The organism is Wohlfahrtiimonas chitiniclastica (genome assembly GCF_002252325.1).
Lineage (GTDB): Bacteria > Pseudomonadota > Gammaproteobacteria > Cardiobacteriales > Wohlfahrtiimonadaceae > Wohlfahrtiimonas > Wohlfahrtiimonas chitiniclastica.
Genome location: NZ_NEFL01000002.1, coordinates 115,343 through 230,685, shown reverse-complemented (window position 1 = coordinate 230,685; position 115,343 = coordinate 115,343). Strand labels below are relative to the sequence as shown.

At 42.9% G+C, this 115,343-nt stretch carries 122 protein-coding genes and 4 tRNA genes (2 of these 126 running past the window's edge); 38 read left to right on the top strand and 88 right to left on the bottom strand.

What is annotated here, in order from left to right:
• The 3 genes from glnE to B9T10_RS06355 form a co-directional block, all read left to right on the top strand.
• Positions 1-1,374 carry the final stretch of a bifunctional [glutamate--ammonia ligase]-adenylyl-L-tyrosine phosphorylase/[glutamate--ammonia-ligase] adenylyltransferase gene (gene glnE, locus B9T10_RS06365; RefSeq protein ID WP_094538099.1) on the top strand. It extends 1,419 nt beyond the left edge of the window, so the window shows 1,374 of its 2,793 coding nt (coding positions 1,420-2,793); its start codon lies beyond the left edge, outside the window; its stop codon occupies positions 1,372-1,374.
• 68 nt (positions 1,375-1,442) lie between these two features.
• Positions 1,443-1,718, top strand: coding sequence for a hypothetical protein (locus tag B9T10_RS06360; RefSeq protein ID WP_008315881.1), 276 nt, complete (start codon positions 1,443-1,445; stop codon positions 1,716-1,718).
• A gap of 80 nt (positions 1,719-1,798) precedes the next feature.
• Complete coding sequence (locus B9T10_RS06355) at positions 1,799-3,526, top strand: thiamine pyrophosphate-dependent enzyme (protein WP_008315882.1); 1,728 nt, start codon at positions 1,799-1,801, stop codon at positions 3,524-3,526.
• A 281-nt stretch (positions 3,527-3,807) separates the two neighbouring features.
• Here the strand turns inward: B9T10_RS06355 and B9T10_RS06350 are convergent, their stop codons facing one another.
• The 3 genes from B9T10_RS06350 to glmM all read right to left on the bottom strand — a co-directional run bounded on the left by B9T10_RS06350 (position 3,808) and on the right by glmM (position 6,737).
• Complete coding sequence (locus B9T10_RS06350) at positions 3,808-5,220, bottom strand: TrkH family potassium uptake protein (RefSeq protein WP_008315883.1); 1,413 nt, start codon at positions 5,218-5,220, stop codon at positions 3,808-3,810.
• Between the two features lie 126 nt (positions 5,221-5,346).
• A tRNA-Arg gene (locus tag B9T10_RS06345) sits at positions 5,347-5,420 on the bottom strand.
• A gap of 9 nt (positions 5,421-5,429) precedes the next feature.
• A complete protein-coding gene (glmM, locus tag B9T10_RS06340) occupies positions 5,430-6,737 on the bottom strand; it encodes a phosphoglucosamine mutase (protein ID WP_008315886.1) in 1,308 nt (435 codons plus the stop codon).
• A 204-nt stretch (positions 6,738-6,941) separates the two neighbouring features.
• Here glmM and B9T10_RS06335 point away from each other — a divergent pair, with 204 nt between their 5' ends.
• From B9T10_RS06335 to asd, 4 genes are read left to right on the top strand one after another with little or no spacing between them, the layout of a single operon-like run.
• On the top strand, positions 6,942-7,895 hold the full coding sequence (locus B9T10_RS06335) for an NAD-dependent epimerase/dehydratase family protein (RefSeq protein WP_008315888.1): 954 nt from the start codon (positions 6,942-6,944) through the stop codon (positions 7,893-7,895).
• Between the two features lie 11 nt (positions 7,896-7,906).
• A complete protein-coding gene (gene dut, locus B9T10_RS06330; RefSeq protein WP_094538098.1) occupies positions 7,907-8,362 on the top strand; it encodes a dUTP diphosphatase in 456 nt (151 codons plus the stop codon).
• Positions 8,363-8,381: 19 nt separating this feature from the next.
• Positions 8,382-9,452 (top strand): 3-isopropylmalate dehydrogenase, encoded by a 1,071-nt coding sequence (leuB, locus tag B9T10_RS06325; RefSeq protein ID WP_008315892.1) that lies wholly within the window; start codon positions 8,382-8,384, stop codon positions 9,450-9,452.
• A gap of 21 nt (positions 9,453-9,473) precedes the next feature.
• Positions 9,474-10,583: an aspartate-semialdehyde dehydrogenase gene (gene asd, locus B9T10_RS06320; protein WP_063455561.1), complete on the top strand. Its 1,110-nt coding sequence runs from the start codon at positions 9,474-9,476 to the stop codon at positions 10,581-10,583.
• A 93-nt stretch (positions 10,584-10,676) separates the two neighbouring features.
• Here asd and ispH read toward each other — a convergent pair whose 3' ends face one another.
• The 40 genes from ispH to B9T10_RS06120 all read right to left on the bottom strand — a co-directional run bounded on the left by ispH (position 10,677) and on the right by B9T10_RS06120 (position 36,997).
• On the bottom strand, positions 10,677-11,618 hold the full coding sequence (gene ispH / locus B9T10_RS06315; RefSeq protein ID WP_063504129.1) for a 4-hydroxy-3-methylbut-2-enyl diphosphate reductase: 942 nt from the start codon (positions 11,616-11,618) through the stop codon (positions 10,677-10,679).
• Complete coding sequence (lspA, locus tag B9T10_RS06310; RefSeq protein WP_008315895.1) at positions 11,611-12,114, bottom strand: signal peptidase II; 504 nt, start codon at positions 12,112-12,114, stop codon at positions 11,611-11,613. Before lspA ends, ispH begins: the two co-directional genes overlap by 8 nt.
• Positions 12,107-14,953: an isoleucine--tRNA ligase gene (gene ileS / locus B9T10_RS06305; RefSeq protein WP_094538097.1), complete on the bottom strand. Its 2,847-nt coding sequence runs from the start codon at positions 14,951-14,953 to the stop codon at positions 12,107-12,109. Before ileS ends, lspA begins: the two co-directional genes overlap by 8 nt.
• 9 nt (positions 14,954-14,962) lie before the next feature.
• Positions 14,963-15,898, bottom strand: coding sequence for a riboflavin biosynthesis protein RibF (gene ribF, locus B9T10_RS06300; protein WP_094538096.1), 936 nt, complete (start codon positions 15,896-15,898; stop codon positions 14,963-14,965).
• 59 nt (positions 15,899-15,957) lie between these two features.
• On the bottom strand, positions 15,958-16,335 hold the full coding sequence (rplQ, locus tag B9T10_RS06295; RefSeq protein ID WP_008315898.1) for a 50S ribosomal protein L17: 378 nt from the start codon (positions 16,333-16,335) through the stop codon (positions 15,958-15,960).
• A 31-nt stretch (positions 16,336-16,366) separates the two neighbouring features.
• Positions 16,367-17,365 carry a DNA-directed RNA polymerase subunit alpha gene (locus B9T10_RS06290; RefSeq protein ID WP_008315899.1) on the bottom strand — a complete coding sequence of 333 codons (999 nt, stop codon included), beginning with the start codon at positions 17,363-17,365 and terminating at the stop codon, positions 16,367-16,369.
• Between the two features lie 39 nt (positions 17,366-17,404).
• The gene (gene rpsD / locus B9T10_RS06285) at positions 17,405-18,028 is read right to left on the bottom strand and encodes a 30S ribosomal protein S4 (RefSeq protein ID WP_008315900.1); all 624 of its coding nucleotides are present in this window, start codon (positions 18,026-18,028) and stop codon (positions 17,405-17,407) included.
• 13 nt (positions 18,029-18,041) lie between these two features.
• Positions 18,042-18,431 (bottom strand): 30S ribosomal protein S11, encoded by a 390-nt coding sequence (gene rpsK, locus B9T10_RS06280; RefSeq protein WP_008315903.1) that lies wholly within the window; start codon positions 18,429-18,431, stop codon positions 18,042-18,044.
• A gap of 17 nt (positions 18,432-18,448) precedes the next feature.
• Positions 18,449-18,805 (bottom strand): 30S ribosomal protein S13, encoded by a 357-nt coding sequence (gene rpsM, locus B9T10_RS06275; protein WP_008315905.1) that lies wholly within the window; start codon positions 18,803-18,805, stop codon positions 18,449-18,451.
• Positions 18,806-18,886: 81 nt separating this feature from the next.
• Positions 18,887-19,000: a 50S ribosomal protein L36 gene (gene rpmJ, locus B9T10_RS06270; protein WP_081600423.1), complete on the bottom strand. Its 114-nt coding sequence runs from the start codon at positions 18,998-19,000 to the stop codon at positions 18,887-18,889.
• Between the two features lie 23 nt (positions 19,001-19,023).
• On the bottom strand, positions 19,024-20,445 hold the full coding sequence (gene secY, locus B9T10_RS06265; protein WP_008315906.1) for a preprotein translocase subunit SecY: 1,422 nt from the start codon (positions 20,443-20,445) through the stop codon (positions 19,024-19,026).
• A 9-nt stretch (positions 20,446-20,454) separates the two neighbouring features.
• Complete coding sequence (rplO, locus tag B9T10_RS06260; RefSeq protein WP_008315907.1) at positions 20,455-20,889, bottom strand: 50S ribosomal protein L15; 435 nt, start codon at positions 20,887-20,889, stop codon at positions 20,455-20,457.
• An 8-nt stretch (positions 20,890-20,897) separates the two neighbouring features.
• Positions 20,898-21,077 (bottom strand): 50S ribosomal protein L30, encoded by a 180-nt coding sequence (gene rpmD, locus B9T10_RS06255; RefSeq protein ID WP_008315908.1) that lies wholly within the window; start codon positions 21,075-21,077, stop codon positions 20,898-20,900.
• 3 nt (positions 21,078-21,080) lie between these two features.
• The gene (gene rpsE / locus B9T10_RS06250; RefSeq protein WP_008315909.1) at positions 21,081-21,596 is read right to left on the bottom strand and encodes a 30S ribosomal protein S5; all 516 of its coding nucleotides are present in this window, start codon (positions 21,594-21,596) and stop codon (positions 21,081-21,083) included.
• 11 nt (positions 21,597-21,607) lie between these two features.
• Positions 21,608-21,964 (bottom strand): 50S ribosomal protein L18, encoded by a 357-nt coding sequence (gene rplR, locus B9T10_RS06245; protein ID WP_008315910.1) that lies wholly within the window; start codon positions 21,962-21,964, stop codon positions 21,608-21,610.
• Between the two features lie 6 nt (positions 21,965-21,970).
• Positions 21,971-22,507, bottom strand: a complete 537-nt coding sequence (rplF, locus tag B9T10_RS06240) for a 50S ribosomal protein L6 (RefSeq protein ID WP_008315911.1) — start codon at positions 22,505-22,507, stop codon at positions 21,971-21,973.
• Positions 22,508-22,517: 10 nt separating this feature from the next.
• On the bottom strand, positions 22,518-22,913 hold the full coding sequence (gene rpsH, locus B9T10_RS06235; RefSeq protein ID WP_008315912.1) for a 30S ribosomal protein S8: 396 nt from the start codon (positions 22,911-22,913) through the stop codon (positions 22,518-22,520).
• A gap of 15 nt (positions 22,914-22,928) precedes the next feature.
• Positions 22,929-23,234 (bottom strand): 30S ribosomal protein S14, encoded by a 306-nt coding sequence (gene rpsN, locus B9T10_RS06230; protein ID WP_008315913.1) that lies wholly within the window; start codon positions 23,232-23,234, stop codon positions 22,929-22,931.
• Between the two features lie 11 nt (positions 23,235-23,245).
• Positions 23,246-23,785: a 50S ribosomal protein L5 gene (gene rplE, locus B9T10_RS06225; RefSeq protein WP_008315914.1), complete on the bottom strand. Its 540-nt coding sequence runs from the start codon at positions 23,783-23,785 to the stop codon at positions 23,246-23,248.
• 127 nt (positions 23,786-23,912) lie between these two features.
• A complete protein-coding gene (gene rplX, locus B9T10_RS06220) occupies positions 23,913-24,254 on the bottom strand; it encodes a 50S ribosomal protein L24 (protein ID WP_008315915.1) in 342 nt (113 codons plus the stop codon).
• 11 nt (positions 24,255-24,265) lie between these two features.
• Positions 24,266-24,634 (bottom strand): 50S ribosomal protein L14, encoded by a 369-nt coding sequence (gene rplN / locus B9T10_RS06215; protein ID WP_008315916.1) that lies wholly within the window; start codon positions 24,632-24,634, stop codon positions 24,266-24,268.
• 4 nt (positions 24,635-24,638) lie between these two features.
• Complete coding sequence (gene rpsQ / locus B9T10_RS06210) at positions 24,639-24,905, bottom strand: 30S ribosomal protein S17 (protein WP_008315917.1); 267 nt, start codon at positions 24,903-24,905, stop codon at positions 24,639-24,641.
• On the bottom strand, positions 24,905-25,090 hold the full coding sequence (rpmC, locus tag B9T10_RS06205; RefSeq protein ID WP_172635342.1) for a 50S ribosomal protein L29: 186 nt from the start codon (positions 25,088-25,090) through the stop codon (positions 24,905-24,907). The genes rpsQ and rpmC overlap by 1 nt, the downstream gene beginning before the upstream one ends.
• Before the next feature lie 31 nt (positions 25,091-25,121).
• Positions 25,122-25,535 (bottom strand): 50S ribosomal protein L16, encoded by a 414-nt coding sequence (rplP, locus tag B9T10_RS06200; protein ID WP_008315919.1) that lies wholly within the window; start codon positions 25,533-25,535, stop codon positions 25,122-25,124.
• Positions 25,536-25,537: 2 nt separating this feature from the next.
• Positions 25,538-26,227, bottom strand: coding sequence for a 30S ribosomal protein S3 (rpsC, locus tag B9T10_RS06195; RefSeq protein WP_008315921.1), 690 nt, complete (start codon positions 26,225-26,227; stop codon positions 25,538-25,540).
• Positions 26,228-26,238: 11 nt separating this feature from the next.
• Positions 26,239-26,565 (bottom strand): 50S ribosomal protein L22, encoded by a 327-nt coding sequence (rplV, locus tag B9T10_RS06190; protein ID WP_008315922.1) that lies wholly within the window; start codon positions 26,563-26,565, stop codon positions 26,239-26,241.
• Positions 26,566-26,574: 9 nt separating this feature from the next.
• The gene (gene rpsS / locus B9T10_RS06185; protein ID WP_008315924.1) at positions 26,575-26,847 is read right to left on the bottom strand and encodes a 30S ribosomal protein S19; all 273 of its coding nucleotides are present in this window, start codon (positions 26,845-26,847) and stop codon (positions 26,575-26,577) included.
• A 15-nt stretch (positions 26,848-26,862) separates the two neighbouring features.
• A complete protein-coding gene (gene rplB, locus B9T10_RS06180; protein ID WP_008315926.1) occupies positions 26,863-27,687 on the bottom strand; it encodes a 50S ribosomal protein L2 in 825 nt (274 codons plus the stop codon).
• Positions 27,687-27,989 carry a 50S ribosomal protein L23 gene (gene rplW / locus B9T10_RS06175; protein WP_008315928.1) on the bottom strand — a complete coding sequence of 101 codons (303 nt, stop codon included), beginning with the start codon at positions 27,987-27,989 and terminating at the stop codon, positions 27,687-27,689. The genes rplB and rplW overlap by 1 nt, the downstream gene beginning before the upstream one ends.
• A complete protein-coding gene (rplD, locus tag B9T10_RS06170) occupies positions 27,986-28,591 on the bottom strand; it encodes a 50S ribosomal protein L4 (protein WP_008315929.1) in 606 nt (201 codons plus the stop codon). The genes rplW and rplD overlap by 4 nt, the downstream gene beginning before the upstream one ends.
• A 3-nt stretch (positions 28,592-28,594) precedes the next feature.
• On the bottom strand, positions 28,595-29,239 hold the full coding sequence (gene rplC / locus B9T10_RS06165; protein ID WP_008315930.1) for a 50S ribosomal protein L3: 645 nt from the start codon (positions 29,237-29,239) through the stop codon (positions 28,595-28,597).
• 68 nt (positions 29,240-29,307) lie between these two features.
• Complete coding sequence (rpsJ, locus tag B9T10_RS06160) at positions 29,308-29,619, bottom strand: 30S ribosomal protein S10 (protein ID WP_008315931.1); 312 nt, start codon at positions 29,617-29,619, stop codon at positions 29,308-29,310.
• A 64-nt stretch (positions 29,620-29,683) separates the two neighbouring features.
• Positions 29,684-30,874, bottom strand: coding sequence for an elongation factor Tu (gene tuf / locus B9T10_RS06155; protein WP_026165726.1), 1,191 nt, complete (start codon positions 30,872-30,874; stop codon positions 29,684-29,686).
• Between the two features lie 89 nt (positions 30,875-30,963).
• On the bottom strand, positions 30,964-33,060 hold the full coding sequence (gene fusA, locus B9T10_RS06150) for an elongation factor G (RefSeq protein WP_094488886.1): 2,097 nt from the start codon (positions 33,058-33,060) through the stop codon (positions 30,964-30,966).
• 104 nt (positions 33,061-33,164) lie between these two features.
• Positions 33,165-33,635, bottom strand: coding sequence for a 30S ribosomal protein S7 (rpsG, locus tag B9T10_RS06145; RefSeq protein ID WP_026165725.1), 471 nt, complete (start codon positions 33,633-33,635; stop codon positions 33,165-33,167).
• A 57-nt stretch (positions 33,636-33,692) separates the two neighbouring features.
• Positions 33,693-34,067, bottom strand: a complete 375-nt coding sequence (gene rpsL, locus B9T10_RS06140) for a 30S ribosomal protein S12 (protein WP_008316370.1) — start codon at positions 34,065-34,067, stop codon at positions 33,693-33,695.
• A 96-nt stretch (positions 34,068-34,163) separates the two neighbouring features.
• Entirely contained in the window at positions 34,164-34,943 is a 780-nt protein-coding gene (fdhD, locus tag B9T10_RS06135) for a formate dehydrogenase accessory sulfurtransferase FdhD (RefSeq protein ID WP_246782170.1), read from the bottom strand.
• 32 nt (positions 34,944-34,975) lie between these two features.
• Positions 34,976-36,004: a hypothetical protein gene (locus B9T10_RS06130; RefSeq protein ID WP_094538095.1), complete on the bottom strand. Its 1,029-nt coding sequence runs from the start codon at positions 36,002-36,004 to the stop codon at positions 34,976-34,978.
• Positions 36,001-36,840: a PilW family protein gene (locus tag B9T10_RS06125; protein ID WP_246782169.1), complete on the bottom strand. Its 840-nt coding sequence runs from the start codon at positions 36,838-36,840 to the stop codon at positions 36,001-36,003. Before B9T10_RS06125 ends, B9T10_RS06130 begins: the two co-directional genes overlap by 4 nt.
• Positions 36,794-36,997: a prepilin-type N-terminal cleavage/methylation domain-containing protein gene (locus B9T10_RS06120; protein WP_008316366.1), complete on the bottom strand. Its 204-nt coding sequence runs from the start codon at positions 36,995-36,997 to the stop codon at positions 36,794-36,796. The genes B9T10_RS06125 and B9T10_RS06120 overlap by 47 nt, the downstream gene beginning before the upstream one ends.
• A gap of 53 nt (positions 36,998-37,050) precedes the next feature.
• Between B9T10_RS06120 and dinB the strand changes: the two genes are divergently transcribed.
• Complete coding sequence (gene dinB / locus B9T10_RS06115) at positions 37,051-38,106, top strand: DNA polymerase IV (protein WP_094538093.1); 1,056 nt, start codon at positions 37,051-37,053, stop codon at positions 38,104-38,106.
• Here the strand turns inward: dinB and B9T10_RS06110 are convergent.
• From B9T10_RS06110 to B9T10_RS10195, 4 genes are all read right to left on the bottom strand, one after another.
• Complete coding sequence (locus tag B9T10_RS06110) at positions 38,103-38,669, bottom strand: TetR/AcrR family transcriptional regulator (RefSeq protein ID WP_094538092.1); 567 nt, start codon at positions 38,667-38,669, stop codon at positions 38,103-38,105. The genes dinB and B9T10_RS06110 overlap by 4 nt on opposite strands.
• Positions 38,666-39,868 (bottom strand): multidrug effflux MFS transporter, encoded by a 1,203-nt coding sequence (locus tag B9T10_RS06105; RefSeq protein WP_063455553.1) that lies wholly within the window; start codon positions 39,866-39,868, stop codon positions 38,666-38,668. The genes B9T10_RS06110 and B9T10_RS06105 overlap by 4 nt, the downstream gene beginning before the upstream one ends.
• A gap of 118 nt (positions 39,869-39,986) precedes the next feature.
• Entirely contained in the window at positions 39,987-40,514 is a 528-nt protein-coding gene (locus tag B9T10_RS06100) for a GNAT family N-acetyltransferase (RefSeq protein WP_063504119.1), read from the bottom strand.
• Between the two features lie 144 nt (positions 40,515-40,658).
• A tRNA-Sec gene (locus tag B9T10_RS10195) sits at positions 40,659-40,748 on the bottom strand.
• Between the two features lie 124 nt (positions 40,749-40,872).
• Here B9T10_RS10195 and selA point away from each other — a divergent pair.
• From selA to B9T10_RS10290, 5 genes are all read left to right on the top strand, one after another.
• Positions 40,873-42,216 (top strand): L-seryl-tRNA(Sec) selenium transferase, encoded by a 1,344-nt coding sequence (gene selA, locus B9T10_RS06095; RefSeq protein WP_094538091.1) that lies wholly within the window; start codon positions 40,873-40,875, stop codon positions 42,214-42,216.
• Positions 42,213-44,006 (top strand): selenocysteine-specific translation elongation factor, encoded by a 1,794-nt coding sequence (selB, locus tag B9T10_RS06090; protein ID WP_094538090.1) that lies wholly within the window; start codon positions 42,213-42,215, stop codon positions 44,004-44,006. The genes selA and selB overlap by 4 nt, the downstream gene beginning before the upstream one ends.
• Before the next feature lie 12 nt (positions 44,007-44,018).
• Positions 44,019-44,369: a Spx/MgsR family RNA polymerase-binding regulatory protein gene (locus B9T10_RS06085; RefSeq protein ID WP_094538089.1), complete on the top strand. Its 351-nt coding sequence runs from the start codon at positions 44,019-44,021 to the stop codon at positions 44,367-44,369.
• Between the two features lie 84 nt (positions 44,370-44,453).
• On the top strand, positions 44,454-45,404 hold the full coding sequence (locus B9T10_RS06080) for an aminotransferase-like domain-containing protein (protein WP_246782168.1): 951 nt from the start codon (positions 44,454-44,456) through the stop codon (positions 45,402-45,404).
• 15 nt (positions 45,405-45,419) lie between these two features.
• The gene (locus tag B9T10_RS10290; RefSeq protein WP_246782167.1) at positions 45,420-45,671 is read left to right on the top strand and encodes a hypothetical protein; all 252 of its coding nucleotides are present in this window, start codon (positions 45,420-45,422) and stop codon (positions 45,669-45,671) included.
• Positions 45,672-45,734: 63 nt separating this feature from the next.
• Here the strand turns inward: B9T10_RS10290 and B9T10_RS06075 are convergent, their stop codons facing one another.
• The 5 genes from B9T10_RS06075 to B9T10_RS06055 form a co-directional block, all read right to left on the bottom strand.
• Entirely contained in the window at positions 45,735-47,087 is a 1,353-nt protein-coding gene (locus tag B9T10_RS06075; RefSeq protein ID WP_008316340.1) for a uracil-xanthine permease family protein, read from the bottom strand.
• A gap of 130 nt (positions 47,088-47,217) precedes the next feature.
• Positions 47,218-47,293 (bottom strand) — tRNA-Val (locus B9T10_RS06070).
• 126 nt (positions 47,294-47,419) lie between these two features.
• Positions 47,420-47,495 (bottom strand) — tRNA-Val (locus B9T10_RS06065).
• A gap of 61 nt (positions 47,496-47,556) precedes the next feature.
• Positions 47,557-49,479 (bottom strand): peptidase U32 family protein, encoded by a 1,923-nt coding sequence (locus B9T10_RS06060; RefSeq protein ID WP_179220636.1) that lies wholly within the window; start codon positions 49,477-49,479, stop codon positions 47,557-47,559.
• A 16-nt stretch (positions 49,480-49,495) separates the two neighbouring features.
• Positions 49,496-50,800, bottom strand: coding sequence for an amino acid permease (locus B9T10_RS06055; RefSeq protein ID WP_008316338.1), 1,305 nt, complete (start codon positions 50,798-50,800; stop codon positions 49,496-49,498).
• Between the two features lie 190 nt (positions 50,801-50,990).
• Between B9T10_RS06055 and B9T10_RS06050 the strand changes: the two genes are divergently transcribed.
• Positions 50,991-51,428 (top strand): hypothetical protein, encoded by a 438-nt coding sequence (locus B9T10_RS06050; protein WP_094538087.1) that lies wholly within the window; start codon positions 50,991-50,993, stop codon positions 51,426-51,428.
• A gap of 62 nt (positions 51,429-51,490) precedes the next feature.
• Here the strand turns inward: B9T10_RS06050 and cgtA are convergent, their stop codons facing one another.
• The 4 genes from cgtA to B9T10_RS06030 all read right to left on the bottom strand — a co-directional run bounded on the left by cgtA (position 51,491) and on the right by B9T10_RS06030 (position 54,404).
• Positions 51,491-52,558 (bottom strand): Obg family GTPase CgtA, encoded by a 1,068-nt coding sequence (cgtA, locus tag B9T10_RS06045; RefSeq protein ID WP_008316336.1) that lies wholly within the window; start codon positions 52,556-52,558, stop codon positions 51,491-51,493.
• A gap of 77 nt (positions 52,559-52,635) precedes the next feature.
• Entirely contained in the window at positions 52,636-52,896 is a 261-nt protein-coding gene (gene rpmA, locus B9T10_RS06040) for a 50S ribosomal protein L27 (RefSeq protein WP_008316335.1), read from the bottom strand.
• A gap of 36 nt (positions 52,897-52,932) precedes the next feature.
• On the bottom strand, positions 52,933-53,247 hold the full coding sequence (rplU, locus tag B9T10_RS06035; RefSeq protein ID WP_008316334.1) for a 50S ribosomal protein L21: 315 nt from the start codon (positions 53,245-53,247) through the stop codon (positions 52,933-52,935).
• A gap of 185 nt (positions 53,248-53,432) precedes the next feature.
• Positions 53,433-54,404, bottom strand: coding sequence for a bile acid:sodium symporter family protein (locus B9T10_RS06030; RefSeq protein ID WP_094538199.1), 972 nt, complete (start codon positions 54,402-54,404; stop codon positions 53,433-53,435).
• 198 nt (positions 54,405-54,602) lie between these two features.
• On the opposite strand from B9T10_RS06030, the gene B9T10_RS06025 reads away from it, so the two are divergent.
• The 4 genes from B9T10_RS06025 to B9T10_RS06010 all read left to right on the top strand — a co-directional run bounded on the left by B9T10_RS06025 (position 54,603) and on the right by B9T10_RS06010 (position 57,515).
• Positions 54,603-55,280 (top strand): DUF975 family protein, encoded by a 678-nt coding sequence (locus B9T10_RS06025; protein WP_008316332.1) that lies wholly within the window; start codon positions 54,603-54,605, stop codon positions 55,278-55,280.
• A gap of 85 nt (positions 55,281-55,365) precedes the next feature.
• Complete coding sequence (locus B9T10_RS06020) at positions 55,366-56,109, top strand: hypothetical protein (protein WP_246781917.1); 744 nt, start codon at positions 55,366-55,368, stop codon at positions 56,107-56,109.
• A 15-nt stretch (positions 56,110-56,124) separates the two neighbouring features.
• Complete coding sequence (gene pnuC, locus B9T10_RS06015; protein ID WP_094488900.1) at positions 56,125-56,727, top strand: nicotinamide riboside transporter PnuC; 603 nt, start codon at positions 56,125-56,127, stop codon at positions 56,725-56,727.
• A 308-nt stretch (positions 56,728-57,035) separates the two neighbouring features.
• Entirely contained in the window at positions 57,036-57,515 is a 480-nt protein-coding gene (locus B9T10_RS06010) for a globin family protein (RefSeq protein ID WP_008316326.1), read from the top strand.
• A 385-nt stretch (positions 57,516-57,900) separates the two neighbouring features.
• Here B9T10_RS06010 and B9T10_RS06005 read toward each other — a convergent pair whose 3' ends face one another.
• The 5 genes from B9T10_RS06005 to cls all read right to left on the bottom strand — a co-directional run bounded on the left by B9T10_RS06005 (position 57,901) and on the right by cls (position 63,660).
• Positions 57,901-58,146, bottom strand: a complete 246-nt coding sequence (locus B9T10_RS06005; RefSeq protein ID WP_063455540.1) for a protein kinase family protein — start codon at positions 58,144-58,146, stop codon at positions 57,901-57,903.
• Positions 58,147-58,162: 16 nt separating this feature from the next.
• On the bottom strand, positions 58,163-59,269 hold the full coding sequence (locus tag B9T10_RS06000; protein ID WP_008316318.1) for a ribonucleotide-diphosphate reductase subunit beta: 1,107 nt from the start codon (positions 59,267-59,269) through the stop codon (positions 58,163-58,165).
• 9 nt (positions 59,270-59,278) lie between these two features.
• Positions 59,279-61,522, bottom strand: coding sequence for a ribonucleoside-diphosphate reductase subunit alpha (locus B9T10_RS05995; protein ID WP_008316317.1), 2,244 nt, complete (start codon positions 61,520-61,522; stop codon positions 59,279-59,281).
• Between the two features lie 392 nt (positions 61,523-61,914).
• Positions 61,915-62,157, bottom strand: a complete 243-nt coding sequence (locus B9T10_RS05990; RefSeq protein WP_008316316.1) for a SemiSWEET family transporter — start codon at positions 62,155-62,157, stop codon at positions 61,915-61,917.
• A 24-nt stretch (positions 62,158-62,181) separates the two neighbouring features.
• Positions 62,182-63,660 carry a cardiolipin synthase gene (gene cls, locus B9T10_RS05985; protein WP_008316314.1) on the bottom strand — a complete coding sequence of 493 codons (1,479 nt, stop codon included), beginning with the start codon at positions 63,658-63,660 and terminating at the stop codon, positions 62,182-62,184.
• A 59-nt stretch (positions 63,661-63,719) separates the two neighbouring features.
• On the opposite strand from cls, the gene B9T10_RS05980 reads away from it, so the two are divergent.
• From B9T10_RS05980 to B9T10_RS05950, 7 genes are all read left to right on the top strand, one after another.
• Positions 63,720-64,238, top strand: a complete 519-nt coding sequence (locus tag B9T10_RS05980; RefSeq protein WP_094491546.1) for an adenylyltransferase/cytidyltransferase family protein — start codon at positions 63,720-63,722, stop codon at positions 64,236-64,238.
• Between the two features lie 65 nt (positions 64,239-64,303).
• Positions 64,304-65,815 (top strand): threonine ammonia-lyase, biosynthetic, encoded by a 1,512-nt coding sequence (ilvA, locus tag B9T10_RS05975; RefSeq protein ID WP_094538086.1) that lies wholly within the window; start codon positions 64,304-64,306, stop codon positions 65,813-65,815.
• Positions 65,816-65,913: 98 nt separating this feature from the next.
• The gene (locus B9T10_RS05970) at positions 65,914-67,737 is read left to right on the top strand and encodes an ABC transporter ATP-binding protein (RefSeq protein WP_094538085.1); all 1,824 of its coding nucleotides are present in this window, start codon (positions 65,914-65,916) and stop codon (positions 67,735-67,737) included.
• Between the two features lie 197 nt (positions 67,738-67,934).
• Positions 67,935-68,942: an isopenicillin N synthase family dioxygenase gene (locus tag B9T10_RS05965; RefSeq protein ID WP_094538084.1), complete on the top strand. Its 1,008-nt coding sequence runs from the start codon at positions 67,935-67,937 to the stop codon at positions 68,940-68,942.
• A 9-nt stretch (positions 68,943-68,951) separates the two neighbouring features.
• Positions 68,952-69,761: a MetQ/NlpA family ABC transporter substrate-binding protein gene (locus tag B9T10_RS05960; RefSeq protein WP_008316305.1), complete on the top strand. Its 810-nt coding sequence runs from the start codon at positions 68,952-68,954 to the stop codon at positions 69,759-69,761.
• A gap of 25 nt (positions 69,762-69,786) precedes the next feature.
• Positions 69,787-70,446 carry an alpha/beta fold hydrolase gene (locus B9T10_RS05955; RefSeq protein WP_094538083.1) on the top strand — a complete coding sequence of 220 codons (660 nt, stop codon included), beginning with the start codon at positions 69,787-69,789 and terminating at the stop codon, positions 70,444-70,446.
• 92 nt (positions 70,447-70,538) lie between these two features.
• Complete coding sequence (locus B9T10_RS05950; protein ID WP_008316302.1) at positions 70,539-70,718, top strand: alanine-zipper protein; 180 nt, start codon at positions 70,539-70,541, stop codon at positions 70,716-70,718.
• A 59-nt stretch (positions 70,719-70,777) separates the two neighbouring features.
• Here the strand turns inward: B9T10_RS05950 and B9T10_RS05945 are convergent, their stop codons facing one another.
• The 24 genes from B9T10_RS05945 to polA form a co-directional block, all read right to left on the bottom strand.
• On the bottom strand, positions 70,778-71,758 hold the full coding sequence (locus B9T10_RS05945) for an NAD(P)H-dependent glycerol-3-phosphate dehydrogenase (protein WP_094538082.1): 981 nt from the start codon (positions 71,756-71,758) through the stop codon (positions 70,778-70,780).
• A gap of 77 nt (positions 71,759-71,835) precedes the next feature.
• Positions 71,836-73,017 carry a porin gene (locus B9T10_RS05940; RefSeq protein ID WP_094538081.1) on the bottom strand — a complete coding sequence of 394 codons (1,182 nt, stop codon included), beginning with the start codon at positions 73,015-73,017 and terminating at the stop codon, positions 71,836-71,838.
• 214 nt (positions 73,018-73,231) lie between these two features.
• Complete coding sequence (coaBC, locus tag B9T10_RS05935) at positions 73,232-74,434, bottom strand: bifunctional phosphopantothenoylcysteine decarboxylase/phosphopantothenate--cysteine ligase CoaBC (RefSeq protein WP_094538080.1); 1,203 nt, start codon at positions 74,432-74,434, stop codon at positions 73,232-73,234.
• Positions 74,435-74,440: 6 nt separating this feature from the next.
• Entirely contained in the window at positions 74,441-75,964 is a 1,524-nt protein-coding gene (gene rng, locus B9T10_RS05930; protein WP_008316298.1) for a ribonuclease G, read from the bottom strand.
• Between the two features lie 9 nt (positions 75,965-75,973).
• Positions 75,974-77,149, bottom strand: a complete 1,176-nt coding sequence (locus B9T10_RS05925) for a phosphoglycerate kinase (RefSeq protein WP_018122488.1) — start codon at positions 77,147-77,149, stop codon at positions 75,974-75,976.
• 10 nt (positions 77,150-77,159) lie between these two features.
• Positions 77,160-78,113, bottom strand: coding sequence for a thioredoxin-disulfide reductase (gene trxB, locus B9T10_RS05920; RefSeq protein WP_008316296.1), 954 nt, complete (start codon positions 78,111-78,113; stop codon positions 77,160-77,162).
• A 99-nt stretch (positions 78,114-78,212) separates the two neighbouring features.
• On the bottom strand, positions 78,213-78,575 hold the full coding sequence (locus tag B9T10_RS05915) for a roadblock/LC7 domain-containing protein (RefSeq protein WP_008316295.1): 363 nt from the start codon (positions 78,573-78,575) through the stop codon (positions 78,213-78,215).
• A gap of 23 nt (positions 78,576-78,598) precedes the next feature.
• Positions 78,599-79,249, bottom strand: a complete 651-nt coding sequence (locus B9T10_RS05910) for a hypothetical protein (protein ID WP_008316294.1) — start codon at positions 79,247-79,249, stop codon at positions 78,599-78,601.
• The gene (locus tag B9T10_RS05905) at positions 79,246-79,776 is read right to left on the bottom strand and encodes a GTP-binding protein (protein ID WP_008316291.1); all 531 of its coding nucleotides are present in this window, start codon (positions 79,774-79,776) and stop codon (positions 79,246-79,248) included. Before B9T10_RS05905 ends, B9T10_RS05910 begins: the two co-directional genes overlap by 4 nt.
• A 21-nt stretch (positions 79,777-79,797) precedes the next feature.
• Positions 79,798-81,030 (bottom strand): hypothetical protein, encoded by a 1,233-nt coding sequence (locus B9T10_RS05900; protein WP_094488911.1) that lies wholly within the window; start codon positions 81,028-81,030, stop codon positions 79,798-79,800.
• A gap of 11 nt (positions 81,031-81,041) precedes the next feature.
• Positions 81,042-81,386, bottom strand: a complete 345-nt coding sequence (locus tag B9T10_RS05895; protein WP_246534846.1) for a hypothetical protein — start codon at positions 81,384-81,386, stop codon at positions 81,042-81,044.
• 13 nt (positions 81,387-81,399) lie between these two features.
• Positions 81,400-82,497, bottom strand: coding sequence for an extracellular solute-binding protein (locus B9T10_RS05890; protein WP_008316284.1), 1,098 nt, complete (start codon positions 82,495-82,497; stop codon positions 81,400-81,402).
• A 68-nt stretch (positions 82,498-82,565) separates the two neighbouring features.
• Positions 82,566-82,997, bottom strand: a complete 432-nt coding sequence (locus tag B9T10_RS05885) for a c-type cytochrome (RefSeq protein WP_008316283.1) — start codon at positions 82,995-82,997, stop codon at positions 82,566-82,568.
• A gap of 101 nt (positions 82,998-83,098) precedes the next feature.
• Positions 83,099-84,724 (bottom strand): ubiquinone biosynthesis regulatory protein kinase UbiB, encoded by a 1,626-nt coding sequence (gene ubiB / locus B9T10_RS05880; RefSeq protein ID WP_094538079.1) that lies wholly within the window; start codon positions 84,722-84,724, stop codon positions 83,099-83,101.
• A 16-nt stretch (positions 84,725-84,740) separates the two neighbouring features.
• Entirely contained in the window at positions 84,741-85,490 is a 750-nt protein-coding gene (gene ubiE, locus B9T10_RS05875) for a bifunctional demethylmenaquinone methyltransferase/2-methoxy-6-polyprenyl-1,4-benzoquinol methylase UbiE (protein ID WP_008316281.1), read from the bottom strand.
• Positions 85,491-85,523: 33 nt separating this feature from the next.
• On the bottom strand, positions 85,524-86,342 hold the full coding sequence (gene aroE / locus B9T10_RS05870; RefSeq protein ID WP_094538078.1) for a shikimate dehydrogenase: 819 nt from the start codon (positions 86,340-86,342) through the stop codon (positions 85,524-85,526).
• Complete coding sequence (mutL, locus tag B9T10_RS05865) at positions 86,343-88,193, bottom strand: DNA mismatch repair endonuclease MutL (RefSeq protein ID WP_094538077.1); 1,851 nt, start codon at positions 88,191-88,193, stop codon at positions 86,343-86,345.
• A 55-nt stretch (positions 88,194-88,248) separates the two neighbouring features.
• Positions 88,249-89,295 carry an NlpB/DapX family lipoprotein gene (bamC, locus tag B9T10_RS05860; protein WP_008316278.1) on the bottom strand — a complete coding sequence of 349 codons (1,047 nt, stop codon included), beginning with the start codon at positions 89,293-89,295 and terminating at the stop codon, positions 88,249-88,251.
• Positions 89,296-89,361: 66 nt separating this feature from the next.
• Entirely contained in the window at positions 89,362-90,234 is an 873-nt protein-coding gene (gene dapA, locus B9T10_RS05855) for a 4-hydroxy-tetrahydrodipicolinate synthase (protein WP_039950059.1), read from the bottom strand.
• A 57-nt stretch (positions 90,235-90,291) separates the two neighbouring features.
• Positions 90,292-91,059, bottom strand: coding sequence for an exodeoxyribonuclease III (gene xth, locus B9T10_RS05850; RefSeq protein WP_094538076.1), 768 nt, complete (start codon positions 91,057-91,059; stop codon positions 90,292-90,294).
• 1 nt (position 91,060) lies between these two features.
• Complete coding sequence (locus tag B9T10_RS05845) at positions 91,061-92,689, bottom strand: DUF6056 family protein (protein WP_094538075.1); 1,629 nt, start codon at positions 92,687-92,689, stop codon at positions 91,061-91,063.
• Positions 92,686-93,615, bottom strand: coding sequence for a glycosyltransferase family 2 protein (locus B9T10_RS05840; protein WP_094538198.1), 930 nt, complete (start codon positions 93,613-93,615; stop codon positions 92,686-92,688). Before B9T10_RS05840 ends, B9T10_RS05845 begins: the two co-directional genes overlap by 4 nt.
• A gap of 30 nt (positions 93,616-93,645) precedes the next feature.
• Complete coding sequence (locus tag B9T10_RS05835; protein ID WP_094538074.1) at positions 93,646-93,990, bottom strand: GtrA family protein; 345 nt, start codon at positions 93,988-93,990, stop codon at positions 93,646-93,648.
• Positions 93,990-96,734 carry a DNA polymerase I gene (polA, locus tag B9T10_RS05830; protein ID WP_094538073.1) on the bottom strand — a complete coding sequence of 915 codons (2,745 nt, stop codon included), beginning with the start codon at positions 96,732-96,734 and terminating at the stop codon, positions 93,990-93,992. Before polA ends, B9T10_RS05835 begins: the two co-directional genes overlap by 1 nt.
• A gap of 171 nt (positions 96,735-96,905) precedes the next feature.
• Between polA and B9T10_RS05825 the strand changes: the two genes are divergently transcribed.
• The 13 genes from B9T10_RS05825 to B9T10_RS05765 are packed head-to-tail and all read left to right on the top strand — an operon-like array spanning position 96,906 to position 112,055.
• Positions 96,906-98,177 carry a Wzz/FepE/Etk N-terminal domain-containing protein gene (locus tag B9T10_RS05825; protein ID WP_094536760.1) on the top strand — a complete coding sequence of 424 codons (1,272 nt, stop codon included), beginning with the start codon at positions 96,906-96,908 and terminating at the stop codon, positions 98,175-98,177.
• A gap of 25 nt (positions 98,178-98,202) precedes the next feature.
• Entirely contained in the window at positions 98,203-99,210 is a 1,008-nt protein-coding gene (locus tag B9T10_RS05820; protein ID WP_094536758.1) for a hemolytic protein HlpA, read from the top strand.
• Positions 99,194-100,168, top strand: a complete 975-nt coding sequence (locus B9T10_RS10375) for an EpsG family protein (protein WP_094536756.1) — start codon at positions 99,194-99,196, stop codon at positions 100,166-100,168. The genes B9T10_RS05820 and B9T10_RS10375 overlap by 17 nt, the downstream gene beginning before the upstream one ends.
• Complete coding sequence (locus B9T10_RS05810; RefSeq protein ID WP_094536755.1) at positions 100,165-101,370, top strand: glycosyltransferase; 1,206 nt, start codon at positions 100,165-100,167, stop codon at positions 101,368-101,370. Before B9T10_RS10375 ends, B9T10_RS05810 begins: the two co-directional genes overlap by 4 nt.
• Positions 101,367-102,635: an O-antigen translocase gene (locus B9T10_RS05805; RefSeq protein WP_094536753.1), complete on the top strand. Its 1,269-nt coding sequence runs from the start codon at positions 101,367-101,369 to the stop codon at positions 102,633-102,635. Before B9T10_RS05810 ends, B9T10_RS05805 begins: the two co-directional genes overlap by 4 nt.
• 22 nt (positions 102,636-102,657) lie before the next feature.
• Entirely contained in the window at positions 102,658-103,695 is a 1,038-nt protein-coding gene (locus B9T10_RS05800; protein ID WP_094536751.1) for a polysaccharide biosynthesis protein, read from the top strand.
• A gap of 4 nt (positions 103,696-103,699) precedes the next feature.
• Positions 103,700-104,827: a UDP-2-acetamido-2,6-beta-L-arabino-hexul-4-ose reductase gene (gene wbjC, locus B9T10_RS05795; RefSeq protein ID WP_094536749.1), complete on the top strand. Its 1,128-nt coding sequence runs from the start codon at positions 103,700-103,702 to the stop codon at positions 104,825-104,827.
• 9 nt (positions 104,828-104,836) lie between these two features.
• Positions 104,837-105,970: a non-hydrolyzing UDP-N-acetylglucosamine 2-epimerase gene (wecB, locus tag B9T10_RS05790; RefSeq protein ID WP_094538072.1), complete on the top strand. Its 1,134-nt coding sequence runs from the start codon at positions 104,837-104,839 to the stop codon at positions 105,968-105,970.
• Positions 105,971-107,197: a glycosyltransferase family 4 protein gene (locus tag B9T10_RS05785; RefSeq protein WP_094536745.1), complete on the top strand. Its 1,227-nt coding sequence runs from the start codon at positions 105,971-105,973 to the stop codon at positions 107,195-107,197.
• A complete protein-coding gene (locus B9T10_RS05780; RefSeq protein WP_094536743.1) occupies positions 107,175-108,149 on the top strand; it encodes a UDP-glucose 4-epimerase family protein in 975 nt (324 codons plus the stop codon). Before B9T10_RS05785 ends, B9T10_RS05780 begins: the two co-directional genes overlap by 23 nt.
• A 1-nt stretch (position 108,150) precedes the next feature.
• Positions 108,151-108,699 (top strand): sugar transferase, encoded by a 549-nt coding sequence (locus B9T10_RS05775; protein ID WP_094536741.1) that lies wholly within the window; start codon positions 108,151-108,153, stop codon positions 108,697-108,699.
• 21 nt (positions 108,700-108,720) lie between these two features.
• Positions 108,721-110,691, top strand: a complete 1,971-nt coding sequence (locus B9T10_RS05770; RefSeq protein WP_094538071.1) for a polysaccharide biosynthesis protein — start codon at positions 108,721-108,723, stop codon at positions 110,689-110,691.
• A complete protein-coding gene (locus B9T10_RS05765; protein ID WP_094538070.1) occupies positions 110,688-112,055 on the top strand; it encodes a phosphohexomutase domain-containing protein in 1,368 nt (455 codons plus the stop codon). Before B9T10_RS05770 ends, B9T10_RS05765 begins: the two co-directional genes overlap by 4 nt.
• A gap of 37 nt (positions 112,056-112,092) precedes the next feature.
• On the opposite strand, the gene galE is transcribed toward B9T10_RS05765, so the two are convergent.
• The 3 genes in view from galE to B9T10_RS05750 are tightly spaced (each overlapping or abutting the next) and all read right to left on the bottom strand, a layout consistent with a single transcriptional unit that may run on beyond the window.
• Positions 112,093-113,109: a UDP-glucose 4-epimerase GalE gene (gene galE / locus B9T10_RS05760; RefSeq protein WP_094538069.1), complete on the bottom strand. Its 1,017-nt coding sequence runs from the start codon at positions 113,107-113,109 to the stop codon at positions 112,093-112,095.
• Positions 113,102-114,727, bottom strand: coding sequence for a glucose-6-phosphate isomerase (gene pgi, locus B9T10_RS05755; protein ID WP_094538068.1), 1,626 nt, complete (start codon positions 114,725-114,727; stop codon positions 113,102-113,104). The genes galE and pgi overlap by 8 nt, the downstream gene beginning before the upstream one ends.
• Positions 114,724-115,343: the 3' portion of a UDP binding domain-containing protein gene (locus B9T10_RS05750; RefSeq protein WP_094538067.1), read on the bottom strand. It continues 550 nt past the right edge of the window; 620 of the gene's 1,170 nt are visible here — the last part of the coding sequence; its start codon lies beyond the right edge, outside the window; the stop codon is at positions 114,724-114,726. The genes pgi and B9T10_RS05750 overlap by 4 nt, the downstream gene beginning before the upstream one ends.

Genomic DNA, 115,343 nt, shown 5'->3' with positions numbered 1-115,343 from the left:
TTAGAGACGCAAAAATCCCTCACCTTCATTTTGCTCCATGCCTTTCATTACCTAGAAACCAAGCAGCAACACAGCGCCCATACCCTCAATCTATTTTTAGACATTTTAGCGAGCATTGCGCAAGAATCCCGCTTCATTGAGTGGTTGCATGAGTACAATTCAGCCTTGATCCATGTGCTTGATCTGTGTTGCCACAGCACCTTTTTAAGCCGTTATCTTGCGCGTTTTCCAAAGCTCTTTGATGAACTCATGGTGAGCATGGAAGATGCTAAACCCTTCAATCACCGTAAACTTAGCAAAGCCCTCAATACTGCCCTAGAACAGCCGAAAGCCACTGAAGAGCAACGCCTCAACCTTCTGCGTGATTTCTTGCATAAAACCGTACTTAAAATCGCCATGGCGGACTTTTCTGGCAAGATGCCGCTCATGATCGTCAGTGATTATCTCTCTGAGCTTGCCGATACGCTCCTTAATAAGATTTTGCGTTTAGCGTGGAGCGAGCTCAGCCAAAAGCATGGGCAACCCACTTCCCTTCGCCATAAAAATGGTCGCCCAGATTTCATCATTGTGGCGTATGGAAAATTAGGCGGCTTAGAGCTCGGTTATCAATCGGATTTAGACATCATCTTTTTGCATGATGCCGTGGAAGATCAAATGACCGATGGCGCGCATCCCATTTTTAACAGTGACTTTTTCGTGAAATTGGCACAAAAGATCATCCATTATTTAACCGCACAAACGGCATCCGGGCGCTTATATGAAGTGGACATGCGCCTTCGTCCTTGTGGCGATTCTGGGTTACTCGTGTCAAGTTTTGAGCGCTTTAAAAACTATCAAGCCAATGATGCATGGATTTGGGAACATCAAGCCCTCATTCGTGCCCGCCCCATCACAGGCAGCCAAACGTTAAGCAATGCCTTTAACCAATTTCGCAAAGAGATTTTAACGCGCCAACGCTCGATCCCGCATTTAAAGCAAGAGATCATCAAAATGCGTCAAAAGCTTGATAAACAGTTTGCCGCAAAACAATCTGACCTTGCCCGTAACCTTAAATATGGCAAAGGCGGCATGATCGACATTGAATTTTTGGTGCAATACTTAGTGCTCTCACATGCGTATCATGAACCTTTATTGGTGCGCTTTACCGATAACATTCGTCAACTTGCGGCACTTGAAGCCCTTGGGCGTTTGAGTTCATGGGAAGCGATGGTGCTGCGTGATACTTATCGTTCCATCCGTAAGATTCAACATTATGCACGTTTATCTGATCAAGAGACCTTGCAAAAACCACCGGAATTGGTAGAGTCAATGCAACTTGTGAAGGAAATACACGATAAAGTATTTGGTCAAACAAGCCACAAAAAGATTAATTAATCATTAATAAATGTTTAGAAAGTGTTAGAATGGTGAAAAAGATACATTATAAATAGGAGATGAAACTCATGGAAAATAATATTGTCGACATTGTTGTAACCATCTTAAACCCTGCTTATTTGGTCATTGCTGCAGCATTGGCATGGATCTTACGTAACATTGGCGGTTCGGTGTATGTGATTGTCCCGATCATTATGATGGTGCTTGCCATCGTGGTGGATGCCATTTTCGAATTGCCGAACTTTTCACCGTATCCATTTCAAATCATCGGCATTGGCGTTGTTGCATTGATCATTACTTCGATTGTGCTCTATCTTGTGAAAAAGATGAACGCATCAAAATAAATTGAGTTTCATCCATAGCGGCCGTTCAGACCGCTATTTTTTTATAACAAAAATAATTGAATAACAAGTTAGGAGTGACCATGTCTAAAAAGAAAGTGGCCCGCATTGTGGTGGAAGCTTTAGAAAATTTTGGCGTCAAACGTTGTTATGGCGTTGTCGGCGATACGCTCAATCAAGTGACAGATGCGATGCGTCATCACACAGACATCGAATGGGTGCACATGCGCCATGAAGAGGCTGGCGCTTTTGCAGCCGGTGCTGAAGCGTATATGAGTGATACATTAACAGCGTGCGCAGGTTCATGTGGCCCCGGTTCATTGCATTTCATCAATGGTTTATTTGAGAGCCATCGCAATGGTGCCCCTGTTGTATTGATCGCCAGTCAATTGCCGACAAATGTGCTGCAAACCAATTTCCCACAAGAAGTGGATTACATGCCCATTTATCGCACCTGTTCTGTCTTTTGTGAGCAAGTCAATGATGCCGCTTCCGCTAAACGCATTGTGATGAGTGCGTGCCAAGCGGCACTTTCACAACGTGGTGTTGCGGTGGTGATTTTGCCGTCAGACATCAGTGCCATGGAAGTGGAAGATGCGCCGGTTCTCCAAACCTATCAACCGAAAAAGCCCGTGATTCATCCACAAGAGAGCGAATTGATGGCCATGGCAGAGATCCTCAACAGTGGTCAACGCGTGGGCATTTATGCAGGGGCTGGCTGTGAAGGCGCCCATGATGAAATCATCGCCCTCTGTGAGAAGCTCAAAGCACCGATGGCACACACATCACGCGCGAAAGATTTTGTGGAATGGGACAATCCTTATAATGTTGGCATGACGGGCATGCTCGGTGTGGAATCCGGCTATCGCATGATGGAACACTGTGACACATTACTCATTTTAGGCGCAGACTTTGCTTGGTCACAGTTTTATCCGAAGGATGCGAAAATCATTCAAGTGGACATTAACCCACAGCAACTTGGCTTACGTCATCCGATTACGATGGGCGTGATTGGCAATACGATTGATACGGTTCGCGCCCTATTGCCGCATCTGAATACAAAAGTAAACACGGAGTTTTTAGACACTTACACTGAGATGCACAAAAAATGCACCGCTGAGCTCAATAAAAAAGCCGTGGCTGGCAGTGAAGATCTCATTCATCCGCAATATCTTGTGGAGCTTCTGAGCAAATATGCCACAGATGATTGCCTCATTGCCGGCGATTGCGGCTCTGCGATGGCTTGGATTTTACGCCATTTCCACACCAATGGTCAGCGCCGCACCATGCTGTCTATGAAGCATGGCACCATGGCGAACGCAATGCCACAAGCCATTGGCTTACAAAAAGCATTCCCGAATCGTCAAGTGATCTCCTTATCCGGTGATGGTGGTTTAACCATGTTGATGGGCGATTTGCTCACCATTGTGCAAGAAAAACTTCCCATCAAAATCGCCATTTTAAACAATGGTGCCCTTGATTTTGTGGAACTTGAGATGAAAGCCGAAGGCATCGTCAATAGCTATACGGATCTACACAATCCTGACTTTGCAAAACTCGCCGATGCTGTGGGCATGCAAGGCTATAGCGTCAAAGGTTCTCATGAGCTTGAAGATGCTGTCAAAGCCTTCCTTGAGCACGATGGTCCTGCCATCTTAGATGTGCACACCAGCCGTTTAGAACTGCTCTGGCCGCCACACACAGAACCGGAAAACTACACCAATATGGCGCTGTATGGCGCGAAAGCCATTTTAGGTGGGCAAGGCAAAGATTTTGTGGATATGCTCAAAGATAATTTCTTGAAAAAATAGTCAAGCTTCAATCTTTCATGACATGCAAACAGTGCCCGATGACCTCGGGCATTGTGTTATCCGCAATCTATCCACATAGCCTGTGGATAATTATGTGCATATCTTGTGGAGAGGGGCTCAAACGCCGCCTATCATCAGTGAGTCAAGCGAACGCCTAAAGATTAAACACAAATAATTTACTCAATAAAATCAATGGATTAACTTAAAGTTAAGTGATTGATTTAATCGTTATCCTCACCTAAAAACCATCAAACAGATGCTGTTGATAACTTTGTGCACAACTAACTGCGCCAGAAGCTTGGCGTCAATAATACAAAGATGGTGAAGATCTCTAATCGCCCTAACAACATCGTAAAACTTAAGACAGATAAACCCACATCACTGATGGAAGAGTAGTTGTTGGCAATCGATCCCAAGGCGGGACCTGTAATGTTTAAACAACCTGCCACCGCGGAGAATGCATCTAAAGGCGTTAAGCCGCAACCAATCATCACCAAAGTTAAAACGGCCGTGGATAAACCATAGAGCACCACAAATGCCCAGATGCTCGCTAAAATGGAGACGGGAATCACTTTACCATCCACACGCACTGGCAGCTCTGCCCGTGGATGAATGAGATGTTTGATCTCGCTGTGGGCTTGTTTGCACAATAAAATGATGCGAATCATCTTAATCCCACCTGTGGTGGAGCCAGCACATGCGCCCATAAAAGATAAAAAGATCAATAACAAGGGTAAATATGTGGGCCAATCGCTGAAAGGATTGATGAGAAAACCGGTGGTGGTGATCATGGCGATCACAGTGAAAAAGGCATTGACAAATGCATCATACCAGCCTTCAAACACAGAAAAATAATGCAGCGTCAATGCCACAATCACCGACGCGCCAAGGGAGACAAAGAAGAAAGTGCGAAGCTCAAAGTTCTGAAAATAACGTTTGATGCTTTTTTCACGAAACACTAAAAAGTGCAGTGTAAAGTTGATCCCACCCATGAACATAAAAAAGATGGCAATCCAATTGATGAGCTCGCTGTTAAAGTAACCAAAACTGTCATCATAATTCGCAAAACCTGCCGTTGCCACAGTGGAAAAGCCGTGGGTGATGGCATCAAAAAGATTCATCCCTGCCACATAATAACTGAGGATACATGCCGCCATCAGGGCGATGTACACGAACCATAAGTTACGTGCCGTTTGCGCAATGCGTGGCGTGAGTTTTTCCTCTTTCATGGGTCCTGGCACTTCTGCCTTAAAAAGCGCCATACCGCCCATGCCTAAAAGCGGCATAATGGCCACAGCTAAGATGATGATCCCCATGCCCCCAAAAAAGTGCAGTTGCGTTCTGTACCATAAAATGGATTTTGGCAAAGTTTCAAGATGCTCAAGCACTGTTGCGCCCGTCGTGGTAAAGCCTGAGGTCGCTTCAAAAAAGGCATGCACAAAGGAGATGTTGAGTTCTTTTGAAAGATAGATGGGCACGGCACAAATCAAACTTAAAACGCTCCAGAAGAGCGCCACAATGATGAATCCATGTCGTGTTTTGAGCTCGTAATTGCTCTTACGATACGGGAGCCATAAAAGCCCACCGAGCAAGAAAGTGCTGACAAAAGCGGCGAGAAAATAGCGCGCTTGATCGTCTGAGTAGATAAAGGAGATTCCCACCGGAATCAAAAAGGTAAAACTAAAACCCATCATTAACATTCCCATTATTTTGAAAATAACGGCGAGCTGCTTATCCATGGATAATTTCCTAAAAGCCAAAGAGGAGTTATTTTACTCTTTAATTGAAAATTTGTGTAGTCAATGGCTTATGAAAACTTTCGCCCCGAACATGATTCGAACATGTGACCTTTCCCTTAGGAGGGGAACGCTCTATCCTGCTGAGCTACCGGGGCATTCGTCTATTATTTCTGATTTTTGATGAGGTTTGCAAGGCTTTCGGCATATTTTTTAGAAGCTGCCACATCAAAACTCTCCACCATCACGCGCACAACGGGCTCTGTACCGGATGGACGAATGAGCACGCGGCCATTATCCCCTAACGCTTTCTCCACCTGTTCAATCTCAGCTTTGACAACATCTGTATCCCAACCGGTGCGATCTTTGAGTTGTACATTGATCATGGTTTGGGTGGATTTAGGAATGTGCTGCAAGGATTCTGCAATCGTCATATTTTTATCCAAAATCGCTTGCAATGCCTGCAGTGCAGCAATGATGCCATCACCTGTGGTGTGTTTATCCATACAAATGATGTGCCCTGAACTTTCACCGCCCAATGTTAGATTGTGCTGCTTTAACTGCTCAAGCACATAGCGATCACCGACTTTTGCGCGGATCAATTCAATGCCTTCATTTTTAAGGGCATGTTCAAACCCTAAATTGCTCATGATGGTGGCCACAATCTGCTTTTCTCTGCGGTGTGTTGCGATCAAATACAAAATGGCATCACCATCGTACACAACGCCTTTACCATCGACGATCACTAAACGATCACCATCACCATCAAACCCGATGCCACAATCAGCTTTTTCTTCAAGCACCTTTTTCTGAAGCGCCGCAGGCTGCGTCGAACCCACTTGATCATTGATGTTAAAACCATTTGGCTCATTGCCAATCACGATCACTTTCGCGCCAAGCTCTGTAAATACGTATGGTGCAATGTGATAAGTGGCACCATTGGCACAATCTAGAACAATCTTCATGCCGCGCAAATTCAGATCACGGGCAGAGCTTTTACAAAACTCAATGTAACGCCCTGCAGCATCTGTAATGCGGCGCACGCGGCCAAAGCCATCGGGATTGACCGGCACCAGTGGCTCATCTAAATGTCGCTCAATCTCAAGCTCTAAAGCATCATCTAATTTCTGTCCATCTTCCCCAAAGAATTTGACGCCATTGTCAAAATAGGGATTATGGGACGCTGACACCATACAACCGGCAGATGTATCAAGGGTACGGGTTAAATACGCAATCGCTGGCGTTGGCATCGGGCCTGTTAAAGCCACGCCCACGCCTGCATAGGTTAAGCCCGCTTCTAATGCCGATTCAAACATGTAGCCTGAAATGCGCGTGTCCTTGCCGATCAATACGCGCGCGCCTTCCCTGGCCAACACTTTGCCAGCTGCATAGCCTAAACGTAAGATAAAATCTGGCGTCATCGGTAGCTCGCCTGTGCGGCCACGCACTCCATCAGTCCCAAAATAACGACGCATACAGACTCCTTTATTATTAATTTGTCGAATCTCCTGATTTTAACGCGTTTATTGTCAAAATGGTATGGGCAAAATCATCCCACATTTTGCCCATTTATCCGCTTTGGTCAAAGCACATGGAAATAACGCCTGATTTAGTTTACGCCTTACCCCCCTTTCGCTAGAATGGACAAGTTCTTATCCCTAACACAGGAGGATTCATCAATGTCTAAAATCATCGTTTTGGGCGGTAGCGGATATGTGGGCTATCATGTGATCAGTCGATTAGCGAGAGATAAAAATAACCACATCATCGCTTTTTCACGCAGTAAAAATGTACAAGAAGACACCCGTCAATTTTCATTTGTGAAGTTTAAAACCTATCCACAAACGGATGCGGAGATTTTGTACCACATTCATGATGCGGATGTGATCATCAACCTCGTTGGCACCATGGATGGCAACCGTAAACGCGCCACCAAAGCCCACGTGGATTTAGTGAAGCGTTATGCTGAACTTGCCAAACAAACGAGCATCAAGCATTTCATTCACATGAGCGCCCTTGGTGTGTCTGAAAAAGGCGGCAGCGTCTATTTTGATACCAAATGGCAAGGTGAAGTGGCGCTCAAAGAAGCGTTAAACAACAGCGGCATTAAAGTTTCCATCCTACGCCCTTCTTTCATGTTTGGTCAGCGCGCCCCAAGTTTGGATGGTTTGGTGCGTTTGATTGATAAATTCCCAATGTTCATGGTGCCAGGAGCGTTCACACAATTTCAACCCATTTATGTGGGTGATGTGACGCGAGCCATCGAACAAATCATGTGCACACAATCAGAGATGCAAGCCACCTACACATTGGTGGGTCCTGAGCGCATGACATTTTTAGAGATGATTCGTGATGTTTTGCGATATTCTCACCTTTGTCGTAAAAAGGCGATCGCCATGCCAAAACCCTTTGCGTTCCTCTTAGCATTGACCACCGGCTGGATGCCAAAAGCCCCATTTACGATGAATCAATACAACTGCTTGAAAATTGATAGCGTTTCAGATACAAATAATCTAGAGCAATTAAGTATTTCGCCACAGTCGTTTCAGTCTGTCATGAGTTACGAATACAAATATGGCTTACAAGATCGTTATGAAGCGGATCGAATGACAGCAGGTCGAAATATTATTTAAAGGAAGTTTGAGTGTTAGTAGTTGATTACAAAATCTTAGATAAACGTTTAGGGACTGAGTTTCCATTACCAAGCTATGCAACAAAAGGATCAGCAGGCCTTGATTTACGTGCCATGCTCGATGAGCCCTTAACGTTAGAACCCGGTCAAAGCGCATTTGTCAAAACAGGCATGGCGATCTATTTAAAAGATCCTAACTATGCTGCGATGGTATTGCCCCGCTCTGGCCTTAGCACAAAACATGGGATTGTCCTTGGCAATCTCGTGGGTTTGATTGATGCTGATTATCAAGGCGAATTAATGGTATCCGCTTGGAACCGCAGCAATCAAGCTTTTACAATCGAAGTGGGGGAGAGATTGGCGCAGATGATCATCGTGCCAGTCATTCAAGCAAACTTCCAAGAGGTGGATGAATTTGAAGCATCCGAACGTGGTGCTGGTGGCTTTGGCCACACAGGCCGAAATTAATAATCAATAAGGAAATTGAATGAAAGTATTAGTATTACCCGGTGATGGTATTGGTCCAGAAATCACAGCACAAGCCGTTCGTGTATTAAACACCATGAACGACAAGCACAATCTTGGCATTGAAACAGAAAATGCGCTGATTGGCGGCATTGCTTATGATACGACTGGCAAGCCATTGCCTGATGAAACCCTCGAAAAAGCACTCAACGCCGATGCGGTGCTACTCGGTGCGGTGGGTGATACTAAATACGATGCATTGCCTCGCAATGTGCGCCCTGAACAAGGCTTATTGGCGATCCGTAAAGGTTTAAACTTGTTTGCGAACTTGCGCCCTGCTCATGTGTTTAAAGAACTTGCCCATGCTTCTTCATTAAAAGAAGAGTTGGTGTCAGGTTTAGACATTTTGATCGTGCGCGAGTTGACGGGCGACATTTACTTTGGTCATCCTCGCGGCATCGAAGTGCGCAATGGCGAAAAAGTGGGCTTCAATACCATGTTGTATTCAGAATCTGAAATCCGCCGCATTGCGCATGTGGCGTTTCAGGCAGCACAAGCACGTGATAAACGTGTGTGCTCCATTGATAAAATGAACGTGCTTGAAACCACGCAATTGTGGCGTGATGTGGTCACGGAAGTGGCCAAAGAGTACCCGGATGTCACGCTTTCACATATGTTGGTGGACAATGCTGCCATGCAATTGGTGCGCGCACCAAAACAATTTGACGTCATGCTCACCGGCAACATTTTTGGTGACATTTTATCCGATGAAGCAGCGATGCTCACAGGTTCGATTGGCATGTTGCCATCGGCTTCATTAGATGAGAACAATAAAGGCTTATATGAACCAAGCCACGGCTCTGCACCCGATATTGCCGGTCAAAATAAAGCCAACCCATTGGCGACCATTATGTCCGTCAGCATGATGTTTAAATACACCTTTGCCCGCCCTGACATCGCTCAAGAGATCGATGACGCCATCGAGCGCGTGTTGGCAAAAGGCATTCGCACCGGTGACATTGCTCAAAAAGATAGCATCATCGTGGGTTGTAAAGAGATGGGTGATGCAGTGATCGCAGAGCTCAACGCATAAGAATTAGGGAAAGGATACACAATGAAAAAAGTAGGTTTAGTTGGCTGGCGTGGCATGGTGGGCTCTGTGCTCATGGAAAGAATGGTGGAAGAAGGCGATTTTCAACACATTCACGCCACATTTTTCTCCACCTCTAACGCAGGCGGCAATGCGCCTGTGATGGGCGGTGCGCAAGAGAGTGCGTTAGGCGATGCCTATGACATCGATGCGCTAATGGCGCAAGAGATCATCGTCAGCTGCCAAGGTGGCGATTACACCAAAGATGTTTATCCAAAATTGCAAACTGCTGGTTGGCAAGGTTATTGGGTGGATGCCGCCTCAACCCTTCGCATGGACAATGACAGCATCATCGTGCTTGATCCCATCAATCGCGAGAGCATTGATCAAGGGCTCAACAAGGGCATCAAAACATTTGTGGGCGGCAATTGTACCGTCAGCTTAATGTTGATGGCGCTTGGCGGCTTATTTAAAGAAGATTTGGTGGAATGGACAACCTCCATGACCTATCAATCGGCTTCAGGTGCAGGTGCGCAAAACATGCGTGAACTTTTGCAACAAATGCACTTTATTGGCCAAGAGATGGCGAGCGACATCATCTCCCCTGCCAAAGCGATTTTAGAGATTGACCGCCGCGTGTCTGATCTTTTAAAAGCGGATCACTTCCCGAAAGATAATTTTACTGTGCCATTAGCGGGTAACTTAATCCCATGGATTGATAGCGAATTGTCCGATGGACAAAGCCGCGAAGAGTGGAAAGGCATGGTGGAAACCAATAAAATCCTCAACACTCAAAGCCCCATTGCCGTCGATGGCATTTGCGTGCGCGTCGGCGCGATGCGTTGCCATTCACAAGCATTGACCTTGAAGCTTAAAAAAGACATTCCGTTGTCTGAGATTGAGAGCATCATCACATCCTCAAATGATTGGGTGCGCGTAATTCCAAATCACCGTGACGTCACCATGCGTGAATTAACGCCGGCTGCGGTTTCTGGCACGCTTGAAGTACCGGTTGGCCGCTTACGTAAAATGAAGATGGGCAATGAGTATTTATCTGCCTTTACAGTGGGCGATCAATTGCTTTGGGGCGCCGCTGAACCTGTGCGCAGAATGTTGATGATTTTAGTGAACTGATCACACATCCCCATACAATGAATAATAAAAAGGACTGCAAGCAGTCCTTTTTTAATCATCATAGTTCGATATTATTGCTAATATCTAGGGAATTTAGTCGCGCAGCTCTTTAGGCAATGGAAACACGATGGTTTCCGGATTCTCATCGATGCTGTGCTCAAGGGTTGCCCCTGCCTTTTCAAGCAGTTCAATCACTTCTTGAACGAGCACTTCCGGTGCAGATGCCCCTGCGGTGACGCCAATATTATCATGATCTTTTAAGACTGCAAGATCTATATCTTCTGCCCGATCAATTAAATACGCCATAGCACCCTGCTTTTCTGCCAATTCACGCAAGCGATTGGAGTTTGAGCTATTTTTAGAGCCCACCACAAAAATCAATGAGCATTGCTTAGAAAGCTCACGCACGGCATCTTGACGATTTTGCGTGGCATAACAGATGTCATCTTTCTTTGGCGCAGCAATCACAGGAAAACGCGCGCGTAAGCGGTCAATGATCTCTTTTGTATCATCAATCGATAATGTGGTTTGCGTCACATAACTGACATTATCTGGATTGTTCACCACAAGATTGTCAGCATCTTTCACATCTTCCACAAGGTAGATTTCACCGCCATGCGCTGCATCAAACTGTCCCATCGTGCCTTCCACTTCAGGATGCCCCGCATGGCCAATTAAGATGGTATCACGCGCATTTTTTGCATCTCGGCTCACTTCCATATGCACTTTTGTCACCAATGGACACGTGGCATCAAAAACCTTTAAGCCACGACGATCCGCTTCCATCTGCACCGCTTTAGAAACGCCATGGGCAGAGAAAATCACAATCGCATCATCCGGCACTTCATCAAGCTCTTGCACAAAGACCGCGCCACGATCACGCAAACCATCCACCACAAATTTATTGTGCACCACTTCATGACGTACATAAATCGGTGCGCCAAACTGTTCTAATGCTTTTTCAACGATGCCGATGGCTCGGTCAACGCCAGCACAAAAACCGCGTGGGTTGGCCAAATAAATTTTCTTACTCATTGCGTGAATCATCTCGTTCAATAAAAGAGGACAAAATGACTAACCCTGCACCCACAGAGACGCAGATGTCAGCCACATTGAAAATGGGAAAGTAATAGCTGCCAAATTGCACACTGATAAAATCAATCACAAAGCCATGCCAAATGCGGTCAATCACATTGCCAATCGCACCCGCCATGATCAAGGCAAAGCCATAAGGCAAAATGCGCTCATGGGCTTTACGTCGAATGATCAAAACTGAGAGCACAATCGCCGCAATGATGGCAATGGCAATGAAAAACCAACGCTGCCAACCGGAGTGATCCGACAAAAAGCTAAAGGCCGCGCCATAGTTATACGCTAAGCGCCACTCTAGAAAATCCGGAATCACAGTGATCACAGAATTGTTCAATGCAGCGGTTGCCCAAAGCTTTGTGAGTTGATCCACCACAATGCCAATGATCGCAAGCACAAAGAAGATCATGACCTTCTTTGTGGGCAAAGATGACTTAGGCATATTTGCGATTCTCACCTTCTTCAGTTAAGTTCGTGATGCAGCGGTCACACAATTCAGGATGATCTGCATGCGTGCCCACATCTTCACGATAATGCCAGCAGCGAACACATTTTTTGTAATGGTTCACAGAGATTTCGATGGCAAATTGCTCATCTTCTAATGTCAAGACAGGCAACTCTTCTGTATTGTCAGACAATGGTTTCACATTTGCATATGACGTCAATAATACAAAACGCAATTCATCTTCTAACTGCATCAATTGATTGTACATATGATCAGTACAGTAGATGGTGACATTTGATTGCAATGATGAGCCGATTTCACCATTTGCACGGTATTTTTCGATCTCTTTAGAGACTTCAGAGCGCACATTGAGCAACATGTCCCAGAAGGCACGATCAAATTTCGCATCATCTAATGGCACTAAATCTTTGTAGAATTCAGCTAAGAAGATGGATTCTTCGCGGCTGCCATCTTTTTGGCGCATGTTTTGCCAAATTTCTTCAGCGGTGAAGGATAAAATCGGTGCCATCCAACGCACCAATGCTTCTAACACATGATGCAAAGCTGTTTGACATGAGCGACGTGCTTTAGAGTCTTTCGCACAAGTGTACTGACGATCTTTGATGATGTCTAAGTAAAAGCTGCCTAAATCGATTGAACAGAAGCTTTGTAATTTTTGATACACATTATGGAACGCAAATTCCACATAATGCTCACCAATTTCAGCTTGCAATTGATGCGCACGATCAATCACCCAGCGATCTAATGGCAATAATTCATCCATGGGCACAGCATCTTTGGCATAATCAAATTCGCCTGTGTTCGCCAATAAGAAGCGCACGGTATTACGAATGCGGCGGTAAGTTTCTGATGTGCGTTTTAAGATTTCATCTGACACGGGAATTTCACCGCGGTAATCGGTAGAAGACACCCAAAGACGCAAGACATCCGCACCCATTTTGTCCATCACATCTTGTGGCTCTACACCATTGCCTAAAGATTTAGACATTTTGCGACCCTGTGCATCCACCGTAAAACCGTGTGTGAGCAACTGTTTATAAGGCGCAATGCCATCCATCGCCACAGAAGTACAGATTGATGAGTTGAACCAACCACGATGTTGATCCGAACCTTCTAAATAAAGATCCGCAGGATAAGACAATTCAGGACGCTGACGAAGCACCGTATAATGCGTTGTACCTGAGTCAAACCACACATCTAAGATGTCTTTGTTTTTCTCATAAGTTGCAGCATCTTCTGCATTTAAGAATTCTGTGATGTCTGCTTCAAACCAGCCGGTTAAACCTTTGTCTTCGATTTTCGCCGCCACTTGTTCCATCAACTCGCCCGTTTGTGGATGCAATTCGCCGGTTTCTTTATGTAAGAATAAAGGAATCGGCACGCCCCAATAACGCTGACGAGAGATACACCAATCACCGCGACCTTCAATCATGCCGTATAAACGTGCTTGACCCCAGCTTGGCGTGAATTTAACTTTGTCGATCTCAGTTAAGATCTCTTGACGTAAATCTTTTTTATCCATGCTGATGAACCATTGCGCCGTTGCACGGTAAATGGTGGGCGTTTTATGGCGCCAGCAATGTGGATAGCTGTGTTCAATTTTGGTGGCAAACACTAGATTGTTGTGACTGCGTAATGTGTCTAACACATTGTCCGTCACATTCATGATGTTTTGACCGGCAAACAATGGCACATCAGAGGCATAATCACCATTGCCTAAAACATAATTCCCCATTGGCAAGTGATATTGCAGACCCACTTTATAGTCGTCATCACCATGAGAAGGCGCTGTATGAACGCAGCCTGTACCGCCATCTAATGTAACATGCTCACCTAAAATCACTGGCACTGTTTTTTCATAAAAGCAGTGGCTCAAGGCTAGGTTTTCAATTGCTTGACCTTTAAAGGTGTGGATCACTTCTAATTCAGTTTTCCAGCGTTTGGCCAAACCTTCCACTAATTCTGCCGCCACAATGATGTTTTCACCATTCATGCGCACGAGTGCATAATCATATTCAGGATGCACAGAGACGGCTTCATTACATGGCAATGTCCATGGTGTGGTTGTCCAGATTACGACAGAAACAGGCTCAGTCACGGCAAAACCAATGGCATCACTCAATGCTTTAACGTCTTGCACTGCAAATTTCACATCAATGCTTGTGGAGACTTTATCTGCATATTCCACTTCCGCTTCCGCTAAAGAAGAGCCGCAATCTAAACACCAGTTCACAGGACGAGAACCGCGCTCCATGTGGCCATTTTTATAGATTTCTGCCAACGCACGCACGGTGTTTGCTTCGATTTTTTTATCGTACGTTAAATAAGGGTGATCAAAATCCCCCAAAATACCAAAGCGTTGGAATTCTGCTTTTTGTAGGTCCACTTGTGTGGCGGCATAGTCTGCACATTTTTGACGGAACTCTTGTGCCGTCATGTTTGGCCCAACTTTGCCATATTTACGTTCAACCACCAATTCAATGGGTAAACCGTGACAGTCCCAGCCGGGTACATAAGGCGTATCAAAGCCTAATTGACTGTGAGACTTGGTAATAATGTCTTTGAGCGTCTTATTAACAAAGTGGCCTAAATGAAGGGCACCGTTGGCATAGGGAGGACCATCATGCAATACAAATTTTGGCTTGCCTTCAAAGGCTTTGCGTTGTTTGGCATATAAATTAATGGATTCCCAAAACTCAACAAACTTTGGCTCCTTCGTTGGGAGATTTGCGCGCATGTCAAAGTCAGTCGTTGGAAGATTCAACGAATCTTTATACTGGTGATTACCATTGTCTTGAGATTTATTTTTACTCACAGTATGTACCTATTCTGAAAAGTCTTTAAAAAAAGTGGAAGAATTTGTTATATCACGCTCAATTTGCTTTCGCAAATCCTCTAAAGCGTTAAACTTGATTTCATCGCGAATTTTGTTGATGAAGGTAATTTTGAAGTGATCACCATAGAGATTTTCATTGGTATTGTGTAGGTGCACTTCGAGCGAGAGCTTTTTACCATCAATCGTTGGGCGCATGCCCATGTTCGCAGTGCCATAATAACGCTTGCCTGTACAGAGATTATCGGCAATCACATTGAAAACGCCACGCAGTGGGAAATGATGCTTTAAATGAACATTAATGGTGGGCATGCCCCAAGTGCGAGCAAGTTGATTGCCATACACCACTTTACCGATGAGCGAATAACGGCGGCCTAAAAATTGCTCCGCTAAAACCAAGTCATTGTTGGCCAAAAACTCACGGATTTTTGTTGACGAGACACGAATGTTGTCTTGTTCAAGGTCTTCAATCGCTCTGAAATGATAATCATCTTTGAGCGCATTGCTTAAAAATTCTATGTCGCCTTGAGCTTTGTGCCCAAAACGGAAATCTTTACCCACAAAGAGCGCTTTCATCTCAAGGGTATCGAGCAAAATGTCATTTAAAAAGCTCTCAGCGGTAATCGTCGCCATGCCTTGAGAAAAGGGTATGAGAATCACTTCATCCACTAAATCATGTGTCTTAAGATAATCTAATTTATCGCGCAGCGACATCACACGATGAAATGAGCCTTTTTTAAAATACTCAGGCGGTAAAGGATTGAACGTCACTAAGGTGCGTTTTAAATTATGCGCTTTCGCATGCTCATTCAGAGCGTTGATGATTTTCACATGTCCAACATGAAGACCATCAAAAGAGCCAATGGTGATGGCGCGGCCATCGAATTCATTCGATGCTAAGGAGAGATTTAAATGTGTAAAATACATACTGCCCCAACAATAAAAAGGCCGGATGAACCGGCCTATTCTATCAATTTAACTAATCATTACTCAGCAGCGGGTGCTACGACACGATCAACGAGCTCAACGTAAGCCATTGGCGCGTTATCACCTGCACGGTTACCACACTTAAGAATTCTTAAGTAACCGCCTGGGCGTTGTTGCATACGTGGTGCGATTTCAGTGAACAATTTTGCAACTGCTGCTTCTGAACGCAAACGAGCGAATGCTAAACGACGGTTAGCAACTGAATCTACTTTCGCTAAAGTGATTAATGGTTCAACCACTGATCTTAACTCTTTAGCTTTTGGTAATGTTGTTTTAATTAATTCATGCTCAATCATAGAAACAGCCATGTTCTTAAACATTGCTTTTCTATGCGCTGATGTGCGACTAAAGGCACGACCTGATTTACGATGACGCATTAGAATAATTCCTTAAAAATTTGTAACTTAATTATGCTGGCGGCTTGCTCACATCTAGGTGTGAAGGTGGCCAATTATCCAATTTAGTTCCTAAAGATAAACCGTGCTGTGCCAATACGTCTTTAATTTCAGTTAAAGATTTCTTACCCAAATTAGGTGTCTTTAAGAGTTCAACTTCAGTCTTCTGGATTAATTCGCCAATATAGTACAAGCTTTCTGCTTTCAAACAGTTTGCTGAACGAACAGTCAACTCAAGATCGTCTACAGAACGCAATAAAATCGGATCGATCTCACATACTGGCTCTTCTTTCTCTTCAACAACATCTGGTTTAGATTTTAAATCTACGAAGACAGCCAATTGCTCATGCAAGATTGTTGCAGCGGCGCGAATGGCTTTTTCTGGATCTAAACTGCCGTTAGTTTCAAGATTAATAATTAATCGATCTAAGTTAGTTCTTTGTTCAACACGTGCTGTGTCTACTTTATAGCTGACAGTTCTCACTGGGCTAAAAGAAGCATCGATCTTGAAGTTACCAATTTTCTGTGTCGCTTCAGAAGCAGATTCACGAGCAGCAACAGGTTGATAACCACGACCATTTTCAACTTTCAAGCGCAATTTTAAAGAGCCTTGTGCAGTCAAGTTAGCGATCACATAGTCAGGATTAAAAATCTCAACATTGTGTGGTAACACTAAATCGCCTGCAGTGACAGGACCCTCGCCAGATTTCTCTAGCGTCAAATAGGCTTCATCAGCATCGTGAAGGGATAAAGAAATTCCTTTTAGATTCAAAAGAAGATCTATTACGTCTTCATACATTCCAGGTACTGCAGTATATTCTTTCTGAACACCTTCAATTTCACATTCAGTAATCGCTGAACCAGGCATTGAAGATAAAAGAATACGGCGTAAAGCATTACCTAACGTATGGCCAAAGCCACGCTCTAAAGGCTCAAGCGAGACTTCAGAACGTGTAGGACTAATTGTCTTAATATCGACAATCTTTGGCGTTAATAATTCATGTACAGCCATAATAAATATTCACCTAGATATTAACGTTAATCAATAATATTACTTAGAATACAATTCAACTACTAGTGATTCATTAATGTCTGCTGGCAAGTCGCTGCGATCAGGGATACGTTTGTAAGTACCTTCCATTTTTGAAGGTTCTACAGATAACCATTCAACGAAACCGTTACTTTCTGCTAATTGCATAGCGTACTTAACACGAGTTTGTTGTTTTGCTTTTTCAGAAAGTGTAACAACATCTTCTGCTTTCAATTGGTAAGAAGGAATGTTTACAGATTTACCATTCACCAATACCGCTCTGTGTGACACCAATTGTCTAGCTTCTGCGCGAGTTACAGCAAAACCCATACGATAAACAACGTTGTCTAAACGACATTCTAAGATTTGTAACAAGTTTTCACCTGTTGAACCTTTACGACGTGCTGCTTCTGCGTAGTAAGATCTAAATTGCTTTTCTAAAACACCATAGATGCGGCGTAATTTTTGCTTTTCACGTAACTGCGTACCATAAACTGATAACTTCTTAGGACGTGCGCCGTGTTGACCAGGTGCTTTGTCATGAAGCTTAGTTTTAGATTCAAAAGGACGAGCAGGTGATTTTAAGAAAAGGTCTGTACCTTCTCTTCTTTCTAATTTACATTTTGGACCAATATAACGTGCCATTTAAATACTCCAATTATACTCTACGTTTCTTAGGTGGACGACAACCATTGTGTGGGATTGGCGTAACGTCAACGATAGATGTGATTTTGTATCCTAAAGCATTTAACGCACGAACCGCAGATTCGCGACCTGGGCCTGGACCATTAACTTCAACGTCTAGATTTTTCAAACCATACTCTTTAGCAGTTGTACCTGCTCTTTCAGCAGCGATCTGTGCTGCGAAAGGTGTAGATTTTCTAGAACCACGGAAACCGGAACCACCAGAAGTTGCCCAAGATAACGCGTTACCTTGACGATCTGTAATAGTTACGATTGTATTATTGAACGATGCATGTATGTGTGCGACACCGTCTACAACAGTTCTTCTAACACGCTTGCGTGCTTTTACTGAAGGTTTTGCCATCACTAATTCCTATAAATTTATTTCTTAACTAAACGTCTTGGACCTTTACGAGTGCGTGCATTCGTTTTGGTACGTTGTCCGCGCACAGGTAAACCACGACGATGTCTGATACCACGGTAACAACCAAGATCCATTAGTCTTTTAATACTCATTGACACTTCACGACGAAGGTCACCCTCTACTACGAATTGCGCAACTTGCGCACGTAGTGCTTCAACTTGATCTTCAGTCAAATCACTGACTTTAGTTGTTGGATCAACTTGTGCATTTTGACAAATTGCTTTTGCGCGCGTGGCACCGATGCCATAAATGGACTGCAAAGCAATAATAACATGTTTTTTGAGCGGTAAGTTTACACCTGCTATACGTGCCATATGTTATGAAACTCCGAAAATTTTTGTTTTATGACCAAGGGGTGGAATTCTATACTGTTTTCCAGAATTCCACAAATTTAATTATCCTTGACGTTGCTTATGACGTCCATCTTCACAGATAACTCTAATAACACCATGGCGTTTAATGATTTTGCATTTTCTGCAAATTTTTTTAACTGATGCTCTAACTTTCATAAAAACTCCTAATCGAGAATATTTTAGATTGATGGCGGCTTGCCATTTAAAGCAGAACTAATGTTGGCCTTCTTCATCACAGATGAATATTGTTGAGACACCAACTGAGCTTGAACTTGAGCAATTAAGTCCATGACAACTACAACCGCAATCAGAATAGAAGTACCACCGAAATAGCTTGGGAAATTAAAAATAGCGCCGAGCATTTCTGGTAATAAACAGATTGCTGTGATGTAGAGCGCACCCCAAAGTGTGATTCGTGTGAGTACTTTATCAAAAAATTGAGAAGTTTGAATTCCTGGACGAATCCCTGGAATAAAACCACCCGAACGCTTTAAGTTTTCTGCTGTTTCTTTTGAATTGAACTGAATCGCAGTATAGAAGAAACAGAAGAAGATGATTAAAGCTGCAAATAAAATCATATAAGCTGGTTGACCAGGTGTGAAATATTTAACACCGTAGTTGCCAATTTTTTGGAAAAATTGACTTGCTAAATAACCAAACTTAGCAAAACCAGACACAGGACCTTCAGCAACACTCACTTCAATTTTTGCCAACGCTGCTGAAATTGTATAAACGAACGATAAGAATGCCGATCCGAAAATTGCTGGAATCACACCCGCCATGTTTAACTTCAATGGGAGATGTGTCGTTTGCCCACCAATTGACATTTGGCGTCCTTGTTGTTTTCTTGCATAGTTGATCGTAATACGACGCTGACCACGCTCAATAAATACAACAAGTAATACTATCGCCATAACAAACAAAATGACAAATACAACTTTTAAATAAGCCAATGCGCCACCTTCAGTGCGTGCTGTGTCAAACAAAGCACTCACACCTGTCGGTAAGCCCATCAAAATGCTCGCAAAAATAATCATGGAGATACCGTTACCGATTCCCCTTTCAGAAATTTGCTCACCGAGCCACATTAAAAAGATTGTACCTGTAATCCAAGTGATCACAGCTAATAAAACGAAATTAAGCGCTGGTATCACAACGATACTCGAGTTAAACCCGAGTGAGCCATTGACAATACCAAACGCATACGCTGTACCTTGTGCAGCAGCAAAAACAATAGTGAGATAACGCGTATATTGCGTTATCTTACGACGTCCCGCTTGACCTTCTTTTTTGATTTGTTCAAGTGGTGGGTATACCACAGTCAGCATCTGAATAACAATAGATGCTGTAATATATGGCATAACCCCTAGCATAAAAATCGACATCCTTTCAAATGCGCCACCTGAAAACAGGTTCATCATCGCACTTAAACCTTGGCCTTCACCTGGTTGCGTCATCTGATCCATTAATAATGGAACGTTAATACCGGGCACGGTGATATGAACACCAAGGCGGTACACAACCAAGGCTAATATCAAGAATATAAAACGTGATTTTAATTCCGATAAATTGCCAAATTGAGGAAGCTGATTATTTTTCATACTATTTCTTTATTCGTTGATTGTTCCACCTGCTGCCAAGATTGCTTCCTTAGCACCCTTTGTAACAGCTAAACCATTAATGGTCACTGCACGATCAATTGTACCTGAAAGAATAATTTTAGCTCTTTCAAATTTACCTGCAATTACATTAGATGATTTTAATGCGATCAAATCAATTTCATTACCTTGTACTTTAGCTAAAGCTGACAAAGGTACTTCTGTTGTTACTAAAGAAAGTTGGGAAACGAAGCCTACTTTTGGTAAACGACGTTGTAAAGGCATCTGACCGCCTTCAAAACCTACTTTATGGAAACCACCAGAACGTGAATGCTGACCTTTATGACCGCGACCTGCTGTTTTACCTAAGCCAGAACCAATACCACGTCCAAGACGTTTCTTAGGTTTACGGCTACCTTCTGCACTTGTTAAAGAGTTTAAACGCATACTTTCACCTATTTCTCAGAAACTTTTAATAAATAGGATACTTTATTAATCATGCCTCTGTTCTCTGGAGTATCTTTAACTTCCACAGTATGGCTGATTCTTCTTAATCCTAAACCACGAACACAATCTTTATGAGATTGTAAACGACCATTGGTACTTTTGATCAAAGTAACAGTAATTGTACTCATGCATTACTCCTTAATGTCTTCAACTGAAAGACCACGCTTAGCAGCGATTTCTTCAGGTGATTTCATAGAGCATAACCCTTCTACTGTTGCGCGAACAACGTTGATAGGATTACGTGAATTTTGACATTTTGCTAACACGTCTGTTACGCCAGCAACTTCAAACACAGCACGCATTGCGCCACCAGCGATGATACCAGTACCTTCAGAAGCTGGTTGCATGTAAACACGCGCAGCACCATGAACACCAGTCACTGGATATTGCAATGTACCATTTGTTAAAGCAACTTCTCTAATGTTTTTACGAGCTTGCTCAACAGATTTTTGAATTGCCAAAGGAACTTCTTTAGCTTTACCGTAACCAAAACCTACGCGACCGTTACCGTCACCCACTACTGTCAAAGCAGCAAATGCGAATTGACGACCACCTTTAACTGTTTTAGAAACACGGTTTACTGCAACAAGCTTCTCTTGAAAAGCATCTGCTTGTGCTGCAACGTTTGTATTTTCTTTCTTTGCCATATCAAATTCCCTTAGAATTGTAAGCCAGCTTCGCGAGCTGAATCTGCCAATGCTTTAATACGTCCATGGAACTGGAAGCCAGCACGATCAAAAGCAACTTCAGTGATGTTTGCTTTTAATGCACGCTCTGCAACAACTTTACCCACTACTTTAGCTGCGTCTACGTTGCCACCATTTTTGATTTGCGCACGTACTTCTGCATCTAATGTAGATGCCGCTGCTAAGATAGTTTTGCCACATGGAGAAATCACTTGTGCATAGATATGGCGAGGCGTTCTATAAATAGTTAAACGTGTCGCACCAATTTCTCTGATTTTTGCTCTAGCTTTACGACTACGGCGTAATCTAGCTTCTTTTTTTACGTTCATATTCACCTACTTCTTCTTAACTTCTTTCAATGAAACAACTTCGTCCGCATAACGAACACCTTTACCTTTATATGGTTCTGGTGGTCTGTAAGCACGTACTTTTGCTGCAACTTCACCCACTGCTTGTTTATCAACACCACGGATGATGATTTCAGTTTGTGAAGGTGTTTCACAAGTTACGCCAGCAGGCATTTGATGAACCACTGGGTGTGAAAAACCTAATGAAAGATTTAAAGCAGAACCTTGCGCTTGCGCACGGTAACCAACGCCCACTAAAAGTAATTTCTTTTCGAAACCTGCAGAAACACCGATAATCATATTGTTTACCAATGAACGCATGGTACCTGCTAAAGCATAGTTACCTTTTGTTTGCGCTAAATCAGGAACGATCACTAAATTACCGTCTTCCTGTTTAATACCAACTGCAGAATGCAATTGTAATTCGCTAGAGCCTTTAGCCCCTTTAACTTTTACCAAGTTACCTGCGATTGAAACTTCAACACCAGCAGGAATTGGAATGATTTTCTTTGCAATACGAGACATTACTAACTCCTTACGCTACGAAACAAATTACTTCACCACCTAAGGACAAGGCTTTTGCTTTACGATCTGTCATCAAACCTTTAGAGGTTGAAACGATCGCAATACCTAAGCCGCCTAATACTGATGGTAATTCATCTTTACTTCTGTAGATACGGAGGCTTGGACGACTAACGCGCTCAAGAGTCTCGATTACAGGTTGACCTTGATAGTACTTCAAAGTAATTTCTAAAGTTTTCTTAACGCCTTCGGCAGTTACGTTAAAACCAGAAATATAACCTTCGTTCTTTAAAACTTCTGCAATTGCTTCTTTCTTAGTAGAAGAAGGCATTGCCACTGTTTCTTTGTGTGCAGCCTGTGCGTTACGAATTCTCGTTAACATATCTGCAATCGGATCATGCATACTCATGAATTATCTCCTCAATTACCAACTTGCTTTGCGTAAGCCTGGGATATCACCACGCATAGTGATTTCGCGTAATTTATTGCGACCCAAACCAAACTTGCTGTAAACACCGTGTGGACGACCAGTGATCGAGCAACGAGCGTGTTTACGAGATGCTGAGGAATCACGAGGCATTTTTTGTAAAGCTACCACTGCGGCTTGCTTTTCTTCAAACGTTGCAGTTTCACTTTTAATAATATCTTTTAAGCTGATGCGCTTAGCGTGTAATCTTTCAACCAATTTTGCTCTTTTAAGCTCACGGTTGATCATTGATTTTTTTGCCATAATATTACCTATTAATTACGGAATGGGAAACCGAATGCAGCGATAAGTGCTTTCGCTTCTGCGTCAGTTTTTGCAGTTGTCGTAAAGTTAATGTCCATACCACGTAAAGCATCAACTTTTTCATAATCAATTTCAGGGAAAATGATTTGTTCTTTGATACCAAAGCTGTAGTTACCACGACCGTCGAAAGAACGACCATTGATACCGCGGAAGTCACGTACACGAGGTAAAGAGATGTTGATCAAACGATCTAAAAACTCATACATGTGCGCACGACGTAAAGTCACTTTACAACCTACAGGCCAACCATCACGGATTTTAAAACCAGCGATTGATTTTTTAGATAAAGTTACGATTGGTTTTTGACCAGCGATCGCAGACATATCTGCCACTGCAGAATCCATTACTTTTTTATCAGCAACAGCTTCACCAACACCCATATTCAAGGTAATTTTAGTGATTTTTGGAACTTCCATTGGATTTTTATATCCAAATTGTTCCATTAATTTTGGAACCACTACTTCATTGTAGTACTGATTTAATCTTGTCATAAAATTAATCCCAGCCAAACGGATATATCTCAGGAATGCATCCTATTCAGCAATTGTTAAAACAAACACTCTCATAGACATACATCTATGAGAGTAGAGCGCATTACAATAACAGAAAAATCAATTATTAGCCAATTTTTTTGTTAGTTGATTTGAAAAATCTTTCTCTTGTGAAAGTATTTTTACCGTTCGCATCTTTAGTGGCAGTCACTTCGATGCGGATACGATCACCTTTCTGAGTTTCAGGATTAAGGATCATCACGTTAGAAATATGAAGCATTGCTTCTTGTTCTACACGACCACCCTCAATACCGCGTTGTGGGTTTGGCTTAACATGTTTGATTTTCTTGTTAACGCCAGCCACTAACACTCTTGAGCCGTCTTTAGCAATCGCTAAGATGTGACCAGTTTTACCTTTGTCACGGCCAGCGATTACAACAACTTCATCACCTTTACGTAATTTATTCATGCTATACCACCTTAAATTACTTCTGGAGCTAAAGAAATGATCTTCATGAAACGATCACCGCGGAGCTCACGAGTTACTGGTCCGAAAATACGTGTGCCGATTGGTTCGAACTTAGAGTTCAACAATACAGCTGCGTTCGTGTCGAACTTGATCAAAGAACCGTCATCACGACGAACGCCTTTACGTGTTCTAACAACTAATGCATTGTAAATTTCACCTTTTTTCGCACGACCACGTGGAATAGCATCTTTTACAGATACTTTAATGATGTCACCAACACCAGCATAACGACGATGAGAACCGCCCAATACTTTGATACACATCAAGCGCTTTGCACCTGAGTTATCGGCAACTTCAAGCATAGATTGAGTTTGAATCATTTCACTAACCTCTTGCTTCTTCGATCACTTTAACCAATTCCCAAGATTTTAACTTAGACATTGGACGTGATTGTTTAATTTCAACAACGTCGCCCACTTTACAGATGTTGTTTTCATCATGTGCGTGGAACTTCGTAGAACGCTTAATGTATTTACCGTAGATTGGGTGTTTTACTAAACGTTCAACCAATACTGTAATTGTTTTATCCATTTTATCAGAGGATACTGTACCAACTACTGTACGCTCAACTTTTTGTTTAACTTCAGACATTATTCACCTGCCTTTTGTGCTAAAACAGTGTTAATTTGAGCGATTTGCTTACGAACAGCCTTGAACAAATGCGGCTTTTCTAATTGACCAGTTGCTTTTTGCATACGCAAATTGAACTGAGCCTTACGCAATTCAAGACGCTCTTTTTTGAGCTCATCAACACTCTTAGCAGATAATTCTTCCATAAATTTCTTTTGCTGACTCATAATCATCACCTTATAGTACTGTTCTAGCAACAAATGTTGTTTGAACAGCTAACTTAGCAGATGCTAAGCGAAACGCTTCACGTGCAACTTCTTCAGATACACCTTCGATTTCGTATAACACTCTACCTGGTTGAACTTTAGCTACCCAATATTCAACGTTACCTTTACCACTACCCATACGAACTTCTAATGGTTTGTTAGTGATTGGCACATCTGGGAAAACACGAATATAAACTTTACCACCACGACGAACGTAACGGTTGATCGCACGACGTGCAGATTCGATCTGACGCGCTGTGATGCGACCACGTGTTGTAGCTTTCAAACCAAATTCACCAAAGCTGACTTTATTACCAGCAAGCGCATTACCGCGGTTGCGGCCTTTACGCATTTTTCTAAATTTTGTACGCTTAGGCTGTAACATAATTATTCACCTTTCCTTTTAGCACGACGACCTTTATCTGCTGGTTGCTCATCTGCTTTCTGATAGTCGAATACTTCACCTTTGTAGATCCAAACTTTGATACCAAGGATCCCGTAAGTTGTTAAAGCTTCAGCAGTACCATAATCGATGTTTGCACGCAATGTATGTAATGGCACACGACCTTCACGATACCATTCCATACGAGCAATTTCAGCACCATTTAAACGACCAGAAACGTTGATACGGATACCTTCCGCACCTAATTTCATAGTGTTAGATACAGCACGTTTCATCGCACGACGGAACATTACACGACGTTCTAATTGCTGAGCAATACCTTCAGCAACTAAATATGCATCTAATTCAGGTTTTTTGATCTCTTCGATCGCTACGTGCACAGGGCAACCCATAATTTTGGTTAATTTTGCACGTAATTTCTCGATATCTTCACCCTTTTTACCAATCACAACACCAGGACGAGCAGTAAAGATCGTAACTTGTGCTGATTTGCTTGGACGAGTGATTTGAATTTTAGAAACTGCAGCTGCTGCTAATTCCTTACGAAGGAATTCACGAGCTCTGAAGTCAGCTTCGATAAACTCAGGAAATTCCTTGCTACTTGCATACCAACGTGAATTCCAATCCTTAGAGATACCTAAACGAATTCCGGTTGGATTAACTTTTTGACCCATTATAGTCTCCCTTATTCCGCTACTGTGATCGCAACATGGCTTGTGCGCTTAAGGATGCGGCTACCGCGACCTTTTGCACGCGCTCTCATGCGCTTAAGAACAGGACCAGCATCAACCATAACAGCTTGTACTTTCAAGCCGTCGATATCTAATGCAGCATTGTTTTCTGCGTTAGCGATCGCTGAGTTCAAAACTTTTTTCATAATGTCAGCTGCTTTCTTATCGCTGAATTCCAAAAGCGCTAAAGCACGCTCAACTGGTAAACCGCGAATTTGATCAGCAACTAAGCGCGCTTTCTGAGGAGAGATACGCGCAAATTTCATTGTAGCTGTTTGCATATTAAACTCCTATCGCGCTTTTTTATCTGCAACATGACCACGGTATGTACGAGTTAATGCAAACTCGCCCAATTTGTGACCGATCATGTTTTCAGTGATTAAAATTGGAACGTGCACCTTACCATTGTGCACAGCAATTGTTAGCCCAATCATTTCTGGAAGAATCATTGAGCGGCGCGACCAAGTTTTAATTGGCTTACGGCTGTTAGAAGCAAGAGCTTCTTCAACTTTCTTCATTAAGTGATGATCGATAAATGGGCCTTTCTTAATAGAACGTGGCATAAATTATCCTTTATCTTACTTATTACGATGACGAACAATAAACTTCTCAGTGCGTTTATTAGTTCTCGTTTTGTAACCTTTCGTTGGTACGCCCCATGGAGTTACAGGATGACGACCACCTTTACTACGGCCTTCACCACCACCGTGAGGGTGATCTACCGGGTTCATCGCAGCACCGCGAACTGTAGGACGAACGCCTAACCAGCGTTTTGCACCTGCTTTACCCAATACGCGTAAGCTGTGTTCACCGTTAGAAACTTCACCTAAAGTTGCTTTACAATCAACGTGAACGCGACGCATTTCACCAGAACGTAAACGTAAAGTTACAAATTGGCCTTCACGAGCAACTAACTGAACGCTAGCACCAGCTGAACGAGCCAATTGAGCGCCTTTACCTTCTTTCAATTCAACACAGTGAATGGTAGAACCCACTGGGATGTTGCGAAGTGGTAATGCGTTACCTGGTTTGATAGGTGCGCCTGGGCCAGACAATAATACTGTGCCTTCAGAAACACCTTTTGGTGCGATGATATAACGACGCTCACCATCTGCATAACATACTAAAGCGATGTGTGCAGTACGGTTTGGATCGTATTCAATGCGTTCAACGCGTGCAGGGATATTGTCCTTGTCACGTTTGAAGTCAACGATACGGTAATGTTGCTTATGACCACCACCAATGTGACGTGTAGTGATACGACCGTTGTTATTACGACCACCAGTTCTTGATTTGCTGTCTAATAAAGGCGCGTATGGCGCTCCTTTATGTAAACCTGGCGTCACGATCTTAATCATATTGCGACGACCAGCTGACGTTGGCTTAGTCTTTACAATTGCCATTATGCACCACCTACGAAGTCAATAGTTTGTCCATCAGCTAAAGTTACGTACGCTTTTTTCCAATCTTGTCTTTGACCAACGAAGCGACCTAAACGTTTTTGTTTACCGTTTTGAACCACTACCGTTACAGCGCTAACTTTAACGTTGAAATTTAATTCTACAGCTTGTTTGATTTCAAGCTTAGTAGCATCTTTTAATACTTTAAAGCAAATTTGACCCGCTTTTTCTTCTAAACGAGCTGTTTTTTCTGACGCGTGAGGCGCAAGAATAATTTGCATCAAACGTTCTTCTTTCATACTCATGCTAACCACTCCGCTACAGATGTTAATGCTTCTTGAGTCATAACAACTTTTTCAAATTGGATTAGGCTTACTGGATCAATACCTGCAGCATCGATCACTTGCACGTATGGCAAGTTGCGAGTTGCTAAGTATAAAGGTAAGTCGATTGCTTGAGTTACTAACAATACGTCTTGACCTACGTTCAAATCCGCAAGCATTTTTAAAGCTGCTTTAGTTTTTGACTCTGCCAATTCAATTTTTTCAACAACCACTAAACGATCTTGACGGATCAATTCAGATAAGATTGAAGAAATCGCTGCACGGTACATTTTTTTGTTAACTTTTTGTTCCCAGTTTTGTGGTTTAGCAGCAAATGTTACGCCACCAGCACGCCAAATAGGGCTACGAGAAGAACCAGCACGCGCACGGCCTGTACCTTTTTGTCTCCAAGGTTTGATACCGCCACCACGAACTTCAGCACGTGTTTTTTGAGCACGAGTACCAGAACGGCCAGCTGCTTGATAAGCAACAACCACTTGGTGAACAAGCGTTTCGTTGAATTCACGAGCAAAGATCGCGTCTGCTAATGAAATCGTTGAACCATTTTTAATATTTAATTCCATTGATTACCCCTTTGCCTTAACTGAAGGTTTGATAATCACGTTACCGCCTTTAGATCCAGGTACTGCACCTTTTACTAAAACGATATTTCTATCAGCATCGATACGAACGATTTCTAAGTTCAATGCTGTACGCTTAACGGCACCCATGTGACCTGTCATTTTCTTACCTTTGAAAACACGACCAGGATCTTGACATTGCCCGATAGAACCAGGAACACGATGTGATAATGAGTTACCGTGAGAATTTCTTTGACCTGCGAAGTTGTGACGCTTAATTGTACCTGCAAAGCCTTTACCTTGGCTGATACCAGAAACGTCAACTTTTTGACCCGCTTCGAATACTGAAGCTGTGATTTCTTGACCGAGTTCAAATGAAGCGATAGCGTCTTCGTTTACACGGAATTCCCACAAGCCACGACCTGCTTCCACTTTTGCTTTAGCAAAGTGACCAGCGGCTGCTTTGTTTACACGGCTTGCTTTTCTTACGCCCGTTGTTACTTGAACTGCAGTATAACCATCTACATCACCGTTTTTAACTTGAGTCACTTTGTTAGGAGTCACTTCAATAACGGTTACAGCGACGGATTCACCACTTTCAGTAAATACGCGAGTCATCCCCGCTTTACGTCCTACTAATCCAATTGCCATTTTATAACCTCAATATAGATAAATAACGAGAGGAAGGTTGGCCACCTTCTTCGCCCCAATAGGCTAAATTAGCCTAATTTGATCTGAACATCAACACCAGCTGCTAAGTCAAGCTTCATTAAAGCATCAACTGTTTTTTCAGTAGGATTGATAATGTCCATTAAACGCTTGTGCGTTCTTAATTCGTACTGATCACGTGCATCTTTGTTTACGTGCGGAGAGATCAATACTGTAAAGCGTTCAGTTTTTACAGGTAAAGGGATTGGACCCTTGATTTGTGCACCTGTACGCTTAGCTGTTTCAACAATTTCTTTAGCTGATTGATCGATTAAACGATGATCAAATGCTTTCAAACGAATACGAATTTTTTGGTTTGTCATTCTCTAAATCTCAAAATGATACGCCCCATGATAGACAGGGCGTATACTAGTTAAATTGATCCAATTACGCGATGATTTTAGCTACAACGCCAGCACCAACAGTACGGCCACCTTCGCGAATTGCGAAACGTAAACCTTCGTCCATTGCGATTGGGTTGATCAATTCAACAACCATCTTGATGTTGTCACCAGGCATAACCATTTCTACGCCTTCTGGTAATTCAACAGCACCAGTTACGTCAGTTGTACGGAAGTAGAACTGTGGACGGTAACCTTTAAAGAATGGCGTATGACGACCACCTTCATCTTTAGATAATACGTAAACTTCAGCTTCAAATTTAGTATGAGGCTTGATTGAACCTGGTTTAGCTAATACTTGACCACGTTGTACTTCTTCACGTTTTGTACCACGTAAAAGAACACCCACGTTATCACCAGCTTGACCTTGATCCAATAATTTACGGAACATTTCAACGCCAGTACAAGTCGTTTTCATTGTTGGTGTGATACCAACGATTTCTAACTCTTCACCAACTTTAACGATACCTGATTCGATACGACCAGTGATTACTGTACCACGACCAGAGATAGAGAACACATCTTCGATAGGCATCAAGAATGGTTTGTCGATTTCACGTACAGGTTCAGGGATATAGCTGTCTAAAGCATCAACTAATTTGATGATTGCAGGTACGCCGATGTCTGATTCGTCGCCTTCTAAAGCTTTCAAAGCAGAACCAACGATGATTGGCGTATCATCACCTGGGAAATCGTAAGTGCTTAACAAGTCACGAACTTCCATTTCTACCAATTCGATCAACTCAGCATCATCAACCATGTCAGCTTTGTTCAAGAATACAACGATGTATGGAACACCTACTTGACGAGACAATAAGATGTGTTCGCGAGTTTGAGGCATAGGACCATCAGCTGCTGAACATACCAAGATAGCGCCGTCCATTTGAGCAGCACCCGTGATCATGTTTTTAACATAGTCCGCATGTCCAGGACAGTCAACGTGAGCGTAGTGACGGTTTTCTGATTCATATTCTACGTGTGATGTAGAGATTGTAATACCACGTGCTCTTTCTTCTGGCGCTTTATCGATTTGATCGTATGCTTGAGAAGCACCACCGAAACGATCTGCACCTACTTTTGTTAAAGCAGCAGTTAAAGTTGTTTTACCATGGTCAACGTGACCGATTGTACCCACGTTTACGTGTGGTTTACTACGACTAAATTTTTCCTTAGACACAATATCACCTCAATTGTTAAAGAATGAATGAAAATAGCGCTATATTATAGCGCTATTTTTTATGTTTGCAAATCTAAAATGAATTTAGATTAGCCTTGGTTTTTCTTGATCACTTCTTCAGTAATGTGCGAAGGTGCTTCTTGATATTTCGCAAATTCCATAGAATAAGTTGCACGGCCTTGTGTTGCAGAGCGAAGTGCAGTTGCGTAACCAAACATTTCAGATAATGGAACTTCAGCACGGATCAATTTAGAACCGTATGCATCATCAATACCTTGTAAGTTACCACGACGACGGTTCAAGTCACCCATTACATCACCTAAGTAATCTTCTGGTGTTTCAACTTCAACTTTCATCATTGGTTCTAACAATACAGCGCCTGCTTTACGAGCACCTTCTTTGAAGCCCATAGAACCTGCGATTTTGAACGCCATTTCGTTGGAGTCAACTTCATGGTAAGAACCATCAAACAATGTTACTTTAACGTCAACCACTGGGAAGCCTGCAAGAACACCATTTTCCATTTGTTCTTGGATACCTTTATCAACCGCTGGGATGTATTCTTTAGGAACAACACCACCCACGATTTGGTTAACGAATTCGTAACCTTCGCCGGATTCTCTTGGTTCAATGCGTAACCAAACGTGACCAAACTGACCGCGACCACCAGACTGACGAACGAATTTACCTTCTTGTTCAACAGATTTTTTGATTGTTTCACGGTAAGCAACTTGTGGTGCACCTACGTTACATTCAACAGAGAATTCACGTTTCAAACGTTCAACGATGACTTCTAAGTGAAGCTCACCCATACCACCGATGATGGTTTGGCCAGATTCGTGATCTGTTGATACGCGGAAAGATGGATCTTCTTGCGCTAAACGAGACAATGCAAGACCCATTTTCTCTTGGTCGCCTTTCGTTTTTGGTTCGATTGCAACAGAGATTACTGGCTCAGGGAATTCCATACGCTCAAGCGTAATTGTATTCGCTTGATCACATAAAGTGTCACCTGTGGTTACATCTTTCAAGCCCACTAATGCAACGATATCACCTGCACGCGCTTCATCGATTGGATCACGATCATTTGAGTGCATTCTGAACATACGACCGATTCTTTCAGAGCGAGATTTCACAGGGTTATAAACTGAGTCACCTGATTTTATCACACCTGAGTAAACGCGGATAAACGTCAAGTTACCAACGAATTTATCGTTGATGATTTTGAACGCTAACGCTGAGAATGGTTCATCATCTGTAGAGTGACGTTCAGCTGGCTCACCGTTTGGTAATTCACCTTTAATGGCCGTTACGTCTGTTGGTGCTGGTAAGTAACGAACAACGTTGTCTAATACACATTGTACGCCTTTGTTTTTAAACGCAGTACCACACATCGCTGGGATGATTTCAGAGTTCAACGTACGGATACGTAAACCTTTGTAGATTTCTTCGATGGATAATTCACCTTCTTCAAAGTATTTTTCCATCATTTCTTCTGAACATTCAGCGGCCGCTTCGATCATCGCTGTGCGATACTCTTCAGCTTGCTCTTTTAAATGCTCAGGAATGTCTCTGTATTCAAATTTGAGGCCTTGGCTTGCTTCATCCCAATAAATCGCTTTATTAAGCACTAAGTCAACCACACCTTCAAAGTTTTCTTCAGCGCCAATTGGAATTTGAACTGGCACTACGTTTGCACGTAAACGCTCTTTCATTTGTTCCATTACGCGGAAGAAGTCAGCGCCTGTACGGTCCATTTTGTTAACGAACGCCATACGTGGCACTTTATATTTGTTTGCTTGACGCCATACAGTTTCAGACTGAGGTTGAACACCGCCAACTGAACAGTAAACCATTACCGCGCCATCGAGAACACGCATAGAACGTTCAACTTCGATTGTGAAGTCAACGTGTCCCGGAGTATCGATCAAGTTAATCAAATGTTCTGGGAACTGATTATCCATCCCTTTCCATGAACATGTTGTTGCAGCTGATGCGATGGTAATACCGCGCTCTTGCTCCTGATCCATACCATCCATAGTCGCAGTACCTTCGTGTGTTTCACCGATTTTATGGGTACGACCTGTATAGAATAAAATACGTTCAGAAGTTGTTGTTTTACCAGCATCGATGTGAGCACTAATACCGATATTACGATATCGATTAATTGGCATTGTACGAGCCATATCTTTTCCCTTCTATATTAGACAAATAAATATCTTAAAAATGACGATGCGGCACTACCTTGCTGATAGCACCGCATTACATTCATACTAAATAAATCACGCGACTACCAACGGAAGTGAGCAAACGCTTTGTTTGCTTCTGCCATTCTATGTGTATCTTCACGTTTTTTCACTGCAGCACCACGGCTTTCTGCAGCATCTAATAATTCTGCCGTCATTCTACGTGACATTGATTTTTCCGAACGTTTACGTGCAGCATCAATGATCCAACGCATTGCCAATGTATCGCGACGAACAGCACGAACTTCGATTGGCACTTGATAAGTTGCACCACCTACACGACGAGATTTAACCTCAACCTTCGGACGTACATTCTCTAATGCTTGTTCTAATACAGCCATAGGATCTTCATGACCCTTCTCTTTAATACCATCTAAAGCGCCGTATAAAATACCTTCAGCAACAGCCTTCTTACCAGAAACCATTACCATGTTCATAAATTTCGCCAACGTTTTGCTACCATAAACGGGATCTGGCAAAATATCACGTTTTGGGACTTCTCTTCTTCTTGACATGAGATACTCTCAATAAATACTAAATCCTAACTAAAAAGGCCTTTCATAGAATATCAATTATTCCTTAGGCTTCTTAGCACCATATTTCGAACGTCCTTGACGACGTTTCGCAACACCTTGTGCATCTAATGCACCACGAACTGTGTGGTAGCGAACACCTGGAAGATCCTTAACACGACCACCGCGTACTAATACTACGCTGTGTTCTTGCAAGTTATGACCTTCACCACCGATGTAGCTAGACACTTCAAAACCGTTCGTCAAACGCACACGACAAACTTTACGTAACGCTGAGTTTGGTTTTTTTGGTGTCGCTGTATAAACCCTAGTACATACACCACGGCGCTGAGGACAGCTTTGTAATGCAGGTACGTCAGATTTGTCAGCTTTTACCGAGCGTGGACGACGCACTAACTGATTTACTGTTACCATTAAAATTCAATCCTATGATTATAAAAATTATACATAAGCAAATCTTGGATATAACTATCCAAAGATGGGAAATTTTATAAGACTGTATAGAAAGTGTCAAGTTGCATAATGATTTACGCGCCCCTTTCGTGCAAAGCCCCAAAGAGAAAGATGGTATTTTTGTGCCATCCACACCGCTTTATCAGTGGGTGCTGACATTGTGATTAACGTTCGCACACGGGCTGCAATTGTTTTTTGTACAATCTCAAAACTTGCCCGTGAACTCATCAAAATGATGACATCTTGAGGATTAAATGCACTGTTCATCAATGCGCCAATCAATTTATCTAACGCCACATGGCGCCCGACATCTTCACGCGTCAATAAAATATTGCCGGCGCGATCACACAAAAACGCCGCATGAGAGGCACCCGTCATCTGCCCATAATATTGGCAAGCATCACTCTTTTTTAAAAGCGTTTGAATCAATGAAAAATCAATGGTTTCCGCTTTTTCTAATGGGGACAATGTTTTTTCCACCAAAGACAAATTTTCCACACCACACACACCGCAGCCTGTGCGCGCACTCATTTGTCTTTTTGTACCCTCTAAAAGACTCATCAAAACGGGTTCAATTTCAATGCGCAGTTCAATGCCATGTGTTGTATTCACCACTTCAACACCTAAAATTTGCGTCACATCATGAATGATCCCTTCTGTTAAGCTAAAGCCATAGGCTAAATCTTCAAGATCCATTGGCGTACACATCATCACCATATGGGCAATGCCGTTGTACACAAATTGAATGGGTTCTTCGCTGATCAAAGCATCCGCTTTCTCAAAAGTTTCTGCTTCGGTGTGTGTCGTCATTCTGCATTGTTTAACCGCGTCCATCATGCTTATTCCTTTGCTGAGTTATTGGCATTCTATCACTGCCCGAAGACATAACGCACTCTCTTTTGTGCACGGCACCCCACCTGCCAATCCTCATCCATCACCCATGGCTCACCATAAATGCATGGTTTTAAAATGATTGGTCTAGACTCTGAGAGCTCCCGCTCTGTTCGAATCACGCCCACCACCCCTTGCCCAAAAAATGGCTCACCTTCTAGATAGAGCGCCACCAAAGCCCGTTCATGCTGCTGATGGACACTCAGCCAAATGACGCCATCGACCACTCTGATCTGTTCAACCTGCCAATGCGCAATGCTCACTTGCCAATGCGTCGAATGCGTCTCATTGACATGATTGAGCATCAACAAACCTTCGCCTAAATGCGTTACACGCCGCACACTCTCTTGATGCACAACTTCAAGCGTTAAATGTTCAAAAGGTACTTTAATGCGCTCGATCATCACACCTGTAGCCGTCTGCCATAAGAGCACCCCTTCATAATGATCCGCCGTTAAACGAAAGCGCTGCCACAGCAATTGATCATCCGCATCATGATCCATCAAGGGTAAACGGTGCAATCCTTGTTGCTCAATCCTCAACTGCCAACCGTCTTTCTCACGCTGCACATCAATGCCATGCTCTAAAGACTCAATGGCGTGCTGCCAATGTACGGTTTGCGGAATCATCACATTCATTTGTAAAGGCAACGGATGCGCCTCATCTTGCAGCCAAACATAATGCGCCGACTGCCCATCACCACATTCATTGGGCAATTGTAATTGACTGAGCCACACGCGCTCACTCTCATGCCAAATCGACATACCCACCTCAGGTGGCACAATCTCATTGCAATGAGGCCACACGGTTCGCATCTTATCATCACTGACCACATTGACCGATTGACTCATGCGCAGCAACTTTTGTCGACTGAGCATCGCACTTTGTGTGAGATCCACATCATCAATGTATTGCCGGTGCACAATCAGCACCAAGCTGGCCAATAGATAAAAGGCGGCGGCCAACATTAATACAATCACGAGAATACTGCCTTGTTGACGTTTCATAGATTCAATAACCGAATGGAGAGTGATTTGCGGCGCGGTTCTGTGTCTCCTCGGACATACAGTGTCACATCCAGCAACGTTCGATCGAGCATCTGCCCAAGCACTAAGCCTTCAATGCCATAAAAACGCATGTGATTTGCGCCATCTAAAAAATTGTGCACCAATTGATACTGACCACTTTCATAGGTCACATAATAAAGGTCATGGTTGACTTTGTAATACTGAATGTAGCGATCCGCATCGAGTGTGCGCTGAACTTGGTGCGCCGTCTCTGGCAACACATACACCGCCCCTTGCCCTTCACGGCGATAACGCCCCGCCACCACATGCCGACAATCGGTGGCAATCAAATCCCCTTCACGGGCACCCCGCAAAGTTTGATCATTGATAATGATGTCATCAGATACCTGAAGCGGGGTTAAATGCGTCAGTTCTAACACATCAAACCCCGATAAGGATTTAATGTTCGTCGTTCCCCAATCGGGAAATTGTGTCTGTGCTGCCACCATCTTTTTAGTGCCCACATTCAGCGGCAACATTGAACGATGCACTTGTAATTTCGGCTCAGGCAAGTCAAGCCATTCAGGATGCGGACACAATGGCTCAAAAATTGCATCCCCTAAGTTTTGCCGAAGATAACTTACTGCCTCCACATAATCCTGCAACAACTCATAGCGACGAATCTCTTGATGGCTGCTCTTTGACAACACCATCCACACCGACACAAAACCCACAATTAAAATGAGCCCCATCGACATGCCCACCATCAATTCTGTTAACGTAAATCCATCACGACGAGGCATCATGACGCCCACCAAATGTCCGATCAAACTCATTTTCTTCCATCAAGCATTGCTCTTCTAATGCCGTCAATGCTTGATTGCGCACCATCAGCGTCATATGATGGCGATACGCGAGGGCTGCCACCGCGATGATGATCACCATCGCCATCAGCACCTCTATCAATAAAAACCCTTGTGCAGAGCGTTTCATGATGTTGCGCCTCTTGATTAACAACTCTTAAATTTTATATTCATATATTTACCATGACAAGAAAAATTCTCCATGTGGATATGGATGCCTTCTTTGCACAAGTTGAGCAGCGCGATCATCCACAATATCGTGGGCATCCATTGGTCGTTGGCAGTCCTGAGCGACGCGGCGTGGTTGCTGCGGCAAGTTATGAAGCGAGGAAATTTGGTGTCTATTCTGCCATGCCATCGAGCATTGCCCAGCAAAAATGCGACCATTTAATCTTTGTATCACCGCGTTTTGATGTGTACCGTGAAGTGTCACTGGCCATCCGCGCCATATTTGCACGATTTACAGAATTGATTGAGCCCCTATCTTTAGATGAAGCCTATTTAGACATCACACATAACTTTATCAATGAGCGCAGCGCCACGCGATTGGCACAAACAATCCAAACCTTGATTTTAGAAGAGCTCAATTTAACGTGCTCAGTTGGTGTTTCTTATAATAAGTTTTTAGCGAAAATGGCATCCGGCATGCAAAAGCCCTTTGGCATCACAGTGATCACCCCAAAGCATAGCCAAGCATTTTTAGAGGCGCTGCCGATTGCAAAATTTTATGGCGTCGGCGAGCAAACCACCAAAAAGATGCATGCCCTTGGGATTTATGATGGCAAAGATCTCAAAGCCCGCAGCCGCGAAGAGTTAAAGCTCCATTTTGGCAAAGCTGGGGAGACTTATTATCAATGTGTGCGCGGACAAGATGATCGGCCCGTTACGCCTAATCGCCCCACAAAATCAGTGGGCGCTGAGCAAACCTACGCCACTGATTTAATTGAGCAGCATGACATTGCTGAGGCGATTGATGAAATCATCCACATTCTATTGCCGCGTTTAATGCGTGAAAATTTCCATGGTCAAACCCTAACGCTGAAAGTGCGCTTTGCGGATTTCACAAGTATGACGCGCAGCAAAACCTTCTCAACACCCATTCCGCATGATGCTAAGCTGCTCACAGAATATTTTTGGCAACTGTTTGCCCTGCTGCCCAAAGCCCCCATTCGCTTAATGGGCTTAACGTTACAGAGTGAACAAGAAGGCTTTATGCAACAATTGTCACTGTTTGATTAAGCACGCAGCGCCAACTCAAACCATTGCCAAGTGGCCGCTAAGCGCTTTTGATAACGCTCAACGCCACCAAACAATAATTCTGTTTGTAGCCCATCCACCATCGCCATATAGTTTGCCGTAATGAGCGCTGTGCTCACAGATGCATTTATATGCCATGTTGATGATTCAATCGCCGCATGAATGATCACCTCCAATTCATCCATAAAGCATTGCATGTGCCCAATCACCTCATCACGCAGATGTACAGGCGGCGCATAAAGATTACGCAGCCAAAAGCGCACATGATAACTGCTCTCAAAGCGAGTCGAAATGCTCTCTAAATATGCATACAAAGCAGGTTTAATGGCGTCATTTTGCGTCATTACGGCCTGGACATAATCGAGCTCCGACTCAATCAAAATGGGCAATAGACTTAAAAACAATTCATCTTTACTACTGAAATGAGCATAGATGGAGGATTTTTTAATCCCCACATCTTCAGCCAATTCATTCATGCTGGTGCCCTCAAATCCTTGAGTGGCAAAACGCATCAATGCAACTTCTTGTAATTTCGCGGCGGTCACGCAGTTTTATCCTGACTGGCAAATATAAAAAGGATGCCCATTAAACCACAAATTCCAATGGCTAAGGGTAATACGCTGATGCTTTGCGCAAATAAGCTCACCACATACCCCATCAATGCTGGCAATAAATATTGCAATACGCCCATCACCGCTGATACTGCACCGGCTTGAGGGCCGCCATAATGCATGGTCAATGCCGTGACATTCCCAAGCACAAAGCCCAATGCACTGATTGCCCCTGCCAATAATAATGCATAAGGCACAATGGAAAGCGTCATCGATTGCGTCAAAATAAAGAGTAATAATGCAAAGCCTGTGTGCATCATCATCCCAATCATCAATAAACCTCGAGCAGACAATCCCTTCACTAATAAACGGTTGGCAACTGCACCAAAAATCACTAGTCCTGCTGAGTTTAAGGCAAAGAGATAACTAAAGTGCGTAGCGCTCAATGCAAAATGTTCGCGGAAAATGAAGGATGAACCGCCCACATACAAAAATAGTCCACTCATGGCAAAGCCTGATGCCATCGCGTAACACATAAATGTTCGATTGGTGAATTGTCCGCCATATGTTTTGGCAATCGCTTTTAAATTTAATGGCGTGCGTTTTTCAATGGCTAAAGTTTCTGGCACTTGTTGCCAAGCCCATAACAGCGTTATGCCGCCAATGATGGCAATGATGTAAAAAATGACGCGCCATTCCCCAAAGCCTAAGACAAAACCACCGAGCATCGGCGCTAAAATTGGGCCCAACATCATGGCATTCATCAACAGTGAAAACACGCGCGCTGAATCTTTTAAATCACAAGTATCCGACACAATGGCGCGCGGCGTTACAAGCCCAGCCGATGCACCAATGGCTTGAATAAAACGAGCCGCTAGCATCCATTCCACATTCGGTGCCAATGCACTTAAAACTGAACCGATGATGAAAATCACAATGCCAATCAATAATGGCAAGCGGCGACCATAACGATCCAGGAGCGGACCATACAAGCCTTGCCCAATCGCCAATCCTGCTAAAAAGATGGCGAGGGTTTGTTGCACTTTACCTGAGGAGATTTGAAAATCAGACGCGATGTCTGGCATCGCGGGGAGATACATGTCAATCGCCATTGAATCAAGAGCGGTGAGCAGCGCCATCAGCATGATTAAAGATGCTGTAATGATGCGCGTTTGAGTCTGTTGAGTATTCATACAATCCATTTTATGTGGGTGGGCAATGCCCAAAGAAATAAACCTACCGACCGGTAGGTTTGAAAGTTGAGCACTATAGTAGAACGCTGAACATTAAGCAATGCACTTGACCAAATATTTAGTCCGCCACAGGCTCTAGCGGCGTTGATAATATCAATTGATACAATGCCAAATCCAACCAACGACCGAACTTAAAGCCCACTTGTGGCAACAATCCAACAGATTGAAAACCCAATGATCGATGTAAACCAATACTTGCAGCATTATCGGCATCAATGCAGCCCATCAATACATGAATTTCTGCCGCTTTTGCCGCTTCAATCAATGCCCGCATCAAACGTTTACTGAGCCCTTGCCCACGGGCACTGTGATGAATATAGATGCTGTGCTCCATCGTATATTGATAAGCAGGATACGCACGAAAATGTCCCCATGTGGCAAAGCCAAGCAATTGCCCAGCCTCATTGACCGCGCCTATGATCGGTGCATTCAGGGCTGATTTTTGCTTAAACCATCTTTGCATGTCTTGCATCGTGCGCGCTTGATACTCATACAAGGCGGTGGAGGTTAAAATGGCTTCGTTAAAAATCTCTAAAATCGCCGCCGAATGTTCGTGCTCTGTGCAATCAATGAGGGAAATGGTCATGATGATTCCTTTATGGGTAAAAGAATATTTGTAACGTTATTTGGCGATCCATTCAATCCTAAACATCAATTGGCCACTGAGATGACATAGAAAATTTTCAGCAACAAAAAAGCCCTTGCATATCAAGGACTTTTCAGTGTTCTTTGGCGGAAGCAGCAGGAATCGAACCTACCTCAGCCGATAGGCTGACAACGGTGTTGAAGACCGCGGGGCCCCCAGGACCCATTTACTTCCGCGTGTACTATACCATTGCATCCGGCAATTCTCAAATGTTAATCCTCTTGTTTCTTGCACAGATTTATTGCCCAATTTCCATTATAATTAAGGGTTAAAGTGATCCATCAACTAGGCAAACAACGTGCAATTATCTAACATCATTCAAGTGGGCAAGTTACTGAATCATCCACAACTCATCCCTTACATTGAAACATTGAGCCGCCCGATCGTCACTGAGATCGTGCGCCGCAGCATCGATGACTACAAACAAACCTTAATCCGCGAACAAGGCAATGTTGATTTAGATGATCTTCTCGCGATCATCCTCAATGAACTTGCCATCATTGCGCGGGAGAAAACACAACCGGTCATCAATGCCACGGGGATTTTAGTGCACACCAATCTTGGGCGCGCGCCGATTGATCGCACCCTTTGGGATAAGGCGGGGGAAACGGTTTGCCGTTACTCAAATTTAGAATTTAATCTCCTCAATGGCAAGCGTGGCAGCCGCATGGGCATGCTCAGCCGTGTGATCCGTGCTTATTTTGGTGGGGAAGATAATGTGGTGGTCAATAATAATGCCGCGGCGATTCATCTGATTTTAAAAACCTTCGCAATTGGTAAAGAGGTGATCGTCTCGCGCAGTGAACAGGTGCAAATTGGCGGTGGCTTTCGCATCCCGGAAATTCTGGCAGAATCGGGGGCAATTTTAAAAGATGTGGGCACCACAAACATCACAACCCTTGATGATTACTTAAATGCCATCACTGACAACACGGCCATGGTGCTCTTAGTGCATCAATCAAATTATTATATCGAGGGCTTTACTGAGCAAGTGGACCCTAAAGCATTGCGCGATGCACTGCCTGCTCATGTCATGCTGGTGGTGGATCAAGGCTCTGGCAATCAATCGCCCCATTTAATCGGGGAAACCACCGTCAGTTATTATGAAAAACTAGGCGCGGATTTGATCGCCTTTTCGGGGGATAAAATGGTGGGTGGTCCCCAAGCCGGCATCATCATTGGCAAAGCTCAATACATCCAAAAAATCCAAAAGCACCCCATGATGCGTGTCTTTCGTCCGGGCAAAGAGACCTATGCCTTATTAGAAAATCTACTGCTCACGCAAATGAATGACAAACATAGCACGGTTAATCGCGCAGCATGGACGATCGCTCAACCCCTCAATCAACATAAAGCATTGGCAGACAAAATTGCAGAACAAACCCATGGCAGAACACGCGTCATTCAAACAGAATATTTAGTGGGCGGTGGCACAACGCCACGCGCAACCTATCCCACATATGCCTTAGCAATTGATCATCCTCGCCCTGCTGATGAGTTACTGGCGCATCTACGCGCACAAACGCCGCCCATCATTGGCGTCATTCAACAAGGGCGCGTGGTGATCTATCCTGTCTCCCTTCTCCCTTCTGAATATGATTATGTGGCTCGCACACTCGCTGAGCTAAAGGATGAGTTATGAATGCAGTCATTGGCACCGCAGGTCACGTTGATCACGGTAAATCCTCTTTGATTCATGCCTTAACTGGCATCCACCCGTCTCGTTTGCCTGAAGAACGTGAACGCGCAATGACCATTGATCTTGGCTTTGCGAATTTCACTGCAACCGATGGCAGCAAAATCGGCATCATCGATGTGCCCGGACACGAACGCTTCATCCGTAATATGGTGAGCGCCGTTTGGGGGTTGGATTTAGTGCTATTCGTGGTGGCAGCCGATGAAGGCTGGGCGGCTTTATCTGAAGAGCATTTACGCATCATCACCGCAATGGGCAAACATCAATGCATTTTGGTGCTGACTAAATGCGATTTAGTGGATAATCAACGCCGCCAAGCCGTGGAAGATGATGCCCTTGAGCGCTTCTTAGACACCATGAACACATTGCCAGATGTGGTGCACGTCAGCAGCATTCAAGGCACGGGTTTAACAGAACTCAAAGCGCTGATTGAGAGCAAAGTCAATGATCTACCTAAGCGCGATGAACTCGATTATGGCGCCCATTTGTATGTGGATCGTGTCTTTTCCGTCAATGGAATTGGCACCACGGTCACAGGCACGCTGCGCGGTGCACCGCTTGAGGAAAACGCCACATTAACGCTCTTTCCGGGCAATATGCCTGTTAAAGTGCGCTCCCTTCAGAGTTATCACACACAAGTTGAGACCGCAGCGCCCTATTCACGCACCGCCGTTGGCTTAAAGCAGGTGAATAAAAAGCTTGTCAAACGCGGCAGTTGTTTAGTGGCAGACAGTAGCAGCATCACTATGAGCCAAGAATGGATCATTCAGCTTGATCCACAATTTAGCAGCACCTTAAAAAAACAAGGCATGGTGGAAGTGGCGCTTGGCACCACACACACGCATGCTAAATGCTTCACCTATGCTGATGGGCAACTGGCACGCTTACAACTTAAAGAGGCAATCCCCGCTTTTTGGGGACAACCGATGCTCATCATTCAGCATGGCGGTAGCCACATCATCGGTGCTGGGAAAATTGCTTGGATGCATCCGCTAGATCGTTCTATGCGCGATGTGTTGCAACAAGCCCTCACTACATTGACCATTCAAAGCGCAGACTTAGAATCTAAACTTGCCTTAGAGATTCAAATCAATGGCTTTACAGAGCGCCATGCAGAGGTTCAGCAGCCTGCAACATCCGTTGTGCTTGGGCAATGGTGGATTTTGCCCGCAGCCCTTGAAAAATTGCATCAAGCCTGTAGTGATGTGCTCAATCAAGCCATCAGCGCAATGACGGTCGAAGAGATTGCCAAACAAGTGAAACATCCATTATCACTGACAGAAGCGATGATTGAGCAAGGCTGCCAAAAAGGTGAATGGCAACGCATCAAAGGTGGCATCGTCAATGCCTTCAATCTTGCGAGCGACACATTGCCCGACAATCTTCAGCAACTGTATGATGCCATTGATGCATGTGGCAGCGCAGGCTTTGAGGCAGGTAAATCCCGCATTGTGGGCATCAAACGATTGCTGAGAGCTTTGACAGAAAAATCGCTCATCGTCCCCACTGAAAATGACATTTTCTTTAGCACCAAAGCCTATGAGCAATTGGTGCAAAACATCATGCTTGACCGTAAACTCGGCGAACGATTTACCGTTGCCGATGCCCGCGAACGCACCGACCTATCCCGCAAGCAGCTCATTCCACTGTTTAACCGCATGGAAAAAGATGGCTGGGTCAAACGCATCGAAAATGATCGCGAAGTGTGCCGCGAATATCCATCTTCTGAATCTTAAATGAGGTACATTATGTTCATTATTTATGGCATCCCCAATTGTGACACCGTCAAAAAAGCCCGTGCATGGCTCACAGAGCACAACGTTGAATATACTTTCAGCGACTTTAAAAAAGCCGCACCTTCCGCTGAACTATTAAAAACGTGGATCGATGCTTTTGGATTAGATGTGGTCATCAATAAACGCGGCACCACTTGGCGCAAACTCAGCGCAGAGGATCAAGTAGCATGTGCAGCAGTCAAAACCGCTCTGCCCATTTTGCTGGCAAACTTAAGCATGATTAAACGCCCAATCCTGATGAAGGATGATCAACCCATTTTTATTGGCTTTGATCCAAGCTTATGGCAAGCAAAATTAAAATGATTTGATACAATGGACACGTAACATAAGGAATCAACATATAGATAAAACAACGATATAAGATCAACATAATACATAGGTGTGCCCATGAATCAGAAGATTACCAATTTAATTGCGAAGCCCTTGCAAGGCATCAGCAGTTCACTGGCCCGCCAATTGGTGGGTAATGTGCGCTACAATCCTGACGTCATCTCCATGGCAGGAGAAGTCACCACTGCTGAGTTGTATGATGTTGATGGCGTGCATACCGCCATTCAGTGCTCGTTAGATGCGCCCACGAAGGATTTCGGTTACGGACTCACCGAAGGACTGCTCGGCACCCGTGAAGCCATTTTGCCCTTTGCCAAAAAGCATTGGGGCATTGATGCTTCAGCCAATGAGGTGATCATCACCTCTGGCGCCCAACAAGCATTGCATATCGCCAGCCGCATTTTGACAGACCCTGGCGACACCATCGCCATTGCCGATGCAGCCTATCTATTGGCCATGCAAACGTTTCAAATTTCTCATGCCCGCATGCTCACCATTGCCAGCGATGAGGAAGGCATCATTCCCGATGCCCTTGAACAGCATTTAAAGCAGCAGCGCATCAAGGCGCTGTATGTGGTGTCTAACAATGCCAATCCCACCGGCATTACCTTATCCCTTGAGCGTCGCCGTCGTTTAATTGTGCTCGCGGATTTATATGATTTCATCATCATAGAAGATGACCCTTATTGCGCGCTGCGTTTTGATGGCCAAGTCTTGCCGAGCATCTATACCTTAGCGTCACAAATGGGGCTTGGGCAGCGGGTGCTCTTTTTAGGCTCTTTTTCCACAACCTTCATCCCAAGCCTACGCTTAGGGGTGTTGATTGCCAAAGATCCGCTCTATCAAGCCGCCGTGATCATGAAACAATATCTTGACATCAACAGCAGCTGTTTATCCCAAAAGGCACTTGAGCAGTATCTGAACAGCGGACGCATCGATGCGCAAATCAATCGGCTGCGCCATACATATCATCAACGCTGCTCTGCCCTAACTAAAGCCATTGATTAACATCTCTCGGATCATTTGACGTACCATCTGCCTGATGGCGGTGTTTTTTTATGGGCGCGATTAAAGCAATCCATCAATGCCCTAGAATTACTGCCTTATGCCATCAAAGAAAAACTGATTTTCATCCCCGGGGCAACTTTTTACACCAATAAGCCTTGCTTTTCTACCTTGCGTTTTTGTTATTCATCTGTACCTGCCGATCAGATGGAGGAAGCCATGCTGCGTTTAGGGCGCGCACTGAAACAGTATATGGCGGATCATTTTTAATCCACCCACATTAAAAAACTCGCCAGATAGGCGAGTTTTTTGATTCAATCAATGCGACATGATTTATTTTTCATCTCTTGGGAAGATCAGATTCAAAATAATCGCCGTAAAACCACCGGCAGCAATGCCAGATGAGAACAATGTTTTAATCATATCTGGGGCAAATTGCAAAATGGCCGGCTGCTGAGAAACACCCATACCCACTGCTAATGACAATGCCATGATCATAATGGCGCGGCGATTTAAAGCTTCACGTGAAACAATGCGCACGCCAGAGGCGGCAATTGTCCCGAACATCACCAATGTTGCACCGCCTAACACAGGTTCAGGAATGCGTTGCACCAATTGCGCCACAGATGGGAACAGACCCAATAGAATCAACATACCCGCAACCACGTAGCCCACATAACGACTGGCCACACCTGTCAATTGAATCACACCATTGTTTTGCCCAAAGCAGGAGTTCGGGAATGTATTAAAAATGGCCGACACCATCGAGTTCAAGCCATTGGCCAACACGCCGCCTTTTAAGCGCTTCATGTATAAAGGGCCTTCCACAGGTTGTGCTGACACATCCGATGTTGCGGTAATGTCACCAATGGTTTCTAAAGAAGTCACCATAAAAATCAAAATGAGCGGCAGCAATAAATTCCAATCAAAACTCAAGCCATAATAGAAAGGCTCAGGCACTGCCACCAATGGCACTTCTTCCAATACTTTGTGTGGCAACATGTCCGTTGCCCATGCAGCTAAATAACCCACACCCATGGCAATCACTAAAGAAGAGATGCGTAAATAGGGATTCTTCTGACGATTGAGCAAGACAATCACCGCCAAAACGACGCCCGCCAATAATAGGTATTTAGGTGCACCAAAGGTGTTGTCTGCTAAGGCATCATACCCGCCACCGATGGATGTCAAACCCACTTGAATGAGGGATAAACCAATGATCATCACCACAATGCCAGACACCAAAGGTGTAATGATGCGGCGGGCTAAATGTAAGGCGCGCGATAAAATGACTTCTGTCATCGCTGCCACCAACAATGTGCCAAAGAGTGCCGCCATCATGGCATTGTCATCTAAGCCACCATTTTTAAGGGCGGTGCCCCCCATGATTAGTGGTGCAACAAAGTTAAAACTCGTCCCCTGAATAGACAAAAGACCAGATCCAACTGGTCCCCATGCGCGAATTTGTATTAAAGAAGCTAAACCGGATGCAAATAATGACATGCTGATGATGCGCTGCGTATCGTGTGCCGATAATCCGAGCGACTGACAGATGATCATCGCGGGTGTAATCACAGCAACAAACATGGCCAACAAGTGCTGGCAGGCTGCAAATAGTGTTTGAGGCAACGGCGGTCTATCCTCTAGACCATAGATCAAATCATTCTTGACAGCGGGCTCTGACATTTTAGCGTTCTCCTGATCGCAAAATGCGCATTGTAATGCCGTCACGAAAAAAGGCAAGCAAATCGTGATTTATTTATCATTTTTGTACAGACACAAAAAAAGCTAGATTTTCATCTAGCTTTCTTCGATATGGTGGGTAGTGAGGGGATCGAACCCCCGACCCTCGCCTTGTAAGGGCGATGCTCTACCAGCTGAGCTAACTACCCGAAGAGGTGCGTATAATACCGATTTGATGTAACCTTGTCAATAAACTTAATTGATCAATTTTTCACCAATCGTTGCCAACGTCTTAGGCAATAAAAAAGCCAGAATTGAATTCTAGCCTTTCGATATGGTGGGTAGTGAGGGGATCGAACCCCCGACCCTCGCCTTGTAAGGGCGATGCTCTACCAGCTGAGCTAACTACCCGAAAGAGGTATGCATAATAATCAAGAATGCTGCCTCTGTCAACTTTTTAATTGCGTAATTTTTACGCTTCACTGCCCACCAATGCAGATTTCAAGACATGGGGCTTAATTTTACCCATCACATGCATCTCACACGGGCGACATTTAAACTCTAAACGAATCTCTTCATCCTTATGCATCAATACCATAGGTTCAGCGCGCACCTGCCCTTGCACACCCTTAATACCTTTGGCTTGTTTAGGGCATAAGTTATATGCAAAGCGCAAACAGTGCTTAGTGATCATCACGGGCACTTCACCTTTCTCTTGATGTGCCTCATACGCAGGCTCAATCAATTTAACGCCATGGGCTTCATAAAACTCACGCGCTTTATGGTTATAGACGTTTTCAAGATACGTGATGTGCTCTGAGGGATACTGCGCTTTTGGGCTGCCTTCATAAATGCGAACGCCGCGCTCATTGCTCGCTTTATAGGCTTCTTCTAAGCGCGCGATGGCATCGCGTCTGATTTGATTGAGTAAACTCTTTGGCATAAAGGGCGCCGTTTTTACATCAATCACCACGCTTGTGGCTTCAAAAATGGTGTCACCTAATTTACGCAATCCCTCTTCGAGGTTTTGTAAGGTTTTTTCAACATTGTTTGCCGCCTCAAAAGTGCCCTCAATCGGATGAATCACCGTTAAGCCATCTTCACCCGTCAATGTTAATTGATACTGCCCATTTGTTTCTGTTAAAGCAATGTCCACGCCAATTTTACGTGTTGAGGATTCACGCATGAGCATCTTTTGCCATGCAGTGTCAGCATTGCGATACAAAGGCTGACCGATGCGCACTTTTTCAATGTTCTCTGGTGCATCTTCATGCCAATAGACCAAATAGTGCTTGTCCCCGATCTCTTTGACTTCACTGGCTCTAAACCCTACCACTTCGCGTTTGATGAGTACGTTTAAACCATCGCCATTGGCTAAAGGCTCGGATGTTTTCACCTCTAAATGATTGCCACCAAATTTTAAAACTTCGCCCACTTCTACGCCACGAAACTTCGGTGAATCAAATGCGCCAATGTCCTCTTTACGGGCATTAACGAAATAATCTGTCGCGCCGCGGTTAAAAGTTTTATCGGTATTCGGCACGAAATGATGCACCGTTTTACCGAGAGAGCTTCTCGTATACTCGGGATTACCCTCTAAGAACTGATCAAGCATTTTACGATAATGGGCGGTGATGTTTTTCACATATGCCATATCTTTATAACGCCCTTCGATCTTAAAGGAACGCACACCCGCTTCCACAAGCGCACCTAAGTTTTCTGTTTGGTTGTTGTCCTTCATGGAGAGCAAATGCTTCTCAAACGCCACCACGCGCCCTTCCTTATCCTTTAAGGTGTAAGGTAGGCGGCACGCCTGGGAACAATCGCCGCGGTTCGCGCTGCGCCCTGTATCAGCGTGAGAGATGTAACATTGCCCTGAGAATGCCACACACAATGCGCCATGGATGAAGAATTCAAGCGGCGTATCCACCGCATCATGAATGGCACTGATCTCTTTTAAAGAGAGTTCACGGGCAAGCACCAATTGCGAAAAGCCCACTTGTGAGAGAAATTTTGCGCGATCTAAGGTGCGAATGTCCGTTTGCGTGGAGGCATGAAGCTCAATCGGTGGAATGTCGAGCTGCAACACACCCATGTCCTGCACAATGAGGGCATCTACACCCGCATCATACAATTCTGTGATGAGCTTTTGCGCCTTTGGCAATTCATCATCATGTAAAATGGTGTTGAGGGTCACAAAAACTTTAGCATGATACGGATTGGCAAATTCCACCAATTTTGCAATGTCAGAGACACTATTATCCGCATTGTAACGCGCGCCAAAGCTTGGGCCACCTAAATACACGGCATCCGCACCATGCAAAATTGCCTCACGCCCGATCTCAATGTCGCGCGCAGGACTTAACAGCTCTAATTGATTGTGTTTTAACATGATTTGTCAGTCTACAAAGTTACTTTAAATGTTTTCGATCCATCTTCTGTTTTAAACGAAATCCAAGATACGTGAGGATGAGCCAAACAGGCATCACATACACCGCAGGACGGAAGCTATCGAGCTGCGTCATTGCGCCAATCACCACCACAAGGAAGATTAAACAAAAGTAGTTCACATACGGGAAAAATGGTGTTTTAAATGTCAATTGATCCGCTTGATGGGCACGGCGAAAACGCATGTGCATGATCACAATGAGCCCCCAAGTGATGACCGCTGCGGCGATGGCAACAGACATCACAATCATAAATGCACCATTTGGCACCAATAGATTGATGACCACCGCAATGAGCGTCACTGCTGAGGAAAATGCAATCGCTGCGTATGGTACATGATTGTGGCTTAATTTCATGAATACTTTTGGGGCATGCCCTTGCTCGGCTAAACCAAACAACATGCGACCATTGCTGTAAATGCCGCTGTTATAGACAGAGATCGCCGCCGTTAAAATGATGAAGTTTAAAATGCCCGCCACATTTGGTAAACCAAGCTGATCAAACACCAACACAAATGGGCTGATGCCTTGCTTAATGTCATGCCATGGCACCAACACCAACATAATGATGATGGATCCAATGTAGAAAATCAAAATGCGCCACATCACTTGTTTGATGGCTTGCGGAATCGTTTTTTGTGGATTGTCAGTTTCCGCGGCGGCAATGGCAATCATCTCTGTGCCTCCAAAGGAGAACATCACGATCACAAGGGAGACCCAAACACCCCAAGCGCCATTCGGGAAAATGCCAAATTCCCAAAGATTCGAAATTTTAACGGTGGATTGCTCCGACACAAAGCCTTTAGCCACTAAATACAGACCAAACACAATCATCCCCACCACAGCCAAAACTTTAATGAGCGCAAGCCAAAATTCCGTTTCACCAAAGAATTTAACGCTCGCCAGATTAATGGCAGTAATGATGACAATGGTGCTCAGCACCGTCAGCCAAATGGGAAAATCCGGAAACCATGTATAAATATAGCGCCCAATGGCGGACAACTCTGCCATGCTCACTAAAATGTATAACAGCCAATAGTTCCAACCGGCCAAAAAGCCTGCATATTGCCCACAATATTTATTGGCAAAGTGGCTAAATGCGCCCGACACTGGCTCTTGTGTCGCCATTTCCCCAAGCATGCGAATGATCATATAGATCACAAAGCCGCCAAGTAAATACCCTAAAATCAACCCAGGACCTGCCAAAGGGATGGATTCTGCGGTGCCATAAAAAAGCCCTGTGCCAATACAGCCACCAAGGGCAATCATTTGAATGTGCCTATTTTTTAGGCTACGCTTAAGCGTTTGCTGATTTTCCATGTGTTGTTTTTAATCGTGATAAAAACTCATGATAAGACAATTCAAAGCAATAACAAAGTGAGCAAGCTCAAATCAGACACAAATCTGATATGATAAAATCAAACAACCACAATGATTCAAGAATGATAAGGATGGCTTTATGAAAAAATCACTTGCCGTAACCACTCTCATTGCCCTTGCAACCTGTGCCTCATTTGCCAATGGGCAACCGCTTCAATCTTTGCCAAATGTTTTAAATACTGTGAGCGAGCAAGCATATACCGCACACGCTAACGGTGTGCCTTCTTATTGCTCCATCAATAGCAATACAGAGTCCGCTTATCCTGATACGTTAGTGCGCAGCATTGGCAAAAATTTTGACCATGTGATGATCCACTTTGATCAACGCATCACCACATTGACGCAAGACACAAGCAGCAAGCGCTTTGACAATCCAAATTTGATGCTCTGGAATGATCCTGCTCAAAAGATCATCCTTGCCCTTGAGATCAATCAACCGGGTGAAGGCTTACTCACCATCATCACGCCAAAAGTGCGCGAAAGTTATGTGGTGACGTACAATTGCCTTAAACCATAAAAATCATCAGACGATAAAAAAGCCCGCATGCGGGCTTTTTGCTGTTTAGGACTGATATCCCATTAATCCATAATGGCAACTTCAATGGCAACAGGTTGCTCTTGTGCTTTCAATTCAGCTTTCGCCGCATTGATGTGCTCCATAATCGCACTGGTCAATGGTTTGGTATTCTCGCCTGAAATGGCAGAGATTTGGAAACAAGGACCTTCCCAATTGATCTCTTTTAAGAAATCAGCCACGCGCTCTTCGCGTTCATTTTCAGGGATCAAATCGAGTTTATTCAATACCAACCAGCGCTCTTTTTTCGCCATTTCTTCATCATATTGCGCCAACTCATTGGTGATCACGCGGAAATCTTCCACAGGATCTTGTGAGTCGCTGTACGGGGATAAATCCACTAAGTGCAACATGATGGAAGTGCGCGACAAGTGACGCAAGAATTTATGACCAAGGCCAGCGCCTTCTGCAGCACCTTCAATCAAGCCTGGGATGTCTGCCATCACAAAGCTGTCTAACGGCCCAACGCTCACCACACCTAAATTAGGGTGCAATGTTGTAAATGGATAATCCGCCACTTTTGGACGTGCAGCCGACACCGCACGAATCAATGTGGATTTACCCGCATTAGGTAAGCCTAATAAGCCCACATCCGCCAACACTTTTAACTCTAAACGAATGCGGCGCTCTTCCCCCGGTGTGCCCGGTTTTGTTTGACGCGGTGCACGGTTGGTGGATGATTTAAAGCGTGTATTGCCCAAACCATGAAACCCGCCCTGCGCCACTTTTGCCACTTGACCATCTTCGGTCAAATCGCAAATAAACTCATTGGTATCTGCATCATGCACTTGTGTACCAAGTGGCACAACCAACACCAAATCTTCACCGGCAGCACCAGTACAATTTGCCCCGCGGCCATTTTCACCACGTTGCGCTTTAAATTTTTTGGCAAAACGGTAATCCACCAATGTGTTGACAGCATCGGATGCTTTTAAATAAACGCTACCACCATCACCGCCATCACCACCATCCGGCCCACCGAAAGGAATGAATTTTTCGCGGCGAAAACTCAAGCATCCATCACCACCATTACCCGCTTCAACTGTAATGGTTACCTCATCAACGAACTTCATACGCCCTCCTTGAACTCGATGGCTAAAAACAATAAAAGCCCCAAAAAAAGGGGCTTTTACAAACAATCAACGGTTGATTAAGCAACTGGTTGAATGCTTACAAATTTACGGTTGTGTTGTCCTTTAACTTCAAAAACAACGTGACCATCTACTTTAGCAAATAAAGTGTGGTCTTTACCTAAACCTACATTGCTGCCCGCGTGGAAACGTGTACCACGTTGACGAACGATGATAGAACCTGCTGGTACTAATTCACCGCCAAAACGCTTAACCCCTAAGCGTTTACTTTCGGAATCGCGACCGTTACGGCTCGAGCCGACGCCTTTCTTCTGTGCCATGTTTAAATCCTCTTAATACGTCTAGGAATCTCGCAATTATGCAGAGATGCTAGAAATTTTAATTTCAGTAAAGTGTTGACGATGACCTTGGTGTTTACGAGAGTGCTTACGACGACGGAATTTGATAATTTCGATTTTGCGTCCGCGACCTTGTTTAACAACTTCAGCCGTTACTTTAGCGCCTGCAACAACAGGAGTACCTACAGTTGTTTCGCCTTCTTTACCTACTAACAATACTTCTGCAAATTCTACATTAGAACCTTCAGCAGCGCCTTCAATTTTTTCTACGCGAAGGATTTGACCTTCCGCAACACGGTATTGTTTACCGCCTGTTTTGATTACAGCATACATTTGTAATGCTCCAAATAGTTGAGTGAATCTGAATTCTTTTTGCTATCTCACTGATATCTACAATTGACAACAGAAATAACAGCCCATAAAAAGGACGTGATTGTATAAAAAAAATTGGTTTGCGTCAAGAATATACACAGGATTCCTCAACGCTTTTAACACATATCAAATGTCAATTCTGTCAATTATACCAATTTTTCTGACGTTTTTAAGGTTTTTTCCTCAGATAATGAATTTTCCATGCGTGCAAAAATATTTGCCAAAATCGCTCCGCTGATATTATGCCACACGCTGAAAATTGCACTCGGTACCGCCACAATCGGATCGAAGTGTTTCACCGCTAAACTTGCACCTAAGCCACTGTTTTGCATACCCACTTCGATGGCAATCGCTTTACGCTGCGCCAATCCTAAGCCCATCATTCTAGCAACAATATAGCCAATCACATAACCAAATGTATTATGTAGGATCACTAAACCGATTAATAGCATACCCGTTTCTTTTAAACGCACCTGATTTAAGCCCACCACAATGGCAACAATCATCACAATGCCAAAGACTGAAATCAGTGGCAATACGGGCGTCACATATTGCACTTTTGAGCGCAACACCATGCGCACGATAACGCCAAGCACAATCGGAACAATCACCATATTCACGATGGACATCATCATCGCATAAAACGACACATCAATGCTTTTATCTGCCAACAATTGGATTAACAGTGGCGTCATGATCGGGGACAATAAAGTTGAAATGCTCGTAATCGTTACGCTGAGCGCCACATCCCCTTTTGATAAATAAGTGATCACATTGCTTGAAGTGCCACCCGGGCACGAGCCCACTAAGACAATGCCTAACGCCAATAAAGGATCAATGTTAAAAATTTTCACCAAAGCGAGCGCTAAAAGTGGCATCACAATGAACTGCGCGCAGACGCCTAATAACACTTGAAGGGGCTTTTTGACCACTTCAGAAAAATCATGTGGCGTGAGTGTCAGCCCCATGCCAAACATAATGATGCCCAATAAATAAGTGATCATGCCTTTTAAAGAGACAAACACTTCAGGAAACACAAAACCTAAAACGGCAAACAACAATGTCCATGCTGCAAATGTCTTCCCGACAAAAGTGGACAATAAATTTAAAACGCGCATACTACAACCTTCAATGATGATTGAATAAAAACAAATTAAAATGAGTGAAAAGGTGCTGTGTATCGCGATTGTGGCACTCATCGATTATTAGCAATTTCACAAAATTTTGTAAAGCATAAAATGGTTCATTCAATCAGAAAATTGAAATCCTGCGGTTTCCCGACCATTCATCTGACAATAATAAACGGAGATTGACACATGCATAAAGATCAAACACATTATCGCACCCTGCAAGAAGCCATTGATTACCCATATGATTTTTCCATCAGCGAGATCATCAGCGAAGGCTGGGCATCGGTTAAGGGCGCAAAACTGCCGATTTTCTTAATTGGACTCATCATCATGGTGGCCACCGTTCTTTTATATTTAGTGGCGGGGTTAATTTTTTCAGGGTTATCTGAGCAAGCCGCTGCCCTTGCCATTTTACCGATTGAACTGATCGCCTTTACCTTAGGGCTTGGGCTGATCATCGTGAGTTTAAAACTGTCTAACCGCGAAACGGTGAATGTATGGCAAGATTTTCTCTCCTTTCGACATTACTTTTGGCCATTGTGCTTAATGGTGATCGTGACAGGTCTTGTCACCACCCTTGGGTTTATTTTACTCATCATTCCGGGTATTTATTTAGTCACGGCCTATTCCCTCACTTATTGGATTTTGATCATCCATCCGGACGCTGGCTTTTGGAACATTATGGAAGCTTCCCGCAAGATCGTCACGCGCCATTGGTTTAAGTTTTTCTTCTTAAATTTAATCCTTGGCATCATTGTATCGATCTCAGCGATTCCCTTTGGCATCGGCTTAATTTGGACAATACCGCTGTTCACATTAAGTTATGCCGCGATCTTTAAAAAGATCTTCATCAAAACGCCATAATGCATCAATCCTATGCGAAGCGCCCGATTAGGGCGCTTTTGCGCTATACTACATAGATCTTTTGCAGTACATCTATTTAGGTTTTATGAAGTCACTCTCTCGACTCCTTCGGTTTTTCTGGTATCTTTTCATCCCCAATAACGTCTATGCCATTCCAAAAAGTGTTGGCAAAGGCTATTGCATGTTGCGTCATCCGGTGGAATTCATCATCACCAAACGCAATACAAGCTGCGAGTCGCAACACATCATCCAGCGCATCAAAGGCGGAGAAAATCAGCTCAATACCATTTGGATCAACACCCATTTACATGATTATTTAGATCGTTCCTCCTGTAAGCCTTGGAAAAATCAACGCCCAATGTTTAAGCTCTTTGGCAGCAAAAATTTAGAGCGTGGTTATATGATCGGCACTTGGGCAAATGGTTTTCATTTTGTGACTTATGATCATCATGGGCGCGGTAAATTGAATTTATATCGTTGGGATGCAGTGACGCATTTAGTGACCGGTTGGACGAGCCTTGTCAATTATCCGCAAAAAGAGCTCAATTATCTCCTCTATCAACTCTCCCTCTTAGGTTCAGGTCGTTCCACACAGATTTTAGATGCCATTTTAGGCATCGGCATTGATTTGGTTGAATTGGCATTCGGGCTCATTTACTCCGTGCTTGGCATCTTCATTGGGGCATTGATGCACCCATTTGATACCCTTCGCAACCTCATTCCCGGCGCATTATTGCTCATCACAGGTTCGATCCAAGCCATTCGTCAACTGCTCTCTGGCTTAGCTGCCGTCCTGACGGTGGGCAAAGTGGGCGGCTGTTCCCCTTAATTTATGGATATCACTATGGATGCCATCCTCAACTATCTTGCCACACACACCTTTGACGTCATTGGTATGGTCATTGGTTTCATCTATCTTTACCTTGAGTTCAATGCCAAAAAGAGCATGTGGATTGTGAGTCTCGTCATGGCGGTGCTGTACATTTACATTTTCATGGAAAACAAAATGTACGCAATGAGTCTGATTTACGTCTATTTTTTCTTTGCCTCCATCAATGGCTGGCGCGAATGGCATAAAGTGACACGGCGTAAAAAAGTGGTGCCCATCATGCGCATGCCCCATCAATACAGCGCAGTGATTGCCCGCCTCTTTCTTGTGGCATCCGTCGCGATCTTCCTACTTTTAAAGCTCCTGACGGACAACAATATGGAAATGATCATGGGGGATACCATTGCCACCGCTTTGAGCGTGGTGGCCATCTGGATGGCGGCTAAGCGCTGGGCGGAACAATGGTGTTTACTCATTCCAGCTAATTTACTCACCGCAGTGATTCTCTATGGGCAAATGGAATATGCCTCAAGCCTATTATTTTTTGTCTATTTTATTGCCTCTATTTTTGGTTTTCGCCGCTGGATTCAACTTGCTCAACGCAATCAGCCTGCGTAATCATTGCGTTTGATTGTGCCACAGAAGATTCTTTACACACAAAAAGATGGAATGCCATATTTTTTGACATAGATCATGTTTATATTGATCAAAGAGTTAATTCACACTTTTAAAACTTACATTTCTAAAATAATAAAAATATTTAATAACATAACTAGTAATATTTATTTTTTGTATTACAATACTCCCCATCGTATAGATATTGAGCATGTTCAATGTCTGAAAAAAAAGATTCATCGGATCCTGTCCATTCGACGCTCGCTCCGAGAATCATTCATAAAACTTAATCTTATGGGGCAAAAGCGATCATGATTTGTACAGAAGTAAAGAAACACATCAACGAATTGGCTGTTTTAAATGAATTATCACAAAACGACATCGATAAAATGCATTTAATCAATGCGCACTTACAAAATGTGATTCCTGGCTTAACCGAAGATTTTTATCGCACGGCATGGACGCCTGCTTTGGGCATGAATTTCCCTGAGCTGTCTCAAGTGGCCGTAGAAGTGATCTTTAACACATGGATCAAAAGCGTATTGAGCTGCCCAACGACCGCACCACAAAAATACACAGAAGCTTTATGGACAATGGGCGAACTGCATGCTGAACATCGCCTAGCACCGGTTGTGCTTGCCGCTGCGATTCCATTTATGAAAGAGACAGTGAAACAGTGCTTAGTACAAAATGATTCAGCCTTGCCATACACATTAAAATTGGAATTGGCGGCATCTTTACTGAAAACATTAGAGATGAATGAGTCTGTGCTTTATCAATGCGTGGCTTAATTCACCGAATGTAGATTCAAAAAAACTCGCTTCGGCGAGTTTTTGTTTCACGATTATTCGTTATCTGGATGACTCAAATTGTCTTTTATTAGATCTATCAGATATCTTTGAAGTGTATTTCTAAAAAATCTAACTGTATTAATTATCAAAAAATTAAATATTTTATATGTAATTGTTTGTTTTCTATTCTTTTTATAAAATTTAGACATCATTAATTTTCCTTTGCCAAGGGCATTAAGGTTTAAAAAAATTCTGTTTTTTTTTCAACCTAATGTATAATGACAAAACCATAATGATCATTTTTACACTGGTCAAATAGCGGTTATCTCCGCTACAAAGCTCAATCGCGCCAACGATTGGGCTTTAATTTTATAAACATATGATTTTACATTTCTCTAAATATTTCCTCTTGCAACTGTCGAAGCTTTGCCACATCAATTAAGTGGCCGCCCGATGCTGTCATTTGAAGCATCATTAAAATGTCTTCAATATATTCATTCAGTTTTTGTAATTCTTGTTGGTGTTTATTATTTTTAAGGGCTTGAATCTCTTCATCCGTAATGGCGGATAAAAAAGCGATGATGTCATCAGGTTCTTCATTAATTTGCTGAATCAACTGATCTAATCTCATTCAAGCCCTCATGTCATTAAATGTCAAAAATTTCGTCTTCTGAGTCATCTAACACGCTGTTTAAGCGGTAGTTGGTATTGTCTGACTCTTGGTTTGCATTTTGCGTTTTGTTCAAATCTAACCAGTTATCCATCCAAACCAATGGTTTAGTTTTGATCACAGGATAAGGATTGTCCACGCCTAAGAAACGATACAAATCTTGGGCATTGTAAAGCACCCATTCGTTCAATAATGTTTCATTCAAACCCACGATGGAGCGATTTTCACTGAACAAATATTTGTTCCAAGAGAACTCTTGCTCGATCACTTCACGAATGATGTTTTCCACATCCCCACGAATCTCACTGAGCACCACTTGCCACTCTTCATCCGCTAAGAGAATCTCTAAAATCGCTTCATCCATCATCACGTGCACTTGCTCGTCTTGGGCAATTTTTTGCACCAATTTTGCAATGCCTTGGAAAATGTTTTGCTCAGCTAAGGCAAATGTACAGGCAAATGAGCTCATGAACTCAACTTTTTCCAAGCAGTAAAGCGCCACAAAGCCTTTGAGCACCACTTGCTTTAAGGTTGGATCATTTTTACCCACTTGACCCAATTTATAGAGCGCACCATATTTAGACAACTCATTGAAGGTTTCAATCACAGTGGTGGAACGATTTAAAACTTCATCGTTCTTCATCACTTCTTGGAACACTTCTTTAGGATCAGAGATGCATTGACGAATGATTTCTGAATACGTCAAAGCATGTAAGTTCTCAACTTCAGATTGCTTAGAGAGCATCGCCCAAAGCTCACTGTTTGACACAAAAGGTGCAAACAATGGTGCGATGGCACGCGCCGCCACAGAGTCTAATTCCCACTGGAATGCGAGAGTTTTGACCATGATGTCGTAGTTATTTTTTGAACAGTTCAACAAATCCATGCGCGACTGTTCAAGATTCACTTCATCTTCTGTCCAGTCCATGGACTTTTGTAACTTATACAAATCAAACAACTTTGGATAAGGCACATTGACGCTGTCGTATAAACCGAGCGCTTCACCTAACACTAATGGATAACGGCCTGTTTGCCAGGCGCTGTTGTCCTGGTTAAAAATTGAGGCTGGCTTACTCTCTTGCATGGTATTCTCCTATAAAGTACAAGCGCCGCCCGCACACCCTTTATCTTCCACGGTTTCAACAAAAGATTCATGGATGATGCCTGAGGCGCTGTTTAAATAATAACGCGTTTTACAGCCCATCTTCATCATATAGATGTAATCTTTGAGCAACTTACTTGTGGAGATATTTCCCTCTTCTTTTAAGTTTAAGTAAAGATCCGCCGAAATGGCTTGGCCTGTAAACTTCTGAATAATCGCATACATGTCAATGAGGTCTTTCGACTCTAAATTCCATGCGATGTCATAAAATGGTCCTAATTCATCTAAGTCTGGTGCTAACAACAAGTTTTTATTGTTGCTTGATGTTTTCATCACACGAAGGTTACGAATCGGGTAAACGCCATTGGTGGTGTTGGTCAATTGACTTGATGACTCAACTGGCATCATTGCTTCTAACACGCTGTGACGGATGCCGCCTTGCGCTTTGATCTCTTTACGAAGGGTTTCCCAATCAAACAATAAGGCTTGATTATGCACCTCATCCACGGCTGTGCAGTAAGTATCGATGGGTAACCAACCATCTGGATATTTTGTTTTACCAATCCATTTCGCATTGCCCTTCTCTTTGGCTAAACGAAGCGATGCTTTATGCAACCAATAGCTGTGGCGCTCTGCGATTTGATGGATGTAGTTTTTACCCTCTTTAGAGGCATAACTTAATTTTTGTTTCGCCATTTCATGGGCAAGATTTGTGATGCCAACGCCAATGGAGCGACGCGCTTGGGCGGTTGTTTTCAATGATGGGAATGGATATTCCATCAATTCGATCACGTTGTCGATCATCAATGCGGTGTAATACGCCACATCTTCATACTCTTCTGGCTCAACACGACCCACCACAATCGACGCTAAACTACATAAACCAATTTCACCTTCAGGATTTTCAGAATAAAGATCCTGAATGTCGCGGAAAGGTTTGGTTGGCAATGCAATTTCTAAACACAAGTTACTTGAATAAATGGTGTCTTTAAATGGTGTGTGGCGGTTCATCTCATCGATGTACGTCATGTAGATTCGGCCAGTTTCAGCCGATTCAGTTAAAGCCTTGACTGCAATGTCACGGGCTTTAACGATCTGTTTTTTGCAATCTTTGGCAAAGTAGAATTCATACAATGATTTAAATTTATCATAGTCATTGGCATAAAATGCATCGTATAAATCTGGCGCGATTTGATAGCTGATGAGCATCCAATCTTCATTTTTCGCCACTTTTTCGACGAATAAACGGTTAGAGAGCATCGCGTAATCGATGTCACGGATACGTTTTTGTAAAACCGTCGTTGGGTTTTTCAACACCAACAGATCATAAATTTCAGGATCTAACACGTTAAAGTAAACGGTTGCACTGCCGCCACGGCTTGATTGCATGTTTGCATGCACCGCGCTTTGGATCATGCGGTAATACGGTAATTTACCTTGATGGATCACGCGGCCTTGTTTAACCGGATCACCTTTTGAACGGGTGAGCAAGTGCGCGCCAATCCCTGCAGATGCGCACGTCATCATATAGGCAATGTGATCACCTGTGGATAAACTGTCCACATTGTCGCCGGTGGTGTAAACGCAGCAAGATGCATAGCCTTTATGTGGCGTACGCATGTTGATCAACATCGGCGTTGGGGTATTGATTTTCAATTCGTTTAAATAACGATAGAGCTTTTTGATGTCTTCCATGCGACGAGCTTTTGGCTGATTTTGCATGTTTTGCATCGCCATGCCCATGAACATGAATTGTGGGGACTCTAAGCAATAACCGGTCACACGATTTTGAATCAAATACTTATCTTTCATTTGACGCAACGTGGTGTAGTTATAGTTGATGTCGATGGTGTGATCTAACACGCGATCTAATTCGATGAGCTCTTCATCGGTGTAATCCATCTTTTCCCAATGACCGAGTTGAATCATGTGGTGATAAAACACAGTCAAGGATGGAATTTTACGAAAACCACCAAACGCTTCTTTATAGATCGAGCCAATCAAGAAGCGACCAGCCATTTTTAAGTGTTTATGATCTTCACGTTCAACACACGCATCAATCATCGCTTTGTGAAGCTCAAGGGTTGTGCAGCCGTCATAGCACTTTCGATACGCTTCTAAAACAATGGCACTCCAATCAACCTCATAATGTGCTGCAAACTCCGCCCATTTATTCAGTTTTTCAGCATCAAACTCTTCGCGTTCGCCACTGCTTTTTAAAATGTATCGAATCATTTCCCTCACCCACGTTTTTGAACTGTAAAAAATAAAAAAGCGAGGAAAACAAAAAGCACACTGTCATTGCCAAGTCGCTTCTAGAAGCTTCCTCGCCTCTAAAAAATTTATTCCTAAGGGGTGAATGATCACCACTTAGGAAAGGCGCGCATTATAGCATTTTAGAAAAAAAAATTTTGATCTTTTTATACCCTCATTGTCCCTATTGACAAAAGTTGATACTTCATAAACTATTGATTTTAAAAATATTACACAAAAGTTGATGAATTTTAAATAAAAATGATTCTCATTTAAATAAGTCTATAGGATTCAACTCAAAACTGCAATATTTCAATGGATCAAGCCTTTTTTTGACTAAAATTTTGGGCAATTTTTTTGCCCATTTAATTTTTTTACAGCGCGGTTAAAAATGCCGCGGCTCCAAAAAGAACACCCGGCGCATTGGCCACCGCAATCGGGTAATCTTTTTGCTTTAAACCATAGATGACCCAAAGTAAACAGTTCACCATCGCGGCAAAGGGCTGCACAGGATTGCCTTTGTGACCGGCAAGATTATCCATGATCTGCGGAATGTACGACACATACATGCCAACGGCAGTACAAGTGGCCACCCAACCTAAAATTTTAACGCTCATCTCTCCTCCTTAAGATTGATGTTGTTATAACAGCGATGAGGTTAAACGCGCCACTTTCTCAATGAAGCGCTGCGTTGCACTGCGGCGTTCCCATTCAACAGGATCTAAGCGCACTGAATGCTCAAGGTCTTTATTGAACTCATCACACATTTGCTGGCCAAGGGCTTCATCGTATAGCATGCCATTGACTTCAAAATTGAGGTTAAAACTGCGGTTATCCATATTGGCTGTCCCAACGATGCTAAATTTTCCATCAAACACCGAAGTTTTTGCATGAATAAACCCTTTTTTATAACGATAAATCTCAACACCTGCATTCATTAATGCGGTGTAATAGGATGACGATGCCAGCTGCGTGATCAAGGAATTGGTGGCATATGGCACCAACAATTTAACCTTCACGCCACTTAACGCCGCATTTTTAATGGCTTCCATCACGCTTTCAGAGGGCACAAAGTATGGCGTTGTGATGAGGATTTCCTCTTTTGCCAACATAATGGCACGCAGCACCGTATACATGATCATGGGATATTTAGAATCCGGGCCACTGGCGGCAATTTGTGCAATGGTGCCGGATTCTTGGCGCATATGATTCGGGAACAGCGGATCCACAATCAATTTTTCCTTAGAGCAGAACTGCCAATCACAGAGGAAAATGTATTGCAGCGAATACACAACGGGCCCTTCGACGCGCATGTGCATGTCACGGTGATACACTTTTGAATCCGGTAGATTGATGTAATCATCCCCAATGTTGATGCCGCCCACAAAGCCAATGCGCCCATCAACCACGATGATTTTACGGTGATTGCGATAATTTAAGCGGTTTGCGAGCGCAATCCAAATAATCTTACGAAACGGATAAACCAGCACGCCATTTGCCTTTAACTCCGCCACATAATCGCCGCGGATCGCTTTACTGCCAAAATCATCATAAATGAGACGCACCGTCACGCCCTCTTTGGCTTTACGGATCAAAATCTCTTTGATTTGATTGCCGATTTTATCATTACGAATGATGTAATATTCTAGGTGAATGGTCTCTTTGGCATTCTCAAGGGCTTCGATGATGTTCGGGAAAGCATTTTCCCCATTGATCAAAATCTCAACTTTATTGCCAATGCTGATTTGATCGGCAAAATCATGCCCCACCAATGTGGCTAAGCTTTTAAATTGATCCACCGCGGCGCTTTTATAACTCAAAGCTTCGGTTGAGATTTTCTCAATGTAGGCTTCAGCGCCCTTTTCTAAATCCTTATTCATCAATAATTTTTTAGAATACATCTGATTGTTGCGGTAATTGACGCCAAGGGAGAAATAGAGCACCACCCCAAACAACGGCACAAACCAGATCAAGGTTAAATACCCCAAAGTTTTGGTCGCGCCCTCTTCATTATTGATGATGATCACCGTCACCGTCAAAATGGCCAAAAAGTAGAGGATCGTGAAAACCCCCATGTATGTACCCCAGTTTGTGATAATATCGTCAAACAGCGCTTGCATTTATCTTCCTTGTTCTTTTATGAGTTTACTCAACAGTATAGTCAATGGATTGAAAATCTATGAAAAAATATCAAACGGGCCTCATTTTCGGTAAATTTTTTCCACTTCATCCCGGCCATGTCCTTATGATGGAAAAAGCTTTATCAACTGTCAATGAACTCTATGTTTTTGTGTGCAGCGATACCGAGCGTGATCAAGCCTTATTTGAGCAAAGCCAAATGATCAAAATGCCCACACGAAAAGAGCGTTTAGCATGGTTTGCGCCGTTAGTGGCGAAGCACCCAAATCTTCACCCGATTGATTTTAATGAAGATGGCATCCCGTTTTATCCAAATGGTTGGCTTGAGTGGTCAAACCGCGTCAAAGCGGTCTTAGCGGATCAAAACATTCATGCTGATGTGATTTTCAGTAGTGAGCCACAAGACGTTGCGCCCTATGAACAATACTTTCAATTGCCCGTGCAACTCATTGATCCTGATCGTGCTGCCATCAACATCTCCGCCACAAAATTGCGCACCGATCCTGATGCTTACAAAACTTACTTATTAGATGCGGTTTACCCCTATTTTTTTGATTAAAGTGGTGCTAACTTACTAGATCCATCAAAATCTAATCTCAAAATAAGGACAAAGGTTATTTCACCATGGATAATTTAATCCGCAATATCCTCACGGCGCGTGTTTACGACGTCGCTGAGCGTACATCACTCGACTTTATGCCACGCTTATCTAAGAACTTACAAACCAATATTTGGATCAAGCGTGAAGATACGCAGCCGGTTTTCTCGTTCAAAATTCGTGGCGCTTACAACTGCATTTATCAGCTCTCCCAAGAAGCGCGCCGCAAAGGTGTGATTTGTGTCTCCGCTGGTAACCATGCGCAAGGTGTGGCATTGAGCGGTCAAGCCCTTGGCATTGATACAACCATCGTGATGCCCATTACCGCCCCTGCCCTTAAAGTCAATGCCTGCCAAGCGCGCGGTGCGAATGTGGTGCTCTATGGCGATAACTTTGATGATGCGAGCGAATACGCGGTGCGCCTTGCCAATGAAAGCGGTAAAACTTTGATTCACCCGTTTGATGATTGGGATGTGATTGCTGGTCAAGGCACCATTGGTAAAGAGATGATCGAGCAGCAACCGGATTTAGATACCATTTTTGTTCCCGTTGGCGGTGGCGGTTTGATTGCAGGCGTTGCCGCTTACATCAAATTCATTGCGCCTCATTGTAAAGTGATTGGCGTGGAACCTGTGGAATCGGCCTCCATGAAAGCGGCGCTTGATCAAAATGAGCGCGTCAAACTCAAGCAAGTGGGCACCTTTGCCGATGGCACAGCGGTCAAACAAATTGGCGAAAACACCTTTGAAGTGGCGAAAAATTTAGTGGATGATATTGTGTGCGTCACCACCGATGAGATTTGTGCGGCGATGAAGGATATTTTTGAAGACACGCGCGCCATCACAGAGCCTTCCGGTGCGCTTGGCGTTGCCGGCATTAAAAAATATTTAGAGATGTATCCCGACATTGGCTTTAAAAATGTGGGCAATATTTTAAGTGGTGCGAACATCAACTTTGACCGCTTACAATATGTGGCAGAACGCACAGAACTTGGCGAAGGGCGCGAAGCTTTATTGGCCGTCACCATTCAAGAAGAGCCCGGCAGCTTCTTAAACTTTGTCAATGTGATTGGCAAACGCCACATCACAGAGTTTAATTACCGTTATTCCAGTGACCGCCAAGCGATTGTCTATGTGGGCATTCAATTGCAGCAAGGCAAGGCGGAAAAAGAGAGCGTCATCGAAGCGCTCGAAGGTCATGGTTTGGCAGTGGTGGATTTAAGTGACAATGAATTGGCTAAACTCCACATTCGCCACATGGTGGGCGGTAAAAAGCCTCGCTCAATTAAAGGCGAGCGTTTATTGCGCATCATCTTCCCACAGCAGCCCAATGCCCTCTTCCAATTTTTGCACACTCTCAATGTGCAGCTCAATATCACGCTCTTCCATTATCGCAACCATGGTTCGGATTATGGCCGTGCGTTGGTGGGCTTTGCCGTGACAGAAGAGAATGAAGCCATCTTCCAAGACTTTTTATCAAAGCTTGGATATGACTACATCGAAGAGACGGACAATCCTGCCTACGAACTCTTTTTATAATTAAAATGAAGGGGATGAATGACATCCCCTTTTTGATTGTCATTTGATAATAATTACCATTTGGCATAAGCTATGCCTTTGCCGCTTTAGCCGATGCCATGAAAAAACTCAATTACTTCGAAAAGATCATCCAGCCCTTTGAATCTGCCCCCAATCAGACGCCGCCCACGAGTTTATGGGGCTTTTATGCCTTTTATTTAAAGCAGGTGAAAGGCCCACTCATCGCGCTCTTCATTGTGGGATTTTTCACCGCGATTTTGGAAATTGTGCTGTTTAAATACATCGGTGAGATTGTGGACATCATTCAAGCTGTCAAAAACCACGCAGAACTGTTTGAAAAACATGCCAGCACATTCATATGGATGATGGCAGTCATCGTCCTCATTCGTCCTGCGGTGTCCCTCATTCACGACATTTTGATGAATCAGGTGCTCACCACCAATTTCACCTCCCTCATTCGTTGGCAACAGCATAATCATTTGATTAAGCAAAGCCTGAATTTCTTTCACAGTAATTTTTCAGGTGGGATTGCAAGCCGCGTGATGAGCACAGGGCAATCGATCCGCAATTCCGTCTTAATGCTCACCGATTCGATGTGGCGCGTCACCATTTATGCAGTGACAACAGTTGTGCTCTTTGTAGAACTCAATATTTGGCTTGCCCTCCCAATGATTGCTTGGATTGTGGCGTACATTCTATTGCTGCGCTATTTTTTACCGAAAACCCGTGAGCGTTCCCATCAATCGGCGAAAGCCCGTTCGCGCTTAATGGGGCACATTGTGGACAGTTATAGCAATATTTTAACGCTCAAACTCTTTGCCCATTCTGATCGCGAATCTGCCAAAACTCATGAACACATGCGCCATCAAACAGACATGGCGCTTTACTCAACGCGCCTTGTCACTGCCCTTGATTTCTCCTTAACGGTGCTCAATAGCTTGTTGATTGCTTGCACCATCATTGTTTCCCTGCTCCTTTGGCAAAATGCCCTCATCACCGCTGGTGCCATTGCCTTTACGTTAAGTTTGGTGATCCGCATCAATACCATGTCCACATGGGTGATGAAGGTGGTCAATGCCATTTTTGAGGACATCGGCAGCGTGCAAGATGGCATTAAAATCATGACAGCCAAACATGACATCACCGATCACCCTAATGCCCATACATTAAGCGTGACCGAAGGCTCGATTACCTTTGATCACATTCATTTTAGCTATCATGCTGATAAACCCATTTATCAGGATCTCTCCTTAACAATTGCCGCCGGAGAAAAAGTCGCCTTAGTCGGACCATCGGGCGGTGGTAAAACCACGCTAGTGAATCTACTGTTACGCTTGTATGAGGTGCAACAAGGGCAAATCACCATTGACGGGCAAGCCATCGAAGCCGTCACGCAAGAGAGTTTACGCAGCAACATTGGCGTTGTGGCACAAGATACAGCGCTCTTTCACTGCTCCATTCGTGACAATATCCTTTATGGCAATCCAAATGCCACCGATGATAGGATCAAAGCCGTCCTCACACAAACCAAAGCCCTAGAATTTGTACAAGATTTGGTGGATCAATATGGCAATAAAGGGCTCGATGTCATCGTTGGGGAAAATGGCGTCAAATTATCCGGCGGACAACGCCAGCGCATCGCCATTGCCCGCGTGTTACTGAAAAATGCCCCCATTCTCGTCTTAGATGAAGCCACCTCCGCCCTTGATTCAGAGTCAGAAGCCGTAATTCAAGAGCACCTTGAAACATTGATGGCAGGCAAAACCGTGATCGCCATTGCCCACCGTTTATCCACCATTGCCAAAATGGATCGCTTAGTGGTGATCGATGGTGGCAAAGTGATTGAAACGGGTACGCATGATGATTTGGTGGCTCAAAATGGGCTTTATGCAACCCTTTGGCAGTATCAACAAAACCAATGAATGAAAAATTTTTGAGAATCGTTTGACAACGCTCATTTTTTACTTTAATTCTATGTGTATGCCGATTTGAAAAAACAGCTTGCGGGCATAACAGCTAAAGCGTCCATCTCTTTTATAGGGATCTTCCTTACGTGCTTCACGTATAGGCAAGTCAAATCAATCGGCATGGTTGAATTGATTTTGTTTTGGAGATTCCCATGTCACATGCATTACCCATTTTAGATTTTTCTCAGTTCCGTGCGGGCGGCGAAGCGCAAGCAAATTTTATTGCAGAGCTTGCAGACGTCACACACAACATTGGCTTTTTTTACCTAAAAAACCACGGCATTGATCAAACATTGATTGATGATGCGCTCAATTTATCAAAAGCATTTTTTGCGCTGCCCATTGAAGATAAGCTTGCCATCGAGATGATTCATTCACGCCATTTTAGAGGCTATACGCGCCTTTATAATGAGATCACCCGTGAACGCCCCGATGGCCGCGAACAACTTGACTACATGCCAGAATATGACGCCTTGCCACTTGAGTCCATTCCCGACCATCAGCCTTGGCTGCGTTTACAGGGGCCCAATCAATGGCCGCCGCAACTGCCGCAACTCAAGCCCACTTTACTTGCCCTACAAGCGGCGCAGGTGGCATTGGCTAAAGAACTCCTCAGCGCCTTTGCCCAAGCCCTTGGGCAACCCGCCGATGCCTTTGCCCATACATATGCACACAAGCCTTCTGTATTGTGTAAAGCGATCCATTACCCGGGTACACAAGACACCAAACAAGGCGTTGGCATCCATAAAGATGCAGGTTATTTAACCTTTGTGTCCCAAGATGAAGCATCCGGTCTTGAGGTGTTAAAAGGGGATCAATGGGTCAGCGCTACGCCCATTCGTGGCACTTTTGTGGTGAACATTGGCGAGCTCTTAGAGATTGCTTCCCAAGGTTATTTAAAAGCAACGCAGCACCGCGTCACAACGCCGCCTGTGGGCACCGATCGCTATTCGCTGGCATTCTTCTTAACCTCACAATTAGATGCCACGGTGCCCCTGTTAGACCTGCCTGCGCATTTGCAGCCTGCCAATTTTGCCATCACGCAAGACCCAAAAAATCCGCTCTTTACGGAGATTGGTAAAAACTTCCTCAAAGGCCGCTTGCGCTCTCATCCGGATGTGGCACGTGCCCATTATGCTGATCTTTTGGCTCAATTTTAAGGACTGAACATGAAAAAAATCTTACTTCTACTTTCCACATTACTCTGTTTAACGGCGTGTTCTGACCCTGCGCCAAAGGCACAGACCACACAACCAACGGTGCGTTTGATCTCATCGCCTGGAGATTTTGCAGACATGATCCGCGAGCACATTGGCCCTGAGCTTGAAAAGCGTGGCTTTCGCTATCAATTGAGTGAAACCACCAATGGCATTTTACCGAATCAAGCGGTGATTGAAGGCTCGGCTGAAGCGAATCTCTTTCAACACAAACCTTATTTAGATGAATACAATGCACAGGTCAAAGGGGATTTAGTGCCACTTGCCCAAGTGCCAACGGCGCCCCTTGCCATTTATCGTGCACGTTTATCGAGCCTTGAGGATGTCAAAGAAGGCAGCAGCATCGGCATCCCGAATAACGTCACCAACTTTGCGCGCGGCTTACGCATTTTAGAATCCCTCGGCTGGATTGAATTAGACCCGAATGCCAATCCCATCACGGTGTCTGAAAAGGACATCATCAACAATCCCAAAAAAGTCAACATCGTTGCCATTGATGCCGCTCAAGTGGTGCGCTCGCGCGTGGATTTAGATTATGCCATCATCAACGGGAACTTTGCTCAAGATGCCAAAATCCCCGAGGATGACATTTTAAAAACTGAACCTGGCAAACTCTTTGTCAATTGGATTGTGGTCAAAGATGGGCAGCAAAACAGCGATTGGGCACAAGCATTGGTGGAGATCGTCAATAGTGAGGATTATAAAGCATATGTGAAGGCAAACTTCCCAGCCTTTTATAACCTGCCACCGGCGTGGGAATGATATGATGGGGCTTTGAGGAGTGCATATGGCAACCATTTCGGTCAATGGGGTTGAGCTTTACTACACACAAACGGGCAAAGGGGCGCCGCTCCTTTTCCTGCATGGCAATGGTGAAGATCACACCACATTTACGCCGCTCATTGCAGAACTCAGCCGTGATTTTACATGCTATGCCATCGATAGCCGCAATCATGGCAAAAGTGCTGCGCACCCTGATTATCATTATGATGCCATGATGAAGGACATTCACGCCTTCATCACCGCCTTAAACCTTGCGCCGGTACGCATTGTGGGCTTCAGTGATGGCTCAATCATCACCATGCTGCTTGCCATGAGATACCCTGAATTGGCAGAGCGCATTGTGCTCCTTGGGCCGAATCTATCCCCCAATGATTTTACGCCCGCCTGCACACGCTATGTAGAGCGCTTGTATCGCTTAGATCCAAACCCTTTATACAAAATGATGCTCGAAGAACCGAACATTTTGCCGGAGGATTTGCATGCGATTAGCGCAAAAACCCTCATCATGGGTGGAGAAAACGATGTATACATCGAAGGAACATTTGAAACCATTGCCCACAACATTGAGGGCGCGCAATTATTTATTCTAAAAGATCACGACCACAGTAGCTATATTGTGCAAAATGATTTAATTTATGCATGGCTGTATGATTTTCTAAAATAGACTATAATTCACTTGGAGAATTGCTTTTATGCCAGAAACAAGGCATGATAATACAGTCAATTTGTTATCCAACTTTAACAAGGAGTTATACGATGAAAGGTTTATTAAAAGTAACAGGTTTAATCGCTTTAGGTTTAGTGGCTACAGGCTGTGCAACAAACGCACAAAAAACAGCTGACGAAGCATTAGCAACTGCAAATGACGCTAAAAGCATCGCATTAAATACACAAGCACAGTTTGACCGTTATTTCGCAAAAACTCGTTACAAATAGTCGTTGATTTGTTAACTGTATAAAAATTTATAAAGCCTCGAGCAATCGAGGCTTTTTTCTTATTCGCTTTTTGCTGAGCGCTCTAACAGATGGCTCATCGCTAAATGGGGCGGCAAATTCTCCATTAAGATTTGATACACTTCATTGACGATTGGCAGTTCGATGCCCTGCGCCTCACCAAGCATTTTCATATTGATGACGTTGTTTGCCCCTTCCACCACTTGAAACACCTTCTCAAAGGCTTCTTCTTTCGTCAATCCCTGCCCAATGAATTGCCCAAAGCGGTAATTGCGAGACTCTGTACTTGTGGCGGTTAAGGTGAGGTCACCGACGCCCGCGAGCCCTAAAAATGTTTCCACCGATGCACCAAGCGATGTGCCAAGGCGCGTCATCTCTGCTAAACCTCGGGTGATTAAGGCGGCGCGTGCATTACAACCAAAACCTAAACCGGCAGAAATCCCCGCTGCGATCGCAATCACGTTTTTATATGTGCCCGCCAGCTGTACGCCAATGGGATCTGAGTTTAAGTACACCCGCATGTGGTGATGATGAAAGAGTGGCAAAAAGGATTTGGCATCGCGCTCATTTTTCGAGGCAATGGTGATGGCCGTGGGTAAATGACGCGCCACTTCTGATGCAAAGCTTGGGCCCGATAACACCGCTTGCACAGGGTAATCAAACAACTCATCAATCAAGGTTGAAAAAAAGCGATTGCTGTCATGCTCTAAGCCCTTCGTCGCATTGATGAAAGATAAGCCCGGGCGCTGACACTCCTTGATCTCTTGTAAAATGCCTTGCAAGGCAAAAGATGGCACCACAAACACCAATTGATCACACTGATCCACCACTTCTTTTAATTGTGTCGTGGCGGTGATGTTTTCAGGATACACAATGTCCCCTAAATATCGTGGGTTGGTGCGGGTGTTGTTGATACTTTCTACATCTTCGTTGTTAAATCCCCATAGCATCACATCCTGACATTTTGCGATGTGAATGGCCAATGCACTGCCCCAAGAACCGCTGCCGATCACGCCAATCATACATTCTCCCCATAAAAATAAAGCCCGCAATGCGGGCCTTATAGTATATAACGTTATGTGACTTTAGTCAGGTCAGATTAGAAATCGTGACGGATACCTAAAGAGAACACATCGTTGTGACGTTTTGCAGATTCAGAAACACCACGTACTTTAAGTTTTTGGTTTTCTTTTGCAAATTCAGCCCATACTTTTGTACGAGTAGATAATTTTTGTTCAAAACCTACAGCCCAAACAGTCATCTTATCAGTTAACTTATCTGCTTCTACAGTTTTATAAGTTACTTTAGATTGACCAGCTGTTGCACGTACTGTACTGAAGTAATCAGGACCGAATGAGAATTGTGCACCTACGTCCCAACCAGTTGAAGATGTTTTTACACCACCATTTTTACGACCCTTAGAAGCGCCACCGAAGTCAGCTGTTACACCGAATTGTTCGTTGATGAAACCAACGTTCAAACCGTATGTGTTAACACGTTTTTGATCTTTATATAGATCAGCACCTAAGTAAGCAGCTTTCGCGTAAAAGCCAGATTCGTGTTCATAGTTTAAACCGACAGTGTAGATGTCAAAACCTTTATTCTTGTTACCTGCGCCATTATAAGTTGCTTCTGGGCTGAATTGTGGGATTGAAAGCTTGATATCATCAGGCGGAAGTAGAACATCAACATTCTCATTTACAGCTTTAGGTGCTTTAGCAATACCAGCTACAGTAAAGCTGAAACCTGAAAAAGAAGGTGAAACGTAAGCAACTGAGTTACCTACACGAGTTGGCATAGGTGCACCAAATGCTACTTGACCTGTTGCGATACGCAATGCAGAAGTGTAATCACCGTTGAATTCGTCAGCGATTGTGCCAGCATTCAAAGATTCAGTGAATGGGTTGTTTTGACGACCTAACGCAACTGTACCCCAGTCACCTGTTAAACCAATGTAAGCTAAACGGTTTTTGAAGCCTTCGCCATTAGCGTCGCCAGCCATACCATCAAAACCCCATTCTAATTGATAGATAACTTTAGTGCCGTTACCTAAATCTTCAGAACCTTTTAAGCCTAAACGTGAACCGAAATCTTTCATTTCTAAACCACGTTTGTTCTCGCGAACAGCTGTGATATCACCAGCTTTATTAGTTACATCAGAGTAATGGTTTTTAGAAACTTCTGCGCCTAAACGGATAGAACCGTATAAAACTGTTTCAGCAGATGCTGCTGTGAATGCCATTGCACCCGCTAATGCTACTACTACTAAGCTCTTTTTCATATCTTAAGCTCCAAATTGATTAAAAATAATTTAGATATTTAATGAGTCAACTCTCATATCTATCCATGTGGCTAATTTAATACTATTTGTGACTTTAATGCAACTATTTTTTTCATTTTTAATACATTTTGTTGTTGCATTATTTACACAGAAAAGTTTTTTTAAATTTATTTAATATAAATCAATGATTTATATTGTTGTATTTAGGATACATCTATTTTTGCACGGCCAACTTTTTTATCGCCAAACGGACAATTTCTTTTGCTTGGTTTTGTTTTGTGTCGGTTTTCAGTTCATATTCTGTGTGATTTGTATCAATAATGACAATATGATTCTCATCTTGCCCAAAGACTTGACCATTTGAAACATCATTTGCACAGATCATATCTAGCCCCTTAGCCGCAAGTTTGCCTTTGGCATAATCAATGACGTGGTCGGTTTCCGCCGCAAAGCCAATCACAAAGGGTTTATCTTGACGCGCGGCAACGGTGGCTAAAATGTCTGGGTTTTTCACTAGCGTTAAAGTGATGCTCTCTTCACCCGCTGTTTTTTTCATTTTGTGTGTGGCAATGGTTTCCACTCGGTAATCGGCCACTGCTGCTGCCCCTACAAAGATGGCAGCCTCTGTGATGACAGATTCCACCACCGCAAGCATCTCTTGTGCGCTTTCCACCGGCACAATGGTGACGGCAGTATTCGGTTTTGCTTCACATGGGCCCAGCACCAAAGTGACATCCGCTCCCGCTGAATGAAAAGCATCCGCCAAAGCTGCTGCCATTTTACCGCTTGAATGGTTACTGATGTAACGCACAGGATCAATCGCTTCACGCGTCGGCCCACCGGTGATCACCACTTTTTTCCCTTCGAGTGGTAAATTCTTAGGCTGGCGATCCGCCATTAAGCGCGCGGCAATGTGCTCAGGCTCTGCCATGCGCCCTTCACCCACTTCGCCACAAGCTTGTTCACCGCTTTCGGGCGCGATCATCACATAGCGCCCGCTGCCCATTAATGTTTGGACATTGTTCACCGTCATGGGGTGAGACCACATCAAGCGATTCATGCTTGGGGCAATGTGAATGGGTTTTGGGGAGGCTAAACACATCGCGCTCACTAAATCATCCGCTAAGCCGTGGGCTAATTTTGCCAACATGTTCGCACTGCACGGCGCAATGATGATTTGATCTGCCCAGCGCGACAATTCAATGTGCCCCATGCCCATTTCATGGGCAGGATCTAAAATGTCATCCACCACAGGATGACCCGACAAAGCTTGCAGCGTCATCGGCGCAATGAAGGCTTTTGCGCCCTTAGTCATCACCACGCGCACTTCACACTCAGCTTTTTTCAATAAGCGCACCAAGTGCGCTGCTTTATACGCGGCAATGCTGCCGGTAATCGCCACCACAATCTTTGTCATACGTTCCTACAGTAAAATGATGTCAAACTGCTCCACATTATATAAGGCTTCAGCTTGCAGTTTAATGTTGAGTTTCGTGAAGGTTTGCAATTCTGCCAAATGATGCGCCTCTTCATCTAGCAGCTGCTCGATCACATCGGCCGCCGCTAAAATCAAAATGCCGCTGATGTTTGGGTACTGCTTCGCTTCCCTGACCACTTCGCGGAAAATCTCATAGCAAATGCTCTCTTTGGTTTTAATGTACCCTTTGCCTTGGCACGTTGGGCATTTTTCACACAAAATGTGCTCTAAACTTTCACGCGTGCGTTTACGAGTCATTTCCACTAAACCAAGCGATGTCACCGCGCTGATCGTTGTGCGTGCATTGTCCATCGCTAAGTGAGATTGCAACTCATCGAGCACGCTTTGCTGATGCTCAGGATTGGTCATGTCAATGAAATCAATGATGATCATCCCGCCTAAATTGCGTAAACGCACCTGATGCGCAATTGCACCTGCGGCCTCTAAATTGGTTTTAAAAATGGTCTCTTCTAAGTTGCGATGCCCCACATATGCGCCTGTATTGACGTCAATCGTTGTCATCGCTTCTGTTTGCTCGATGATGATATAACCGCCAGATTTGAGCGACACATGATTAGAGAGCGCCTTTTCAATCTCCTCTTCAATATTATAGAGATCAAAAATGGGGCGCGAACCTTTATAAAGCTGCAAATTGTCCAATGTTTCTGGCAGAAAATCCTCTGCAAAACCGCGCATTTTTTCAAAAGGCTCAGCGGCATCCACGCGAATTTGCTGAATGCCACGCCCCACATAATCACGCAAAATGCGTAGCTCTAACGGGAAATTGCCATAAATGAGATCGCCCGCTTTTGATTGCTTGATGCGATCTGACACATTGTCCCAAAGGCGCGATAAAAACTGCATGTCCGCACGCAATACCCAAGGATCGACACCTTCTGCGGCTGTTCTGGCAATGTAAGCGCCACCCAATTCTGCTTGATATTGGGTTAAGTGCTCTTTCAAGCGCGTGCGCTCTTCCTCTTGCTCAATGCGAATGGAGACGCCAATCACGTCACTTTCGGCCAAATAAACTAAATAACAAGAGGGAATGGAAATTTGTGTGGTCAAGCGAGCGCCTTTGGTGCCAAGGGGATCTTTGATCACCTGCACCACCACTTCTTGACCTTGATGCAAAATGGCTGTGATGTCCGCTTTTGGCGGCGCGATCACAGGTTTTTCGTCATTGGTGCCGCCTTCATCTTCATCGGGTAACACTTGCTTTTCCAACTCTAACGAATTGCGCACCGTATGAATGTCATTGACATGCAAGAAAGCAGCCCGTTCTAGACCAATGTCCACAAAGGCTGCTTCCATGCCGGGCAATACTCGGACAACTTTGCCCTTATAAATATTGCCCACCAAAAGGTTTCGATCCGTCCTCTCAATTAATATTTCTTGTAAAACACCATCTCGCATCACGGCGGCGCGCGTTTCATATGGCGTTTTATTAATTAAGATTTCGTCACTCATATTCATCCTTTAGTTCGCTTTTCTTTCTAACATGGCAACGGCCGGTAACTCTTTGCCTTCTAAAAATTCTAAGAAGGCGCCGCCTGCTGTAGAAATGTAAGAGATGCTGGGCGTTAAACCAAACTGCTCAATCGCTGCAACAGTGTCCCCACCACCTGCAATCGAGAATGCTTGGCTATTTTTAATCGCATCCCCCACAGCTTTGGTACCTTCTGCAAAGCTTGCAAATTCAAACACGCCCACAGGACCATTCCATACCACAGTTTTAGAGGTTTTGATGAGCTCTGCATAGAGTTTTGCCGTTTCTGGGCCAATGTCCATGATCATGTCATCGCTCGATACATCGGCAATCTTCTTAACGGTGGCTTCTGTATTCGCATCAAAGGCTTTACCCACCACGACATCCACAGGCAATGGAATGTTTTTACCGGTGGCTTTTGCTTTATCAAGCAATGCTTTGGCATCTGCCACTAAATCAGCTTCCGCTAAGCTTTTACCTACGCTAAAGCCTTCTGCCAATAACAATGTATTGGTGATGCCGCCGCCCGTAATGAGCACATCCACTTTATCTAACAATTGATTCAATACGGTGAGCTTTGTAGAGACTTTTGAACCACCCACAATCGCCACGATCGGATGCTCCGGTGCCATTAAACCTTTTTTCAAGGCATCTAACTCTTGGGACAACACCATCCCAGCACAGGCAACTTTTGCTGCATCACCCACGCCAACTGTCGAAGCTGCCGAGCGGTGCGCCGTTGCAAATGCATCCATCACAAACACATCACACAATGCTGCCATTTTTTTCGCCAATTCAGGATTGTTTTTTCCTTCACCCACTAAAAAGCGCGTGTTTTCTAATAATTTGACTTTACCGGGCTCAACAGTGACGCCATCAATCCAATCTTTCACTAAAGGCACATCAAAGCCCAATTTGTCGCTGAGCCATGTTGCCACAGGGGCAAGGCTGTACTCCTCATTGAATACGCCTTCTTCAGGGCGACCTAAATGAGACATCACCAATACGCCCGCGCCTTGCTTTAAGGCTTGCTCGATGGTTTGCATGGATGCCACTAAACGCGCATCAGAGGTGATTTTGCCATCATGAATCGGCACGTTTAAATCTTCGCGAATCAATACGGTTTTACCAACGAGGTCCAAATTTTCCATTTTGTTGTAACGCATAATAAACTCCTTAATTGATTGTTTCTAAGTATTTTTCAACATCCAATGCTGCCATGCAGCCGGTACCTGCGGATGTAATGGCTTGGCGATACACCGAATCCATCACATCTCCACAGGCAAATACGCCCGCAACGCTTGTTGCCGTCGCATTGCCTTCAATGCCTGAACGCACTTTGATATAGCCGTCCACCATCTCAAGTTGCCCTGTAAACATATCCGTATTCGGATGATGACCAATGGCAATGAACACGCCTTGCACGGGCACAGATTTCACGGCGTCCGTTGCCACATCCAAAATATTCACACCTTGCACCACAGCGCCATCGCCCGTCACTTCATGCAACACGCTATTGAGATGGAGCTCAATTTTACCTTCTTCAACCTTTTGATATAACTTTTCCACCATGATTTTTTCAGCGCGGAATGTATCGCGGCGATGAATCACATGCACTTTTGAGGCAATGCCACTTAAATAGAGCGCTTCTTCCACCGCAGTGTTACCACCGCCCACCACAACGACTTCTTGATCTTTATAGAAAAAGCCATCACATGTGGCACAAGCAGAGACGCCCTTGCCTTTATAAGCCTCTTCAGAAGGTAAACCTAAATATTTTGCGGTCGCGCCCGTTGCAATGATCAAGGCATCACATTCATACGTACTGCTGCCACCTTCTAAGATGAATGTAGAACCTGAAAGATCGACTTTTTCAATGTGATCCCAAATCATCTCTGTGCCAAAGCGCTCTGCATGTTCTGCTAAACGCGCCATCAATGCTGGCCCTGTTAAACCTGCTTCGCCGCCTGGCCAGTTGTCAATTTCTGTGGTGGTCATTAATTGACCGCCCTGCTGAATCCCTGTGATGATCACAGGTTTTAAATTTGCACGCGCCGCATACAATGCCGCCGTATATCCCGCAGGACCTGATCCTAATATGATCAATGGATGTTTGATTCGTTCACTCATAGTTGTCCATCTCAGCCAAAAGTTTCATTATACAAAAGATTTCACTTTTTAAGGGCGCAAAAAAACCCACTGTCAAAGTGGGCTTCTTTTTTAGCCATCTTATAGCATCGGCTTAATTGCTTCGGATGCTCGTTTGATGTCTAGGAAGATCAAACCTAAACGAGCATTTGACTTACACATGACTGATAAAACCGCATCATTACCCGCAGATGTCATAATGACATAACCAGAAGCCCCTTTAACCAACACTTGCTCTAACTCACCTCTCGCTAATTCCTTAGCGATACGTTCACCTAAAGATAACATTGCCGCACTCATCGCACCGACGTGATCTTCGTCCATACTTGCCGGCAAGAGTGAACTCATGATTAAACCATCTGTCGAAATAATCGCAGAAGCCTCTATATCCGCAGATGTACCATTCAATTCACTTAAAATTGAGTTCAACACTTCTTCACGCATATACTTATCCTTTTATTATATCTCTAGTTCTTTTTGAACTTAACATTGCCATATCGATATACTAACACCCATATTAAATCTCGAAAAGCTTTTTGATTTAAAAAAGGGATACCCGCAATCGTCAAGGTAAATTGATTACCTGAAACGTCCATAGCATAAATACCCAACTGCGTCATACCCTGATAGTTCGTAATACCCACACCAACATGGCTATGTCCGCCTAAAATATTAGAAACCGTTGCGTAACTATCATCATACAAAGCGGCTAAACGCGTACTCATTGCTGCTATTCCGTTCAGCTCTTCATCAGGAAAACCAACGTTACCTAATAAGAACCCTAGTTGATCCGAAAGTAACGCTTTCCCTAAACTAGAATACATTGATAACATTGACGGCAGATCATTCTCGAAGTTAATCATTGGCACTGAGACAACTTTAGTCTCCGCCTGAATGAAATGCATAATCTCTAACTGGTAAAAAATGGCTTTAGCCAATTTGATTTTATCAGCAGCAAAGCCGGTCAATTGACAAATCAAATCATCCGATAATTCGGGACTTTCCTTCATACTCAGCAACTTCAACAAGACATTACGCACCGCCTGATTGGTCGTTGACTTCTGTACTGCATATAACGCGCCTTGGGCCGTTACTGTAATATATTTTTTTCCTATCATCGTTCGTTAGCCTTTACAACCATCTTCTCGACCAGTTTAAGAACATCATGTTTTTTCCTAACGTCCGCGGTCATTGTATCAGAAAGCGATGGGTGATATTGAAAAATTGCGTTTAAAAATAGATCGATTTCCCCTTGATCAAACCCTTCAGTTTGTGTCACACCCACGATGCAAGGCGTGCTTTCGATCACTTGCAAATATTCATATAAAATTTGACCCACTTCTTCGACTTTAATGTGGCGCATGCTCAGTAATAAAATGGTGCCAATGGTGCCTTGCATTAAAATGTCATGCATAAAATGAAAACGCTCTTGTCCGGGCGCTGCGTAAATATGCAATTTCAAGCCACTATTGAACGGCAAAATACCATAGTCTAAAGAGACTGTCGTATCGCCTTTAATTGACGCCACTTCATCACTGGTTTTTTTACAAGTTGTCACAACATTATCTTCGCCGCATAAGCTTTTGACTGCGGTGGTTTTACCGCTGGCAACAGGACCGACAAATAATATCTTATATTGTTTCATTTATTTATACCTTTAATTGCTTTATAGCTTTTGTAACTCTGACAACAACGTATTTAAATCCAATTGATTCCTGTTTTTATGATCCTCAACTTTGCGATCAAAATAACCGTAAAGATCGCACATCGTGTAATAGGAAAAGATGTGGTACGGATTGACTTCCGTGAGTAATTCGGCAGTATCGCGCAATGATACATTGCGATAGCGCCAAATGTTCTCCATCTCTTTTGCATGCGGCAGCGTTAAAACCATCTTCGCTTGCCCATCGTGCTTCATTAAACCTAAGGGCTCTTTGATGTCTTTACCATTGATGATTCGGCCATTTGCCCCCATCAACACCGCGCGGCACATGATGCCTAAGGCATCCCCATACGAATATTGCTCATACCGATTTAACAATGATAAAAATTCTGCCTCAGAGGCCACGGCTTTGAGCACAATCTCATCTTTTGTGGCTTTTGAAAAATCATGCAATCTTTCCACTGCTAAGTTTGATAATACAATACCATCGGCAAATATAAATACAATACCATCGAGATAATCAAAATAGTAGATCGGGCCTTTTTTATCCATTTTGAGGACTTTTTCAAAAAGCCACACACTCGCATGGTCGGCCATGTCCACAAAGCATTCTTCTTGATTGCCATATAAACAGGAAGAATCATACAAATCTTTCCCGGCCGTTTGTTCTAAATAATTATCATACGTGTATTTTGTGAGCCCTTTTCGATCGGTCAGCTCATCTTGCCAAGTGCTAAAAAGCTGATAATCGAGCTTTGCGGATGCAGGTTCTGCGGGCGCCTCTGGCGCAGCGGCGCCGTTTTGAGCAATCTTCGCAAACATATTTTGCCCCGCTTTATGTTTTGCCATGTAACTTGGGTCTAAAAATTTGGCAAAAGGGTTACCGGTGGCTTGTGCATCAGCAATGGTTTCATGTGGAGCTTCTTCAACGGCAATAGCCTCAGTAGGCGCGATGGCCGCAACCTTTTCAAGCACCGCCATGAGCTCATCAATTTTGATGGGTTTTTTCACAAAATAGGGATGATCCCACTGCTCTGGCATGACAGAGAGAATGATGGTGTGATCATCTAAATGTTTTTGTAATGCCTTTTTCCCTTCAATGGAGTCGGCATCAATCAATGTGATCGTCCCTTTATCCGCAAGGACAAAACGATCTTTTGATTTCAATTTCAAAAATTGGGCAATGCTCGCGCGAAACCTAGCATCGGCGCCTAACAGTTCTATGGCTATGTTCATGCTCGATCAAATCAATAAGGGTTGGCAATAAAATCAAAAGTGCCTTGCACATCTTCTGTCAAGACACTTTTACAACTGCGTGGCAAAGGTGTGCACGGATGCACACTCTTTTCTAAATGATCATAAAAAAAGAGCAACCAATCGTCATCTAATTGAAACATACCATCTTTCGTCACTTTAGTGCGATCGATGCTCGATTCAGCATCTGAGACAATGAAATAGTCTAATAATGCGCCCACTAAGTTTTCCGCATCCCCATGTTTGAGTTCAAACTGAATGCGCAACACATGATCGTTCGTTGTCGCTTGTTTGTTAATGATGGAGCTCAAAAACTCCTCACGACGCATTATCTCCATAACACTCTCCCCTCTACTTCCTATTTTTTAGATTCTGCCAAAATTTTACCAATTTTTTTTGATCTGAGCGCGTGTAAGGTTGCTTAATGTGAAGTTTATTGAGATCTTCTTGACCAGGATACAAGATCTTGTCATTAATAAGGTGCTCACTCACATAAGGAAACGCCGCTTCGTTTGATGTGGCATACTCAACATAGTTCGCAGAACGGGCATTGTTTTGAGGATCTAACATAAAATTAATGAAGGCGTAGGCTTCATCTTTGTTTGGTGCATCATCTAAAATCGTGAACTGATCGAACCAAACCAGGCTGCCCTCTTTAGGCACAAAATATTTAATGTCCACACCTGTGTTTGCCTCTTCAGCGCGCGCACGGGCTAAATACACATCCCCTGACCAACCAAACGCCACACACGCATCCCCATTGGCCAATGCTGAAATGTATTCAGAGGAGTGGAATTTTTTCACATACGGGCGAATCTGTTTTAACGCATCATACGCTTTATCTAAATCTTTTTGATCGGTGGATTCTGCCGGAATGCCTAAATACATATTGATGACTGGCAACACTTCACTTGGGTTATCCACCATGTAAATGCCGCAGCTTGCCAATTTCTCAGCATATTTTGGATTCATGATGAGTTCTAAAGAATCTGTTGGCGCATCCGGAATCAATTCTTTAATTTTATTGGCATCATAGGCAATGCCCGTTGTGCCCCAAAAATAAGGCACAGAGTGCTCATTCATCCCGTTAAATGCGCTCAAACGCTCGGTGACAAATGGCCAAATGTTTTTGAGATTAGGAATTTTATCCGCTTCAATGGGTGCTAATTTATTCGCTTGAATGAGGTAAGCCACCGTATAATCCGAAGGCACAACAATGTCATAACCTGAATTACCGGCCAAACTTTTTGCCAATAACACATCATTGCTGTCAAAGGTGTCATACACCACATCAATGCCCGTCTGTTTAGTGAATTCTGTGACGAGCTCCGGATCAATATAATCCGTCCAGTTATAAATGCGCACTTCTTTCGCAAATGCCGTGGTGCCTAAGGCCATTAAACCGGTCAAAGCAGCTAAGCGGCTAAGTTTACGAACCATTGTTGTCATCAATTCCCTCTCCTATCAAAGTAAAAACAAGGTGAACGGGCACCTTGTTTATGGTTTAACCGAACGGATTAGTCCGCGCGGAAACTGTCATGACAGCTCTTACATGTGCTGCCTAATTTACCTAATTGTGCTTTTAATGTGGCTTCAGAGCTTGCCGCTGTGATCATCGCTTCACTTTCTTTGACAAAGTTTGCCGCATCTTTTTGGAACAATTCTGGTTTTGTATTGATTTCAGAACGCACTTTAGAACCTGCATAGCTACCAGGAATGAACACTTCATCTAAAGAGATGGCCATGGCATTCATCACTTTTGCAGCTTTTTCAGCTTTAGCGGCATCAAAAGGAATTTCACCTTTGGCCATGCCCGCTAATGTGCCCATTTCCCATGCAGCGACTTGGAACATGGATTGACGCACTTTTTTCGCTTGTTCTAAATCTTGCGCAAAACCTGCACTCATCGTGGCAACAGACAAAGCAGCCAATAATGCTAATTTCTTCATTATTTTACTCCCAAATTATTAATATTTTGACAACCGGTGTGATCAGATCACTGAGTGATTATAACGAAAATATCCGCATTGTTTAAATTCTTTACAGCCCTTTACTCGCGAAGTGCTTGATAAAATGCAAAAACTGCCAATAAGATGAGAAAAACGCCCAAGAAATCCTCTAAATTATGCCAACTGACGATCGTGGCAACCAGCGTTGCTGCACCGAGCAATCCATACACTTTGCGTGTGGTTTGTTTGGCTTGAATTTTCTGATATTTTTCCAGCGTTTTCTCATTAAGATCCGTTTTAAACTGCCCGCGCACCATGTCTTGAGAGATCAAATAGAGATTTTGCATGGCATCCGGTAAATGATCAATCCAGCTAGGAATGGCATTTTGATACTTACGGAGCACCGTTTTGGCACTCTTTTGATTTTTCACAAATTTAACTAAAAAGGGTTTGGCCGTTTTCCATAAATCCAATTCAGGATAGAGTTTGCGCCCAATGCCTTCAATGTTAAAGAGCGTCTTTTGCAACAATACCAATTGTGGCTGCACCACCATATTAAAGCGGCGCCCCGTCTGAAAGAGGCTCAATAACAATCCGCCAAAGGAAATTTCGCTGAGCGGCTTATTGAAAATCGGCTCACAAATCGAACGAATGGCAGATTCTAACTCTTCAATCGACGTATCTGCGGGCACCCAACCTGACTCCACATGCAATTCTGCCACGCGGCGATAATCACGGTTAAAGAACGCCAAAAAGTTACTGGCCAAATAGTGCTTATCTTCTTCACCGAGTGTGCCAATGATGCCGTAATCCAGCGCAATGTAAGAAGGGTTCGCAGGGTCGGTGGCATCCACAAAAATATTCCCAGGGTGCATGTCCGCATGGAAAAAGCTGTCCACAAACACTTGTTTAAAGAAGACTTCCACGCTGAGCTCTGCCAATTTAGGAATATTGACGCCAAGGTCACGCAAGGTTTCCACATGATCCACCGGAATGCCGCTGATTTTCTCCATCACCATGATGTTTTTAGAGGTGTATTCTAAATAAATGTGCGGCACATACATCTCGTGGCTGCCTTCAAAGTTGCGCTTTAATTGCAAACCATTGGCCGCTTCACGGGTTAAATCAAGTTCGCTTAAAATGGTGCGTTTGTATTCTGCCACCACTTCCACCGGGCGAAGGCGATCACCGCCGGCCACATATTCCTCCACCGCTTCTGCAATCATCTCCATCAATTGCACATCTCGTAAGATCACTTTTTGGATGTTTGGGCGCACCACTTTGACCACAACGTGATCACCATTTTTAAGGATGGCGCTGTGCACTTGGGCGATCGATGCAGCCGCCATCGGCACTTTATCAAATTCGCGGAACACTTCACTGATCGGCTGCTTTAACGCGCGTTCAATGATCTCAATGGCAATGTTTGAATCAAAAGCAGGCACATTGTCCTGAAGCTTTGAGAACTCCTCAATGTAATCTTCCGGAAAAAGATCATTACGTGTAGAGAGCACTTGCCCAAGCTTCACAAATGTGGGGCCAAGGGCTTCAAGGGCTAAACGAATGCGCACCGGTAACGGCGTGTCCTTATATTTATTCAGCAAGTTGACTAAGGGCTTTAAAAACACAAAGAGTCTGAAGAACGGAATCAAAAACACCAATTCATACAAACCATAACGCATTAAAATCCAATGAATTTTTAACGCACGAAGCCAACGTGAGAACATAGATTACCCTTTTAGATTAAAAAACAAAGCCGCGGTGAATCGCCACGATGCCGCCCGTTAAATTTTTGTATTCCACTTCATCAAAGCCCGCTTCTAGCATCATCTCTTTCATGGTTTCTTGATCCGGATGCATGCGGATGGACTCTGCTAAATAGCGGTAGCTGTCTTCATCATTGGCGATGATTTTGCCCATCAATGGCAAGGCTTTAAAGGAGTAAAAATCATAAATGGGTGCTAAGCCTGGGGCAACAGGTTTTGAAAACTCCATCACCACAGTGCGACCGCCAGGTTTTGTCACGCGGCGCATCTCTTTAAGAGCTTTGAGTTTGTCTGTCACATTGCGTAAACCAAAACTGATGGTGACCAAATCAAAGGTATTGTCCGGAAAGGGAATCTCTTCTGCATTGATGATTTTAAAGGAGATCATTCCGCCAAAGCCTGAGTTGATGACGCGCTTTCTGCCCTCTTCGAGCATCGATGAGTTAATGTCTGACAACACCACATGCCCTTCATCGCCCACACGCTTGGCCACCTTCATGGCGATCTCACCAGTGCCACCGGCTAAATCGAGTGCCATTTGCCCTTTACGCGCACCTGTTAATTCAATCATGGTGCGTTTCCATAAGCGATGCACGCCCATGCTCATGACATCATTCATCACATCATATTTAGATGCAACCGAGTGAAACACTTCAGCAACGCGCTCTTCTTTTTCATCTTTATCAATGGTTTCATAGCCAAAGTCGATTTTTTCTTTGTCACTCATGACTCTCATTCCTTTCATGCAAAATTATGGGCATCATGATAGCAGAATTTGACGCAAATCTTGATAAACCGTTTCAGTTTGTGGCTTGATGCCATGCCAAAACTCAAAACTGAGCGCCGCTTGTTCCACAAGCATCCCTAAACCATCATATGTTTTCACGACACCTTGCTGCGCTAAGTAATCCATAAAGACGGTGGGTTTTGCGCCATACATCAAATCATAGCCAATGGTTTGAGCATCCATCGCACAAGGGAGCGGCGTAAATTCACCATGTAGTGAACTGCTTGTGGCATTGATGATCACATCAAAATGCCCCGTTAAATCTGCCCAATCTAATGCAAGCACATTGCCTGATGCATTAAATTGCTCAGCGAGCGCGACAGCTTTACTGAATGTGCGATTGCTGATCACAATTTCTGATGGCAATTGACGCAACAGCGGCCCTAAAATGCCTTTCGCAGCGCCCCCTGCCCCTAACACCAAAATGCGGCGATTGCTCAATTCAACATTGCAACGTTCTTTCAAATCACACATCAAGCCATTGCCATCTGTATTGTGCCCAAAGATCTCACCCTTTTTAAATGCAAGGGTATTGACGGCACCGGCCTCTTTCGCTTCCACCGTTAAGTGATTCGCTAAACGAAAGGCATTTTCCTTAAAAGGCACCGTAACATTTGCACCTTGTAAGCCTTGATCCATGAGCGCTTTGAGCGCACCTTCAAAATCATCGATTGGCAAACAATACGCAGAATAATCGAGCTCAATGTTCGTCAATGCTGCAAACGCCGCATGAATCATCGGAGATTTAGAGTGGGCAATCGGATTGCCTAAAACGCCATACAATGGGTGCATTTATTGTCCTCGTAAAAATAGATTGTCTAGTTCCGTCAAACCAATGGACATCCAAGTTGGGCGCCCATGATTGCATTGATCCGCGCGTTCGGTGCGCTCAATGTCACGCAGCAGCGCATTCATCTCTGGCAATGTCATTTTGCGGTGATGACGAATCGCGCTGTGGCATGCCATCGTGCTCAAAATCTCATTAATGGCCGCTCTGATCTTTTGACTGGAGCCATAACGCTCAAAATCCTCAATCACTGCGGTGATTAAAGCATCCACATCACCATTGACAAGCGAAGCGGGCACTTCACGAATCACCACTTCTTTATCTCCAAAGACATCTGCCACAATGCCCACGCCTTCTAATTCTGCCCTAAATTCTGCCACCGTTGCCACATGGCGTGCACTTAAAGTGATCACTTTCGGGATCAATAATGGTTGGCGCACCAATGGCTCACCGTTGTGAATGTTATTTTTAAAGCGCTCATAAATGATGCGCTCATGCGCCGCATGCATATCCACCAACACCAAGCCTTGCTGATTCTCTGCCAAAATATAAGCGCCATGCAGTTGCCCAAGGGCATAACCTAAAGGCGCATCGTCATCGCTCACGTCTGTTGCCGCCGCTGCCTTAGAATTTGGCACAAAGCTTGAGAGTGTATCTTTCTCTTTGTCCCCTAAGCCAAGCGCCGCATAGACATTCACCGGCTCACTTTTCGGCGCCACGTATGTGGCATGACCGCTGCTGTATGCAGCTTTAAAATTGAGGCGACTTTGCTGTTGTGGGCGCATCGATTCAATGGGCGCACTGTGTCGCATGGGGCTTTCGGTCTGCGCTTCGATTTCCAACAAGGGCTTGGCCACCACTTGATGAATGGTGCGAAAGAGAAAATCATGCACAAAACGCGATTCCCGAAAACGCACTTCATGCTTTGCAGGGTGTGCATTGACATCCACACCTTCAGGATCCATCGTCAAATAAACAATGAATGCAGGATGACGCTGACCATACAATACATCTTGATATGCTTGCTTAATGGCATGCGCCACAAGGCGATCTTTCACCATCCGACCATTGACATACACAAACTGCCAATCGGTTTGTGGGCGCGAAAAGGTGGGTTTGGCAATCCAACCTTTTAAGGTGAGATCCCCACGAATGTCTTCCATCGTATGAGTGAAGTAAAAACATTGATCCAAAAATTCTTGGCTAAAAATGGTGCGAATGCGCAGCTCTTGCTCTTCTTGCGTGGCACAAGCCTTTGTATCAAACACCACTTTGCCATTGTGTAACAGCTTAAAGGCAATCTCAAATCGCACCAAAGATAAACGCTTGACCAACTCCTCAATGTGGCTAAACTCCGTGCGCTCGGTGCGTAAAAACTTTTTACGCGCGGGCACATTGTAAAATAAGTCCTTCACCTCAATGGTGGTGCCTAAAGGATGCGCCGCTGGCATCGGTTTTTCGATGGTGTCATTACCCGCACCGCGCACTTTAAAGCCGTGATTTGCATCTTGCGTGCGCGTGATTAAGGTGAGTTCAGAGACGGATGCAATGCTCGCCAATGCCTCCCCACGAAAGCCTAAACTTGAAACGCGCGCTAAATCGTGGGCATCACGAATTTTACTGGTGGCGTGACTCGTCAGTGCCAATAAAAGATCCGCTTCGTGGATGCCGCTGCCATTATCCCGAATGGTGATCTCTTTCATGCCACCTTCGACAATCTCAATCACAATCTCTGTGGCGCCCGCATCAATGCTATTTTCCACCAACTCTTTAACCACAGATACAGGGCGTTCGATCACTTCACCTGCGGCGATTTGATTGATGACTTGCGGGGATAATTTTTGGATTCTATTCATAATTCACACAAAAAAGAAACGCCTGTCAAACAGGCGCTCTTTACATCAACTCTTCTTAGTGAAGATTGGTTCTTAAACGTTGGATGATTTCGCCATTTTTCTCACCATCTAATGACGTGATGTTGATGGCGGTGCTGTTTTTACCGTTATCCACGAGCTGAACTTTAAAGCGATAATAGACAGGTTTTTTATCCGTCCAGAACGCTAAACCACCGCCGGTGGTTTTCTTCGGATCTTTTTGCATCACAATGTAGCTGCGATCTTGACTGTTTTGTGATTCCACTTGGAACATCGCGCCATCATCGAGCACGTTGCCCACTTGCGCCCACAAAGAATCTACTGGGCGATTGATCACAACACCTGTTGGCGTTTCTGTGATGTTCACAGCATTGCCACGGTTGATCTCTTTGACATCTTTTGCGCCCAATTTCGCCACTAAACGTGACACCATTTCCGCTTCTAACTCAGCATCACGTGGACGATCCACCCATGTGTGGTATTCATTGTCACGGCCAGAGGCTTGATCTTTCATACCATAATGCGTCACATAGACAAGCACTTCGCCTTTATTGCCACGCTCTAAACGAATGCGGAATTTATCACGCGTGGGCGATGAAAATACGTTGTCTAATGTGCTCTTCAATAATTGACGAATCCAAGAATCTGGCACATCGGCGCGGTTTTCTGCCCAACCTGATTCTAAGATACCCGCTTCAGGATTGCTGATTTCGATCGGTAAACCCACTTCTTGGAACAATTGCACAGAACGAGACCAAACATATTCAGGTGGCAATGTGGTCACGATCCAACGGTTGTCGCCGGCGCGTTCAACACGCACAGCATCTGAAGAGACCAATACGCGATCGGATAAGTTGTTGCGATTGTTCACTTGTTTTTGATATTCGCTCAACATTTGTGTGGCTCGGTTGTTACTATCCACGCGGTGACCGCTGCTCACCAAATCAGGTGGCAACTCCAATGGATTGACAGAAGATGCATTTAAATAATCCAATCTACCTTTAGGCTGAATTGTACTAGTCGAGCAACCCGCAAGCACAACTAAACTTGCCAGTCCACCCATTAACACTTTGTTATATTTCATATAAATTTCCGGATAGTTTGAATACACAAATTAATGATTAAAATTGAGCGACATTATAGCAACAAATTACGCATTCGGTAATTTTGCGATCAAATCCTGCATCGTCAAATGGTACTGTTTATCCAATCCAATCAATGGCAAACGAATGCCGCCTTGGATCTTACCCATCTCTTTGAGCACCCATTTTACAGGAATCGGGTTAGATTCAATGAAGAGCAAACGGTGCAATTCTTTGATCTCTTCGTTCAAAGCTTCTGCCTTTTCACGATCCCCAGCCATCGCCGCTTGCGTCATTTTGTGCATTTGTAATGGGGCAACGTTCGCAGATACAGAAATCACGCCTTTTGCACCGCGTAAAATCGCTTCACAAGATTCACCATCTTCACCGGTGAATACAGCAATGCGCTCGCCGACTTTATCAAGCAATGCATCGACGCGCTCTAATGTTGAGGCTTCTTTGATGCCCACAATGTTTGCAAAGTTTGCTAAACGCTCCACTGTTTCTGGCAATAAATCCACACCTGTGCGACCTGGCACATTGTAAAGAATTTGTGGAATGTCCACCGACTCAGCAATCAATTTATAGTGCTGAAATAAGCCTTCTTGTGACGGTTTATTATAATAAGGTGTCACTAAAAGACACGCTTGTGCACCATCTTCTGCCGCCCAATGGGTTAATTTCAACGCTTCTAATGTTGAGTTTGAACCTGTCCCTGCAATCACAGGCACGCGACCATCTGCAAACTCTACAACACTGCGGATCACTTGACGATGCTCTTCATAATCTAACGTTGCAGATTCGCCCGTGGTGCCAACGGCAACAATGGCATCTGTTTTATTAATAATGTGCCATTCCACCAACTTTTCGAGCGCACCGTAATCGACGCGGCCATCTGGATACATTGGTGTAACAATCGCAACTATACTTCCCGAAAACATTCACTAACCCCCAATTGGATAACTGTTTTTATGCAAATTCTTAATACAATAATTTATTTAATCTTTTAAGTAAATAGCCACCGGTGCATGATCAGAGGGACGCTCAAGCGCGCGAATCTCTCTATGTACTTTTGCGCGCATCATTCTGGCGCTGGCGGCATTGGACAATAAAAAATGGTCAATGCGCATGCCTTCATCCTTTTCAAATTGCCCTTGGCGATAATCCCACCAGGTAAAGAGCGGATCATTCGTCGCAAAAATGCGCAAGGCATCTTGAAAGCCTAAGCTCAGCAATCCTTCAAACGCCGCACGTTCCGGCGGTGAACAGAGAATCTTATCGCGCCACAATTCAGGTGCATACACATCATTGTCCGTTGGCACGATGTTAAAATCCCCCATCACCACAACAGTATCATATTGTGCCAAGGTATCTGCTAAATATTCATGAAACGCATCAAGCCACGCAAGCTTATAGGCATATTTTTCTGAATCCACTTCTTGACCGTTCGGCACATAGACATTCACCACACGCACGCCATTGATGGTTGCGGCAATCACGCGCTGCTGATCATCTTCATAATTTGGCAATCCGACAAAAACATCGATTGGTTCATCGCGGCTAATGAGGGCAACGCCATTGTAAGACTTTTGCCCGCTTGCCACAGCGTAATAGCCCAATTGCGTGATGGCATCAAAGGGAAATTGTGCCGTTTCGCACTTGATTTCCTGAAGCCCCACCACATCGGGCGCGGCATCCTTTAACAAAGCCTCAAGCTGCGGCTGACGAACATTGATGGAGTTGACGTTCCAGGTGATGAGTTGCATATTATTCTCCATAAATTGTAACAGGTTGCGTTGCCACTGAATTTGACGAGCGTAACATCCCTTCGATGCGCACGATCTCTTGCATCTTCATTTTAACAACGCCACCCATGATCCATTGTCCATGAATGGGCACAGCATCCATCGGCAATGATAGCGTCACCGTTTTTCCACTGCGATTGGTAATGATGAGTTCTAAAACATCGTTGGTTTGCTGCTGTGCCAACATATCTAACACAATCGTTGTCTTTTGCCCAAATATGCCCTCAGGCGCAAGATAAATACCTTGAATGCCTAAATCATTATCCCGTGCTTGATGTGGCAAATGCTCCATCATAATACTGTAATCAAAAGCCATCGGCTTTAAATCAATATGCTTAAAACCATAATACGTTGCCATCGAACCACTACTATAATGTGCATCATATGAATCACGCTTACGCAGTGAGGGCACATAGTAAAACTCTGGCAAAGTTGGCGCTTTGATTTCATTTGCATGCGCTGCTTCAATGGCGTTCTTCAGCATTTGACCTTGTACAGATAACCGTTGATACGAATGAAAAATCATCCCATAAGAGGCAACAAATACACCCACAATCGCGGCTAAGGTTAAACGATACACATGTTTCCATTGTGCAATGGCGTGATGCATCAAATAATGCAATAAAACTGCAATGCCAAGAAGTACAAATAAAAGCGGGCCACTTGTGGAGCGCGCGCTCAACAACGGTGACATGACCATAGAGAGTAAACTCAATAAGCCGATCAAGACCAAAGCAATGGAGATTCGTTTATATTGTGCAGACATTTGATTTTTCAATGCCACGAGCCACAATACAAGGAAAATCAATAATGCAGGCGCCATACGACTCAAGCCCGTTGGGTAGCGATACAACATAAAATCCCAAACTCGATGCGTAAAACTCATGGCGTAAAACTCATCGAATGCACCACTGGCGGCACGTGCTGCATTCCCAGGACTTAAAATAAAGAAACCAAAGCCCAACACAATGATGAGTGAAGAGAGCCAGATTTTACGATCCTGCTGATAACGCATCAAATAATAGGTCGACACAATAGAGAACAGTAAAACAATCCACGTGGTATTTTCATTACTAAACGCTGCAAAAGGCGAAATTATTAATACGCCCACCCACCACAAAATGGATTGAGATGATTGCATATATTTAATCAAACAATATAAATAAATCACAATCGCTAAATTGGTGAACAAATAGTTTGCTGCCCCTACTGTCCAAAAAATGGTTTGCCCCAACGCTGGATTGGTGATCCAATAAATGAGAAATAACCCCACAAATACCGATGCGGATGCTTGCTGTTTTAAAACCAACGCAGGCAGTTTTGCCAACAATGCAACCATGCTCACCACTGCCAATGCCAAAATACCACTGCGTAGCACATCATTTTCTAAGTGCAATAAAATCGGACTAATGTAATCAGAGACTAATCGCCCACTCCATGAAAGATAATGAGATACATGCGCTGACCACTGCAACCCCATATTGTAATATGAAAAATCATCCGAGTGAATCGGCGTTAAATACGCAATGTAAAACACTAAACTAAACGCCACTGCATAACTGAGATAACGCGGCCAAGCTTTCGTCATCATTTTTTATCACTCCCCATCTTTTTTAACAAATACCGCGGGCGCTGTTTGCTTTCCATATAAATTCTGCCCACATATTCCCCTAAAACCCCAATGCCAATGAGCTGAACGCCCCCTAAAAACAGGATCGACACCAAAATCGAAGGATATCCCGGCACGGGATTGCCAAACACAATCTTCTCAAAAATCATGTACGCGCCATAACTAAAAGATAACAGCGCCACCACAAACCCCAAGTATGCCCAAATGCGTAAAGGTGCGGTTGAAAAGCTTGTGATGCCCTCCACCGCTAAATTCCAAAGCTTCCATGCATTGAATTTAGTATCCCCCGCAGAGCGCTCTGCCCGCACATATTCAACCACGGCCGTTTGCCCGCCCACCCAAGACAAAATTCCTTTCATAAAAAGATTGCGTTCCTGCAATTTTTTAATATTTTCCACCACATTGCGGGACATTAAACGAAAATCCCCCACATTCTCTTCGATTTTTGGTGTGCTGATTTTATTGTGAAGTTTATAGAATAATCCTGCCGATTGGCGTTTTAAAAAGCTGTCAGATGAGCGATCAATGCGTTTAGCGAGCACCACATCAAAACCTGCTTGCCATTTGTCAATAAGCTCAGGGATCACCTCGATCGGATCTTGTAAATCCACATCGATGGGAATCACCGCATCACCTGTGGCATGCTCTAAGCCTGCAAAAAGCGCCGGTTCTTTACCAAAATTACGGGTAAAACTTAAAGCTTGTACGCGCGGATCAGAGATCGCAAGCGCATTGATGATCGCTTCGGTTTGATCACGGCTGCCATCATTGATGAAAACAATTTCAAGATCATAATCTTTTAAAAAGGGCGCCTCACGCACTGCTTGATAAAAAATGGGCAGTGCCGCCTCTTCATTATAGACGGGAACCACTAAGGATATTTTTATGGGTTGAGTCATGATTATATTTTTATAATGTTAATGGAAAACAACGAATTTAGAATAAAGATAGCCCAGTACAAGGCTCACCGCGGAAAACACAACTAAAGTAATCATCGGATAAATCTGACAATGATCTGACAATGCACCAATGCCATAGCTTAATAACCCCATAAAGCCCACAAACAGCACATATCGTAGGCCCGTTGCTTGCTTTTTGAAGGTGAATTTGGCATTCATATAAAATGAGAACGTCACCGCCACCACAAACGCGATGAGATTTGCGCTGCCCTGCCCGATGCCAAAGCCCTGTAAGGCAATCGCGAAAATCAGCCAGTGCAGCAGCGTATTGAGAATGCCAATTGAGAAGTATTTTTGAAACATCAGTGCACTTCATCCCAGTTGCTACCGATTGCCACATCCACTTTCAGGGGCACTTTTAAGGTGATGACGTTTTCCATCGCTGTTTTTAGGAGCGCGGCAACTTTTTCTGCATCTTTATCACTGGCTTCTAGCACCAATTCATCATGCACCTGTAGCAACACTTTGGCATCTAATCCGGTTGCATGGAGCTTCTGATCCACTTCGATCATGGCGAGTTTAATGATGTCCGCAGCTGTGCCTTGCAATGGCGCATTGACGGCAATTCGTTCCGCACCTGCTTTTTGCATGCCGTTGCTGCTGTTAATCTCTGGCAAAGGTAGGCGGCGACCGAGCAATGTTTCCACATAGCCATTGGCACGCGCTTTTTCTTTGGCATCTTCCATAAATTGCAAAATCGTCGGATAACGGCTGAAATAACGCTGAATGTATTCTTGGGCTTGCCCGCGCGAAATGCCAAGCTGTTTTGCGAGGCCAAATGCGCCCATGCCATAAATCAAACCAAAGTTAATGGCTTTAGCAGAGCGGCGAAGCTCACCGGACACTTCATCAAGCGGCGTGTGAAAAACCTCTGACGCGGTGGCTCTATGAATATCGAGATCATTTTTAAAGGCATTGATCAATGTTTCATCGCCTGAGAAATGCGCCATCAAGCGCAACTCAATTTGTGAATAGTCGGCAGAAATCATGCGGTAACCGGGTTTGGCAATGAAGGCTTCGCGAATCTTACGCCCTTCTTCTGTGCGCACCGGAATGTTTTGTAGATTCGGCTTTGATGACGATAAGCGCCCCGTGGACGTCAAGGCTTGATTAAAGGAGGTATGAATGCGCCCTGTGTGTGGATTCACCTCTGCCACCAATGCATCTGTATACGTAGATTTCAACTTAGACAACTCACGATACTCGATCAACAGTTTCGGTAACGGATAATCTAACGCCAGTTCTTGCAATACCTCTTCATTGGTTGAAGGCTGACCTTTGGCCGTCTTTTTCACCACTGGCAAACCCAATTTTTCAAACAAAATCGTGCCCAATTGCTTTGGGGAGCCTAAGTTAAAGGTTTCGCCCGCAAGTTCATACGCTTGTGCTTCTAACGCATCTAAACGCTGCGATAATTCACGGCTCAAGGCTTCTAAATGAGGGACATTCACTAAAATGCCTTCATGTTCCATTTTAGCCAAGACCGTTAACAGCGGCATTTCGATGTTTTGATAGAGCTTTTGCAAAGCATCAATACTCGCAACGCGCGGTGATAACGCATGATACAAACGCAGCGTAATGTCCGCATCTTCTGCCGCATAATGGGTGGCCGTTTCTATCGGAATCTCATTGAAGGTTTTCTGTTTTTTACCTTTACCGGCGATCTCTTCAAAAGGCGTTGTGGTGTGCCCTAAATAGTTCAGCGCCAAATCATCCATGTTGTGCTTTTCTGTGGCATCCCACACATAACTTGCGAGCATCGTATCATCGGCAATGCCATTTAAGGTGATGCCATAGCGCTTAAAAATGTGCCAATCATATTTTAAATTTTGCCCTACAAGCGCTACATTTGGATCTTCTAATAAAGGCGCAAGGCGATCTAGCACATCCTGCATTGGCAACTGCTCTGGCACCACCAACAAATCATGCTGCAATGGAATATAAATCGCTTCGCCACCAGTGATTGCAAGAGAAATGCCCACCAATTTTGCTTGCATGGCATCTAAGCCATCGGTTTCGGTATCAACTGCCACACGATGAGCTCCATAAGCGCGTGCAATGAATGCTTCTAATGCCTCTAAATCGGTCACGGCTGTATAAGTTATGGTATTTGGCGGCGTTGGCATGATCCATTCATGCGTGCGTGGTGCAATCACTTGAGAATTGAGCATGGGCTGAAAGCCACTGCTGGATTTACCCGAAATCAATTGCTTTAACAATGAGTTAAATTCAAACTCTGTGTATAGTTTGGTGAGTTCATCAACATTCGGATCACGCAGCGCTAAATCCTCCACGCGATAAGGCAAATCTGCATCCATCAACAGCGTTGTCAATTGACGGGATAATTCTAATTGCTCTAACGAATTGCGTAAGCGCTCACCCACTTTGCCCTTAATTTTTTCGGCATTTTCAATGATGCCATCGAGGGTTTCATACTCTGCCAACCATTTTGCCGCAGTTTTTGGCCCAACGCCTTCAACACCTGGAATGTTATCGGCTTTATCCCCCATCAAGGTTAAATAATCGCGAATGGCTTCAGGATAAACACCAAATTTTTCATACACGCCATCACGATCAAGCATGAGATTTTTCATGCCATCAAACATTTTAATGGGACCGCCGACAAGTTGTGCCAAATCCTTATCACTCGAGGCAATGACCACCTCATAACCTTTCGCTTTGCCTTCTAAGGCAAGCGTTGCGATTACGTCATCTGCCTCAATACCATCGATGATCAAACGTGGAAAACCCAAAAAATCCACCACATCCATCAATGGCTCAATTTGGGCACGAAGATCATCCGGCATCGGCGGGCGATGGGCTTTGTAATCGGAATATAAGTCACTGCGAAAGCTTTTGCCCTTCGCATCAAACGTCACTGCGGCATAGGCTGGGTTAAAAGTGTCTAAGAGCTTTTGAAACATCGTAATCACGCCACGAATGGCGCCCGTTGGCTGCCCTGCGCGCGTTGTTAACGGCGGCAATGCGTGATAAGCACGGAAAAGAAAGTTAGAACCATCGATGATTAAAAAGGTTTGCTTAGACATAATCTTCCAAAAGTTGATGTGGGATGGGGAGATTTTACATGATTTGTGGGGGAGATGCTGTGGGAGATAATTTTGACCATTCTTCAGCTTTAGAATAGAATATGGCACGCTTTTTTATTCAATAAATTTAATCATACAAGCGACGCTTGTGTGCACTAGGTACAGATCAATATGAATAATCCTCAACAAAATAATTTACCCGAACAAAATAATGACGAGATTGATTTATTTGAATTGGTGGCCACTTTATGGCGCGGAAAATGGCTGATTGCGGGCGTGACATTTGTGTGTACGGTGGTTGCGATCATTGCATCACTCATGATGACACCTGTATATAAGGTCAAAAGTGTATTAAAACCTGTCAATAGCGACAAAATTTTTGCCATCAATGATACAGGCGTGTATAGCACGACACCTGAGGCACTCTTTAGCGATGTTGAGCAAGAAGTCTATTCTTATCAAGGTCGTGAAAGCTATTTATTAGACAATCAAAATTTATTGCAGCCTTTACTTGAAAATACAACACTATCCGTTGATCAAGTGATTGCAAAATTTGATGCAGATAACTTTAAAATCACGCCTTCGAAAAAAGACGATCCAATTCGTTCAATCACCATCGAACTGACCTATCCAAAAGGCGTAGATGGTGTTCAAATTGTCAATGGCTTTGTTAAAAAAGTATCCTCTGCTGTGAAAGAAGAAATTCCACACATTATCCAAAACCGTATTGACCAAAGAAAACAAGAACTCCAAGATCAAATCACGGCATTGCGTGCAAGTTATAAACTTGACATTGACTCACAAATCGCTGTCCTTAATGAGCAAGACAAACTGAGAGCAGCCATGCTTAAAGATGAGTTGTCTGCCCTTCGTTTAGAGTTAAAACTCAAAAGAGAAAATCGTATTGCTCAGCTCAATGAAGCCATCAATATTGCCACAAAGCTCAACTATATTAAGCCAACTTCTTTAAGTGCAGCTTCTGATAAAAAAGGCTCTGCTGAAATTAATGGCAACGTGATTCTCACTGAAGTGAACAACCAAACTTTGCCGCTATATTTTATGGGTACAGAAGCATTAACAGCCGAGCGTGATGCATTACTTAGCCGCACCAATGATGATTTTACAAATCCGCGCATTGCTGAAATTGAAAAAGAATTGGTATTATTACAAAACAATCGTAAGGTTGAATTGTTGAAACTTCGTGAAAACCATGACCTCTTTTTAACAGACATTACCTTGATCGAAAAACAAATTGCCAAACTCAATACCATCAACCCAAACATCACTCGTTTTTCTGTTGTCAGCATCGATGAAAAAGCACAAACACCACTCAGCGCAAGTAAACCGAATAAAAAACTCATTACCATTATCGGCTTCTTACTCGGTGGCATGCTTGGATGTATGATTGTGTTGATTCGCCAAGCGGTTCGTAATCGAACATAAAACAGTATGGAATTCAGGAAAAATTATGGATAAAAAATTCTCTGTCCCAGTTGTACTATTTCTATTTAAAAGATTAGACTCAGTCTTACAAATAATAGATGTATTAAGAAAAATTCAACCTAAAAAACTATATCTAATTTCAGATTATGGTCGTAACAATGATGAGTGTACTCAAATAGATATTAATAGAACAATTATAGAAAACTATATTGATTGGGAATGTATTATTATAAAAAAGTATCATTCTACAAATGTGGGGGTATATTCCAATATCGCATTAGGTGCTAAATGGGTTTTTCAACAAGAAAACATCGCTATTTTTTTAGAGGATGATAATCTACCTGATATTACATTTTTTAGATTTTGTGACGAATTACTAAAGAAATATTATACAAATGAAAAAATACTGTGGATATGTGGGAGCAATTATTTAATTACAAGTGATACCTGTGATAACTCATCATATTTCTTTAGTCAAAACATGCTGCCATGTGGATGGGCATCTTGGGGACATAAGTTTAACAAATTCTATGATGGTGAACTATCGTTATTTAACAAGAAAAAATACGGCTATATGAAAAAAACATATACTTATATACCGCTATATTATCAAGATATGTACAATCTAAAATATGAACTAGATCATAAAGCAAAATATAATAGATTTTTTTCGTGGGATTATCAAATGTCTTTTTCTATTAGACATCATAATTTACTTACTATTATTCCAAAATATAACCTAATCAAAAATATAGGTGTTGATGATAATTCAATACATGGTGGCTCTACTATACACAATACTATGACTGCACGATTTTGTGAAAATCATACTCATAACCTAAGCTTTCCATTAATCCATCCAGAAAACATTCTCATTGATAAAACTCTTGATAGAAAAATTGCAAAAATAATTTTCGACCCTTATTTCTTTTCTATTAAAGCTATTATTTGCAGAATAGTAAAAAAAATTTTCAATATTAACCTCACCGAGAGCCTAACAGCTTGGTTAAAAAATCATGAAAAGAACTCTTAATCCTATATATCTCACTGTATGTTATACAATATTATTATTATTGTATTTATCATATGCTGGTAACACATGGAATGGGGATAGAGATGCCTATGAGAGCTATTATATAAGAAGCGATATTAGTGCTTGGGGATTTGAGATACTATATGGATATAGTAATATATATTTTCATCAATTAGGATTATCGTATCAAACTTTTCAATCGATTATTGCCTTTCTGACTATCAGCTTAGTGTATAAATATATCAAAAACAGTTCCAACAAGATTATTCTGTGTCTACTAATATATAGTATACTTATTTTTCCACTAGATTATGTTTTAATGAGAACATCTTTAGCATATGCAATCATATTAAATGCGCTACTAATATTAGAAAAAAATCAATATATACGATATACCCTATATGTATTAATAGCATCATTAATCCACATTTCCTCAATAATTTTTATCCTACTAATTTTTTACAAACAAATCAAGTTTATACATATACTATATTTTATTATTATAGAAATATTATTTCTATATATTTCTACATATTTACCAATCGAACCCAATAATATAACTAATCACTTACAAATCTATGCTACATCGCAAAAAACTGGAGTTTTTTACAGCACAATACAAATACTTTCAACATTTTTTTTGTATAAAAGTCATGATTCGCAGAAAAAATACTCTTTTATATTAAAAATAAACATTATTTTCCTTATATTGATACCAATATATTTTTATACAAATATAATTATAAGGCCTTTCAGGCTTCTTATTTTTATAAATATAATATTTTTCACCTCAGATATTATTTTAAATAAAAAAATTAAAGTAATAAATTCTCTTTATATTTTTATTTTTGGTTTATTTTTATTCCATCATTTTATTTATTTAACCATGGAACTTTCTTTTTATCCATTATTTAGTCATAACTTATTTTTTTCTCTATTTAAAGGACTCCTACAATGAACATTATTTTTCTAGGGGGAATATTTACCCATTCTATAGAACCACTAGTTACTGTATTATCTAATGGTCCATTACAAATAGCCGCAGACACTTTACAAAAAAATTATATACGAGGTTTGGTTAAACAAAATTGTATCAGTCATATTGATATAATTAATTTGCCATTTATTGGCAGTTACCCAAATTTCTTTAAAAAACTAAATTTTACTCCACCCAAAAAAATTGAAAAATTTGAAAAATTTGAAAAAGTGCAAATACATAATCACTCATTCAATAACTTTAAAGGATTCAAAAACTTCTCTCGTCTCATCACACTGCTCTTATCACTAAAAAATATAAAGGCTAAACAAAGTGATGCTATCATATGTTATTCAATGCACCTTCCATTTCTATTAAGTTGTTATCTTTATAAACTATGCAATAAAAAAGTTAAATTTTATGTAATTATCCCAGATTTACCTGAATATATGAGTAATAAATCAGGTATAACAAAATTGTTCTCTAATACTATTAATAAACTTTCTTATTTTATAACTAACCGTTCAAATGGCGTAGTATTTATAACAGAACAAATGAAAAATAAATTTAAAAAAAACTTACCATATACTGTTATAGAGGGCATTAGTGACGAACAAAATAATATTAACTATTTGAAAGATCAACCTATAAATATTAACAAAAATTTCTTTTTATATACTGGTACTCTAGATAAAAGATATGGCATTAAAGATTTAATTACTGCTTATATAGCTGCTGATATTTCTGACATTGCATTAGTGATATGCGGTGAGGGAAATCAAAAAAAATTTGTTACCACAGCAGCTTTACAAAATCCGAATATTATTTACTTAGGACAACTTGACCGCACTAGTATTTTATCACTTCAGAAACAAGCATTATTGCTGATTAACCCAAGACCTCATAGTGATTTTACTAGCTTCTCATTTCCATCAAAAATCATCGAATACATGGCCTCTGGCACACCAGTCTTGATGTATAAACTTCATGGTATACCAGATAAGTATTCTGGTTATTATTATGAAATAAATTCGTATCATGATTTTATAACAAAATTAAAAATAATTTCTAATCTAAGTCCTATAGAATTACACAATACAGGAGAAAAAGCTTTAAATTTCATTCAAAAACATACAAACTCCGACCAACAAGTTAAAAAATTAGTGCAACTTATTACACAATGAAAAATCTTATTCAAAATTTGGCTGTTATTAAAGTTTTATTACTATCATCTTTTTCTACAGCTATTAAAATCATCTCAGCTTCTATTATTGCAAAGTTAATATCTATTTATGCTGGTCCAGCTGGACTAGGTATATTTGGACAATTTCAAAATATTTCAGGCATTATCCAAACTTTCTCTTGCGCAGGGCTAAATAATGGTATTATTCATTACATAGCAAAAGATGGCTATAATAAAACATTGGTAAGTACAATTTATAAAATTACCATCTTCTCGTCTTGCATGTGTGGATTATTAGTAATTATTTTTTCAAAAAAACTATCAGAAATAACATTTCAATATGATGAATTATATTATATTTTTATATCACTAGGAGCAACTCTGCTATTATTTTCCTTAAACAGTGTGTTAATGTCTATATATATTGGTCTAAATAAATCTAATTTATATATAAAAATAAATATAATACAAAGCATTATAGGCCTATTCATAAGCTCATTATTAATTTATGTACTAAAAATACATGGGGCTTTTATAGCGATAATAATTAACCAATTAATATATTTTATAATAATATATTTAATACACCGACGACTCAATTTATCTTCATTTTTGCATTTAAAATTAGATATAACATATACAAAAAAACTATTACGTTACTCTAGTATGTCAATAGTAACAGTGATTGCTTTACCACTATCAAACTTTATTATCCGTCAATATATCATTACCCATCTGTCATTGAACCATGCTGGGTATTGGCAAGCTATGAATTATATTTCATCTATGTATTTACTCGTTATTACAACTACATTAACCATTTACTATTTACCAAGACTATCTACACTACACGATAAAAAATCCATATTTAATGAAATTGTAAAAACATTTATAATTCTCCTACCAATTTCTATTGCGTTTGCTATTTTTATATTTTTATCAAAGAACATTTTGATAAATATTTTCTTCAGTGAAGAATTCACACCAATATTAGTGCTCTTAAAATATCAACTATTGGGTGATATTATTCGTATTGCTTCTTGTACCTTAAGTTATTTAATGCTAGCTAAGGCTATGACAAAGTCATTTATATTTACTGAAATTTTATCATCACTCATACTTATCTTACTATCAATAGTGTGCCTTAATACCTATGGTTTTATAGGATTGTCTTATGCATATTTTATGAGTAGTATATGCTATTTTTGTATGATGTTACTGACAGCATACGTATATTTTAGCAAAATAAATTCTTATTCATTCTAAATTTTTTTAAGAGTATAATCACATGTTCACAAACAAAACACTTCTCATTACTGGTGGTACAGGATCTTTTGGCAACGCTGTACTCAAACGTTTTTTAGATTCTGATATTGCTGAAATTCGAATTTTCTCTCGTGATGAAAAAAAACAAGATGATATGCGTAAAAAATTTGCCAATGATAAATTGAAATTTTATATTGGTGATGTTCGCGACTATCAAAGTATTTTAAATGCCACTCGAGGTGTTGACTACATATATCATGCGGCTGCATTAAAACAAGTACCCTCTTGTGAATTTTACCCATTAGAAGCTGTTAAAACTAATGTTTTAGGTACAGAAAATGTCTTAGAAGCTGCCATCCAAAATGATGTGAAGCGCATTGTATGTTTAAGTACAGATAAGGCAGTCTACCCCATAAATGCTATGGGTATCTCTAAAGCAATGATGGAAAAGGTCATTGTCGCAAAATCTCGTAATGTGGACCCTAATAAAACTGTTATTTCTTGCACACGCTATGGTAATGTCATGGCATCTAGAGGATCCGTCATTCCTTTATTTGTTGATCAAATTCTCAATCAACAACCCATTACTATTACTGATCCCAATATGACACGCTTCATGATGACTCTAGAGGATGCGGTAGATCTTGTGCTGTATGCTTTTGAACATGGTACTAATGGAGATATCTTTGTCCAAAAAGCACCCGCAGCTACTATTGAAACTTTAGCAAAAAGTCTCATTTCTATGCTCAATAAACCTGATACCCACATTAATGTCATTGGGGTTCGTCATGGTGAAAAAGATCATGAGTCATTGTTAAGTCGTGAAGAAATGGTGAAAGCAGAAGACTTAGGTGGATATTATCGGGTATCACCTGATATGAGAGATCTCAACTATGCTAAATATTTTAGTGAAGGAGATCAACAACTGTCCATGATTGAAGATTATAATTCGAACAATACTCATCTGCTCAACATGGAAGAAATGCAACAATTATTATTAAAATTACCTTTTATGCCAGCGCTTATGAGAGGGGATAATGTAGTGATTGAAGGAGTTTAACATCATGAATGTTTTAGTAACAGGTGCTCATGGTTTTGTTGGTAAGAATTTAGTTTTACGCTTAAGTGAAATGAACAATATCCACGTATTAACGTTTACAGAAGATAATCAACCAGATGAGTTGCCAAATTTAATTGCTCAAACTGATTTTATTTTTCATCTTGCAGGCGTTAATCGCCCACAAACGGAAGATGAATTTTATGTGGGCAATCATGATCTAACACAAAAAATTTGCCAACTTGTTGAAAAATCGCAAAGACATATCCCCATCGTATTTAGCTCTTCCATTCAAGCAGCAAAAGAGAATCCTTATGGTATTAGTAAACAACAGGCTGAGGATGAATTATTAAATCTACAAAATAAAACTAATAACCCTATTGCTATCTATCGCCTTCCAAATGTATTTGGAAAATGGTGTCAGCCAAACTATAATTCAGTCGTTGCAACATTCTGTTATAATATTGTTCATGATCAACCCATCCAAATTCATGACCCAAGCCATATACTCAATTTGGTGTATATTGATGATGTCATTGAATCATTTTTATCACAATTAAACACCTTAATGACGTCTAATAATAAGCACAATTCATTTCAAGAGGTAAAGACTCAATATCAAATGAGTTTAGGGGATCTTGCAAAAACAATACAAAATTTTCATACGCAGCGACAAACATTAAATATTGATAATGTTGGTTCAGGGATCATCCGTGCATTGTATGCTACATATATCAGTTATCTACCAACGAACGCATTTACATATCCAGTACAAAAGCATGAAGATGCACGTGGACGCTTTGTAGAAATGCTGAAGACCACTTCATCTGGACAATTTTCATACTTTACTGCACATCCTGGGGTGACTAGAGGTGGACACTATCACCATTCTAAAACAGAAAAATTCTTAGTCATCAAAGGAACCGCATTATTTAAATTTCGTCACCTCATTACCAATGAATATTATGAATTAATCACTACCGGTGATACACCGCAAATTGTCGACACCGCAACCGGATGGACGCATGATATTACCAATATTGGTAATGATGAATTAATTGTCATGTTATGGGCAAATGAAGTTTTTGACTCAAAACATCCGGATACATACACTTGCCCAATCAAAAATAAGTAAGGTTTAAACATGGTTAAGAAATTAAAAGTCGTTACAGTTGTTGGCACACGTCCTGAAATTATTCGCTTATCTCGCGTGATGGCAGCATTAGATAAATATTGTGATCATATCTTAATTCATACAGGACAAAACTATGATTATGAGCTCAATGAAATCTTTTTTACTGATCTTGGTATTCGTAAACCTGATTATTTCCTAAATGCAGCAGGCGCAAGTGGTGCGGACACAATTGGTAAAGTGATCATTGCTGTCGATAAGGTTTTAGAAGAAGTTAAGCCAGAAGCTTTATTAGTTCTGGGTGATACTAACAGTTGCCTATCTGTGATTCCTGCTAAAAAACGTAAAATTCCTACGTTCCATATGGAGGCTGGTAATCGCTGTTTTGATATGCGTGTACCAGAAGAAATTAATCGCCGAATTGTAGATCATACGGCTGATATTAATTTAACTTATAGTTCAATTGCTCGTGATTATCTTTTAGCAGAAGGTTTGCCAGCAGATTTTGTTATCAAAACAGGCAGCCCCATGTTTGAAGTACTCAATCACTACAAAGAACAAATTAATGCTTCTTCTATTTTAGAAAATCAAGGTTTGCAAGCAGGTCAATATTTTGTTGTGAGTGCTCATCGGGAAGAAAATATCGAATCTGACACAAACTTCTTAAAACTAGTAGATGTGCTCAACGAGGTTGCCTCATATTTCAATCGTCCTGTAATAGTCTCTACGCATCCCCGCACCCAAAAAAGAATTGATAGTCTTAAAGTTAACTTTCATAATAATGTCAAACTATTAAAACCTTTAGGATTTACGGATTATAATAAATTGCAGCTTGAGGCAAAGGCCGTTTTATCTGATAGCGGAACAATCAACGAAGAATCATCTATTCTCAATTTCCCAGCATTGAATTTACGTGAAGCACATGAAAGACCTGAAGGTATGGAAGAAGCATCCGTAATGATGGTGGGTTTAAATAAAGAAAGAGTCATGCAAGGTTTAAAAATACTTGCAGACCAAAATAGAGGTGATGATCGCACACTACGCTTAGTGGGCGACTATAGCATGCCTAATGTTTCAGAAAAAATTGTTAGAATCATTCATAGTTATACTGATTATGTTAACCAAAAAGTTTGGAAGAAATACTAGATGACAATATTGCTAGTAAGTGTCGATTATTCAGAAAAAAGCAGTAAAGTTGCTGCAAAAATGTTGAAACAACTGGCACTAGAGTTTGTAAGGCGTGGAGAAAAGGTCATCGTTATTGCGCCAGATGAAGAACTCGTTACCGAACAATATAAAGTAACGAGTGATTCTGGCATTGAAGTTTGGCACTTTAAAAGTGGTCCACTACAAAACATCCCCCATATACAAAGGGGGATTAATGAAAGTTTGCTGTCTTATAAAGCATGGCGTGCATTAAAACACAAAATTCTAAACACAAAAATTGATAGTGTAGTATTTTATACACCTACAATCTTTTTTGGTCCATTAATCAAGAAAATTGCCAAGAAAAAACAAGTCCCTGTGTATATGATCATGAGAGATTTTTTCCCTCAATGGTTAATTGATGTAGGTATCATTTCGAAACACTCTCTATTTGCTCATTATTTTAGATTTGTTGAAAACATCAATTATAAAGCATCAACTAAAATAGGAGTCATGTCTCCTAATAATCTCGCGTTATTTAACCAATTACACCCTAAATTTACAGATAAAGCAGAAGTACTTTACAACTGGACGAACACTACTAAAAATTTACCTAAAGCTTCATTTCCATCCATTCGCGATCAATTCAATCTAAAAGATAAAGTTATTTTCTTTTATGGTGGTAATATAGGACATGCACAAGATATGAAGAATTTAATGAATCTTGCCATTGCCTTAAAAGATGATCATATGGCTCACTTTCTCTTCATTGGTGATGGGGATGAAGTTCAGCTAATCAAAGAAATTGCAGCGACTCATCAATTAAATAATTTTACACATATTTCCTATATTTCTCAGGAAGAATATTTATCCGTACTATCTGAGATAGATATTGGATTGTTTTCTCTTGCAAAAACTCATACTGCACACAATTTCCCAGGTAAAGTATTTGGCTATATGGCTGAAAAAGTACCCGTTCTAGGTAGTGTTAATCCAGGCAATGATTTAATAGATATCATCAACCAATCAACCGCAGGATTTGTAAGTGTCAATGGTGACAATAATCAACTCTTAACGCACGCAAAACAATTATTATCGAGCCAAATTTTAAGAGAAAAATGTGGTACAAATGGATATCATTTATTACAACGCCAATTTTCTACCCAGAAAGCAGCTGAAACCATTTTAAACGAGATATCAAAAAATGACCTCAACACTAAAAAATAGCGTTGTAATTACAGGCGCTAATGGCTTTGTTGGTAATGCTTTATTCAATCATCTTTTGCAGAACCCGCAATACGATGTATTAGCCGTCGCGAGAAACATCAGCCAATTACCCATTAACAATGCTATCCAAATTCCTGATCTCTCTACAGAGACCAATTGGGATCCTATTTTTAATGAAAAAGTTGATACCATCATTCATTGTGCAGCTAAAGTACATGTCATGAATGATACATCTATGGATCCACTCACTGAATTTAGAAAAGTCAATGTAGATGGCACGTTCAAATTAGCACAAGAGGCTATCAAAAATGGTGTGCGTCGTTTTATTTTTATCAGTAGTATTAAAGTCAATGGTGAGGAAACAGCCCTTGGTAAACCTTTTAAATCGACTGATCTTCCTCATCCCTCAGATCCTTATGGGATTTCAAAGCATGAAGCAGAGCAAGCTTTATTACAATTAGCCCAAGATACAGGTTTAGAAGTTGTGATCATTCGTCCTGTATTGGTCTATGGTCCTAACGTTAAAGGAAATTTTAATAGCTTATTAAAACTTTCTTCTTCTAAAATACCATTACCATTTGGCTCAATTAAAAATGCTCGTAGCATGGTCTATATTGATAACCTAGTACATTTCATTACTCATTGTATTCAATGCGATGCTGCAAAAAATGAAATCCTATTAATTGCAGATGATCATGCTTTATCATTGCCCCAATTAATCAAAACCATGCGTCAAGCACAAGGTAAATCACCCCTCATATTGCCATTCCCTACTTTTATTTTTAAATTGCTAAGCATGATATTCAATAAAAAAACTGTAATTAATCGCTTATTGGGGAATTTGCAAGTAGATACTGTATCTGAGCAACAGAAGCTCGATTGGAAGCCTCTTTATACTATTGAACAAGGAATTAAGTATACTGTTCAAAATTATGTACAAAGGAAATCTTAACATGTTACGCATATTAGACATTATTTTTGCATTATTCGGATTAATCATCGGTTTTCCTTTATTGCTTATCATCTTTATATTAGGGCTATTTGATTCTGGCTCTCCACTCTTTTTACAAAAACGTGTTGGCAAATATAAAAAACCCTTTACATTAGTTAAATTCCGTACAATGCAGAAAGATACGGCTTCTGTAGCATCACATTTAGCTTCTGCCACATCAATTACTAAAATGGGGCATTTTCTTCGTAAAACTAAATTAGATGAGCTCCCTCAACTATGGAATGTATTATGGGGAAGTATGAGTTTAGTTGGGCCACGACCTAACCTATATAATCAACTAGAACTGATTGAAGCACGTGATCGCTTAAATGTTTATAATGTTCGCCCTGGCATTACTGGCCTTGCTCAAATTAATGAAATTGATATGTCCACACCAGAGTTACTGGCAGAAACTGATGCACAAATGATCAAAACAATGTCTCTTCAAAAATATCTGACATATATAATACAAACAGTATCCGGAAAAGGCTCTGGCGATAGAGTAAAATAGTACATATAATCAGGTCTAATCATGTTAAAACAATATCTCCTCAGTTTATCTAGAAGCAACAAACGGTTGCTTCAACTTTTGGCTGATGTCCTGCTCATTTGGTTATCCATCATTGTCGCATTCATCGTGCGTGTGGGTTGGGACAGCACCTTTAGCAATTTACATCATTACCAATGGCTATTCATTGTGGCACCACTCATTTCTGTGCCAATCTTCATCCGTTTAGGCATGTATCGTGCTGTCATGCGTTATGTGGGTAAAGAGGCATTGCTTGCCATTGCTAAGGCTGTAACATTGGCAGCTTTAGCTTTTGCACTGATCATCTATTGGTATGATGAATATACGAGCCGCCTTGTGCCTCGTTCATTAATCTTTAACTATTGGTGGATCAACTTATTATCGATTGGTGGCTTACGGCTCTTCATGCGCCACTATCTATTAGGTGATTGGCTAGAAATTTTAAATCTACCTTTTTACAAAAATCCGCGCCGTAAAAATGCCCCGCATGTATTAATCTATGGTGCAGGTTCTGCAGGTAAACAATTGGTGGCAGCACTGCGCATGGGATCACTGATTGAACCCATTGCCTTTATTGATGATAATCAAAACATTCGTGATGCCAATATTGATGGTTTAAAAGTTTACCCCTCCACACACATCGCCAAAGCCATTAAACAGACTGGCGCTACAGAATTACTCCTTGCCATTCCATCCGCGACACGCGCAAGGCGCCAAGAAATTCTATCTTCTCTTGCACAATTTCCGCTTCGTGTACGCACCATCCCGGGATTCATTGATCTTGCCAGTGGTAAAGTTAAAGTCCAAGATCTACAAGAAATCGACATTGCCGATTTACTTGGACGTGATCCCGTAGCCCCCCATAAGGATCTATTTGATTACTGCATTAAAGATCAAATTGTGATGGTGACAGGCGCAGGTGGCTCCATTGGTTCTGAGCTTTGCCGCCAGATCATTCACAGTGGTGCAAAAACGCTGATTTTATTTGAACACAGTGAGTTCAATCTCTATCAAATCACCACAGAATTAAAGCGTGAAATGAAGCGCTCTGCACTCACCATTGAGCTCATCCCAATTTTAGGTACAGTCCAAGACATTCATCGTCTGACAGATGTGATGCAAAGTTATCATGTGGATACTGTTTATCACGCAGCTGCCTATAAACATGTCCCGATTGTGGAAACAAACATCACACAAGGCATTCTCAATAATGTGTTTGGGACACTGTACACGGCACAGGCGGCCATTGCTGCGCATGTCAAAAATTTTGTATTGATTTCAACGGATAAAGCTGTCCGTCCTACGAATGTTATGGGTGCCACAAAACGCCTGGCAGAAATGGTGCTCCAAGCATTAAGTGCCACACCTCATCAACACAAAACGCGCTTTACGATGGTAAGATTTGGTAATGTATTAGGATCATCCGGCTCTGTCATTCCACTCTTTCGCAAACAGATTTTAGAAGGCTCAGCAGTCACCGTGACACATCCTGAAATCACCCGCTACTTTATGACGATACCTGAAGCGGCAGAATTAGTGATTCAAGCAGGATCACTGGGGCAAGGTGGTGACGTTTTTGTACTCGACATGGGACAACCCACAAAAATTGTCGATCTAGCCATTAAAATGATCAAGCTCTCTGGCTTCACACCTAAAAATCCAGAAACTGGACAAGGTGACATTGCCATAGAATACACAGGACTACGCCCCGGTGAAAAACTCTATGAAGAGCTCTTGATCGGTGACAATGTGATTGGTACAGAACACCCCATGATCATGCGTGCAAACGAAGTGATGCGACCTTGGCATGAGATTGAACTGTTACTCGATGCACTCAAAAGCGCCATTGCGATGGATGACTATCCACGCATCCGTGAATTATTGTTAGAATTTGTGGATGGTTACCGTCCACAATGTGACATTGTGGATTATCTCTACAATGCACATGACTCACATAAGGAATCCACACCATGACCCTATCTTGCTTCAAAGCCTACGACATTCGCGGCAAACTTGGCACAGAAATCACCGAAGCATTGGCCTATAAAGTCGGCCGTGCTTATGGTCAAATTTATCAACCTAAAACCATTGTTGTCGGTGCAGATGTTCGCCTAACGAGTGACGGCTTAAAAAAAGCCCTCAGCCGCGGTTTAAATGATGCCGGTGTTGATGTGCTTGATTTAGGCTTAACTGGCACTGAAGAGGTCTATTTTGGTGCGTTTCATTTAGATGTTCAAGGAGGCATTGAAGTGACGGCTAGCCACAATCCGATGGATTACAATGGCATGAAGCTAGTGCGTGAGAATGCGCGCCCTATTGGCTTAGATACTGGGCTTAAAGCCATTCGTGATCTGGTCATCAGCGAGGATTTTACGGCATCAACGCATCAAGGCACCACAAAACCTTATAACATTTTACCTGAATACATTGATCATCTATTATCCTATATCGAACCGAGTAAAATCCGCCCCCTTAAATTGGTGGTGAATGCTGGGAACGGTGCCGCTGGCCATGTAATTGATGCGCTAGAAGCTGAGTTTAAAGCCCTCAATATCCCCCTTGAGCTCATCAAAATCCACAATGATCCTGATGGTACATTCCCAAATGGCATCCCTAACCCCATTTTGATTGAAAATCGCGCTGTGACCAGTGAAGCCGTGCTTGAGCATCAAGCGGATATGGGCATTGCATGGGATGGCGATTTTGACCGCTGTTTCCTATTTGATGAGAAAGGTCAGTTCATTGAAGGCTACTACATCGTAGGTCTACTTGCCCAAGCGTTTTTATTAAAATCAAAAGGCGAGAAAATCGTGCATGATCCGCGCTTGGTGTGGAACTCTATCGATGTCATCGAGGAATATAATGGCATTGCCGTTCAATCAAAATCCGGCCATGCTTATATGAAAGATGTGATGCGTGAACACAATGCCATTTATGGCGGCGAGATGAGCGCACATCACTATTTCAGAGACTTTGCCTACTGTGACAGCGGCATGATTCCGTGGTTATTGGTGACGATGCTCTTGTCAGAAACCCAGCAAAATCTCTCCACACTGGTGGAAAATATGATTGCAAAATTCCCATGCAGCGGGGAGATTAATTTCACGGTTGCCGATACAAAAGCCACCATTGAAAAGATCGTCAATCATTACAAACCCAAAAATCCCGTGATTGATACCACAGATGGTTTTGGGCTCGATTTTGGCGAGTGGCGCTTTAACATTCGTGCATCAAACACTGAGCCATTGCTGCGCCTGAACATTGAAACAAAAGCATCCTTGAATCCGCGGCCGATGCAGGATTATGTGGATGAGCTCACACAACTCATCACTGAGTAAACTAAAGCCGAGCATTGCTCGGCTTTTTCATTTCAAACTATCGATAACCTTTTGGATTTTGCTGCTGCCAATGCCAGCTGTCACGGAGCATGTCTTCTAATGTATGTTCTGCATGCCAATTGAGCTCACGATTGGCACGACTACAATCTGCGTATGAAGTCGCCACATCCCCTGCTCTGCGCGGTGCAAATTTAAAAGGCACAGGCACACCATTGACTGCTTCAAAAGCATTTTTCACCTGCAGTACTGAATTACCGTTACCTGTTCCGATGTTCCATGCACGGCAACCCGTTTCATTCAAACGATTATTGAGTGCACACAAATGCGCTTTAGCCAAATCCACCACATGGATATAATCACGCACGCCGGTACCATCGATGGTGTCATAATCATTGCCAAAAATGGAGAGTTCCGCACGCATGCCAACGGCCACTTGCGTAATGTACGGCATGAGGTTATTCGGAATGCCTTGTGGATCTTCCCCAATGCGGCCACTTTTATGGGCGCCCACCGGATTAAAATAACGCAATAAAGCGATCGACCAGCGCGCATCAGCCATGGAGAGCTTTTGCAATAACTGCTCCACAATCAATTTTGTGTAGCCATAATTGTTCGATGGCATGCCCGTTGGCATCTCTTCATTCAGTGGTGAAACATTCGCTTCATCATACACCGTGGCCGATGAACTGAATACCAAATGAAACACACCTGCTTTTGCCATCGCTTTGGTCAAGGCAATTGAGCCTGCAATGTTATTGTCAAAGTATACCAGCGGAATTTCTTGACTCTCGCCCACTGCCTTTAAACCTGCAAAGTGGATCACTGCATCAATGGCGTGATTGCTAAACAATCCATCTAATGCTGCCTCATCCCGAATGTCCCCTTGAATGAAGGTCACATTTCTTCCCGTTAATTCCGTCACTCGGCGCAATGATTCTTCTGAGCTGTTCGATAAATTATCGAGCACCACAACAGTGTGCCCTGCCTCTAACAATTCCACACAAGTGTGAGAGCCAATGTAACCTGCGCCCCCTGTCACTAAAATATTAGCCATAATTTTTATCCATTAATCGTTGTAATAAGCCTTGCGTTGAGCCATCGAGATCCGCTGAATCCAGCGATTGCCCTGCTAAAATGGGTAAAATTTGATTGGCAATGGCTTTACCCTTTTCAACCCCCCATTGATCAAAGGGATTGATGCACCAAATCACAGACTGTACAAACACTTTATGCTCATACAGCGCGATCAACATGCCCAAAGTGCGCGGGCTCAACTCATCCATCAACAGTGTTGAGCTCGGTTGATTGCCGGCATAATGCTGATATTTTGGCAAATTCGCCAATTCAGCCTGAGATAAGGATTGACTGCCAAATGCCAGCAAACGAGATTGCGCCAAGCAATTGGCCAAGGCTAAATGGTGCTGCTCAATGAGGGCAGATTCATTCTCCGCATAGGTAAATTGCTTGGCGGTATAACGCTCAATCGGTGCAATAAAATCGCAACTGACCGCATGGGTGCCTTGATGCAATAATTGATAAAAAGCGTGCTGTGCATTGGGCCCCACTTCGCCCCAGACAATCGGGCAGGTGCTCCACTCAACATCCTCGCCATTTCGCTGCACCGATTTACCATTCGACTCCATCTCTAATTGCTGCAAATACGCGGCAAAATACTTTAAGCGCCCATCATAGGGTAAAACAGCATGGGTTTGAATGTTGAGATGATTGGCATTCCAAATGCCGATCATCGCCAGTAACATGGGGAGGTTTTCTTTAAAAGGTGCCGTTCTAAAGTGTTCATCCATCGCGTGTGCACCTGCTAAAAGTGCTTGAAAGCCCGCCACACCAATGGTTAATGCAATCGGTAAACCAATACAAGACCACAATGAATAACGACCGCCCACCCAATCCCAGAGCAACAGTTGATGATCCGGATGAATGCCCCACGCCGTCATTTTATCAACATTGGTGGACACACCCACAAAGTGATTTTTTAGCACCTGCTCACTGTGCCCTAAGGCTTTTTCTAACCACACACGCACCGTTTGCGCATTTGATAAAGTATCAATGGTGCCAAAGGATTTGGAGGAGATGATAAAAAGCGTCGTCTCTGGGCGCAATTGATGGAGCAATGCAGAGAGCTGGCTGCCATCCATTGTGGAGACAAAGTGCATATTCAGTGGCTTTGCAGTTGGCACTTTAAAATCTGACAATGCATGGGTCACCATCAAGGGACCTAAATCTGAGCCGCCTACGCCAATGTTCACCACATCCGTGATCACCTCACCGGTGGCACCTCGGCATTGCCCTGCATGAATCTTATTGACGAGTGCAGACATGCGATCAAGCTGAGCATGCACTGCCTCATTAATGTGCGGTAATTTTGCATCATCGCGCGGTACTCTCAAAGCCCAATGCATCGCGGCACGCTGCTCTGTCTCATTGATGGGTTGATCAGAAAAAAGCTGAGCCATCCAATGTTGTAAATCATGTTGCACCGTCAATGCTTCTAATGCATCGAGCACTTCCGCAGTCAGGCGCTGCTTACTGAAATCTAACAGCAAACCATCAAATGTACGGGAAAAAGCATCAAAGCGCGTTGGATCATTGGCAAACAGTGTGGATAAATCCACTGTCTTTAATTGTTCTGCCAATTCTTTTAATGTTTTCATCGGCGCCCCACTCCTTCATAGATGAAACCTTGTGCCGTCACATATGTGGGATCATAGATATTACGCCCATCTAACAATAAGGGCTGACGCATCACGGTTTTTAACCGCTGATAATCCGGGCTGAAATATGCTGGCCATGGCGTCAATACACACAGAGCATCGGCATCGATTGCCGCATCATACGCATCCTCACACAGGATTAAATCCCTTCGCTCACCATATTGCGCAGCAATTTTAGGTAATGCTTTCGGATCATGCAGCTTAACGATCGCGCCTTGTGCCCAGAGGGCGCTCAGCATCTTATGAATGGGCGAATGCTGAATGCTTGAGGTGTTCTCTTTAAATGCCGCCCCCCAAATGGTGATCACTTTGCCCTGTAAATCCGTGGCAAAATGGTGCCAAAGCTTACGAAACAGGATCTCTTTTTGATCCTCATTGATGTCCCACACTTGCTGAAGTAAACGGCTTTTTCCACCATTTTGTGCCACTTCTGAAGCCAGCATGGTGATGTCATGGGAGAAATTCGCCCCACCAAAGCCAACACCGGCGGATAGATAACTACCACCAATGCGCGTATCTGCGGCCATGCCTTGCTGAACGTTTAAAATGTCCACGC

What these genes read in the sequence shown, in the direction of transcription:
- B9T10_RS05890 (WP_008316284.1), bottom strand. Translation starts at nt 82,497, where the DNA reads ATGACAACAATGGTTCGTAAACTTAGCCGCTTAGCTGCTTTGACCGGT.
- B9T10_RS06055 (WP_008316338.1), bottom strand. Translation starts at nt 50,800, where the DNA reads ATGATTGCCCTTGGTGGCTGTATTGGCACAGGGCTTTTTTATGGCACC.
- dinB (WP_094538093.1), top strand. Translation starts at nt 37,051, where the DNA reads ATGACAAGAAAAATTCTCCATGTGGATATGGATGCCTTCTTTGCACAA.
- pnuC (WP_094488900.1), top strand. Translation starts at nt 56,125, where the DNA reads ATGGATGCCATCCTCAACTATCTTGCCACACACACCTTTGACGTCATT.
- B9T10_RS05955 (WP_094538083.1), top strand. Translation starts at nt 69,787, where the DNA reads ATGGCAACCATTTCGGTCAATGGGGTTGAGCTTTACTACACACAAACG.
- B9T10_RS06080 (WP_246782168.1), top strand. Translation starts at nt 44,454, where the DNA reads ATGAATCAGAAGATTACCAATTTAATTGCGAAGCCCTTGCAAGGCATC.
- fdhD (WP_246782170.1), bottom strand. Translation starts at nt 34,943, where the DNA reads ATGATGGACGCGGTTAAACAATGCAGAATGACGACACACACCGAAGCA.
- B9T10_RS05990 (WP_008316316.1), bottom strand. Translation starts at nt 62,157, where the DNA reads ATGAGCGTTAAAATTTTAGGTTGGGTGGCCACTTGTACTGCCGTTGGC.
- rplR (WP_008315910.1), bottom strand. Translation starts at nt 21,964, where the DNA reads ATGAACGTAAAAAAAGAAGCTAGATTACGCCGTAGTCGTAAAGCTAGA.
- rplQ (WP_008315898.1), bottom strand. Translation starts at nt 16,335, where the DNA reads ATGCGTCATCGTAAATCAGGTCGTGCCTTTAGTCGCACATCAGCGCAT.
- B9T10_RS06050 (WP_094538087.1), top strand. Translation starts at nt 50,991, where the DNA reads ATGAAAAAATCACTTGCCGTAACCACTCTCATTGCCCTTGCAACCTGT.
- rplB (WP_008315926.1), bottom strand. Translation starts at nt 27,687, where the DNA reads ATGGCAATTGTAAAGACTAAGCCAACGTCAGCTGGTCGTCGCAATATG.
- B9T10_RS05835 (WP_094538074.1), bottom strand. Translation starts at nt 93,990, where the DNA reads ATGTTTCAAAAATACTTCTCAATTGGCATTCTCAATACGCTGCTGCAC.
- rplF (WP_008315911.1), bottom strand. Translation starts at nt 22,507, where the DNA reads ATGTCTCGTATTGCAAAGAAAATCATTCCAATTCCTGCTGGTGTTGAA.
- B9T10_RS06360 (WP_008315881.1), top strand. Translation starts at nt 1,443, where the DNA reads ATGGAAAATAATATTGTCGACATTGTTGTAACCATCTTAAACCCTGCT.
- glmM (WP_008315886.1), bottom strand. Translation starts at nt 6,737, where the DNA reads ATGCGTCGTTATTTTGGGACTGATGGAGTGCGTGGCCGCACAGGCGAG.
- ubiB (WP_094538079.1), bottom strand. Translation starts at nt 84,724, where the DNA reads ATGTTCTCACGTTGGCTTCGTGCGTTAAAAATTCATTGGATTTTAATG.
- B9T10_RS06025 (WP_008316332.1), top strand. Translation starts at nt 54,603, where the DNA reads ATGCATAAAGATCAAACACATTATCGCACCCTGCAAGAAGCCATTGAT.
- rpsH (WP_008315912.1), bottom strand. Translation starts at nt 22,913, where the DNA reads ATGAGTATGCATGATCCGATTGCAGATATGTTAACGAGAATTCGTAAC.
- B9T10_RS06085 (WP_094538089.1), top strand. Translation starts at nt 44,019, where the DNA reads ATGTTCATTATTTATGGCATCCCCAATTGTGACACCGTCAAAAAAGCC.
- leuB (WP_008315892.1), top strand. Translation starts at nt 8,382, where the DNA reads ATGAAAGTATTAGTATTACCCGGTGATGGTATTGGTCCAGAAATCACA.
- B9T10_RS06005 (WP_063455540.1), bottom strand. Translation starts at nt 58,146, where the DNA reads ATGAGATTAGATCAGTTGATTCAGCAAATTAATGAAGAACCTGATGAC.
- B9T10_RS05925 (WP_018122488.1), bottom strand. Translation starts at nt 77,149, where the DNA reads ATGCGTTACAACAAAATGGAAAATTTGGACCTCGTTGGTAAAACCGTA.
- B9T10_RS05905 (WP_008316291.1), bottom strand. Translation starts at nt 79,776, where the DNA reads ATGAAACAATATAAGATATTATTTGTCGGTCCTGTTGCCAGCGGTAAA.
- xth (WP_094538076.1), bottom strand. Translation starts at nt 91,059, where the DNA reads ATGCAACTCATCACCTGGAACGTCAACTCCATCAATGTTCGTCAGCCG.
- B9T10_RS05915 (WP_008316295.1), bottom strand. Translation starts at nt 78,575, where the DNA reads ATGCGTGAAGAAGTGTTGAACTCAATTTTAAGTGAATTGAATGGTACA.
- B9T10_RS05950 (WP_008316302.1), top strand. Translation starts at nt 70,539, where the DNA reads ATGAAAGGTTTATTAAAAGTAACAGGTTTAATCGCTTTAGGTTTAGTG.
- cls (WP_008316314.1), bottom strand. Translation starts at nt 63,660, where the DNA reads ATGCAAGCGCTGTTTGACGATATTATCACAAACTGGGGTACATACATG.
- asd (WP_063455561.1), top strand. Translation starts at nt 9,474, where the DNA reads ATGAAAAAAGTAGGTTTAGTTGGCTGGCGTGGCATGGTGGGCTCTGTG.
- rpsD (WP_008315900.1), bottom strand. Translation starts at nt 18,028, where the DNA reads ATGGCACGTTATATTGGTCCAAAATGTAAATTAGAAAGAAGAGAAGGT.
- rpsL (WP_008316370.1), bottom strand. Translation starts at nt 34,067, where the DNA reads ATGGTAACAGTAAATCAGTTAGTGCGTCGTCCACGCTCGGTAAAAGCT.
- B9T10_RS05810 (WP_094536755.1), top strand. Translation starts at nt 100,165, where the DNA reads ATGAACATTATTTTTCTAGGGGGAATATTTACCCATTCTATAGAACCA.
- B9T10_RS06130 (WP_094538095.1), bottom strand. Translation starts at nt 36,004, where the DNA reads ATGAAACGTCAACAAGGCAGTATTCTCGTGATTGTATTAATGTTGGCC.
- B9T10_RS06125 (WP_246782169.1), bottom strand. Translation starts at nt 36,840, where the DNA reads ATGAGTTTGATCGGACATTTGGTGGGCGTCATGATGCCTCGTCGTGAT.
- B9T10_RS06290 (WP_008315899.1), bottom strand. Translation starts at nt 17,365, where the DNA reads ATGGCTGTACATGAATTATTAACGCCAAAGATTGTCGATATTAAGACA.
- B9T10_RS05895 (WP_246534846.1), bottom strand. Translation starts at nt 81,386, where the DNA reads ATGGAGATAATGCGTCGTGAGGAGTTTTTGAGCTCCATCATTAACAAA.
- rng (WP_008316298.1), bottom strand. Translation starts at nt 75,964, where the DNA reads ATGAGTGACGAAATCTTAATTAATAAAACGCCATATGAAACGCGCGCC.
- B9T10_RS06000 (WP_008316318.1), bottom strand. Translation starts at nt 59,269, where the DNA reads ATGCAAGAGAGTAAGCCAGCCTCAATTTTTAACCAGGACAACAGCGCC.
- rpsQ (WP_008315917.1), bottom strand. Translation starts at nt 24,905, where the DNA reads ATGTCTGAAGTTAAACAAAAAGTTGAGCGTACAGTAGTTGGTACAGTA.
- B9T10_RS05770 (WP_094538071.1), top strand. Translation starts at nt 108,721, where the DNA reads ATGTTAAAACAATATCTCCTCAGTTTATCTAGAAGCAACAAACGGTTG.
- B9T10_RS06120 (WP_008316366.1), bottom strand. Translation starts at nt 36,997, where the DNA reads ATGAAACGCTCTGCACAAGGGTTTTTATTGATAGAGGTGCTGATGGCG.
- selB (WP_094538090.1), top strand. Translation starts at nt 42,213, where the DNA reads ATGAATGCAGTCATTGGCACCGCAGGTCACGTTGATCACGGTAAATCC.
- B9T10_RS06350 (WP_008315883.1), bottom strand. Translation starts at nt 5,220, where the DNA reads ATGATGGGTTTTAGTTTTACCTTTTTGATTCCGGTGGGAATCTCCTTT.
- rplN (WP_008315916.1), bottom strand. Translation starts at nt 24,634, where the DNA reads ATGATTCAAACTCAATCTATGCTTGAAGTTGCCGATAACTCAGGTGCA.
- secY (WP_008315906.1), bottom strand. Translation starts at nt 20,445, where the DNA reads ATGAAAAATAATCAGCTTCCTCAATTTGGCAATTTATCGGAATTAAAA.
- wecB (WP_094538072.1), top strand. Translation starts at nt 104,837, where the DNA reads ATGGTTAAGAAATTAAAAGTCGTTACAGTTGTTGGCACACGTCCTGAA.
- bamC (WP_008316278.1), bottom strand. Translation starts at nt 89,295, where the DNA reads ATGAAATATAACAAAGTGTTAATGGGTGGACTGGCAAGTTTAGTTGTG.
- B9T10_RS05775 (WP_094536741.1), top strand. Translation starts at nt 108,151, where the DNA reads ATGTTACGCATATTAGACATTATTTTTGCATTATTCGGATTAATCATC.
- ilvA (WP_094538086.1), top strand. Translation starts at nt 64,304, where the DNA reads ATGGATAATTTAATCCGCAATATCCTCACGGCGCGTGTTTACGACGTC.
- rplW (WP_008315928.1), bottom strand. Translation starts at nt 27,989, where the DNA reads ATGAGTATGAAAGAAGAACGTTTGATGCAAATTATTCTTGCGCCTCAC.
- B9T10_RS05970 (WP_094538085.1), top strand. Translation starts at nt 65,914, where the DNA reads ATGAAAAAACTCAATTACTTCGAAAAGATCATCCAGCCCTTTGAATCT.
- B9T10_RS05995 (WP_008316317.1), bottom strand. Translation starts at nt 61,522, where the DNA reads ATGATTCGATACATTTTAAAAAGCAGTGGCGAACGCGAAGAGTTTGAT.
- mutL (WP_094538077.1), bottom strand. Translation starts at nt 88,193, where the DNA reads ATGAATAGAATCCAAAAATTATCCCCGCAAGTCATCAATCAAATCGCC.
- B9T10_RS05965 (WP_094538084.1), top strand. Translation starts at nt 67,935, where the DNA reads ATGTCACATGCATTACCCATTTTAGATTTTTCTCAGTTCCGTGCGGGC.
- rplO (WP_008315907.1), bottom strand. Translation starts at nt 20,889, where the DNA reads ATGCGTTTAAACTCTTTAACAAGTGCAGAAGGTAGCCGTAAACCTAAG.
- rpsE (WP_008315909.1), bottom strand. Translation starts at nt 21,596, where the DNA reads ATGGCAAAGAAAGAAAATACAAACGTTGCAGCACAAGCAGATGCTTTT.
- B9T10_RS06355 (WP_008315882.1), top strand. Translation starts at nt 1,799, where the DNA reads ATGTCTAAAAAGAAAGTGGCCCGCATTGTGGTGGAAGCTTTAGAAAAT.
- B9T10_RS05780 (WP_094536743.1), top strand. Translation starts at nt 107,175, where the DNA reads ATGACCTCAACACTAAAAAATAGCGTTGTAATTACAGGCGCTAATGGC.
- rpsN (WP_008315913.1), bottom strand. Translation starts at nt 23,234, where the DNA reads ATGGCAAAAAAATCAATGATCAACCGTGAGCTTAAAAGAGCAAAATTG.
- B9T10_RS05960 (WP_008316305.1), top strand. Translation starts at nt 68,952, where the DNA reads ATGAAAAAAATCTTACTTCTACTTTCCACATTACTCTGTTTAACGGCG.
- rpmJ (WP_081600423.1), bottom strand. Translation starts at nt 19,000, where the DNA reads ATGAAAGTTAGAGCATCAGTTAAAAAAATTTGCAGAAAATGCAAAATC.
- trxB (WP_008316296.1), bottom strand. Translation starts at nt 78,113, where the DNA reads ATGAGTGAACGAATCAAACATCCATTGATCATATTAGGATCAGGTCCT.
- ispH (WP_063504129.1), bottom strand. Translation starts at nt 11,618, where the DNA reads ATGAGTAAGAAAATTTATTTGGCCAACCCACGCGGTTTTTGTGCTGGC.
- rplP (WP_008315919.1), bottom strand. Translation starts at nt 25,535, where the DNA reads ATGTTACAGCCTAAGCGTACAAAATTTAGAAAAATGCGTAAAGGCCGC.
- pgi (WP_094538068.1), bottom strand. Translation starts at nt 114,727, where the DNA reads ATGAAAACATTAAAAGAATTGGCAGAACAATTAAAGACAGTGGATTTA.
- rpsJ (WP_008315931.1), bottom strand. Translation starts at nt 29,619, where the DNA reads ATGACAAACCAAAAAATTCGTATTCGTTTGAAAGCATTTGATCATCGT.
- B9T10_RS05980 (WP_094491546.1), top strand. Translation starts at nt 63,720, where the DNA reads ATGAAAAAATATCAAACGGGCCTCATTTTCGGTAAATTTTTTCCACTT.
- polA (WP_094538073.1), bottom strand. Translation starts at nt 96,734, where the DNA reads ATGTCTAAGCAAACCTTTTTAATCATCGATGGTTCTAACTTTCTTTTC.
- rpsM (WP_008315905.1), bottom strand. Translation starts at nt 18,805, where the DNA reads ATGGCACGTATAGCAGGTGTAAACTTACCGCTCAAAAAACATGTTATT.
- rpsK (WP_008315903.1), bottom strand. Translation starts at nt 18,431, where the DNA reads ATGGCAAAACCTTCAGTAAAAGCACGCAAGCGTGTTAGAAGAACTGTT.
- B9T10_RS06100 (WP_063504119.1), bottom strand. Translation starts at nt 40,514, where the DNA reads ATGACCATTTCCCTCATTGATTGCACAGAGCACGAACATTCGGCGGCG.
- B9T10_RS05825 (WP_094536760.1), top strand. Translation starts at nt 96,906, where the DNA reads ATGAATAATCCTCAACAAAATAATTTACCCGAACAAAATAATGACGAG.
- B9T10_RS06010 (WP_008316326.1), top strand. Translation starts at nt 57,036, where the DNA reads ATGATTTGTACAGAAGTAAAGAAACACATCAACGAATTGGCTGTTTTA.
- B9T10_RS05785 (WP_094536745.1), top strand. Translation starts at nt 105,971, where the DNA reads ATGACAATATTGCTAGTAAGTGTCGATTATTCAGAAAAAAGCAGTAAA.
- aroE (WP_094538078.1), bottom strand. Translation starts at nt 86,342, where the DNA reads ATGCACCCATTGTATGGCGTTTTAGGCAATCCGATTGCCCACTCTAAA.
- B9T10_RS06075 (WP_008316340.1), bottom strand. Translation starts at nt 47,087, where the DNA reads ATGTCAGAGCCCGCTGTCAAGAATGATTTGATCTATGGTCTAGAGGAT.
- rpmA (WP_008316335.1), bottom strand. Translation starts at nt 52,896, where the DNA reads ATGGCACAGAAGAAAGGCGTCGGCTCGAGCCGTAACGGTCGCGATTCC.
- B9T10_RS05940 (WP_094538081.1), bottom strand. Translation starts at nt 73,017, where the DNA reads ATGAAAAAGAGCTTAGTAGTAGTAGCATTAGCGGGTGCAATGGCATTC.
- B9T10_RS06105 (WP_063455553.1), bottom strand. Translation starts at nt 39,868, where the DNA reads ATGAATACTCAACAGACTCAAACGCGCATCATTACAGCATCTTTAATC.
- galE (WP_094538069.1), bottom strand. Translation starts at nt 113,109, where the DNA reads ATGGCTAATATTTTAGTGACAGGGGGCGCAGGTTACATTGGCTCTCAC.
- B9T10_RS05800 (WP_094536751.1), top strand. Translation starts at nt 102,658, where the DNA reads ATGTTCACAAACAAAACACTTCTCATTACTGGTGGTACAGGATCTTTT.
- rpmC (WP_172635342.1), bottom strand. Translation starts at nt 25,090, where the DNA reads ATGGAAGAATTATCTGCTAAGAGTGTTGATGAGCTCAAAAAAGAGCGT.
- B9T10_RS05910 (WP_008316294.1), bottom strand. Translation starts at nt 79,249, where the DNA reads ATGATAGGAAAAAAATATATTACAGTAACGGCCCAAGGCGCGTTATAT.
- ubiE (WP_008316281.1), bottom strand. Translation starts at nt 85,490, where the DNA reads ATGAGTGACAAAGAAAAAATCGACTTTGGCTATGAAACCATTGATAAA.
- B9T10_RS05765 (WP_094538070.1), top strand. Translation starts at nt 110,688, where the DNA reads ATGACCCTATCTTGCTTCAAAGCCTACGACATTCGCGGCAAACTTGGC.
- rpmD (WP_008315908.1), bottom strand. Translation starts at nt 21,077, where the DNA reads ATGAGTACAATTACTGTTACTTTGATCAAAAGTACCAATGGTCGTTTA.
- rpsC (WP_008315921.1), bottom strand. Translation starts at nt 26,227, where the DNA reads ATGGGTCAAAAAGTTAATCCAACCGGAATTCGTTTAGGTATCTCTAAG.
- rplE (WP_008315914.1), bottom strand. Translation starts at nt 23,785, where the DNA reads ATGACAAGATTAAATCAGTACTACAATGAAGTAGTGGTTCCAAAATTA.
- B9T10_RS05805 (WP_094536753.1), top strand. Translation starts at nt 101,367, where the DNA reads ATGAAAAATCTTATTCAAAATTTGGCTGTTATTAAAGTTTTATTACTA.
- B9T10_RS06335 (WP_008315888.1), top strand. Translation starts at nt 6,942, where the DNA reads ATGTCTAAAATCATCGTTTTGGGCGGTAGCGGATATGTGGGCTATCAT.
- B9T10_RS05885 (WP_008316283.1), bottom strand. Translation starts at nt 82,997, where the DNA reads ATGAAGAAATTAGCATTATTGGCTGCTTTGTCTGTTGCCACGATGAGT.
- rplC (WP_008315930.1), bottom strand. Translation starts at nt 29,239, where the DNA reads ATGGCAATTGGATTAGTAGGACGTAAAGCGGGGATGACTCGCGTATTT.
- B9T10_RS05900 (WP_094488911.1), bottom strand. Translation starts at nt 81,030, where the DNA reads ATGAACATAGCCATAGAACTGTTAGGCGCCGATGCTAGGTTTCGCGCG.
- rplD (WP_008315929.1), bottom strand. Translation starts at nt 28,591, where the DNA reads ATGGAATTAAATATTAAAAATGGTTCAACGATTTCATTAGCAGACGCG.
- cgtA (WP_008316336.1), bottom strand. Translation starts at nt 52,558, where the DNA reads ATGAAGTTCGTTGATGAGGTAACCATTACAGTTGAAGCGGGTAATGGT.
- B9T10_RS10375 (WP_094536756.1), top strand. Translation starts at nt 99,194, where the DNA reads ATGAAAAGAACTCTTAATCCTATATATCTCACTGTATGTTATACAATA.
- lspA (WP_008315895.1), bottom strand. Translation starts at nt 12,114, where the DNA reads ATGCCTAAGTCATCTTTGCCCACAAAGAAGGTCATGATCTTCTTTGTG.
- rpsG (WP_026165725.1), bottom strand. Translation starts at nt 33,635, where the DNA reads ATGTCAAGAAGAAGAGAAGTCCCAAAACGTGATATTTTGCCAGATCCC.
- rpsS (WP_008315924.1), bottom strand. Translation starts at nt 26,847, where the DNA reads ATGCCACGTTCTATTAAGAAAGGCCCATTTATCGATCATCACTTAATG.
- rplV (WP_008315922.1), bottom strand. Translation starts at nt 26,565, where the DNA reads ATGCAAACAGCTACAATGAAATTTGCGCGTATCTCTCCTCAGAAAGCG.
- coaBC (WP_094538080.1), bottom strand. Translation starts at nt 74,434, where the DNA reads ATGACAAAGATTGTGGTGGCGATTACCGGCAGCATTGCCGCGTATAAA.
- wbjC (WP_094536749.1), top strand. Translation starts at nt 103,700, where the DNA reads ATGAATGTTTTAGTAACAGGTGCTCATGGTTTTGTTGGTAAGAATTTA.
- rplX (WP_008315915.1), bottom strand. Translation starts at nt 24,254, where the DNA reads ATGAATAAATTACGTAAAGGTGATGAAGTTGTTGTAATCGCTGGCCGT.
- B9T10_RS05945 (WP_094538082.1), bottom strand. Translation starts at nt 71,758, where the DNA reads ATGATTGGCGTGATCGGCAGCGGTTCTTGGGGCAGTGCATTGGCCATT.
- ribF (WP_094538096.1), bottom strand. Translation starts at nt 15,898, where the DNA reads ATGTATTTTACACATTTAAATCTCTCCTTAGCATCGAATGAATTCGAT.
- fusA (WP_094488886.1), bottom strand. Translation starts at nt 33,060, where the DNA reads ATGGCTCGTACAATGCCAATTAATCGATATCGTAATATCGGTATTAGT.
- dapA (WP_039950059.1), bottom strand. Translation starts at nt 90,234, where the DNA reads ATGTTTTCGGGAAGTATAGTTGCGATTGTTACACCAATGTATCCAGAT.
- B9T10_RS06030 (WP_094538199.1), bottom strand. Translation starts at nt 54,404, where the DNA reads ATGCGCGTTTTAAATTTATTGTCCACTTTTGTCGGGAAGACATTTGCA.
- B9T10_RS06020 (WP_246781917.1), top strand. Translation starts at nt 55,366, where the DNA reads ATGAAGTCACTCTCTCGACTCCTTCGGTTTTTCTGGTATCTTTTCATC.
- rplU (WP_008316334.1), bottom strand. Translation starts at nt 53,247, where the DNA reads ATGTATGCTGTAATCAAAACAGGCGGTAAACAATACCGTGTTGCGGAA.
- B9T10_RS05845 (WP_094538075.1), bottom strand. Translation starts at nt 92,689, where the DNA reads ATGATGACGAAAGCTTGGCCGCGTTATCTCAGTTATGCAGTGGCGTTT.
- B9T10_RS05820 (WP_094536758.1), top strand. Translation starts at nt 98,203, where the DNA reads ATGGATAAAAAATTCTCTGTCCCAGTTGTACTATTTCTATTTAAAAGA.